Source organism: Promicromonospora sp. CA-289599 (assembly GCF_050936155.1).
In the GTDB taxonomy this organism is placed as follows: domain Bacteria; phylum Actinomycetota; class Actinomycetes; order Actinomycetales; family Cellulomonadaceae; genus Promicromonospora.
On sequence record NZ_JBNJNI010000001.1, the window covers coordinates 2,114,192 to 2,226,786 of the forward strand.

Annotated in this window: 107 protein-coding genes and 1 tRNA gene (2 of these 108 running past the window's edge); 35 read left to right on the forward strand and 73 right to left on the reverse strand. The window is 71.7% G+C overall.

The features are described 5' to 3' along the window. From mshA to ACQEVI_RS09290, 8 genes are all read right to left on the reverse strand, one after another. Window positions 1-531 carry the 5' end (the start) of a D-inositol-3-phosphate glycosyltransferase gene (mshA, locus tag ACQEVI_RS09255; protein WP_432897261.1) on the reverse strand. It extends 807 nt beyond the left edge of the window, so only the first 531 of its 1,338 coding nucleotides appear in the window; its start codon is at window positions 529-531; the stop codon falls past the left edge of the window. Further along, window positions 531-1,637 (reverse strand): lactonase family protein, encoded by a 1,107-nt coding sequence (locus tag ACQEVI_RS09260; RefSeq protein WP_432897264.1) that lies wholly within the window; start codon window positions 1,635-1,637, stop codon window positions 531-533. The genes mshA and ACQEVI_RS09260 overlap by 1 nt, the downstream gene beginning before the upstream one ends. 110 nt (window positions 1,638-1,747) lie before the next feature. After that, complete coding sequence (locus tag ACQEVI_RS09265) at window positions 1,748-2,077, reverse strand: histone-like nucleoid-structuring protein Lsr2 (RefSeq protein ID WP_432897267.1); 330 nt, start codon at window positions 2,075-2,077, stop codon at window positions 1,748-1,750. A gap of 175 nt (window positions 2,078-2,252) precedes the next feature. Next, window positions 2,253-2,435, reverse strand: a complete 183-nt coding sequence (locus tag ACQEVI_RS09270; RefSeq protein ID WP_116677027.1) for a hypothetical protein — start codon at window positions 2,433-2,435, stop codon at window positions 2,253-2,255. Window positions 2,436-2,474: 39 nt separating this feature from the next. Beyond that, on the reverse strand, window positions 2,475-4,052 hold the full coding sequence (gene lysS, locus ACQEVI_RS09275) for a lysine--tRNA ligase (protein ID WP_432897270.1): 1,578 nt from the start codon (window positions 4,050-4,052) through the stop codon (window positions 2,475-2,477). A 12-nt stretch (window positions 4,053-4,064) separates the two neighbouring features. Next, window positions 4,065-5,012, reverse strand: coding sequence for a carboxylating nicotinate-nucleotide diphosphorylase (gene nadC, locus ACQEVI_RS09280; RefSeq protein ID WP_432897273.1), 948 nt, complete (start codon window positions 5,010-5,012; stop codon window positions 4,065-4,067). Then, window positions 5,009-5,677, reverse strand: coding sequence for a GntR family transcriptional regulator (locus ACQEVI_RS09285; protein WP_432897276.1), 669 nt, complete (start codon window positions 5,675-5,677; stop codon window positions 5,009-5,011). Before ACQEVI_RS09285 ends, nadC begins: the two co-directional genes overlap by 4 nt. A gap of 128 nt (window positions 5,678-5,805) precedes the next feature. After that, complete coding sequence (locus ACQEVI_RS09290; protein WP_432897279.1) at window positions 5,806-7,344, reverse strand: hypothetical protein; 1,539 nt, start codon at window positions 7,342-7,344, stop codon at window positions 5,806-5,808. Window positions 7,345-7,564: 220 nt separating this feature from the next. Between ACQEVI_RS09290 and ACQEVI_RS09295 the strand changes: the two genes are divergently transcribed. The 4 genes from ACQEVI_RS09295 (at window position 7,565) to ACQEVI_RS09310 (ending at window position 13,167) form a co-directional block, all read left to right on the forward strand. Beyond that, the gene (locus tag ACQEVI_RS09295; RefSeq protein WP_432897282.1) at window positions 7,565-8,842 is read left to right on the forward strand and encodes an NRAMP family divalent metal transporter; all 1,278 of its coding nucleotides are present in this window, start codon (window positions 7,565-7,567) and stop codon (window positions 8,840-8,842) included. 61 nt (window positions 8,843-8,903) lie between these two features. After that, a complete protein-coding gene (locus ACQEVI_RS09300; RefSeq protein WP_432897285.1) occupies window positions 8,904-9,686 on the forward strand; it encodes a LamB/YcsF family protein in 783 nt (260 codons plus the stop codon). After that, a complete protein-coding gene (locus tag ACQEVI_RS09305; RefSeq protein WP_432897288.1) occupies window positions 9,686-11,380 on the forward strand; it encodes a carboxyltransferase domain-containing protein in 1,695 nt (564 codons plus the stop codon). The genes ACQEVI_RS09300 and ACQEVI_RS09305 overlap by 1 nt, the downstream gene beginning before the upstream one ends. Next, window positions 11,377-13,167 carry a biotin carboxylase N-terminal domain-containing protein gene (locus ACQEVI_RS09310; RefSeq protein WP_432897291.1) on the forward strand — a complete coding sequence of 597 codons (1,791 nt, stop codon included), beginning with the start codon at window positions 11,377-11,379 and terminating at the stop codon, window positions 13,165-13,167. Before ACQEVI_RS09305 ends, ACQEVI_RS09310 begins: the two co-directional genes overlap by 4 nt. 7 nt (window positions 13,168-13,174) lie before the next feature. On the opposite strand, the gene ACQEVI_RS09315 is transcribed toward ACQEVI_RS09310, so the two are convergent. The 15 genes from ACQEVI_RS09315 to dacB form a co-directional block, all read right to left on the reverse strand. Beyond that, window positions 13,175-14,848 carry an L-aspartate oxidase gene (locus ACQEVI_RS09315; protein WP_432897294.1) on the reverse strand — a complete coding sequence of 558 codons (1,674 nt, stop codon included), beginning with the start codon at window positions 14,846-14,848 and terminating at the stop codon, window positions 13,175-13,177. Next, window positions 14,845-15,351, reverse strand: a complete 507-nt coding sequence (gene panD, locus ACQEVI_RS09320; protein ID WP_432897297.1) for an aspartate 1-decarboxylase — start codon at window positions 15,349-15,351, stop codon at window positions 14,845-14,847. The genes ACQEVI_RS09315 and panD overlap by 4 nt, the downstream gene beginning before the upstream one ends. A gap of 4 nt (window positions 15,352-15,355) precedes the next feature. Then, complete coding sequence (gene panC, locus ACQEVI_RS09325) at window positions 15,356-16,330, reverse strand: pantoate--beta-alanine ligase (RefSeq protein WP_432897300.1); 975 nt, start codon at window positions 16,328-16,330, stop codon at window positions 15,356-15,358. Continuing rightward, window positions 16,327-17,301 carry a Rossmann-like and DUF2520 domain-containing protein gene (locus ACQEVI_RS09330; protein ID WP_432897305.1) on the reverse strand — a complete coding sequence of 325 codons (975 nt, stop codon included), beginning with the start codon at window positions 17,299-17,301 and terminating at the stop codon, window positions 16,327-16,329. Before ACQEVI_RS09330 ends, panC begins: the two co-directional genes overlap by 4 nt. Window positions 17,302-17,314: 13 nt before the next feature. Then, window positions 17,315-18,967, reverse strand: a complete 1,653-nt coding sequence (locus ACQEVI_RS09335; protein ID WP_432897309.1) for a PH domain-containing protein — start codon at window positions 18,965-18,967, stop codon at window positions 17,315-17,317. Next, window positions 18,964-19,455, reverse strand: a complete 492-nt coding sequence (locus ACQEVI_RS09340) for a PH domain-containing protein (protein ID WP_432897312.1) — start codon at window positions 19,453-19,455, stop codon at window positions 18,964-18,966. The genes ACQEVI_RS09335 and ACQEVI_RS09340 overlap by 4 nt, the downstream gene beginning before the upstream one ends. A 35-nt stretch (window positions 19,456-19,490) precedes the next feature. Next, window positions 19,491-19,976, reverse strand: a complete 486-nt coding sequence (locus tag ACQEVI_RS09345) for a DUF3180 domain-containing protein (protein WP_432897315.1) — start codon at window positions 19,974-19,976, stop codon at window positions 19,491-19,493. A gap of 1 nt (window position 19,977) precedes the next feature. Further along, the gene (folK, locus tag ACQEVI_RS09350; protein WP_432897318.1) at window positions 19,978-22,728 is read right to left on the reverse strand and encodes a 2-amino-4-hydroxy-6-hydroxymethyldihydropteridine diphosphokinase; all 2,751 of its coding nucleotides are present in this window, start codon (window positions 22,726-22,728) and stop codon (window positions 19,978-19,980) included. Further along, complete coding sequence (gene folP / locus ACQEVI_RS09355; protein ID WP_432905881.1) at window positions 22,725-23,684, reverse strand: dihydropteroate synthase; 960 nt, start codon at window positions 23,682-23,684, stop codon at window positions 22,725-22,727. The genes folK and folP overlap by 4 nt, the downstream gene beginning before the upstream one ends. Window positions 23,685-23,767: 83 nt before the next feature. Continuing rightward, window positions 23,768-24,376 (reverse strand): GTP cyclohydrolase I FolE, encoded by a 609-nt coding sequence (gene folE, locus ACQEVI_RS09360; protein ID WP_432905883.1) that lies wholly within the window; start codon window positions 24,374-24,376, stop codon window positions 23,768-23,770. Between the two features lie 41 nt (window positions 24,377-24,417). Next, window positions 24,418-26,448, reverse strand: a complete 2,031-nt coding sequence (gene ftsH, locus ACQEVI_RS09365) for an ATP-dependent zinc metalloprotease FtsH (protein ID WP_432897321.1) — start codon at window positions 26,446-26,448, stop codon at window positions 24,418-24,420. Between the two features lie 182 nt (window positions 26,449-26,630). Continuing rightward, window positions 26,631-27,185: a hypoxanthine phosphoribosyltransferase gene (gene hpt, locus ACQEVI_RS09370; protein WP_116677043.1), complete on the reverse strand. Its 555-nt coding sequence runs from the start codon at window positions 27,183-27,185 to the stop codon at window positions 26,631-26,633. A gap of 3 nt (window positions 27,186-27,188) precedes the next feature. Further along, window positions 27,189-28,382: a tRNA lysidine(34) synthetase TilS gene (gene tilS, locus ACQEVI_RS09375; RefSeq protein ID WP_432897324.1), complete on the reverse strand. Its 1,194-nt coding sequence runs from the start codon at window positions 28,380-28,382 to the stop codon at window positions 27,189-27,191. Window positions 28,383-28,434: 52 nt separating this feature from the next. Continuing rightward, entirely contained in the window at window positions 28,435-29,511 is a 1,077-nt protein-coding gene (locus ACQEVI_RS09380) for a zinc-dependent metalloprotease (protein WP_432897327.1), read from the reverse strand. 33 nt (window positions 29,512-29,544) lie between these two features. Next, a complete protein-coding gene (gene dacB / locus ACQEVI_RS09385) occupies window positions 29,545-30,996 on the reverse strand; it encodes a D-alanyl-D-alanine carboxypeptidase/D-alanyl-D-alanine endopeptidase (protein WP_432897331.1) in 1,452 nt (483 codons plus the stop codon). A 257-nt stretch (window positions 30,997-31,253) separates the two neighbouring features. Here dacB and ACQEVI_RS09390 point away from each other — a divergent pair, with 257 nt between their 5' ends. Further along, the gene (locus tag ACQEVI_RS09390) at window positions 31,254-31,754 is read left to right on the forward strand and encodes an inorganic diphosphatase (protein ID WP_108493354.1); all 501 of its coding nucleotides are present in this window, start codon (window positions 31,254-31,256) and stop codon (window positions 31,752-31,754) included. A 27-nt stretch (window positions 31,755-31,781) separates the two neighbouring features. Here ACQEVI_RS09390 and ACQEVI_RS09395 read toward each other — a convergent pair whose 3' ends face one another. After that, window positions 31,782-33,155 carry an NlpC/P60 family protein gene (locus tag ACQEVI_RS09395; protein WP_432897334.1) on the reverse strand — a complete coding sequence of 458 codons (1,374 nt, stop codon included), beginning with the start codon at window positions 33,153-33,155 and terminating at the stop codon, window positions 31,782-31,784. 387 nt (window positions 33,156-33,542) lie between these two features. Here ACQEVI_RS09395 and ACQEVI_RS09400 point away from each other — a divergent pair, with 387 nt between their 5' ends. The 7 genes from ACQEVI_RS09400 (at window position 33,543) to ACQEVI_RS09430 (ending at window position 42,010) form a co-directional block, all read left to right on the forward strand. Beyond that, entirely contained in the window at window positions 33,543-34,880 is a 1,338-nt protein-coding gene (locus ACQEVI_RS09400) for a bifunctional o-acetylhomoserine/o-acetylserine sulfhydrylase (RefSeq protein WP_432897337.1), read from the forward strand. A gap of 90 nt (window positions 34,881-34,970) precedes the next feature. Further along, on the forward strand, window positions 34,971-36,218 hold the full coding sequence (gene metX / locus ACQEVI_RS09405; RefSeq protein WP_432897339.1) for a homoserine O-acetyltransferase MetX: 1,248 nt from the start codon (window positions 34,971-34,973) through the stop codon (window positions 36,216-36,218). Between the two features lie 40 nt (window positions 36,219-36,258). Beyond that, window positions 36,259-36,684 carry a VOC family protein gene (locus tag ACQEVI_RS09410; RefSeq protein ID WP_432897341.1) on the forward strand — a complete coding sequence of 142 codons (426 nt, stop codon included), beginning with the start codon at window positions 36,259-36,261 and terminating at the stop codon, window positions 36,682-36,684. Window positions 36,685-36,773: 89 nt separating this feature from the next. After that, window positions 36,774-37,997: a YncE family protein gene (locus ACQEVI_RS09415; RefSeq protein ID WP_432897344.1), complete on the forward strand. Its 1,224-nt coding sequence runs from the start codon at window positions 36,774-36,776 to the stop codon at window positions 37,995-37,997. A gap of 9 nt (window positions 37,998-38,006) precedes the next feature. Beyond that, window positions 38,007-38,966: a zinc-binding dehydrogenase gene (locus tag ACQEVI_RS09420; RefSeq protein ID WP_432897347.1), complete on the forward strand. Its 960-nt coding sequence runs from the start codon at window positions 38,007-38,009 to the stop codon at window positions 38,964-38,966. A 225-nt stretch (window positions 38,967-39,191) separates the two neighbouring features. Next, the gene (locus tag ACQEVI_RS09425; protein WP_432897350.1) at window positions 39,192-40,877 is read left to right on the forward strand and encodes a discoidin domain-containing protein; all 1,686 of its coding nucleotides are present in this window, start codon (window positions 39,192-39,194) and stop codon (window positions 40,875-40,877) included. A gap of 116 nt (window positions 40,878-40,993) precedes the next feature. After that, window positions 40,994-42,010, forward strand: a complete 1,017-nt coding sequence (locus ACQEVI_RS09430) for a LacI family DNA-binding transcriptional regulator (protein WP_432897353.1) — start codon at window positions 40,994-40,996, stop codon at window positions 42,008-42,010. A gap of 31 nt (window positions 42,011-42,041) precedes the next feature. On the opposite strand, the gene ACQEVI_RS09435 is transcribed toward ACQEVI_RS09430, so the two are convergent. The 3 genes from ACQEVI_RS09435 to ACQEVI_RS09445 all read right to left on the reverse strand — a co-directional run bounded on the left by ACQEVI_RS09435 (window position 42,042) and on the right by ACQEVI_RS09445 (window position 46,496). Further along, window positions 42,042-44,099, reverse strand: a complete 2,058-nt coding sequence (locus ACQEVI_RS09435; RefSeq protein ID WP_432897356.1) for a hypothetical protein — start codon at window positions 44,097-44,099, stop codon at window positions 42,042-42,044. A gap of 174 nt (window positions 44,100-44,273) precedes the next feature. After that, entirely contained in the window at window positions 44,274-46,088 is a 1,815-nt protein-coding gene (locus ACQEVI_RS09440; protein ID WP_432897359.1) for a phosphatase PAP2 family protein, read from the reverse strand. A gap of 84 nt (window positions 46,089-46,172) precedes the next feature. After that, window positions 46,173-46,496, reverse strand: coding sequence for a thiamine-binding protein (locus tag ACQEVI_RS09445; protein WP_432897364.1), 324 nt, complete (start codon window positions 46,494-46,496; stop codon window positions 46,173-46,175). 34 nt (window positions 46,497-46,530) lie between these two features. On the opposite strand from ACQEVI_RS09445, the gene cofD reads away from it, so the two are divergent. Continuing rightward, complete coding sequence (gene cofD, locus ACQEVI_RS09450; protein WP_432897367.1) at window positions 46,531-47,490, forward strand: 2-phospho-L-lactate transferase; 960 nt, start codon at window positions 46,531-46,533, stop codon at window positions 47,488-47,490. Between the two features lie 38 nt (window positions 47,491-47,528). Then, window positions 47,529-48,143, forward strand: coding sequence for a 2-phospho-L-lactate guanylyltransferase (gene cofC / locus ACQEVI_RS09455; RefSeq protein WP_432897370.1), 615 nt, complete (start codon window positions 47,529-47,531; stop codon window positions 48,141-48,143). Between the two features lie 34 nt (window positions 48,144-48,177). On the opposite strand, the gene ACQEVI_RS09460 is transcribed toward cofC, so the two are convergent. Continuing rightward, window positions 48,178-49,683: a PLP-dependent aminotransferase family protein gene (locus tag ACQEVI_RS09460; RefSeq protein ID WP_432897373.1), complete on the reverse strand. Its 1,506-nt coding sequence runs from the start codon at window positions 49,681-49,683 to the stop codon at window positions 48,178-48,180. 92 nt (window positions 49,684-49,775) lie between these two features. Here ACQEVI_RS09460 and ACQEVI_RS09465 point away from each other — a divergent pair, with 92 nt between their 5' ends. After that, window positions 49,776-50,759: an aldo/keto reductase gene (locus tag ACQEVI_RS09465; RefSeq protein WP_432897376.1), complete on the forward strand. Its 984-nt coding sequence runs from the start codon at window positions 49,776-49,778 to the stop codon at window positions 50,757-50,759. Between the two features lie 69 nt (window positions 50,760-50,828). On the opposite strand, the gene ACQEVI_RS09470 is transcribed toward ACQEVI_RS09465, so the two are convergent. Next, window positions 50,829-51,443, reverse strand: coding sequence for a nitroreductase family protein (locus ACQEVI_RS09470; RefSeq protein ID WP_432897379.1), 615 nt, complete (start codon window positions 51,441-51,443; stop codon window positions 50,829-50,831). Window positions 51,444-51,570: 127 nt separating this feature from the next. On the opposite strand from ACQEVI_RS09470, the gene ACQEVI_RS09475 reads away from it, so the two are divergent. Continuing rightward, window positions 51,571-51,900 (forward strand): cupin domain-containing protein, encoded by a 330-nt coding sequence (locus ACQEVI_RS09475; RefSeq protein WP_432897382.1) that lies wholly within the window; start codon window positions 51,571-51,573, stop codon window positions 51,898-51,900. Window positions 51,901-51,904: 4 nt separating this feature from the next. Here the strand turns inward: ACQEVI_RS09475 and ACQEVI_RS09480 are convergent, their stop codons facing one another. The 8 genes from ACQEVI_RS09480 to ACQEVI_RS09515 form a co-directional block, all read right to left on the reverse strand. Continuing rightward, entirely contained in the window at window positions 51,905-53,194 is a 1,290-nt protein-coding gene (locus tag ACQEVI_RS09480; RefSeq protein ID WP_432897385.1) for a serine hydrolase domain-containing protein, read from the reverse strand. Between the two features lie 248 nt (window positions 53,195-53,442). After that, window positions 53,443-53,961: a hypothetical protein gene (locus ACQEVI_RS09485; RefSeq protein ID WP_432897388.1), complete on the reverse strand. Its 519-nt coding sequence runs from the start codon at window positions 53,959-53,961 to the stop codon at window positions 53,443-53,445. 8 nt (window positions 53,962-53,969) lie between these two features. Beyond that, complete coding sequence (locus ACQEVI_RS09490) at window positions 53,970-55,034, reverse strand: hypothetical protein (protein WP_432897390.1); 1,065 nt, start codon at window positions 55,032-55,034, stop codon at window positions 53,970-53,972. A 318-nt stretch (window positions 55,035-55,352) separates the two neighbouring features. Next, on the reverse strand, window positions 55,353-58,253 hold the full coding sequence (locus tag ACQEVI_RS09495) for an FAD-binding and (Fe-S)-binding domain-containing protein (RefSeq protein WP_432905886.1): 2,901 nt from the start codon (window positions 58,251-58,253) through the stop codon (window positions 55,353-55,355). Between the two features lie 358 nt (window positions 58,254-58,611). Further along, window positions 58,612-59,055, reverse strand: coding sequence for an OsmC family peroxiredoxin (locus tag ACQEVI_RS09500; RefSeq protein WP_432897393.1), 444 nt, complete (start codon window positions 59,053-59,055; stop codon window positions 58,612-58,614). An 80-nt stretch (window positions 59,056-59,135) separates the two neighbouring features. Beyond that, window positions 59,136-60,029 carry a hypothetical protein gene (locus ACQEVI_RS09505; RefSeq protein ID WP_432897396.1) on the reverse strand — a complete coding sequence of 298 codons (894 nt, stop codon included), beginning with the start codon at window positions 60,027-60,029 and terminating at the stop codon, window positions 59,136-59,138. Window positions 60,030-60,084: 55 nt separating this feature from the next. Further along, a complete protein-coding gene (locus ACQEVI_RS09510; RefSeq protein ID WP_432897399.1) occupies window positions 60,085-60,639 on the reverse strand; it encodes an RNA polymerase sigma factor in 555 nt (184 codons plus the stop codon). A 169-nt stretch (window positions 60,640-60,808) separates the two neighbouring features. Next, entirely contained in the window at window positions 60,809-62,482 is a 1,674-nt protein-coding gene (locus tag ACQEVI_RS09515) for a glycosyl hydrolase family 18 protein (RefSeq protein WP_432897402.1), read from the reverse strand. A gap of 454 nt (window positions 62,483-62,936) precedes the next feature. Here ACQEVI_RS09515 and ACQEVI_RS09520 point away from each other — a divergent pair, with 454 nt between their 5' ends. Beyond that, window positions 62,937-64,901 carry a LuxR C-terminal-related transcriptional regulator gene (locus ACQEVI_RS09520; RefSeq protein ID WP_432897405.1) on the forward strand — a complete coding sequence of 655 codons (1,965 nt, stop codon included), beginning with the start codon at window positions 62,937-62,939 and terminating at the stop codon, window positions 64,899-64,901. A gap of 15 nt (window positions 64,902-64,916) precedes the next feature. Here ACQEVI_RS09520 and dtd read toward each other — a convergent pair whose 3' ends face one another. The 8 genes from dtd to ACQEVI_RS09560 all read right to left on the reverse strand — a co-directional run bounded on the left by dtd (window position 64,917) and on the right by ACQEVI_RS09560 (window position 71,338). Further along, window positions 64,917-65,342 (reverse strand): D-aminoacyl-tRNA deacylase, encoded by a 426-nt coding sequence (dtd, locus tag ACQEVI_RS09525; RefSeq protein ID WP_377224004.1) that lies wholly within the window; start codon window positions 65,340-65,342, stop codon window positions 64,917-64,919. Next, complete coding sequence (locus ACQEVI_RS09530) at window positions 65,339-66,415, reverse strand: asparaginase (RefSeq protein WP_432897409.1); 1,077 nt, start codon at window positions 66,413-66,415, stop codon at window positions 65,339-65,341. Before ACQEVI_RS09530 ends, dtd begins: the two co-directional genes overlap by 4 nt. Before the next feature lie 8 nt (window positions 66,416-66,423). Then, a complete protein-coding gene (locus tag ACQEVI_RS09535; RefSeq protein ID WP_432897412.1) occupies window positions 66,424-66,759 on the reverse strand; it encodes a DUF2516 family protein in 336 nt (111 codons plus the stop codon). Window positions 66,760-66,768: 9 nt separating this feature from the next. Next, entirely contained in the window at window positions 66,769-67,746 is a 978-nt protein-coding gene (locus ACQEVI_RS09540) for a permease prefix domain 1-containing protein (protein ID WP_432897415.1), read from the reverse strand. Beyond that, window positions 67,746-68,123 carry a PadR family transcriptional regulator gene (locus ACQEVI_RS09545; RefSeq protein ID WP_432905888.1) on the reverse strand — a complete coding sequence of 126 codons (378 nt, stop codon included), beginning with the start codon at window positions 68,121-68,123 and terminating at the stop codon, window positions 67,746-67,748. The genes ACQEVI_RS09540 and ACQEVI_RS09545 overlap by 1 nt, the downstream gene beginning before the upstream one ends. Before the next feature lie 176 nt (window positions 68,124-68,299). After that, window positions 68,300-69,415 (reverse strand): FUSC family protein, encoded by a 1,116-nt coding sequence (locus ACQEVI_RS09550; RefSeq protein ID WP_432897418.1) that lies wholly within the window; start codon window positions 69,413-69,415, stop codon window positions 68,300-68,302. Window positions 69,416-69,537: 122 nt separating this feature from the next. Further along, window positions 69,538-70,689 carry a YgfZ/GcvT domain-containing protein gene (locus tag ACQEVI_RS09555; protein WP_432897421.1) on the reverse strand — a complete coding sequence of 384 codons (1,152 nt, stop codon included), beginning with the start codon at window positions 70,687-70,689 and terminating at the stop codon, window positions 69,538-69,540. Between the two features lie 79 nt (window positions 70,690-70,768). Beyond that, entirely contained in the window at window positions 70,769-71,338 is a 570-nt protein-coding gene (locus ACQEVI_RS09560; protein WP_432897424.1) for an FABP family protein, read from the reverse strand. Between the two features lie 152 nt (window positions 71,339-71,490). Between ACQEVI_RS09560 and ACQEVI_RS09565 the strand changes: the two genes are divergently transcribed. Further along, window positions 71,491-71,850: a DsrE family protein gene (locus tag ACQEVI_RS09565; protein WP_432897426.1), complete on the forward strand. Its 360-nt coding sequence runs from the start codon at window positions 71,491-71,493 to the stop codon at window positions 71,848-71,850. Between the two features lie 40 nt (window positions 71,851-71,890). On the opposite strand, the gene ACQEVI_RS09570 is transcribed toward ACQEVI_RS09565, so the two are convergent. Both ACQEVI_RS09570 and ACQEVI_RS09575 read right to left on the reverse strand, forming a co-directional pair. Further along, the gene (locus ACQEVI_RS09570; RefSeq protein ID WP_432897429.1) at window positions 71,891-72,331 is read right to left on the reverse strand and encodes a DUF4395 domain-containing protein; all 441 of its coding nucleotides are present in this window, start codon (window positions 72,329-72,331) and stop codon (window positions 71,891-71,893) included. Beyond that, complete coding sequence (locus ACQEVI_RS09575; RefSeq protein WP_432897432.1) at window positions 72,328-72,693, reverse strand: TlpA family protein disulfide reductase; 366 nt, start codon at window positions 72,691-72,693, stop codon at window positions 72,328-72,330. Before ACQEVI_RS09575 ends, ACQEVI_RS09570 begins: the two co-directional genes overlap by 4 nt. Window positions 72,694-72,999: 306 nt before the next feature. On the opposite strand from ACQEVI_RS09575, the gene ACQEVI_RS09580 reads away from it, so the two are divergent. Further along, a complete protein-coding gene (locus tag ACQEVI_RS09580) occupies window positions 73,000-73,659 on the forward strand; it encodes a YceI family protein (RefSeq protein ID WP_432897435.1) in 660 nt (219 codons plus the stop codon). Here the strand turns inward: ACQEVI_RS09580 and ACQEVI_RS09585 are convergent. Then, window positions 73,656-74,396, reverse strand: a complete 741-nt coding sequence (locus ACQEVI_RS09585; protein WP_432897438.1) for a hypothetical protein — start codon at window positions 74,394-74,396, stop codon at window positions 73,656-73,658. The two genes, ACQEVI_RS09580 and ACQEVI_RS09585, sit on opposite strands and share 4 nt — an antisense overlap. A gap of 298 nt (window positions 74,397-74,694) precedes the next feature. Here ACQEVI_RS09585 and ACQEVI_RS09590 point away from each other — a divergent pair, with 298 nt between their 5' ends. Further along, window positions 74,695-75,504, forward strand: a complete 810-nt coding sequence (locus ACQEVI_RS09590; RefSeq protein WP_432897441.1) for a winged helix-turn-helix transcriptional regulator — start codon at window positions 74,695-74,697, stop codon at window positions 75,502-75,504. Between the two features lie 53 nt (window positions 75,505-75,557). Beyond that, entirely contained in the window at window positions 75,558-76,541 is a 984-nt protein-coding gene (locus tag ACQEVI_RS09595) for an alpha/beta fold hydrolase (protein WP_432897444.1), read from the forward strand. Here the strand turns inward: ACQEVI_RS09595 and nth are convergent. Continuing rightward, on the reverse strand, window positions 76,534-77,304 hold the full coding sequence (nth, locus tag ACQEVI_RS09600; protein ID WP_432897447.1) for an endonuclease III: 771 nt from the start codon (window positions 77,302-77,304) through the stop codon (window positions 76,534-76,536). The two genes, ACQEVI_RS09595 and nth, sit on opposite strands and share 8 nt — an antisense overlap. A gap of 150 nt (window positions 77,305-77,454) precedes the next feature. On the opposite strand from nth, the gene ACQEVI_RS09605 reads away from it, so the two are divergent. The 4 genes from ACQEVI_RS09605 to ACQEVI_RS09620 all read left to right on the forward strand — a co-directional run bounded on the left by ACQEVI_RS09605 (window position 77,455) and on the right by ACQEVI_RS09620 (window position 81,970). After that, window positions 77,455-78,987: an MmgE/PrpD family protein gene (locus ACQEVI_RS09605; RefSeq protein ID WP_432897450.1), complete on the forward strand. Its 1,533-nt coding sequence runs from the start codon at window positions 77,455-77,457 to the stop codon at window positions 78,985-78,987. Next, window positions 78,987-79,892, forward strand: a complete 906-nt coding sequence (prpB, locus tag ACQEVI_RS09610; protein WP_432897452.1) for a methylisocitrate lyase — start codon at window positions 78,987-78,989, stop codon at window positions 79,890-79,892. Before ACQEVI_RS09605 ends, prpB begins: the two co-directional genes overlap by 1 nt. A gap of 44 nt (window positions 79,893-79,936) precedes the next feature. Continuing rightward, window positions 79,937-81,052, forward strand: coding sequence for a bifunctional 2-methylcitrate synthase/citrate synthase (locus ACQEVI_RS09615; RefSeq protein WP_432897454.1), 1,116 nt, complete (start codon window positions 79,937-79,939; stop codon window positions 81,050-81,052). Window positions 81,053-81,292: 240 nt separating this feature from the next. Continuing rightward, complete coding sequence (locus ACQEVI_RS09620; protein WP_116677089.1) at window positions 81,293-81,970, forward strand: Crp/Fnr family transcriptional regulator; 678 nt, start codon at window positions 81,293-81,295, stop codon at window positions 81,968-81,970. Window positions 81,971-82,063: 93 nt separating this feature from the next. Here the strand turns inward: ACQEVI_RS09620 and ACQEVI_RS09625 are convergent, their stop codons facing one another. Further along, a complete protein-coding gene (locus ACQEVI_RS09625; RefSeq protein ID WP_432897456.1) occupies window positions 82,064-83,002 on the reverse strand; it encodes a metallophosphoesterase in 939 nt (312 codons plus the stop codon). Window positions 83,003-83,007: 5 nt separating this feature from the next. Further along, window positions 83,008-85,353, reverse strand: coding sequence for a transglycosylase domain-containing protein (locus ACQEVI_RS09630; RefSeq protein WP_432897459.1), 2,346 nt, complete (start codon window positions 85,351-85,353; stop codon window positions 83,008-83,010). Window positions 85,354-85,461: 108 nt separating this feature from the next. On the opposite strand from ACQEVI_RS09630, the gene ACQEVI_RS09635 reads away from it, so the two are divergent. The 7 genes from ACQEVI_RS09635 (at window position 85,462) to ACQEVI_RS09665 (ending at window position 91,123) form a co-directional block, all read left to right on the forward strand. Further along, window positions 85,462-85,626 carry a DUF4177 domain-containing protein gene (locus tag ACQEVI_RS09635; protein ID WP_116677091.1) on the forward strand — a complete coding sequence of 55 codons (165 nt, stop codon included), beginning with the start codon at window positions 85,462-85,464 and terminating at the stop codon, window positions 85,624-85,626. Further along, window positions 85,623-86,090, forward strand: a complete 468-nt coding sequence (locus ACQEVI_RS09640) for a RidA family protein (protein ID WP_432897462.1) — start codon at window positions 85,623-85,625, stop codon at window positions 86,088-86,090. Before ACQEVI_RS09635 ends, ACQEVI_RS09640 begins: the two co-directional genes overlap by 4 nt. A 132-nt stretch (window positions 86,091-86,222) precedes the next feature. Continuing rightward, window positions 86,223-86,299, forward strand: a tRNA-Pro gene (locus ACQEVI_RS09645). 281 nt (window positions 86,300-86,580) lie between these two features. After that, window positions 86,581-88,005 carry an HNH endonuclease gene (locus tag ACQEVI_RS09650; protein ID WP_432905890.1) on the forward strand — a complete coding sequence of 475 codons (1,425 nt, stop codon included), beginning with the start codon at window positions 86,581-86,583 and terminating at the stop codon, window positions 88,003-88,005. Between the two features lie 79 nt (window positions 88,006-88,084). Beyond that, a complete protein-coding gene (locus ACQEVI_RS09655) occupies window positions 88,085-89,320 on the forward strand; it encodes an NAD(P)/FAD-dependent oxidoreductase (RefSeq protein ID WP_432897465.1) in 1,236 nt (411 codons plus the stop codon). A gap of 22 nt (window positions 89,321-89,342) precedes the next feature. Then, on the forward strand, window positions 89,343-90,818 hold the full coding sequence (locus ACQEVI_RS09660) for a DUF4232 domain-containing protein (protein ID WP_432897468.1): 1,476 nt from the start codon (window positions 89,343-89,345) through the stop codon (window positions 90,816-90,818). 65 nt (window positions 90,819-90,883) lie between these two features. Further along, window positions 90,884-91,123, forward strand: coding sequence for a hypothetical protein (locus ACQEVI_RS09665; protein WP_432897471.1), 240 nt, complete (start codon window positions 90,884-90,886; stop codon window positions 91,121-91,123). A gap of 9 nt (window positions 91,124-91,132) precedes the next feature. On the opposite strand, the gene ACQEVI_RS09670 is transcribed toward ACQEVI_RS09665, so the two are convergent. From ACQEVI_RS09670 to ACQEVI_RS09740, 15 genes are all read right to left on the reverse strand, one after another. Continuing rightward, window positions 91,133-91,765 (reverse strand): hypothetical protein, encoded by a 633-nt coding sequence (locus ACQEVI_RS09670; RefSeq protein ID WP_432897473.1) that lies wholly within the window; start codon window positions 91,763-91,765, stop codon window positions 91,133-91,135. A 112-nt stretch (window positions 91,766-91,877) separates the two neighbouring features. Then, window positions 91,878-92,987 (reverse strand): 3-deoxy-7-phosphoheptulonate synthase, encoded by a 1,110-nt coding sequence (locus ACQEVI_RS09675; RefSeq protein ID WP_432897476.1) that lies wholly within the window; start codon window positions 92,985-92,987, stop codon window positions 91,878-91,880. Window positions 92,988-93,276: 289 nt separating this feature from the next. After that, window positions 93,277-94,041 (reverse strand): MBL fold metallo-hydrolase, encoded by a 765-nt coding sequence (locus ACQEVI_RS09680; protein WP_432897479.1) that lies wholly within the window; start codon window positions 94,039-94,041, stop codon window positions 93,277-93,279. 9 nt (window positions 94,042-94,050) lie between these two features. Beyond that, entirely contained in the window at window positions 94,051-94,794 is a 744-nt protein-coding gene (locus ACQEVI_RS09685; RefSeq protein ID WP_432897482.1) for a glutamine amidotransferase, read from the reverse strand. Window positions 94,795-94,813: 19 nt separating this feature from the next. Next, window positions 94,814-95,746, reverse strand: a complete 933-nt coding sequence (locus ACQEVI_RS09690; RefSeq protein WP_432897485.1) for a bile acid:sodium symporter family protein — start codon at window positions 95,744-95,746, stop codon at window positions 94,814-94,816. Window positions 95,747-95,836: 90 nt separating this feature from the next. Next, window positions 95,837-96,649: an ABC transporter permease gene (locus ACQEVI_RS09695; protein ID WP_432897487.1), complete on the reverse strand. Its 813-nt coding sequence runs from the start codon at window positions 96,647-96,649 to the stop codon at window positions 95,837-95,839. After that, window positions 96,646-97,629, reverse strand: a complete 984-nt coding sequence (locus tag ACQEVI_RS09700) for an ABC transporter ATP-binding protein (RefSeq protein WP_432897490.1) — start codon at window positions 97,627-97,629, stop codon at window positions 96,646-96,648. Before ACQEVI_RS09700 ends, ACQEVI_RS09695 begins: the two co-directional genes overlap by 4 nt. Window positions 97,630-97,663: 34 nt before the next feature. Beyond that, window positions 97,664-98,434 carry a hypothetical protein gene (locus ACQEVI_RS09705; RefSeq protein WP_432897493.1) on the reverse strand — a complete coding sequence of 257 codons (771 nt, stop codon included), beginning with the start codon at window positions 98,432-98,434 and terminating at the stop codon, window positions 97,664-97,666. Then, window positions 98,431-99,222 carry a hypothetical protein gene (locus ACQEVI_RS09710; protein WP_432897496.1) on the reverse strand — a complete coding sequence of 264 codons (792 nt, stop codon included), beginning with the start codon at window positions 99,220-99,222 and terminating at the stop codon, window positions 98,431-98,433. Before ACQEVI_RS09710 ends, ACQEVI_RS09705 begins: the two co-directional genes overlap by 4 nt. After that, window positions 99,219-100,166: an ATP-binding cassette domain-containing protein gene (locus ACQEVI_RS09715; protein WP_432897499.1), complete on the reverse strand. Its 948-nt coding sequence runs from the start codon at window positions 100,164-100,166 to the stop codon at window positions 99,219-99,221. The genes ACQEVI_RS09710 and ACQEVI_RS09715 overlap by 4 nt, the downstream gene beginning before the upstream one ends. Next, on the reverse strand, window positions 100,163-100,555 hold the full coding sequence (locus ACQEVI_RS09720) for a GntR family transcriptional regulator (RefSeq protein WP_432897502.1): 393 nt from the start codon (window positions 100,553-100,555) through the stop codon (window positions 100,163-100,165). Before ACQEVI_RS09720 ends, ACQEVI_RS09715 begins: the two co-directional genes overlap by 4 nt. Before the next feature lie 137 nt (window positions 100,556-100,692). Beyond that, complete coding sequence (locus ACQEVI_RS09725) at window positions 100,693-101,799, reverse strand: aspartate-semialdehyde dehydrogenase (protein ID WP_432897505.1); 1,107 nt, start codon at window positions 101,797-101,799, stop codon at window positions 100,693-100,695. 1 nt (window position 101,800) lies between these two features. After that, on the reverse strand, window positions 101,801-103,078 hold the full coding sequence (locus ACQEVI_RS09730; RefSeq protein WP_432897508.1) for an aspartate kinase: 1,278 nt from the start codon (window positions 103,076-103,078) through the stop codon (window positions 101,801-101,803). Between the two features lie 127 nt (window positions 103,079-103,205). Then, window positions 103,206-103,979 (reverse strand): TSUP family transporter, encoded by a 774-nt coding sequence (locus ACQEVI_RS09735; RefSeq protein WP_432897511.1) that lies wholly within the window; start codon window positions 103,977-103,979, stop codon window positions 103,206-103,208. Between the two features lie 30 nt (window positions 103,980-104,009). Further along, window positions 104,010-104,753 (reverse strand): YqjF family protein, encoded by a 744-nt coding sequence (locus ACQEVI_RS09740; protein WP_432897514.1) that lies wholly within the window; start codon window positions 104,751-104,753, stop codon window positions 104,010-104,012. 60 nt (window positions 104,754-104,813) lie between these two features. On the opposite strand from ACQEVI_RS09740, the gene recR reads away from it, so the two are divergent. Continuing rightward, on the forward strand, window positions 104,814-105,416 hold the full coding sequence (gene recR / locus ACQEVI_RS09745; protein WP_432897517.1) for a recombination mediator RecR: 603 nt from the start codon (window positions 104,814-104,816) through the stop codon (window positions 105,414-105,416). A gap of 32 nt (window positions 105,417-105,448) precedes the next feature. Further along, window positions 105,449-106,018, forward strand: coding sequence for a DUF5063 domain-containing protein (locus ACQEVI_RS09750; protein ID WP_116677111.1), 570 nt, complete (start codon window positions 105,449-105,451; stop codon window positions 106,016-106,018). Between the two features lie 3 nt (window positions 106,019-106,021). Here ACQEVI_RS09750 and ACQEVI_RS09755 read toward each other — a convergent pair whose 3' ends face one another. From ACQEVI_RS09755 to ACQEVI_RS09770, 4 genes are read right to left on the reverse strand one after another with little or no spacing between them, the layout of a single operon-like run. Continuing rightward, the gene (locus tag ACQEVI_RS09755) at window positions 106,022-107,182 is read right to left on the reverse strand and encodes an ABC transporter permease (protein WP_432897521.1); all 1,161 of its coding nucleotides are present in this window, start codon (window positions 107,180-107,182) and stop codon (window positions 106,022-106,024) included. Further along, complete coding sequence (locus tag ACQEVI_RS09760; RefSeq protein WP_432897524.1) at window positions 107,179-108,099, reverse strand: ABC transporter ATP-binding protein; 921 nt, start codon at window positions 108,097-108,099, stop codon at window positions 107,179-107,181. The genes ACQEVI_RS09755 and ACQEVI_RS09760 overlap by 4 nt, the downstream gene beginning before the upstream one ends. Before the next feature lie 59 nt (window positions 108,100-108,158). Continuing rightward, the gene (locus ACQEVI_RS09765) at window positions 108,159-109,604 is read right to left on the reverse strand and encodes a serine hydrolase domain-containing protein (protein WP_432897527.1); all 1,446 of its coding nucleotides are present in this window, start codon (window positions 109,602-109,604) and stop codon (window positions 108,159-108,161) included. 26 nt (window positions 109,605-109,630) lie between these two features. Continuing rightward, entirely contained in the window at window positions 109,631-109,774 is a 144-nt protein-coding gene (locus ACQEVI_RS09770) for a hypothetical protein (RefSeq protein ID WP_432897530.1), read from the reverse strand. Between the two features lie 26 nt (window positions 109,775-109,800). Here ACQEVI_RS09770 and add point away from each other — a divergent pair, with 26 nt between their 5' ends. Next, window positions 109,801-110,766, forward strand: a complete 966-nt coding sequence (add, locus tag ACQEVI_RS09775; RefSeq protein ID WP_432897533.1) for an adenosine deaminase — start codon at window positions 109,801-109,803, stop codon at window positions 110,764-110,766. Here add and ACQEVI_RS09780 read toward each other — a convergent pair. The 3 genes from ACQEVI_RS09780 to ACQEVI_RS09790 all read right to left on the reverse strand — a co-directional run. Beyond that, window positions 110,662-111,525 (reverse strand): ferritin-like domain-containing protein, encoded by an 864-nt coding sequence (locus tag ACQEVI_RS09780; RefSeq protein ID WP_432897536.1) that lies wholly within the window; start codon window positions 111,523-111,525, stop codon window positions 110,662-110,664. The two genes, add and ACQEVI_RS09780, sit on opposite strands and share 105 nt — an antisense overlap. A 111-nt stretch (window positions 111,526-111,636) precedes the next feature. Further along, on the reverse strand, window positions 111,637-112,086 hold the full coding sequence (locus tag ACQEVI_RS09785; RefSeq protein WP_432897539.1) for a GNAT family N-acetyltransferase: 450 nt from the start codon (window positions 112,084-112,086) through the stop codon (window positions 111,637-111,639). Between the two features lie 67 nt (window positions 112,087-112,153). Beyond that, window positions 112,154-112,595 carry the 3' portion of an NADAR family protein gene (locus tag ACQEVI_RS09790; protein ID WP_432897542.1) on the reverse strand. It continues 137 nt past the right edge of the window, so 442 of the gene's 579 nt are visible here — the last part of the coding sequence; its start codon lies beyond the right edge, outside the window; the stop codon is at window positions 112,154-112,156.

Consider the following 112,595-nt stretch of genomic DNA (forward strand, 5'->3'; position numbering starts at 1 on the left):
CTCCTCCCCGATGATCCGGCCGTGCGGTTCGGGGGCGTCCCCCGGCGCGAGGGAGGCGTTCTTCACGCGCGCCATGGTGTGCATGGTGTGCACCAGCGGAACGTCCCAGCGCTCCGCCGCGAGCCAGCCGACCTGGCCCGAGAGCCAGTAGTGCGTGTGCAGCACGTCGTACCAGCCCTCGGGCCGGTGCGCCTCGGCGCGCAGCACGCCCGCCGCGAACGCGCACAGCTGGCCGGGCAGGTCGTTCTTGTCCAGCCCCTCGTACGGCCCGGCCGAGACGTGGATGACGCGGATCCCCGGCTCGGCGTCGGTCACCTTGGGCTGGGCCGACGTCGTCGCGCGCGTGTAGATCTCCACCTGCGCCCCGCGCCGGGCGAGCGCCCGGGACAGCTCCAGCACGTACACGTTCATGCCGCCTGCGTCGCCCGTCCCGGGCTGCTCCAGCGGTGACGTGTGCACGGAGACCATCGCGACCCGCAGCGGGCGGTTCGCGCCGGGCTCGCCGAGGCCGGGAGGCAGGCTGTCGCGCATCATGCCTCCAGGACGCACGCGGGCACGGGCAGCTCCAGTCGGTCCGTGATCTCGCCCTTGCCCGACGCGCGGTCGAGCCGGACGGCGATCAGCTCGTCGGTGAGCTGCGCGGCCACCACCACGATGCCGCCGTCGGCCAGGACCACGTGGTGGCGCGGCCAGGCGCCCGCACCGAGGTCGACGTCGGCGACGTTCTCGACCACCAGGTGCCCGACGGCGCCCGGCACGGCGTCGTCGAAGCCCTCCGTCGTCGCGGCAGCGTCGTGGATCCGGAGCACCGACAGGACGTCCGGGCCGCGCACGCCCACGTGCACCAGGTCGCCTGCGACGGTGATGTGCGAGGGGTAGCCCGCTGCGCCATCGGAGGTGGTGCGCGCGGTGATGGCCACCGAGCCGACGTGCTCCAGGCGACCGGGACCGGCCGGGACCAGGACGTGCAGCCTGCAGTCCAGCTCGCCCGCGACGAGGATCGTGCCGTCGGCGAGCTCCACGAGGTGGCGCGGGCCCGTACCCGGCGGCAGGACGGCGGCGACGGTGCCGCTCGAGGGCTCGGCGTCGGAACCATCGCCGGAACCATCGAGGGGGTAGGTGCGCAGCTCGTCGGTGCCGAGGTCGGACACGAGGACCCGGTCCCCCCACACGTGCACGAAGTGGGCGTGCGAGCCCTCCTGCCGGTCCGCGACCGGGCCGGTTCCCTCGTGCGGGAACGTGTGCGGCTCGCCGAGCACGCCGTCGTCGGCAAGCGGCACCACGGCGGCGACGCCGTCGCCGTAGTTGGCGACCCAGGCGGCGGAGTCGGTGGCCACCACGTGGCACGGGCCCGAACCGCCCGAGGTGGTGGTGGCCGCGTGGGTGAGCGTGCCGGCGTCGGACACGTGGAAGGAGGTGAGCCTGCCGGGCCCTGCCTCGCCCACCGCCAGGAGGGTGCGCCCCGACGGGTGGAGCGCGAGGAACGACGGCGAGGGGACCTGCGCGACGAGCTCGCCACCGGCGAACTTTCCGTCCGCGCCGATACCGACGCGCCAGATGCCCTCACCTGTCCCCGGCTCGGTCTCAGCCTTCGGGTAGGTGCCGATCCACAGGGCAGCAGCGGTAGGGGTGCTCATGCAGCCAGCCTAATGACGTTTCGCCCGTGCTCCGGCCGGAGACGCACGACGCCCCGGCCGCCCCGTGAGAGGGGCGCCGGGGCGCGATGTGCCGTCGTGCAGGCGACGCGTCAGCCGTTGGCCTTCGCGTATGCCTCCTGGACCTCTGCCGAGATACGACCACGGTCGCTCACGGTGTAGCCATTGCCCTTGGCCCATTCGCGGACCGCTGCCGTGTCGCTGCCCGAACGCGACCGGCGCGTGGTGGCAGTGCGCGCGACAGGCGACTTCACCTTGCGTGCGTGGCCGACCCACGAAGCGAGTGCGTCACGCAGCTGGGTCGCGTGCTCGGCATTGAGGTCGATCTCGTAGGAGACGCCGTCGAGGCCGAAGTTCACGGTCTCGTCGGCGGCACCGCCATCGATGTCATCTTCGAGAACAAGCTGAACCTTCTGAACCATGCGGGTACTTCCCTTCGAGCCACAATTTCCGGGGTTAGTTCGTGAGCATGCCGCACTCAATATTGACATGTCAATAATGGTCGTGTGACACCGATCACCAAAACTTCACCCGGCGCAGTTGAACTGCGTGGATTTTGATCCGGAAGGCCACCAGGGATAACCTCGGCCGCGCGGATCAGCGCGAAGGGGAATTCTCCGTGTTTTCCGCTGCCGCCACCATGCCCTCGCGATCCATTCGCTCGAGGGCCTCTCGTTCGTGACGGTCCGCGCGAAGGATCTTGCGCATGGCAAACCAGAACAACAGGCCGACGCCCACCGAGGGCGTGAGCCCGGCGAGCACCGCAAGCGTCGTATCCATCACAAGATCCTCACAAACTCATCGAGTGGTTCGAATTCCTCAGGCCTGCGGCTTCACGAGCGGGAAAAGGATGGTCTCGCGGATGCCCTGACCGGTCAGTGCCATGAGCAGACGGTCGATGCCCATGCCCATTCCGCCCGAAGGGGGCATCGCGAATTCCATCGCGGTCAGGAAGTCCTCGTCGAGCAGCATGGCGTCGTCGTCGCCCGCCGCGGCCATCCTGGCCTGCGCCTCGAAGCGCTGCCGCTGGACCACCGGGTCGACCAGCTCGGAATAACCCGTGCCCAGCTCGAAGCCGCGGATGTACAGGTCCCACTTCTCGACCTGACCCTTTTCGGTGCGGTGGTCCCGGGTGAGCGGCGACGTCTCCACGGGAAAGTCCCGCACGAAGGTCGGCGCCCACAGGTGGTCACCCACACGATGCTCCCAGAGCGTCTCGACGAGCTTTCCGTGATTCAGGATCTTCTTGTTGCCGACCTCGACATCAAGACGGCCCGCGATCTTCTCGAGCTCCTCCACCGACGTGTCGGCCGTGATCTCCTCGCCCAGGCTTTCGGAGAGCGAGTCGTACATACGCAGGTTTGCCCATTCTCCGCCGAGCTCGTACTCGGAGCCGTCAGGAAGGGTCACGAGCGTGGTGCCGAGAACGTCCTGTGCGGCCGTCTGCACCAGATCCTTGGTGAGTGCGCCGATGGTGTTGTAATCGCCGTAGGCCTCGTACGCCTCGAGCATCGCGAACTCCGGCGAGTGCGACGAGTCGGCGCCCTCGTTCCGGAAGTTCCGGTTGATCTCGAAGACCTTCTCGACGCCGCCGACGACTGCCTTCTTGAGGAAGATCTCCGGCGCGATACGCAGGAAGAGGTCCAGGTCGTACGCATTCATGTGCGTCGAGAAAGGCCGCGCGGACGCGCCGGACGCAATGGTCTGCAGCATCGGCGTCTCGACCTCGAGAAAGCTGCGGCGGTGGAAGTTCTCGCGCAGGGACCGCACCACGCCGGCGCGCAGGCGCACCATGTCGCGCGCCGCGGGACGCGCGATGAGGTCCACGTAGCGCTGCCGGACGCGCGCCTCCTCGGACAGGTCCTTGTGCAGCACCGGGAGCGGACGCAGCGACTTGGCCGCCATCTGCCACTCGTCGGCGAAGACGCTCAGCTCGCCCCGGCGCGACGCGCCGACACGGCCGTGCAGGAAGAGGTGGTCGCCCAGGTCGACGTCGGTCTTGAAGGCAGCGAGCGCCTCCTCGCCGAGCACGGCGAGGCTCAGCATGCCCTGGAGGCGGTTTCCCTCGCCGTCCTGCAGCGTGACGAAGCAGAGCTTGCCGCCGATGCGGACGAAGACCACCCGGCCGGCGATGCCCACGACGTCGTCGGTCTCCTGGCCGGCCTCGAGGTGGCCGTACTTCGTCCGGACCTCGGCGATGGTGTGCGTGACCGGGACGCTGACGGGGTACGCCTCCGTGCCCTGTGCCAGGAGGCGCTCCCGCTTCTCGCGCCGGATCCGCAGCTGCTCGGGCAGGTCGTCGGTCGGCGGGGTCGCGGCGTTCTCGGCAGCGGAGTTCTCGGTCACGGACTCGATTCTATCGGGGCCACCAGCTGATTTTTCCCGCGCCCCGGCCATCGGTCGCGGGTCTCAGGCGTGGCGGAGGTCCAGGGCCAGGTCCAGGATGGGGGCGCTGTGCGTGAGGGCTCCCACCGAGAGGAAGTCCACACCCGTGGCCGCGACCTTCCGCGCCTTCTCGAGCGTCAGGTTGCCGGTCGCCTCGAGCTCGACGTGCGCGGGGACGCCGTCGTGCCCCTCCCGCGCGCGGACGGCGGCCACGGTCTCGGCGAGCAGCGCCGGCTCCATGTTGTCCAGCAGCAGGAAGTCCGCGCCCGAGGTCAGGGCCTCCAGGGCCTGGTCGGTCGTGTCGGCCTCGACCTGGATCTGCACGTCCGGGAACCTCTCACGGACGGCCTTGATCGCGGCGGCTACCGACCCGGCGGCGACCACGTGGTTGTCCTTGACCATGGCGACGTCGTACAGGCCCATGCGCTTGTTCGTGCCGCCGCCGGCGCGTACCGCGTACTTCTCCAGGGCGCGCAGGCCCGGCGTCGTCTTGCGGGTGTCGAGCACCTGCGCGCCGGTGCCCGCCAGCTCGCGGGCGAATGCGTGGGTCGCCGTCGCGACGCCGGACGCTCGGCTCGCCAGGTTGAGCACGGTCCGCTCGGCGACCAGCAGCGCCTGGGTGGGGCCTTCCAGCATCGCCAGGACCTGGCCGGCGGTGACGGCGTCGCCGTCCTGCGCGTGGAACGTGACGCTCGGGCTCGCCAGGCCCAGGCGGGACGCCACCTGGTCGAGGACCTCCCGAACCACCACGAGACCCGCGACCACGCCGTCCTCGCGCGCCACCAGCTCGGCAACCCCCGTGGCCGACGGCGGGACGGTCGCCTGCGAGGTCACGTCACGGCCCGGAGCGGGCCCGAGATCCTCGTCGAGGGCGATGCGCACGGTCCGGGCGACCCAGGCGGCGTCGAGCCCCGGGGTGACCGTGCTGGGGGTGTCGGAGCTGTGGCTGTCGAAGAGGGGAGGCGTGCTCACGGACTCACCGTATCCGCAGCGCCGGGCACCCCCGCGCCGTCGACGATGTCCTGGAGCATGCGCTCCGAGTCCGTGAGGTACCGGTTGAGGTCGGCGGCCGCGCCGTCGGCGTCGCCCGACAGGAACCGGCGCAGGAGGCTGGCGTTTCGGTCGACGAAACCGTCGAAGAACGCGCCGTTCTCGCCGAGCAGGCCGAACGACAGGCGGAGCTCGGCGGACAGGTTCGCGTGGACGCGGTCGAGGCGCGGGCTGCTCGCGAGCGCGACGATCCCCGAGTGGAACCGCATGTTCGCGGCGGCGATGTCCCGCCAGTCACCGCCGAGCCGGGCCGCGAGGGCCGCGTCGACGGCGTCCCGCATGGTGCGGGCGCCGGGATGTGCGGGATCGCCCGCCGCGAGCGCCGGGACCTCGATGAGCCGCCGCACCCGGTAGATGTCGACGACGTCGGCGAGGGTGGGGCGAGCCACGGCGACGCCCGCGTTGGGGCGGCGGACCAGGAGGCCTTCGTGGACCAGTATCCGGAAGGCCTCGCGCAGGGTGTTGCGGGAGACGTCGAGCGTCTCGCTGACCGCCTGCTCCGAGAGCCGCTGCCCGGGCATCAGCCGCCCCGTGACGATCAACTCACGGATGGCGTCCGCACTCCGCTCTGCCCGATCGGTTGTCACTTCCTCATCCTACGGAAGCAATGCGCCCCGAGTTGTCAGACGCTGGCGAGGTTGTCAGACGTACAGGTCACACGGGTGACCTGTACGTCTGACACGTCCGCGGCGGTCTGACACGTCGACGGCTTGGGTCAGTCGGTCGTGTCCAGGATCGCGTGGATCAGGTTGCGGGACTGGGCCGCGATCGAGGTGCGCCAGGCGTCGAACGTGCCGTCGCTCACGCCGAAGCTGGTCTCGAAGTGCTGCATGTCCGGGGTGTGGATGTGACCGGCGGGGATGTCGAGCCCGGCACGGTCACGCAGCAGCGTGTTGCGGTAGGCGCTCTCGTTCGAGAGGTAGTTGCCGCCGCCCCCGCTGTACGAGCAGGAGCCGTCGGCCGGCGGCACCGGCGGCGTCGCGGGCGGGTAGGTGACGGACGGCGGGCTGTTGAACGTCTGCCGCACCGGTGACGCGCAGTCGGGGAACTGGGTGTAGCTGGTGTTCCAGACCACGCCGAAGGCCACCGACGGGTCGGGCCAGGTGTCGCCCGGCGGGCGCGGGACGTCGGCCCCGGTGTCGGCGGCGATCATCTCCGCGATCGGCAGGCTCGCCGACGTCCACTGCGGCGGGTCGGTGAGCCCGTCGCCGCCGCCCCAGCGGTCGACGACCTGGATGTTGCAGCCCGGGTTGTCGATCGCGAGCTGCGGCACGCCGCCCACGGCGGGGCACGGCAGGCCCCGGTCGTTGCCCGCGAAGGTGCCGTGGTACCGGGCGTTCCACTGCTCCAGGTTGAACTGCGACCCGCCGGCCTGGCTCACCGTGATCGACGCGTCGACCTGGCGCGGCCCGGGCTCCATGAACGGGCCGACCGTGTCCTCGAGGTAGCCGCGCTCGAACTCCGGGTAGCTCACGGGCAGGGTGTACGCCTCGACGTGGGCGAGCGTGCCGTCGTCGGTGCGGTAGGTGGTGCCGTCCAGGGAGAGCGCCGTCGCACCGGACGGGTTGCCGTGCCGGATGTTGTTGCCCACGGTGCCCGGCGCCGAGGAGGTGGTGCCGCCGTCGAGCGTGTAGACGTCGAACCCGCTGACGATCACGCGCAGGACGTCGTCGCCGGGCGGCAGGTCGATGTCGAACATGCCGCGCGCCGCCTTGTCGAACGTCTCCATCAGGTCGGCCCGCTCGGCGTCGGTGAGGCCGCCGCGCGGCGCCCACTGGCGCAGCACCGACATCGCCTCGACTCGCGTCCAGTACAGCGGCCGGTCGTCGCTCGCGGGTAGGTCGCCGCGTACGTGGCCGTCGCTCTGGGCCCGGCGGACGGCGGCGTCCCACAGGGCCTCACCCTTCCGCTCGACCAGGGCCGTCGCGGCGTCCGGCGTGCGGGTGCGGCACAGGGCCGCCGTGAGGGCTGCCGTGTACCCGCCGAACCCGCCGCCCTCGATGACGGTGCGGGCGTAGGTCTTCTCGGCGGGGACCGTCGGGTCGGCGGCGTCGGGCAGGCGGGCCGCGAGGCGGCTCTCCTCGACCGAGAGCTGCAGGCTCGGGTCGAGGCAGCCCGCTCCGGACCCGGCCCCTGGCACGGGTGCGGCCTGGGCAGCGACCGGAGCGGCCAGTGCGGTGGAAGCGCAGAGTGCGAGTGCGACGGCGCCTGCTCGCACCCTGACGGCGGTACGTGGTCTGAACGTTCTCGACATGATGATGTCACTTCTCCCCTCGGAGGTGGTCGTCACGACCGTAGAGGTTCGTTGAACAATCCGACAGGGCCCGCCGCGTAAATATCTGATGTCCCGGGCTGTTCCCGAGCGCCGGAGCCGTGTCATGATCGACAATGTTCCGCAATGCGGCGGAAACATCCGACGAGGAACATCCTGAATGTTGAACAATCCGGCTCAACACATCGACCAGGAGGACGCCATGTCCGACACGAGCCACGAGCCCGCGACCCCGCCGGCAGAGACGCCGACGAGCCCCCCGGCCGCCAGGGTCAGACGATTCGCCTCAGCACGCAGCCGCTCCCTGCTGGGCGCCCTCTTCCTGATGGCGACCTCCGCCATCGGCCCCGGCTTCATCACGCAGACCGCCACCTTCACCCAGCAACTGGGCGCCGCCTTCGCGTTCGGCATCCTGGTCTCGATCCTGCTGGACCTCGCCGTCCAGATGAACGTCTGGCGCATGATCACGCTGACCGGCAAGCGTGCGAGCGTGCTGGCCAACGACGCCCTGCCGGGCAGCGGCTACCTGCTGGCCGTGCTCATCGTGCTCGGCGGGCTCGTCTTCAACATCGGCAACACCGCGGGCGCGGGCCTGGGCCTGAACGCCCTGTTCGGCCTCGACCCCCGGGTGGGCGGGGCGGTCAGCGCGGTCATCGCCATCGCGATCTTCCTCGCCAAGCGCGCCGGGGCCGTCGTGGACCGCGTGGTCATCGTGGCCGGTCTGGTGATGATCGTGCTCACCGTGGTCGTCGCGATCCTGTCGGACCCGCCCGTCGGCGAGGCGCTCAAGCAGACGGTGCTGCCCGACACCATCAACTTCGCCACCATCACCACCATCGTGGGCGGCACCGTCGGCGGGTACATCACGTACGCCGGCGCGCACAAGCTGCTCGACTCCGGCACCGCGGGTCCCGAGCACATCCGCGAGGTAAACAAGGCCGCCGTCAGCGGCATCATCGTCACCGGCATCATGCGGTACGTGCTGTTCCTGGCGGTCCTCGGCGTCGTCGCCTCCGGCGTCGTGCTCGACGTCGCCGGCAACCCCGGTGCCGACGCGTTCTCCGCCGCCGCCGGCGAGGCCGGTCTGCGCATCTTCGGCGCGGTGTTCTGGATCGCCGCGATCACCAGCGTCATCGGCGCCGCCTACACGTCCGTCTCGTTCCTGCCCGTGTTCTCCGCGAAGATCGTCGGCCGCACCGCAGACCTGTGGACGGTCGGCTTCATCATCGTCTCGCTGGCGGTCTTCCTGGCCCTCGGCACCGCGCCCGCCACGCTGCTCGTGTTCGTCGGCGGCGTGAACGGCCTCATCCTGCCCATCGGACTGACCCTGTTCATGTACATCGGCTGGTTCCGCGGATCGCTGCTGGGCAGCGTCCGCTATCCGCGGTGGCTCCTGGTGGTCGGCACCCTGGCCGCCGTGGTCACCTGGTACATGGCGGTCAACGCGGTGGGTCCGATCTTCGACCTGCTGTCCGCCTGAGCACTGTCTGCCCGAGCCCCCGGGCTCGGGCACCTCGCACCACCGAAAGGACACCCGCACCATGAGCGCCGTCGACCTGAACAGCGACCTCGGGGAGGGCTTCGGCCGCTGGACCCTCGGCGACGACGAGCAGATGCTCGCCATCGTCTCCAGCGCCAACGTCGCCTGCGGCTTCCACGCCGGGGACCCGGCGTCCATCCGCCGCACCGTGCGGTCCGCCGTGGCGCGGGGCGTCACGATCGGGGCGCACGTCGGCTACCGCGACCTGGCCGGGTTCGGCCGCCGCAACATGGACGTGCCGGACGACGAGCTCGAGGCCGACGTCGCGTACCAGATCGGTGCGCTCCGCGGCCTGGCCGACGCCGAGGGCGGCGGCGTCACCTACGTGAAGCCGCACGGCGCGCTGTACAACACGGCGCAGGTGGACGAGCGGGTGGCCCGGGCGGTCGCGGCGGCGGTCGCCGCGGTCGACCCGGGCCTCGTCCTGCTCGGCCTGCCCGGCAGCGCGGCCCTCGCGGCGGCGTCCGCGGCGGGGCTCACGACCGCCACCGAGGCGTTCGCGGACCGTGCGTACACGCCGGAGGGCCGCCTGGTCTCCCGCCGCGAGCCCGGTGCGGTGCTGCACGACGCCGACGACGTCGCCCGCCGCATGCTGCGCCTGGTCACCGAGGGCGTCGTGACGGCGGTGGACGGGTCCGACGTCGCCGTGCGGGCCGACTCGGTGTGCGTGCACGGCGACTCCCCCGGCGCCGTCGCCATGGCCCGGCGGATCCGCGAGGTGTTCGACGCCGAGGGCATAGAGCTCACGGCCTTCGCCCCGGCGGGCGGCGGCTCCGCAGCGTGATGCGGGTACTGACCGGCCGCGACGACGCTCTCCTGGTCGAGCTCGACGACCTGGACCAGGCGGTCGCGCTGTACGAGTCCCTCCTGAGCGATCCCGTGCGGGGCGTCGGCGTGCCTGTGCCCGGCGCACGGACGCTGCTGGTGCCGTTCCGCCCCTCGGCCGTGACGGCGTCGGCCTTGGCCGCGGAGCTCCGTGCGCGACCGCTGGAACGCCGCGCCGCCTCCGCCGCGCACACCGTCGAGATCGACGTCCTGTACGACGGCGCCGACCTCACCGAGGCGGCCGAGCTGCTCGGCTGGAGCCCGGAGGAGCTGGTCCGGCGGCACACGAGCGCCGCGTGGACCGTCGGGTTCGTCGGGTTCGCGCCCGGCTTCGCCTACCTGACCAGCGACGACCCCGAGCTCGTGGTCCCGCGGCGGGCGAGCCCGCGCACCCGCGTCCCGGCCGGGTCGGTCGCGCTCGCCGGGCCGTACAGCGGCGTCTACCCGCGAGAGAGCCCTGGCGGCTGGCAGCTCCTCGGGCGCACCGACGCCCCCGTCTGGGACGTGACCCGCGAGCGCCCGGCCCTCCTGCTCCCGGGCGACGAGGTCCGCTTCACGGCGGTCCGCGAGCTGGCGATGGCTGTGTCAGGCCTGGGCGTTTCTGGCCCGGAATTCGACCACAGCAGTTCCTGCCAGGATCACGGGCTGCCTGGCAGCAACTGCTGTGGTCAACCTCGGCCCGACGGCGGGGACGCCGGCGCGCTCGAGGTGGTCGGGGCCGGGGTGCAGGCGCTGGTCCAGGACCTCGGGCGGCCCGGGTCCGAGGGGGCGGGCGTCTCGGCGTCCGGTGCGTTGGACCGGCCGAGCCTGCGGACGGCCAACCGCGCCGTGGGCAACCCGTCGGGCGCGGCGGTCATCGAGTCCGTCGGCGGGCTGCGGCTGCGCGCCCACGGTCCGCAGGTGCTCGCGGTGACAGGGGCGGTCGGCGAGGTCGTGGTGCGGCCGGGGGACGACGGACCGGCACGCCCCGACCGCCGTCCGCTGCCGGGTGAACCCTTCGCGCTGGACGACAGCGACGAGCTCCGCCTCGCACCGCCCGCCCGGGGCGTGCGCGCCTACGTGGCGGTACGCGGCGGGATCGACGTGCCGCCCGTGCTGGGCAGCCGGGCCACCGACGTGCTGGCCGGGCTGGGGCCCGAACCGCTCGGGTCCGGCGACCTGCTGCCCGTCGGAGCTCCGGAACGCGGCCTGCCCGCGGGAAACCCGGTGCACCCGGCCGAGGCGCCGACGTCCGACAGGCACGACACGCTGCCCGCACCCGGCGACGTGGCGGTGCTGCGGATAGTCCTGGGGCCGCGCGACGACTGGTTCGACGCCGCGACCATCGCGCGGCTGACCGGCCAGGACTGGCTGGTCACCCCGCGCTCCAACCGGATCGGGCTGCGGCTGGACGGCGATCCGCTCGTCCGCATCCCCGAACGCGAGGGCGCCGAGCTGCCGAGCGAGGGCTGCGTCACCGGCGCGATCCAGGTTCCGCCGGACGGTCAGCCGGTCCTCTTCCTCGCCGACCACCCGCTGACCGGCGGGTACCCGGTGGTCGGGGCGGTCGTCGCCGACCACGTGCCGCTCGCCGGACAGCTTCCCGCGGGCGCACGCGTCCGCTTCACCACCCAGTACCACCCAGGCCAGAACCACCCAGGAGGCACCCCATGATCCGCACCGTCCTCGTCGCGAACCGGGGCGAGATAGCGGTCCGTGTCGTCCGTGCGTGCGCCGACCTGGGTATCCGTTCCGTCGCCGTGTACGCGGACGGCGACGCCGACGCGCCGCACGTCCGCCTCGCGGACGAGGCCTGGGCCCTGGACGGCCGCACCGCCGCCGAGACGTACCTGTCGGTGGAGAAGCTGATCGACGTCGCCCGCCGGTCGGGCGCGTATGCCGTCCACCCCGGCTACGGCTTCCTGTCGGAGCGCGCCGCCGCCGCGCGGGCCGTCGAGGAGGCGGGGCTCGTGTGGGTGGGGCCGACGTCGGCCACCATCGAGCTGCTCGGCGACAAGATCGCCGCCCGCGACCTGGCCCGGAACGTCGGTGCGCCCCTGGTGCCCGGTTCGGACGGTCCGGTGCCCGACGCCGCCGCCGCGCTCGCCTTCGCCGAGGAGCACGGCCTGCCGCTCGCCATCAAGGCGGCGCACGGCGGCGGCGGGCGGGGCATGCGCGTGGCCAGGACCCTGGAGGAGGTGCCCGAGCTCTTCGAGGCCGCGCGCCGCGAGGCGGAGGCCGCCTTCGGGCGTGGCGAGTGCTTCGTCGAGCGATTCCTGGAGCGGCCCCGGCACGTGGAGGCGCAGGTCATCGCCGACGGCTACGGGCACGTGGTCGTGGCGGGCACCCGGGACTGCTCCCTGCAGCGGCGCAACCAGAAGCTGGTCGAGGAGGCGCCCGCGCCGTTCCTCGACCCGGCGGTGCGCAAGCGGATCCACGAGTCGGCACGCGACCTCTGCGCCGCCGCCGGGTACCGCGGCGCGGGAACCGTGGAGTTCCTGCTCGGCGCGGACGGCACCCTGTCCTTCCTGGAGGTCAACACGCGCCTCCAGGTCGAGCACCCCGTCACGGAGGAGACCACGGGGCTGGACCTCGTGGTCGAGCAGCTCCGCGTCGCGAGCGGCCTGCCGCTGTCCGTGACCGAGGACCCGGCCCCGCACGGCCACGCCGTCGAGCTGCGGCTCAACGCCGAGGACCCGGCGCGCGGGTTCCTGCCCGGCCCCGGGCGCATCGAGCGGTTCGTGCCCCCGTCCGGCCCGGGCGTGCGGGTGGACTCCGGGGTGGAGTCCGGGTCGGTGATCCCCGGCGAGTTCGACTCGCTGTTCGCCAAGATCGTCGTGTGGGGCCCCACCCGGGAGGCCGCCCTGGCCCGGGCCCGGCGGGCCGCGGCCGAGGCGGTGGTCGAGGGCGTGCCGACCGTGCTGCCGTTCCACCGCGCGGTCCTGGCCGACCCGGCGTTCACGGGGTCGGGCGGCGGTTCGGCGGACGGGTCCGGCTTCGCCGTCCACACCCAGTGGATAGAGACCGAGCTGCTGGCGTCGATCGATCCACAGGTCCTCGCCGCTCCGGTCGCCGAGCCCGGGGTCGTGGAGACGTGGGTCGAGATCGACGGGCAGCGGCACCGGGTGCGCACGCCGGGTGGACTTGGACTTGGACTTGGCCTCGCCGGCCCGGGGGCTGGGCCGGGCGACGGTGGCCCGACGGCGGGTGGCACACCTCCGCCGTCGGCCGCCGGAGCGGACGCCGGGCGTGTCCCGCTGCTCCCAGCGATGCCCGGCACCCTGGTGCACTGGCTCGTGGCCGACGGCGAGACGGTGGCCGACGGCCAGCCCGTCGCCGTCGTCGAGGCGATGAAGATGGAGACGCAGCTCGTGGCGGACGCCGCTGGAACGCTGGAGCGCGCGGCAGCAGAGGGCGCGCCTGTCACGGCGGGCGACCCGATCGGCTACGTGCTCCGGTAGGCCGGGGTCACTCCGCCTGGAGGACCCCGGCGTCGTCCAGCCAGATCTGGACCCGGCGCCTCCACGCGTCGTCCGGCTCCGGGAAGTCCGTGCGGTAGTGGCCGCCACGGGTCTCCTCCCGCAGCGCGGCCGCCCGGGTCAGTGCGCGGGCCACCTGGTAGACGTTGGTGGTCTCCCACTCGGCGGCCTGGGGTTCGGCCACCACGTCGGCCGCCAGGTGCGCGTCGGATCGGACGGCGGCGAGCCGCTCGTCGACCTCGGCGAGCGAGCGAGCGGACCGGATCACGCCGGACCCGGCGGACGTCACCTTCTGGACGCGTGACCGGGCGGCGGCCGCGACCAGCCCGGACCCACCGGAACGCTCGGCGGGCTCTCCCGGCTTGAGCTCACCGGCGGCGAACCGGGCGGCGACGTCGCGCGCCGCGCGGGAGGCGAACACCAGGCCCTCCAGCAGCGAGTTCGACGCGAGCCGGTTCGCCCCGTGCACGCCCGTGCACGCCACCTCGCCGACGGCGTACAACCCGTCCACCGAGGACCGCCCGTCGAGGTCGGTCACCACGCCGCCCGAGTGGTAGTGCTGGGCGGGCGCCACGGGCACCGGCTCCTCGGACCAGTCGATGCCGGCCTCCAGCAGCCGCGCGTTGATCGTCGGGAACCGCGTCCGCAGGAACTCAGCTCCCAGGTGGCGGGCGTCGAGCAGCACGTTGTCGGCCCCGGTCGCGGCCATCTGCCGCACTATCGCGTGCGCGACGACGTCCCGCGGCGCCAGCTCCGCCATCTCGTGCACCGCGGGCATGAACCGGTGCCCGTCGACGTCGAGCAGGAGGGCGCCCTCGCCGCGCACGGCCTCCGAGATGAGCGGCACCTGCCCCTTCGCGCCGGTGCCCAGCCACAGGACCGTCGGGTGGAACTGGACGAACTCCAGGTCGCCGAGCACCGCGCCGGCCCGGAGCGCCGCGGCGATACCGTCGCCCGTCGCGCCCGCCGGGTTGGTGGAGGACCGGAACACCTGCCCGATCCCGCCGGTCGCCAGCACGACGGCGGGAGCCAGCACCGCACCGACGCCGTCCCGCGAGCCCGTGCCCCGCACGTGCAGGGTCACCCCGCAGGCGCGCCCGCCCGCCGTGGTCAGCACGTCCAGCACCAGGGCGTTCTCCACGACCTCGATGCCCGGGTCGTGCCGGACCGCCTCGATCTGCGCCACGAGCGCCCGGGAGATCTCGGCGCCGGTGGCGTCCCCGCCGGCGTGCGCGATCCGGTCGGCGTGGTGGCCGCCCTCGCGGGTGAGCGCGATGTCGCCGTCGGCCGCCTTGTCGAAGACAGCGCCGCGGGCCACGAGCTCGCGCACGCGCTCCGGGCCCTCGGTGACCAGCACCTGCACGGCGTCCGGGTCCGACAGGCCGCCGCCTGCCGCGAGCGTGTCCGCGAGGTGCGCCTCGGGCGAGTCCGACGGGTCGAGCGCGGCGGCGATCCCGCCCTGCGCCCACACCGTCGACCCCGACAGGAGCCTGCCCTTCGTCACGAGCAGCACCCGCGGTACGTGCGTGCGCAGCTCGAGCGCCGCCGTCAGCCCGGCGATGCCGGAGCCGACGACTATCGCGTCGGCCTCCGCGGTCCAGCCGGGCGCCGGGGCGGCGAGGGAGCGGAAGAGGCGCGGTCCAGGTCCGGCAGCGCCGCTCACGCGCGGCCAGAGGCGGTGCGCACCAGGCCGGCCTGCTGGAACGGCTCGATCGCGAGGCCGCTCTCCTCCAGGCCGTACCCGTCGGGTACCTGTCCGGGCTCGTCGCTGATCTCGACCATGCGGTTCTGCCCGTCGACGAACACGACGTTCGGCAGGAAGGTCCGCGCGTCGTGGTCCGACAGCATGCCGTACGCGATCAGGATGACGACGTCGCCCGGGCTGACCAGGTGGGCGGCGGCGCCGTTGATGCAGATCTGGCCCGAGCCCGGCTCGCCGGGGATCACGTAGGTGGTCAGCCGCGCGCCGTTGGTCACGTCAACGACGTCGACCTGCTGGCCGGGGATCAGGTCGGCCGCGTCGAGCAGGTCGGCGTCGACGGTGATGGACCCGACGTAGTGCAGGTCCGCCTGCGTCACGGTGGCGCGGTGGATCTTCGCGATCATCATCGGCCGCTGCAACGATGCGGGGCGACCGACGGGCGGGCGGTGCTCGGTGGAGCTCATGGCGTTACCTCTGGTCTGGCGAGACCTCGACGGCCTGGTTGTCGATCAGGCGGGTGGTACCCACCCGTGCGGCCACGAGCAGCAGCGCATGGCCGGAGAAGTCGTCGGTCACCGCGCGGACGGTCACCGGATCGACGAGCGCCAGGTAGTCGATCACGACGCCGTCGGCCTCGTCCAGCACCTGCCGGGCGGCGTTGATCACACCCGCCGCTCCGCTGCCGGCGGCCGCCGCGCCCGCACGCAGCGCGCGCGACAGACCCAGGGCCCGCTCGCGCTCGTCGGCGGACAGGTAGGCGTTCCGCGAGGACATCGCGAGGCCGTCGCCCTCGCGCACCGTCGGCACGCCCACCACCTCGACCGACACCTCCAGGTCACGCACCATGCGGCGCACCGCCAGGAGCTGCTGGGCGTCCTTCTCGCCGAACAGCGCGACGTCGGGCCGCACCAGGTGCATCAGCTTGAGCACCACGGTCAGCACCCCGTCCAGGTGCCCGGGACGGTGCTCGCCCTCCAGCACGTCGCCGATGCGCCCGGCGGAGACCCGCACCACCGGGTCGCCGTCCGGGTAGACGACGTCCGGCGTCGGCGCGAAGACGACGTCGGCCCCGGCGCTGGCGAGCTTGGCGACGTCGCCGTCCAGGTCACGCGGGTACGTCGCCAGGTCCTCGCCTGCGCCGAACTGCAGCGGGTTCACGAAGATGGTGACTATCACCTGGCCGTTCGGGCCGGCCTCCGCGCGTGCCCGGCGCACGAGCTCCAGGTGCCCGTCGTGCAGCGCGCCCATGGTCATGACCACCGCTCGCCTGCCGGGTTCCGCGTCGAGCCCGGAGGGCTCCGGCGGACCTGCGATCGCCCAGCGCATCTGCGCGTCCCGCAGCTCGGAGCGGGTGCGGACCACGAGCGGCGTGCGCTGCGCGGACCCCGTCCCGGTCCGGGTGCCGAGCGGGGTATCGGTCGGGGTGATGGCCTCGGTGCTCACTGCGTGTTCCTTTCTGCGCGCGACTCTCCCGTCGCACTGTCCAGCGCGTCCAGCAGGTTCTGTGCGGTGGAGTCGTTGATGCGGTGGCTCGCGAGCGCACGGCGGGTGGCCCCGCGGGCGAGCTCTGTGTAGCTGTCCGGCACGTCGGTGGCGCCGCTCGCGGCGGCGAGCGCGCTGAGCTCGGCCAGGTGGCGGCGCACGGTACCGACGTCGCCCCGCGAGACCGGCCCGGTGAGTGCGGCGATAGCCCCCGGACCCATGCCGTCACGCGCGTCGGCCGACCGTGTGGCCGACTCGAGCGCCGCCGTGAGCAGCGGTGCCAGCACCCTGCCGGGCGCCTCGATCCCTGCGGCCTCCAGCGCCTGTGCGGCCTGCGCGACGAGCACCACCAGGTGGTTCGCGCCGTGCGAGAGGCCCGCGTGGTACAGCCCGCGGAGCTGCTCGTCGACGATCACGGGCTCGCCGCCGATCTCGACCACCAGCGCCTGCCCGATCGGCAGCACGGGTGCCGGACCGGTCACCGCGAACGTGCAGCCCTCCAGGCGGGCCAGGTCGAGCGAGGTGCCCGAGAACGTCATGGCGGGATGCACGGCGAGCGGGATCGCCCCGCCCAGGCGAGCCGGCTCCAGGACGGCGGTCCCGTAGCGGCCCGACGTGTGGATCGCGAGCTGGCCGGGCTGCCAGGCCCCGGTCTCGGCGAGGCCGGCGACCAGGGGTCCCAGGGCGTCGTCGGGCACCGCGAGGAGCACGAGCTCGGCGCGCTCGACGACGTCGGGCACCTCGAGGTTGGGGACGCCGGGCAGGAGCATCTCGATGCGCTCCCGGGAGTCCTCGGAGATCCCGCTCGCGCCGACGACGGCGTGGCCCGCGGCGCGCAGGGCGCTGCCGAGCACCGCACCGACGCGTCCTGCGCCGACCACGCCGACGCCGAGCCGGCCCGGCCGCCGGCCCGGATCTGCGGATTCAGTCACGGGACATCACCGGTCACCCACCCTGTCTCTCCATCCATCGTTCCGGACCGGCGGCAGCGCGTGCCGTGCGGGCCCGCATGGCCTGCTCCGCCATGAGCTGCGCGGCGTCGGCGGCGTCGAGGTGCGGCACCTCCGGCTGCACCGGACCCTGCGTGGAGTGCACCTGGAACGACGCGACGCCCAGCCTGCGCTGCCACGGGCCCTGGCTCAGGCCCAGCGACTGCGTCCGCTCGTGCGGCACCACGTCAAGGATCTTCACCATGCGGCCCCGGCGCATCAGGAGGGCGCGACCGGTCACGGCGAACCCGTTGCGACGCCATGCCACCGGATCCAGTATGCGGGTCCGCCGGGAGGCCGTGACGTACGAGCTCTCGGTCCGGGAGTCGCCGTCCAGCCCCGCGTCGAGGATCCGGCGCGGCTCGTCGACGCCCAGGTCGGGCAGCACAAGGGACAGCACCGTCAGCGCCTCCTCACGGGTGCCGACCGGCAGGAGCACGCTGTTCTTCTCCTCGCTCTCGCCGCCGTAGCCCGCGACGTTCACCTGCACGCGCCACCAGTCGCGCCCGCGCCACAGCACGCTCTGCACGAGGCGTACCGCCTGCACGCGGCCGGGCGGGATGGTCTGGGAGCGCGTCTCCAGCATCCCGTGCCGCAGCCGGACGCCGTCGGGCGAGATGGCAACGCGGAAGTCGAACTCGCCCGTGAGACGGCCGAACAGGTATCCGCCGGCGCCCAGGACCGCGGGCAGCGACGCGGACATGACGGCGAACTCGCCGGTGACGATCACGACGACCAGCACGGCCAGGGCCCACACCACCAGCGTGATCATGGCCCCGGACCGAACGACCGAGGCGATCAGCCGGCCCAGGGGCACGCTGAGCACGGGCACCTGGGGCGCCTCGAGGCTCACCGGTGCGACCAGGCCGTCCAGCGGCGCCTGCGGCCCGTCTGCGGGCTCTGCGGCGTCCTGGATCGCGTCCCGCGGCACGGTGTCGTGGACCTGGTCCTGCGGCGTGGTCCCGGCCGGAGCGGTCACCGGGCCCGGCACCGCGCCCGGCACCGGCTGGGTGCGAGCGGCGACGGCCGGGTCGGTCCTGGCCACCTTGAGGCCCGCCGCGCGGGCGAGGAGCTCGGCGCGGAGCTCGTCGGCGTCGGACCCCTTCAGGAAGCCGATGGCGATGCCGGAGTCGGTGCCGCCGGCGGTCTCCAGGGTCAGCTCGCACAGGCCGAAGAAGCGCGCCACGAGCGGCTGCCGGATGTCCACCGACTGGAGCCGGTCCAGGCGGGCGTGCCGCTGCTGGCGGAACAGGATGCCACGCCGCAGGTGCACGGTGTCCTCGCCGATGGCGTACGTGGTCATGCGCCAGGCCAGCACCGAGTAGCCCCACCCGACCAGCGCGATGGCGGCGAGCGCGACGAAGAGGGTCCACCAGTACTCGCTGGAGATGAGCGCGATGAGGCCGCCACGCGGGCCGCCGTCGAGGCTCTGCTGGCCGAGGATCACGATGGCCGCACCCACCACCGCCCAGCCCCGGACCAGTGGCGTGACCGGGTGCACGCGCCGCCAGTCCAGGTTCTCGGCCTCGGGCTGGCCGGGGTCGTCCTGCCTGCCGGCGTCCGCGCCGTGCTGGTCGATCTTGTCGAGGCCGCCCTCGGGCGTGCTCACAGCCCCGCCAGACGGGCCTCACCACGGGACGCAAGACGGTCGCGCAGGCGCGCCGCCTCGTCCGGCGGCAGACCAGGGATCTGGGCGTCCGTGCCGACGGACGCCGTGTGGAGCTGGACCTTGGCCAGACCCAGCTTGCGGTCCAGGGGCCCCGCCTCGACGTCCACGTACTGCATCCGGCCGTACGGCACCACGACCATCGACCGGAACATGACCCCCTTGCGGATCAGGAGATCGTTGTCGCGCTCGGCGTAACCGATGGCCCTGACCTGGCGCGGGACCAGGAGGACCGACCACACCAGGAACAGGGCCGGGAAGCCTGCGAGGAGCCAGAACCATGGACTGACGGTCACGGCGAGCACTACGCCGACGATCGCGGGTATGCCGAGGGTGATGGTGGCCGGTACCAACATGGCCGTCACGAGACGCGGGGACACGCGGCTCCAGGTCACGTCGTGCGGTTCGAAGGGGCTGGTCATGATGGCCATTGTTCCGCAGAGGGCAAGCCCTCGACACCGAAACCTCACGCCGGGGCCGGAGACTCGCCCTCGTCGGAGCTCGCGCGGTCCTTGTCGGACGGCGGCAGCTCGCAGAACTTCTCCACGACCAGACCCACGACGGCGAGCCCCACCGAGCACAGCACGGCGATACCGGCGGCCACGGCACGGTCCCGCCGAGGCTCGATGGCAAGGTCCCCCAGCACCACCAGGACCTGGGCGAGGTACCAGCCGCCGAGCAGCGCACCGGTCAGTGCGGCGGCCTTGGCGAGGACGAGCGTCCGGGCGGCCCGGAGCCCGTCGAGCGACGGTCGCTTGCCCTTCTGGTACGACCGCACGGTCCAGCCCGACGAGAAGACGGCCCCGGCCAGCGCGAGGATCGCGACGTCGACCAGCCACGGCACGACCGGCAGGTACACGCTGCGCGCCTCGAGGGCGCGCAGCACGAGCCAGCCGACGATCCCGACGGCGACGAGAACTGCGATCAGGGACCCGATCGGGGTTCTGCGCATCTCAGGCGTCGCGCCCCCGCTCGTCCCTTACCGGAACCCACGAGGGGACCGAGTCGATCGGGCCGTCCGACGCAGCGGCCCGCTGTTCCGCCACGAACCCCGGCACCCGGATCACCGTGTGGTCGTTGTCGTAGGCGTCCTGCTGCCCGTTCGGCTGGCCGTTGGCGTGCCCGTTCGGCACCTGGTCGTGCCCGCCGTTCGGCGGCGCGCCGACCGGGGCGAAGAGCGGGTTGGCCGGCTCCTGCGGCGCGCCGTTCGAGGGCGGGAACACGCCGCTCTGCTGGCGCGACGGGTTCACCGGCGCGAACACCGGCTTGGTCTGCGACGACGCCGGCGGCAGCGGCTCGTGCGCCGGGGTCTCGTGGGCGGTGTCCCGCACCGCGCGAGGTGCGATGGGTCCCTGCGGCGCGGGGACGAGCGCCTCCTCCGGCGGTGGGACCACCGAACCGTTGACCGGCATGCCGGCGGGGGGCGGGCCGAACGGGCCGGCGGACGCCGCCTGCGGGATCGGCACCGAGCCGCCCCCGCCGGGCACCGGTCCGCTGGAGTAGCTCTGCGGATGCGGCGCGGCCGGGTACGCCTCCTGCTGGGGAGCGGCAGGCTGCGGCTGGCGATCGAGCTCGACCTGACCGCTGTGGTGCCCCTGCGGGTGCCCACCACCCGGGACCTCGACCACGGGGCCGGCCGGCAGGACCGGCGGCCGGCCGCTCGGCGGGACCGAGGGCGGCAGGGCCGGCGGCATCTCGGCGGGGTGGGAGTCCTGGCCGGTGCCGCCACCGTCGTCGGACACCGCCGGATGGTTCGGTCCGGTGGTTCCGCCGGCCTGCTCCGGCTCGGGGTCGGTCAGCCAGTCGAGCGCGAGCCAGCGGATGCCCGCCCGGTCGGGCGCCGTGGCCGCGAGCTGGGCCACCGGGCCACCGCCCAGGCCGGGCAGCACCGCGTCGGGCGCGATCTGCGACCACGGCTCGAGGACGAACGCCCGCTCGTGCGCGCGAGGGTGAGGCACCTCGAGGTCCTCGGCGGCGTCCGTCAGGTTGCCGTACGTGATCACGTCGACGTCCAGCGTGCGCGGGGCCCAGCGCTCCTCACGGGTACGGCCGTGCACGTTCTCGACCTCCTGGCAGAGGTGCAGCAGCCCACGCGCCGAGAGCGTCGTGCGGGCCAGCAGCACGGCGTTGAGGTAGTCGGGCTGTTCCTCGGGTCCGCCGACGGCGGCCGTGCGGGCAAGCGGCGACACGTCGGTGATCTGCAGGCCGGACATGCGGTCCAGCTCGGCGACCGCGGACCGCATGGTCGCCTGCGGGTCACCCAGGTTGGCGCCGATAGCGATGACCACGTCCACGTACCCGGCGGGGACCTCGTCGAACCGGTCGCGCGGCTCCGCCTGGTACTGCTCGGACGGGTACTGCTCGGACGCGTACTGCTCCGGCTGCCCGACGGCGGAGTCGGGGACCGCCGCCGACACGCGGGTGGTCTCCGTCCCGCCCTGGTCGTACTGCTGCTGCTCGAAGAGCTGGTCGTACTGGTTCTGCTGCGGTTCGAGCCGCTGCGGCTGCTCGAACTGCGGCGCCGGCTGCTCGTAGCCCTGCGGCTCGTAGCCGACCTGCTCGAACGGCTGGGGCTGCGGCTCGGGCTGGGCAGGCTCCGGCGTGAGCTGGTCGTACTGCTGCGACTCGAAGCCGATCGGCTGGTCGCGCCTCTGGTCGAGGCCCTGGACCGACTCGTACTGCTGGACCGGCTCGAAGGCCTGCTCCGGCACGAACTGCTCGTCCGGCCGGAACGTCGGCTCCTGGCCGAGCTGGTCCCGCTGCTCGGCCTGCGCCGGGGCATCGGGCTGCAGCTCCCACGCGGCGGGGATCACCTGGAGCAGCTCAGGGGCGATGAGCTCCGGGACGGGAAGCGGCTCGGGGGCCTCGCCGACCGGTGCGGCGGGCGCTATCGAGGACGGAACCCGTGACACGAGCGGCTCCGGCTCGAACGCCTCGGCCCGCAGCGGCGCCGCCTCGGCGGGCTCGGGCTGGTAGGGCTCGTACGGCTCGCGCTCGAACGGCGTGGGCTCGTCGCGTGACGCACGGCTGACGGGCTCGAGGTCCTGCGGCTCGGGCTCACCGACGTACGGCGCGCTGTCCAAGTCGCCGTGTGCAGAGTCGCTGTGTGCGGTGTCGCTGCGTGCCTGCTCGGCTGCGTCGTTCCACGAGTCGACGGGCGAGCTCACAGGGAGCGTGTCCCGCGGCTCGACCTCGTAGCCGAGGAGGTCGGCGGACACGGCGACCGATCCCGGACCGGTCATGAGCGACGTGTCGGCGGAGTCGGCCGACGTCGCGGGCGCGGCCACGACGGGCAGACGAACCCGGTCACGCCGGATCGCCACCTCGACGTCGGCGAACGGCACGGGGATGGGTGCCTGGGGCTTGTGGACGCGAACGTCCACCGCCTCGACCTGCGGCCGGGCCAGCACCACGGCGGCGATGCGCTCGGCGACCGTCTCGACGAGGTCTACGGGCTCACCCGCCAGGACGTCGTGGACGTCCTGCGCCACGTCCGCATAGCTCACCGTCTGCGCGAGGTCGTCGCCGGCGGCAGCCGGGCGAGTGTCGAGGTAGAGCACGACGTCGGCCCGGAACTCCTGGCCGGTCTGTCGTTCCGACGGCAGCACACCGTGGTACCCCCGCGCGCTCACGCCTGTCAGCTGGACCTGGTCCAGCGACCGGCCGTCCGGGCCTGTGACGCCCGTTCCGAACGCTGTGGTCACCGTGGTCTCCTCCCGTCGTCTTCGTGTGCACCGGAATCCTGCCAGGCCGGTATGCCCTGTTCCCCGACCGTGCACGATTCTGTGGTCAAGGCCACGGTGGAAGTCAATGCTTCCGGTGCGGATCGGGGAGAGGTACCCGGTGACCCTACCCGGGGCACGTCGCTCGCTGCCGTCCAAGCAGCCGCGACCTTGACGGCATCGGCACTCGCCCGGACGGTGTGCACCCGGACGCACCAGGCGCCCGCGGCGGCCGACAGGGCGGAGATCGCGGCGGTCGCGTCGTCCCGTGCACGCGGCGGCGCCATGTGCCCGGCCGAGTCGGCGAGCAGGTGGCCCAGGAACCGTTTGCGGGACGCGCCCACGAGCACCGGGCGGCCCAGCTCGTACAGGGCGTCGAGGTGAGCCAGCAGCGGCCAGTTCAGCACCCCTGCCTTGGCGAAGCCGAGCCCTGGGTCGAGGATCAGCTGCTCGGGCCGCACGCCGTCGTCGCGCAGGGCGGCCATGCGGGCGGCGAGCTCGTCCCGGACGTCGGCGACGACGTCGTCGTACTCCTGCCGGTCGTCCATGACGTCGGCGTGCCCTCGCCAGTGCATCGCCACGTACGCGGCGCCGGTCTCGGCGACCGCGCGGCCCATCTCCGGATCGGCAAGGCCGCCGGAGACGTCGTTCACCACGCGGGCTCCCGCCGCCACCGCTCGTTCGGCGACGGCCGCCCGCGTGGTGTCCACGCTGACGACCGCGCCGCGCGCGGCCAGCTGTTCGATCACGGGGAGCACGCGGGCCAGCTCCTGCTCCTGCGGGACCCGCATCGCGCCCGGCCGCGTGGACTCCCCGCCCACGTCCAGGATGTCCGCACCCTCGCCCAGCAGCTCCAGCCCGTGGGCGACGGCGGCCGACGGCTCGAACCACTCCCCACCGTCCGAGAACGAGTCCGGGGTGACATTCACAACACCCATCACCAGGGTCCGGCCCACGCCGGAGAGCTCCGGCAGGCCGAGCACCTGGGCATCCCGGGTCGGATGACGCACGGTGGGAACCGTCACTTCCCGAGGATGAGGCTCATCGCCTCGGCCCGGGTCGCGCCGTCCCGCATGACTCCGCGCACCGCGGAGGTGATGGTTCGCGAGCCGGGCTTGCGCACGCCACGCATCGACATGCACAGGTGCTCGCACTGGACCACGACGAGCACGCCCCGCGGCTCGAGGATCTCGACCAGTGAGTCCGCGATCTGCGTGGTCATCCGCTCCTGCACCTGCGGGCGGCGCGCGAAGACCTCGACCAGGCGGGCAAGCTTGCTCAGGCCCGTGATGCGGCCGTCCACGTTGGGGATGTACCCGACGTGCGCCACCCCATGGAACGGCACCAGGTGGTGCTCGCAGGTCGAGTACACCTCGATGTCCTTGACCAGCACCATCTCCTCGTGCCCGAGGTCGAAGGTGGTGGTCAGGACGTCCTCGGGCTCCTGCCGCAGGCCGGCGAAGATCTCCTTGTACGCCCGCGCGACGCGGGCCGGCGTCTCCCGCAGGCCCTCGCGCTCGGGGTCCTCGCCCACGGCGAGGAGCAGCTCCCGCACGGCCGCCTCGGCCCGTGCGGCGTCGTACGGCGGAATGTCCGCCGCACGCCGCACGGGCGTAACCACAGGGGTCATCGACCTGTCGGTCATGGTGGTGCTCCGGTCTCGGTCACTTGCTAGTTCGGCGGATCCATGGGCGCCGGCGGCGCCGGGTCCAGTACCGCCTCGTCCTGCGGCACGACGGGGTGCCCGTTCTGGGCCGCCAGCTCCTTCGGCGTCAGCACCGGACCGCGCGTGTGCACCGAACGCTGCTCGCTGGACAGCCAGACGTCGCGTGCGGGGCGCTTCTCGACGGCGCGGAAGACCTCCGCGAGCTCCTTCTGGTTCAGCGTCTCCTTCTCGAGCAGACCCAGCACCAGCTCGTCGAGCACGTCGCGGTACTGGCTCAGTACCTCCCACGCCTCGTCGTGCGCGGCGTCGACGAGCTTGCGGACCTCGTCGTCGATGGTGCCCGCCACGGACTCGGAGTAGTCACGCTGGTGGCCGTAGTCCCGGCCCATGAAAGGCTCTCCGGCGCTCGTGCCGAGCTTGATGGCGCCGACCCGCTCGCTCATGCCGTACTCCGTGACCATCTTGCGCGCGATCGCCGAGGCCTTCTCGATGTCGTTCGAGGCACCGGTGGTGGGGTCGTGGAAGACGATCTCCTCGGCCACTCGGCCACCCATGGCGTACGCGAGCTGGTCGAGCAGCTCGTTGCGGGTGGTCGAGTACTTGTCCTCGAGCGGCATGACCATGGTGTAGCCCAGCGCACGACCGCGCGGCAGGATCGTCACCTTGGTCACGGGGTCCGTGTAGCGCATCGCCGCGGCGACCAGGGCGTGTCCGCCCTCGTGGTACGCCGTGATCTTCTGCTCCTTGACGTTCATGACGCGCGTGCGCTTCTGCGGGCCGGCCACCACGCGGTCGATGGCCTCGTCCAGGGCACGGTCGTCGATGAGCTGTGCACCGCTGCGGGCGGTGAGCAGCGCGGCCTCGTTGAGCACGTTCGCCAGGTCCGCACCCGTGAAACCGGGCGTACGGCGCGCGACGGCCTCGAGGTCGACCTCGGGGACCATCGGCTTGCCCTGTGCGTGCACCCTGAGGATCGCCGCGCGGCCCTTGAGGTCCGGTGCCTCGACGGCGATCTGGCGGTCGAAGCGGCCCGGGCGCAGCAGCGCCGGGTCGAGGATGTCGGGACGGTTGGTCGCCGCGATGAGGATGACGTTCGTCTTGACGTCGAAGCCGTCCATCTCGACGAGCATCTGGTTCAGCGTCTGCTCGCGCTCGTCGTGCCCGCCGCCCATGCCCGCACCGCGGTGCCGGCCTACCGCGTCGATCTCGTCGACGAAGATGATGGCCGGCGAGTTCTGCTTGGCCTGCTCGAACAGGTCGCGGACACGGCTGGCGCCCACGCCGACGAACATCTCGACGAAGTCCGAGCCGGAGATCGAGTAGAACGGCACGCCGGCCTCACCGGCGACGGCTCGCGCGAGGAGGGTCTTGCCCGTACCGGGCGGACCGTACAGCAGCACGCCCTTGGGGATCTTGGCGCCCACTGCCTGGAACTTGGCCGGCTCGGCGAGGAACTCCTTGATCTCGTGGAGCTCTTCCACCGCTTCCTCGGCACCGGCGACGTCCGCGAAGGTCACCTGCGGGGTGTCCTTGCTGGCCAGCTTGGCCTTGGACTTGCCGAAGCCCATCACCCGGTTGCCGCCGCCCTGGGCCCGCGAGAGCAGGAACCAGAACACGACACCGATGAGGAGGAACGGGATCAGCACCGACAGCATGGAGGACCAGAAGCTGGGCTGCGGCACCTCCGAGTCGAACCCGTCGGCGGGGTCGGACTTCACGATGGCGTCCTCTACCCGGTCGCCCTGGGGCAGCGTGTAGAAGAACTCGACGGTCTTGCCGTGGTCGACCTCCTCGGCGGCGTCGCCCTCACCCTCGGTCGACTTGTACGCCTTGGAGAGCTTGAGCTCGACCCGCTGCTCGCCGTCGACCATGAGGGCGTGCTCGACCGTGCTGCCGCTCAGCAGATCGATGCCCTGTGATGTCTCGATTCGCGAGACATTGGGCTGGTTCAGTGCCGAGATGGCCAGTGTCACCACGACCAGTGCGACCAGGATCCAGATGACAGGCCCGCTCAGAAGCTTCTTGATGTTCTTCATCGGCGACGGGGACCGAGCCCCGTTTCCCTCCGCTCGCGCAGTATGTTTCCGTCGAAACTACATGGTCTCCCTGACAGGAGCCCGGAGTGTTCGCCCAGAGCATGTGATGCCTGGGCCACACCTCGCCCAGACGTGACGAACCGCCCGGGATGGGCATCCGCGGAGTCGAGCGGCGCTGAGTATCAGCCTCCGTAGACGTGCGGTGCCAGGGTGGCAACGAACGGCAGGTTGCGATAGTTCTCCGCGTAGTCGAGGCCGTAGCCGACGACGAACTCGTTCGGGATGTCGTAGCCCAGGTACTTCACGTCGACGTCGGCCTGTGCGGCGTCCGGCTTGCGCAGCATGGCGGCGATCTCGACGGACTCCGGGCCCCGTGACCGCAGGTTCGACACGAGCCAGGACAGGGTCAGGCCCGAGTCGATGATGTCCTCGACGATGATCACGTTGCGGCCCGTCAGGTCCGCGTCGAGGTCCTTGAGGATGCGGACGACGCCGGAGGACTTGGTGCCCGAGCCGTACGACGACACCGCCATCCAGTCCATCTGGACCTTGTGGTGCAGGCGGCGCGACAGGTCCGCCATCACCATCACCGCGCCCTTGAGCACGCCGACGAGGAGCAGGTCCTTGCCCGCGTAGTCCGCGTCGATCTGGGCTGCCAGCTCGTCGAGCTTCTTGGTGAGCTGCTCCTCGGAGAGCAGGATCTCTGCGAGGTCGGGTCCGACGTCGGACTGGTCCACGAGTTACTCCTGAGTTGTGCTGGGGGGCCGGGCGCCGGTCCCACCGTCCGAGATACCGGTCGGCGCGGCGCGCAGGAAAAGACTGCCACACGCACGACGGGCCCGTGCGCCGCCCGGGAGGTGGACGGAGCCTTGACCGCTCCATGACACGACGAGTGCGTCCAGCGCGTCGACGTGCCGCGCGGTGGTGTCGGTCGGCTTGCAGCCGATCGCGAGGGCGGCGAGCCGGAGGACCCTGCGCCGGAGCGCCGGATGGGCCCGCTCCAGGACGCCGACGTCGAGGACGAGCCCGGCGTCGACCTCCCCCGCCGTCGGCCCGCCGGGGATGCCCACACCCTGTGCCACCTGGGCTGCCGGGTCCGTGCGGGCCTCGGCGAGAAGTTCCGCGGCGAGGGTGTCCAGCAGGTCCGCGTCGTCGCGCAGCTGGTCCGCGCTGCGCCCGAGGGCCTCGACGACGCCGGGGCCCAGGGTGTCCTCGAGGACCGGCAGCACGCGCCCGCGCACCTGCGAGCGCAGCGGCGTGAACGGCCCGGGAGACCGGTCCGTTGCCCCGTGCTGAACCCGGGTTGGCGAGGTGCGGTCGTCGGGTGGCAGCAGGTTGGTCGGGTCGGTCCAGAACTCCAGGCCCGACGCCGCGCACACCGCCTCGGTCTGTGCGCGCCGGAGCCCGAGGAACGGCCGGTGAAAGATCCCCCGCTCGCGCGGCATCCCGGCGAGCGACCGGGCACCGGCGCCTCGGGCGAGCCCGAGCAGAACCTGTTCCGCCTGGTCGTCGAGGGTGTGCCCCAGCAGCACCCGGGCCGCGCCGGTCTCGGCGGCGTACGCCGCCAGCGCGGTGTACCGGGCGTCCCGGGCGGCGGCCTCGGGCCCGCCCGCACCGCTCGACCAGTCGGCGTCCCGGACCACCACGGGGTCGAGACCCAGGGCGCGGCACTGCTCGGCCGCTCGCGCCGCCACCTGGGCGGACCCGGCCTGGAGCCCGTGGTCGACCACCACGGCCCCGGCGCGCACGGCGTACCCGCGGGAGCGCACGGAGCGCCCGACCCGGCGGGCCTCGGCTGCCAGGGACGCGGCGAGCGCGAGGCTGTCGGCGCCACCCGAGCAGGCGACGAGCACGAGGTCGTCCGATCCGAGCGGCGCCAGCACCGCGCGGACCGCGTTGCGCGCCGCGGCGACGGCGGGATCGACGCGAGCCACGCTCAGCGGCCCCCGGCGTCCGCGGGCGCGAGCCGCGCGCCGTCCGCCGTCCTCATCCGTGCACCCGGCGCACCCACGCGCGCGCGTCGGCGATCTCCCGGGCGCTGGGCAGGTTCTCCGGGGCGGCCCACACCGCGTTGAGCCCGTCGCGTCCCACCGACCGCTCGACGGCGCGCACGAACGCCGCACCGTCGCGGTACTGGGCGAGCTTGGCGTCCATGCCCAGCAGCTTCTGCACCACCACGTCAAAGGTGCCCAGCCCCTCGCCGTCGCGCCGCCGCTCGAACCGCGCGCGGATGCGGCGCACCGACGGCACGACCCGCGGCCCGACGGCGTCCATCATCACGTCCGCGTGCCCCTCCAGGAGCGCCATGACCGCGGTGATGTCGGCCAGCTCGTCCTTCTGCTCGTGCGTGAGCATGCCGTCGATGATGGTGCTGTTCTCGCCGCGCAGCGTCGCGAGCACGTTCCGGCCGACGGCGACGACCTTCTTGTCGAACCGGGCCCTGGCCAGCTCGGCCGAGGTCCGCGCCATGCCGGTGATCAGATGCTGCGTGCGCCCGCTGAGGTGCCCGGCGAGCCACGGCGCCGCGGCGAACTGCAGGGCGTGGGTCTGCTCGTGCAGGCAGACCCACAGGCGGAAGTCGCGCACCGGGACGCGCAGCGCCGCCTCGGCCTGCAGCACGTTGGGTGCCACCAGGAGGAGCCGGCCCGGAGCGGAGTACGGGTCGAACTGGCCCAGCACCCGACCGCTGAGGAGGGCGAGGATCGCACCGATCTCGGCGGCGCCGGCGAGCTGCGCGCCGGGTGACGTGGCGCCCTTGGAGATCTCGGCGACGACCGCCCCGATCCCCTCGGTCATGGCGGCCATGGACTGCGTGTTGGCGCGCGCCCAGGTCGCGCGGTCCACGACCAGCACGGGGCTCAGCGTCGACCCGCCACCGTGCGGCACCATGCGCGTGGTCTCCAGCACGTGCCCGACGGCGTCTCCTGCCGCGGCGCGCAGACCGCTCACCAGGGAGTCGAGCTCGTCCCGGGGCGCCTGTGGCCCGGGCGCGGCGAGCCGCCCGGCGATCTGTGCTGCGGCCGACCAGTCGACGACCTGCGGGGCGGTGGATGCCTGGGTCACCGGACCACGGTAACGGTCCTGGCGGACGGGGCGTCAGCCCTGGACCGAGTACGCGGCGAGGTCACCGACGAAGCTGTCGTAGATCCACGTGGCGCCGACCGTCTCGTTCGCGGGGATCGAGTCGGCGAGGACCGTGAAGACGAGCAGCCGGTCGTCGGCGGTGACCACCATGCCGGAGAGCGCCCGCACCTTGGGCAGGCTGCCGGTCTTGGCACGTGCCACGCCACGGGCCGAGTTGGTCCCGGTGAACCGGCCGTGGCTGCTGTCGAGCGTGCCCGTCAGGCCCGCGATCGGCATGCCTACCGCCTCGCTGCGCAGCTTCGGGTGCGCGGGATCGACCATCACACCGAGCAGGTCCACGAGCTGCTGCGAGCTCAGGTACGAACCGTCGCCGAGCCCGGAGCAGTCGCGCAGGCGAGCGCCGGTCATGTCGACGCCGAGCTCCTTCGCGCTCGCGATCACCGCCTGCGTGGCGCCGTCGTTCGAGCCGGGCAGGCCCGCGTCGACCGCGACGAGACGTCCGAGCACCTCGGTGATCGTGTTGTCGGAGTACTGCATGGCGAACCCGACGACCTCCGCCAGCGGCGCGGAGCTGACCTGGCCGAGCACGCGGGCGTCGTCGGGGGCTCTCGCGTCGATCACGGCGCCGGAGGTCTTGAGGCCCTCTTTCTCCAGCGCCGCGGCGAAGGCCTCCGCCGCGTACTTGCCGGGGTCGGACGCGCGGGGCCCGTTGTCGCCGTACCCGTCGGACAGCAGGCCGACGTTGATACCGACCGACGAGACGGGCGCCACGTAGCCGGCAGCGATGTCCGGGCTGGCCACGGTCGGGGCGATGTCGTCGCCGGCGAAGAGCGTGTCGTCGAGCGCGACCCGGACCTCGGTGGTGCCGTCGACCTTCACCTTGGCGGCGACCTGCTGCGCGAGATCGGCGATGCCTGCACGCCCGTTCACCACGTCCGGATCGCCCTTGCCCGCCGAGAGCATCATGTCGCCGGCACCGACCAGGACGACCGTGTTGTCGTCGACGAGGACCGCCTTGGTGTCGAGCGTGGAGCTCGCGATGCCCGACGAGAGCGCGGCGACGCCCGTGAAGAGCTTCTGGGTGGAAGCGGGAGTCATGAGCTTGTCCGGGCTCGACGAGCCGAGCACGACGCCCGACAGTCCGTCCGCGACCACCACGCCGACCCGGGACCCGAGCCGCTTGTCCTTGGCCAGGCCGGTCACGAGCCGCTGCATCTCGACGCTGTCCGGGACGGGTGCGTCCGCGGGGAGGCCCTCGAGGAGCGCGGCGGGAGCAGGCCCCTCGACGGCGCCGGGCGCGGACGGGAAGGGGTTCGGCTCGGGCCAGGGCTCGGCCATGGTGAGCATGCCGGGAACGACGTCGTACGCGTCGGCGACCAGGTACCCACCGAACAGTGCGACGACCGCGGCGACGGCAGCGCCGGAGCGCAACCCCCACTCCATGGGCATCCTCTCGATCGTCATGTAAAAGCCATAGCCAACTCTAGTGGCGGCAAACCATGCGGCGAGTACGGCAACGGCGATCCATGGGAAATTTCACCCGCTCGCGTGGCCGGTTCGCGCGCGCTGTGCGCACGCTGCGAATTATGCCGAACACGGAGAGTGGTGCTGACCACAGGTAACGGTCGCGACACGGGACACATGGCACACTGGGCAGGCGCAAGGCCGCCGCCGCGGTAAGACACTTCGGCGACCATCTTCGAGAACTGGAGCACATCGGCGTGGAGTTCGACGTCACGATCGAGATCCCCAAGGGTCAGCGGAACAAGTACGAGGTGGATCACGAGACCGGACGCATCCGCCTCGACCGCATGCTCTTCACCTCGACGCGCTACCCGGACGACTACGGCTTCATCGAGGGCACCCTCGGCGAAGACGGTGACCCCCTGGACGCACTGGTGCTCCTGGAGGAGCCCACGTTCCCCGGCTGCCTGATCAAGTGCCGTGCACTCGGCATGTTCCGCATGCGCGACGAGGCCGGCGGCGACGACAAGGTGCTCTGCGTGCCGACGGGTGACCAGCGCGCCGCGTGGCGCCAGGACATCGACGACGTCTCGGACTTCCACCGCCTGGAGATCCAGCACTTCTTCGAGGTCTACAAGGACCTGGAGCCCGGCAAGTCCGTCGAGGGCGCCCACTGGGTGGGTCGCTCCGACGCCGAGGCCGAGATCGTTCGCTCGATCCAGCGCGCCAAGGACACGGGCTACTACGACAAGCACTGAACGAACGGCCTGACCTGTGCGGGCCGCCTACGGGCGGCCCGCGTAGGGCATCGCGTTCGCCAGCCGGAGCGGGTTCTCCGACAGCGGGTGCCCGGGCAGCGTCGCCTCGATCATCATGCCGCCACCCGTGTACATCGCCACGTGGTAGATCGACGCCGGGTCGCTCGGGTCCGAACCGTAGAAGACGAGGTCGCCCGGCCGGAGCGAGCCGTAGTCCACCTTGCCGACGGCGAGGTACTGCGACCGCGACGTACGGGTGATGTGCACGCCCTGGCTCGCCCACGACATCATCGTCAGCCCCGAGCAGTCGTAGGCGGACGGGCCGGCGGCGCCGAGCAGGTACGGCGCGCCGAGCCTGGTCCGCGCCCAGGCCACCGCGCCGGTCCCCAGACCCCCCGAACCCTCCGCCACGCCCGACGGGGGCGGGCCGGCGGGCTCCGGCCGCGGGGCGGGCGCGGGAGCCGGCGCCGGCTCGACCTCCGGACCCGCGCCGCCAGCGTTCACCGACCCACCACCGGGCCGCTCCGTGCGCACCGTGGCCACGGCGTCCGCCTCGGCCCTGGCCTCCTGCCGCCGTTCGAGCTCCGCCTTCGCCGCGGCCTCGCGGGCGGCCTCCGCCGCCGCGGCCCGCGCCGACTCCCGCTCGTTCTCGATCTCGACGCTGGTCTGCCGCAGCTGCGCGAGGCGCTCGACCAGCGCCTGGCGCCGGACCTCGGCCGCCTGGGTGCGCGCCGCGAGGTCGGCCGCGGCGGCCTGGGCGGCGTCGAACGCCGTCCGCGCCTGCTCGGCAGCCGCGTCGCGCTGCTTCTTCGCCGCGCTCCACCGGGCGTCGGCGGACTCCGACGTGGCGCGCGCCTCCTGGTACGCGGCCATGGCCCCGCCGAGCTTGCGCTGGACCGCACGCTCCACGGCGCTGCGACCCACCATGTCCGGAACCGAGTCAGCCTCGAAGGCGATGTCCAGCGAGCCCAGATCGGCGTCCCGTGCCGACGCCCGGTACACCTCCGCGAGGCCTGACCGTGCCGCCAGCTCACCCTGGTGCGCCTTCTTGGCGGCGGTGCGGGCGGTGGCCACCTCCTGCTCGGCCCGCTCGACGGCCTGCTGCGCCTCCGCGTAGTCGGCAGCCGCAACCTGGACGCGGACCTGGGCCGCCTCGAGCTCCGTACGGAGCGTGCCGAGCGCTGCCTCCGCCTGACTGACGTCCAGTGCGCCTGCCGCTACCGCGTCACGGGCCGCCCGAGCCGCACCGGCGGACGGCGGATCGGCAGGCGGGTCCGCCTCCGCGACGGGCCCCCACGGGATGACCAGACCGAGCGCGAGCACAGCGGCCCCCAGCGCACGGAGCACGAGCACTCCGCCATGTCCGTGCCTCGCCTCGTCCAGACCTCGGATCCGCCCCATGATCACCTTCCCGATCAGCGCTGTTCCGGCGTGTCGCCTTGCGCAGACCTCGTGAATCACTTCCGTGCCACGCTCCAATGTGGCTCATGGCACAGATTCGCGCTACCGGAGGGCATTCGACCCCCGTCTCATTTTTGAATCTCACTATCTAAGACATGACTATCGGGGCGGTCCGGCGCCGTCTACGGTCACAACATGACTCGTCGAATGTGTTGTTGCTGAACCAGCGCACGTTCGCCTGCCCTCGGCCGCTTCCGGCCGACTCCCGCGTGCGCGCCTCCCCGCCGCGGACCACCCCTTGATGCGCAGGCCCCTCGGGGCATGCCGCGGCACCTCTCGGTCAGATCCGCCAGATGTTCGCCACCAGCACCAGGAAGCAGGAGAGCCATGACTCAGCCCCAGTGGTCGTTCGAGACCCGCCAGATCCACGCCGGCCAGGAGCCGGACCCCACCACGGGCGCCCGCGCCCTGCCGATCTACCAGACGACGTCGTTCGTGTTCCCCGACGCCGGGGTGGCCGCCGACCGGTTCGCGCTCAAGGACCTCGGCCCCATCTACACGCGCATCGGCAACCCGACGCAGCAGGTGGTGGAGGACCGGCTCGCGAGCCTCGAGGGCGGCGTCGGCGCCCTCCTCGTCGCCTCCGGCCAGGCCGCGGAGTCGCTCGCGATCCTCAACCTCGCCGAGGCGGGCGACCACATCGTCGCCTCCGCCAGCCTCTACGGCGGCACGTACAACCTGCTCCACCACACGCTGCCGAAGTTCGGCATCGAGACCACGTTCGTGGACGACCCGCACGACCTCGACGCGTGGCGCGCCGCCGTCCGCCCGAACACCAAGGCGTTCTTCGGCGAGACCATCCCGAACCCGCGTGCCGACGTGCTCGACATCGAGGGTGTCGCGGCGGCCGCGCACGAGGCGGGCGTCCCGCTGATCGTCGACAACACCGTCGCGACGCCGTACCTGATCCGCCCGTTCGAGCACGGCGCCGACATAGTGGTGCACTCCGCGACCAAGTACCTGGGCGGCCACGGCAGCGCCATCGGCGGCGTGATCATCGACGGCGGCCGGTTCGACTTCGCCGCCGAGCCGGAGCGCTTCCCCGGTTTCAACACGCCGGACCCGAGCTACAACGGTCTGGTCTTCGCGCGCGACCTCGGCGTCGGCTCCGCGCTCGGGGCGAACCTCGCGTTCGTCCTCAAGGCCCGGGTCCAGCTCCTGCGCGACCTCGGTGCGGCGGTCTCGCCGTTCAACGCGTTCCTCCTCGCCCAGGGCATCGAGACGCTGTCGCTCCGGGTCGAGCGACACGTCGCCAACGCGCAGCACGTCGCCGAGTGGCTGGAGGCCCGGGACGACGTCCGCGCGGTCCACTACGCGGGCCTGCCGAGCTCGCCGTGGCACGCGAACGCCCAGAAGTACGCGCCCAAGGGTGCCGGGGCGGTGCTCGCCTTCGAGCTCGACGGCGGCGCCGAGGCCGGCCAGGCGTTCGTGTCCGCCCTGGAGCTGCACTCCAACGTGGCGAACATCGGCGACGTCCGCTCGCTCGTGATCCACCCGGCCTCCACCACGCACTCGCAGCTCACGCCGGAGGAGCAGGCGCTGTCGGGGGTCACCCCCGGCCTCGTCAGGCTGGCCGTCGGCCTGGAGAACGTGGAGGACGTCCTGGCCGACCTCGAGCTGGGCTTCACCGCGGCCAAGAGCCAGCTCGGCCAGGAGACGAAGTAGCAGCGAAGACGAAGTAGCAGCGATGTGACGACGCCGTCCGCGCCGGGGCCCACCACCCCGAGCTCAGCACCCAGAGCCGCAGGAGAGAACATGGCCATCACCACCCCGAAGGCCGCGCACGACGCCCCGGACCAACAGGTCCGCTCGACGCTCGTGCCCTTCCCGGCGCCGGACGGCGCACTCGGCAGGGACTCGCGTTCCCGCAGCAAGCCCCCCGTGCCCGCGAGCGGTGCATGGCACGAGGGCGACGACCCCGGGCACCGGCTGTTCGCCGACGTCGGCGCGTTCGACCTGGAGGCCGGCGGCCGGCTGCCCACCGTCCGCGTGGCGTACGAGACCTGGGGCACCCTGAACGCCGACGGCTCCAACGCCGTGCTGGTGCTGCACGCCCTCACCGGTGACTCGCACGTCGCGGGTGAGGCCGGGCCTGGACACGTGACCGACGGCTGGTGGGGCGACATGGTGGGCCCCGGCAAGCCCATCGACACCGACCGGTACTTTGTGGTGGCGCCCAACGCGCTCGGCGGCTGTCAGGGCACCACCGGCCCGTCGTCCATCGCGCACGACGGGCGCCCGTGGGGCGGACGGTTCCCGTACATCACCACGCGCGACCAGGTCGCCGTCGAGATCGCCCTGACCCGCGACCTCGGGATCCGGTGCTGGGACCTCGTGGTCGGTGCGTCGATGGGCGGCCTGCGTGTGCTGGAGTGGGCACTGCTGGGGCCGGAGGCGGGTATCGAGGTGCGGAACGTCGCCGCTATCGCCACGACCGCCCAGACCGGCGGTGACCAGATCGCGTGGTCCCACCCGCAGCTCGCCGCGATCCGGATGGACCCCCGCTTCCGCGACGGCGACTACTACTCCGCCGCTGACGACGACGGCCCGCACACCGGCCTCGGCATCGCTCGCCAGATCGCGCACACGACGTACCGGACGGGCTACGAGCTGGACCGGCGGTTCGGCCGGCTGCCGCAGGGCGGGGAGGACCCGTTCGCGGGCGGCCGGTTCGCCGTGCAGTCGTACCTGGCGCACCAGGGCGACAAGCTCGCGCGCCGGTTCGACGCCAACTCCTATGTGGTGCTCACCGAGTCGATGCTGTCGCACGACCTGGGCCGCGACCGGGGCGGTGTCGAGGCCGCGCTCAGCCAGGTCACCGCCCGGACCCTGGTGGTGGCCGTGGACAGCGATCGCCTGTTCCCGCCCGCGCAGTCCGCACGGCTCGCCCGGTGGATCCCGAACGCGGAGCCGCTGCGGATCGTCACGAGCGACGTGGGCCACGACGGGTTCCTGGTCGAGGCCGACCAGATCGGCCCGATGGTCAGCGAGTTCCTCGGGTAACCATCGGGCAGGCCACCGGTCCCAGGTCTAGCGTGGCCGTATGGCAAAGCTCAACCCGTACCTCAGCTTCCGGTCCGAGGCGAAGGCTGCCCTGGACTTCTACCAGTCAGTGCTCGGCGGCGAGCTCGACGTCAGCACCTTCGGTGGGACCCCGATGGAGGGGATGCCCACTCCCGACGAGGACAAGGACCTCGTCATGCACGGGCAGCTCGACACCCCGGGCGGCCTCACGATCATGGCGTCGGACACGCCGTCGTTCATGGAGTACGTGGCGCCCTCCGCGGGTGTCACCGTCGCCCTGACCGGCGGGCCCGAGGACCACGACTACATCAGGGGCGCCTACGAGAAGCTGTCCGACGGCGCCACGCCGGGCGAGCCGTTCGAGCTGGCACCGTGGGGCGACTACTACGGCCAGCTCACCGACAGGTTCGGCATCTCCTGGATGTTCGACGTCGCCGCCAGCTGATCGCCGGGTGATCTTTCCTTACTGAACCCGCCTCCAGTAACCTTCGTCGAGCTGATCACCGTAGATCAGCTCGACGAAGAGGAGCAGCAGTGACACGACGTGGTGTTCTCTCGATCCTGGCTTCGCTCGGTCTCCTGGCGTCCGGAGCGGCTACCGCCGCCCCCGCGCAGGCCGACTCCGCCCCGCAAGAGGTCCTGTTCGTCGCCAACAACTGGGACGGCACCGCGTCCGTGCTGTCCTCGGACGCCGGCCTCGCGCCGGTCGGTGAGATCGACGTGATCCCCGACCGCGAGCAGCGGATGCGCGAGATCTACCGCGACCCGATCCGGCTCGCGGCCTTCCTGGTCATCCGCCAGACCGTCGGCGAGGGCCACGACCAGTTCGCCGACGACATGTACACCACGCCCGACGGTTCGTCGCTGGTGGTGTCCCGGCCGAGCTTCGCCGACGTCGTCTCGCTCAGCCTCGCCACCGGCGAGGTCGAGTGGCGGTTCCAGGTCGCGGGCGTGCGGGCCGACCACATGGCGGTGTCGCCCGACGGCACGCAGGTCGCCGTGTCGGCGTCGACCGGCAACCGCGTGCACGTGCTGGACATCGAGACCGGCGTGGAGGCCGGGTCGTTCCCGACCGGCGACAAGCCGCACGAGAACGTCTACACGTCCGACGGCCTGCTCTGGAACATGTCGATCGGCGAGGTCAACAACGGCCTCGACGACCCGGTGCTCGACTTCCTCAAGGGCGACCGGGTGATCACGGTCGCCGACGCCGAGACGTTCGAGGTGGTGCGCGAGATCGACATGCGCGACCGGCTCGACAACGCCGGCCTGAGCCACCTCTCCGACGCCGTACGTCCCGCGACGTTCAGCCCGGACGAGTCGAAGCTCTACTTCCAGGTGTCCTACTTCGGCGGGTTCCTGGAGTACGACGTGGCGACCGACCGGATCACGCGGACCAAGACGCTGCCCGGCGTGTTCGACGGGCCACGCACCGAGATGGTCAACGACTCGCGGCACCACGGCCTGACCATGCAGCCGTCGGGCGAGCACCTGTGCGTGGCCGGAACCATGGACGACTACGCGGTGGTCGTGGACCGGGCGACGCTCGAGGCAGGGCCGCTGGTCGACGTCGACAAGCCGTACTGGTCGACGGTGACCGGTGACGGCGCGGCCTGCGTCGTGTCCGAGTCCGGAGCCGACCAGGTGACGTCCATCGACTTCGAGACCGGGCAGAAGGTCGCGTCGGTGCCGGTGGGCGACCACCCGCAGCGCGTGCGGCTGGGCACCGTCCCGGCCGGCTGGTCGGGCGTCGGCTAGGGTCGCCGCATGCTTGCCGCCTACGTGACCAGCTTCTCGCCCGACAGCCCGCTCGACGGCCTGGAGGTGGGTGACCGTCCCGAACCGGAGACCGCTGAGCACTGGACCACCGTGGAGGTCCGGGCCGCGAGCCTGAACCACCACGACCTGTGGTCGCTGCGCGGTGTGGGCCTGCGGGAACAGCAGCTGCCGATGATCCTCGGCACCGACGCCGCGGGTGTGACGCCGGACGGCGCGGAGGTGCTCGTGCACGGCGTCATCGGCGCCGACGGGCACGGCGTCGGGCCGAAGGAGCCGCGGTCGCTCCTCTCCGAGCGCTACCCCGGGACCCTCGCCGAGCGCGTCTCGGTGCCGACGGCGAACCTCGTGCCCAAGCCAGCCGAGCTGTCGTTCGAGGAGGCCGCGTGCCTGCCGACGGCGTGGCTCACCGCGTACAACATGCTCTTCACGGCGGGCGGGCTCAGGCCCGGTGCCAGCGTGCTCGTACAGGGCGCAGGCGGCGGCCTCGCGACCGCGGCGATCACCCTCGGGGCGGCGGCCGGCCTGGAGGTCTGGGTGACCTCACGCTCCGCGGAGAAGCGCGAGCGGGCCGTCGCTCTGGGCGCCGCGGGTGCGGTGGAGACGGGCGCCCGCCTGCCCGCCCGCGTCGACGCCGTGCTCGAGTCCGTGGGTCAGGCGACGTGGGCCCACTCGATCCGCTCGGTGCGTCCCGGCGGCTCGGTGCTGGTCTGCGGGGCGACGTCCGGTGACGCTCCCCCGGCCGAGCTGACCCGCGTCTTCTTCCAGGAGATCCGGGTGCAGGGCGTCACCATGGGCTCACGCGAGGACCTGGGCGCGCTCGCCCGGTTCTGCGCCCGCACCGGCGTGCGCCCGGTGATCGACGCCGAGGTGCCGCTCGCCCGGGCCGCCGACGGCCTGGCCCGGCTGCACGAGGGCAGCCAGTTCGGCAAGGTCGTCGTCCGCCCGTAACCCGCCCGCCTGTCAGATGTAGCCGAACGTGTCAGACGTACAGGTCATTCCTGTGACCTGTACGTCTGACACGTTCGGCTACGTCTGACAGGTCGCCGCTTACAGAGCTGTCAGCGAGTTGTCGCGAAACCCTTGACCGCAGGTCGCCGTGTCCGCGACAGTGTCCGAGAGAGCGCTCTCTTGCGCTCGACCCATGCACGTCCGACGTTCGAAGGAGCACGTCAAATGCGCAGACAACTACGCCTGCTCGCGGCCGCGGCATCCGCCACGGCGCTGCTGGCCCTGGGTGCGCTCACCCAGGTACCCGTCGCGGCAGCCGCCGACGAGCCGCTCTCCCAGGGCCGGCCCGTGACCACGTCCAGCACCGAGTTCGCCTGGAGCACCGGGGCGAACGCCGTCGACGGCGATCCGGGCACCCGCTGGTCCAGCGCCGCCGCCGACAACCAGTGGATCCGCGTCGACCTGGGCTCGGTCCAGGCGATCGACCGGGTGGTCCTCGACTGGGAGGGCGCGTACGCGTCCGGCTTCCGCGTCGAGGTCTCGAACGACGCCAGCACCTGGTCCACCATCTACTCGACCACCACCGGCACCGGCGGGGACCAGGACCTCGACGTCGACGGCAGCGGCCGCTACCTGCGTCTGTGGGTCACCCAGCGCGCCACGCAGTGGGGCGTCTCCCTGTGGGAGCTGCAGGTGCTCGGCGCCGGCGGTGTCGTGCAGCCCGGTGACACGACGCTCCTCTCCTACGACAAGGCCGGCAGCGCCTCCAGCTCGCAGAACGACGGCACGTGCTGGCTCTGCGGCCCCGACAAGGCGTTCGACCTCGACCCGGCCAGCCGCTGGGCCGTCAACCCCGACACGGGCTGGGTCGACGACGGCTGGATCGCCGTGGACCTCGGCGCCACCGCGCACATCAGCAGCGTGGTGCTGCAGTGGGACCCCGCGTTCGCCACCGTCTTCGACATCGAGGTGTCCGACAACGGGAGCACCTGGCGCACCGTGCACACCACCACCGGCGGCACGGGCTTCAAGCAGGCGATCCCCCTGGACGCCGACGGCCGGCACGTGCGCGTGCACATGCGCGACCGCAGCGGCCCGTACGGCTACTCGCTGTGGGAGTTCCAGGTCTACGGCACCGGCGGCGCGCCCGCCGCTCCCCCGGCCGAGCCCGCCGACCCGAACTTCGACGACCTCGACCTGGTGTGGAGCGACGAGTTCGACGGCGCCGCCGGCACCCCCGCGAACGCGTCCCGCTGGACCATCGACCCCGGGCTGCCCGCGAACAACGAGCTCGAGGTCTACACCCCGAGCGGCAACGGGTTCCACGACGGCCAGGGCAACTTCGTGCTCGAGGCGCGCCGCGAGGACCGCGACGGGCGGCAGTACACGTCGCACCGCATGAACACGTCAGGCACGTTCAACACCCAGTACGGCCGGTTCGAGGCCCGCGTGAAGGTGCCGGAGGGCCGGGGCCTGTGGCCGGCGTTCTGGATGATGGGCTCCGACTTCCTGGAGGGCCGTCCGTGGCCGTACAACGGCGAGATCGACATCATGGAGTTCATCGGCCAGGACCCGACCCGCGCCCACTCGACGCTGCACGCCCCCGCGTACAACGGTGGCGGTGGCTACGGCGGCGGGTACACCCTGCCGGACGGCTCGAAGATCTCGGCGGGCTTCCACACCTGGGCCGCCGAGTGGGACAGCGAGGGCATCCAGTTCTCCCTGGACGGCCGCGACGTCTTCTACGCCGACCGGGACACCGTGGAGTCCACGCGCGGGCCGTGGGTCTACGACCACGACTTCTACATGATCCTCAACCTCGCCGTCGGCGGTGACTGGCCCGGCCCGCCGGACGCGAGCACCCCGTTCCCGTCCAGGATGCTGGTCGACTACGTCCGCGTCTACCAGTAATCCGTCGTTGAGTGCTGGATCTTCGCCCTTCTGGCACACGAAGGAGGGCGAGAATCCAGCACTCAACGCCGGCGGGGTATAAAGGGCGCGTGGCGTCTCGTCCTACGTTGGAGGTTGTGGCCTCCGTTGCCGGGGTCTCCCGCGCGACCGTGTCGCGGGTGATCAACGAGGTGCCCACCGTCGACCCGGAGATCGTCGAGACCGTGCGCCGGGCGATCGAGGAGACCGGCTACGTGCCCAACCTCGCCGCCCGGTCGCTCGTGACGCGGCGCACCGGATCGGTGGCGCTCGTGGTGTCGGAACCACCGGAGCAGCGCTCCCCGCTCCCGTTCCTGGAACGCCTCTTCACCGACCCCTACGTGGGACGGGTGACCGCGGGCGCGCAGACGGTGCTGCGCCCGCGCGACATCCACCTCGCGATCATCCCCGCCGACCCACCCGCGCACGACCAGGTGGTGCGGTACGTACGGCAGGGGCACGTGGACGGCGTGCTGCTCATCACGTCCAGCTCCGCCGACCCGCTGCCCGCCCGGCTGGCGGCGCTCGCCGTGCCCCTGGTGCTGTCGACCCGCACCACCCTGCCGGGCGTCGCCTGGGTCGACCTGGACCAGGCCGCGGGGGGCCGGCTCGCGGCCGAGCACCTCGTCCGATCCGGGCGCACCCGGCTCGCCGTGGTCGCGGGGCCGTCCGACGCGCCGTTCGGGCACGCGCGGCTCCAGGGGTTCCTGGGCGGGGTGCGGGCCGCCGGGCTGCCCGAGCCCGAGGTGGTCACCGCCGACTTCACCCGCCCGGGTGGTGAGGCGGCGGTCCGTGCGCTGCTGGCCGCCAGGCCGGAGGTCGACGGCGTCTTCGCGGCGAACGACCTCATGGCGGACGGCGTGTCGACGGCGCTCCGCACCGCCGGCCGGGACGTACCGCGTGACGTCGCGGTCGTCGGGTTCGACGACTCGAGCGTCGCCGCGCAGGCGCATCCGCCGCTGACGACGGTGCGTCAGCCCGTCGAGGACATGGCGGAGGCCATGGCGCGCCTGCTGCTGGCTGCTCTCCGGCAGGCCCAGGAGCCGGACGACGGCGCGGCGGCGGGCGGCTCCGAGACGTTCGTGCCCGAGCTCGTCGTGCGCGCGTCGGCCTGAGGTCTCGGCAAGCTCGCCCAGCGGGAACGGCTCAGGCGAACCGGCGGGAGAACTCCTCCACGAGCGTGGGGCCGGTGTCGCCGAGACGCCACACGCTCCACCCGTCGGCGGTGTACGAGCCCGACGCCGCCGTGGCGGCCGAGTCCGGGTGGCGGTAACGAGCGCCGTTGGCCAGCTCGATGGCGCCGTCCGGCAGGAGCAGCGCCTCGAAGTGCTGGTTGCGGCGCGGGCGCGACCACACGATGCGCGTGGGCGTGCCGATGCTGCGGGCGAGCGCCTCGAGGTCGGGGTCGTCCTCCTCCTCGAACAGCATCGGGGTGCTGGCCCGGATGCTCTCACCCGGCGGCACCGGCCGGGCCGGTGCCTCGGGGGCGCTCGACGGGTAGGGGTCCGCCGCGAACGCCGTCTGCCCGTAGCCGTCGTCGGGGCCGGCCATGTAGCCGCCGGACTCCCACGGGTTCTGCTCGGTGACGACCGGGGCCGTGCTGTCGACGTAGGGCGCCTCGTACCCGGGCTGCTCACCGTACGCGTAGCCGCCCTGGTCGCCGTAGCCGACGGCCGGCTCGGGCGTGTAGTCGTACGCGGGCGCGAAGCTCGACTCCGCGCCGTAGCCGGGCTCCTGGGGGTAGCGGGGCTGGGTGATGTCGAAGTCGGCAGGCTCGTTCGAGCCCGTGGCGGGGTAGGCGGGAGCGTTGTCGTACGACGCCGGCTGCCACAGGTTCTCGTCGGCCGCCGGCGGCTGCGGCACGGGCGGCGGCGGGTAGGTCGGTCCGGCGGCCGGCGTGGGGTCCGACGGCGGATAGACCGTCGTCGACTCGTCGGGCTGGGCGGACGCCGTGAACCGGTCGGTGCGCGAGCGGCGGCGCACGGACGGCGTCGGCTCGGCGACCGGCTCGGCCTGTGGTGGGGCGGCGACCTCGCCGAGCGAGGAACGGCTGGCCGCCAGCCGCGGCGGGGCGCTCGGCGTCGGGCGCGACTCGGTGCCTGGCCGTACGGAGGAGACCGGCGCGCTCGGCGCGCTGCCTGCGCCGGTGGCCGGCGGCGTGGTCTCGGGCGAGGTGGCGGCGGCCTGGGCGCGGCGCCCGGCACGGGTGCCCGCCACGCGCTCGGACTTGCCGCCGGCCGCGGCGCGTTCGGACGTGCTGCCCCGCGTGGCACCTCCGCGGAGGCTCGACCGGAGCCCGGTCGCCGCGTTGGTCGGGCCGGAGGCCGGGTTGTCGGCGAGCGGCGTCGGGTTGTTCGCGCGGACGGGTGTCTGCCGCGTGGCACGCTCGGCACGGGACTGCGGTGCCTGCTGCGAGCGAGCCTGTGGCGCCTGGGCGACGACCGGCATCTTGCCCGTGAGGGCGTAGCCGACCTTGACACCCTCCTCGAACGCGTCCTTGGGCGCGGCCGAGCCGCCGGCGACCCCGCCGGTGACACCCGTGTCCATGGAGCTGCTGACCGAGCTGTCCATGGAGCTCGTGATGGCCCCGCCGATCGGCGCGGACTTGGGCGCGGGCAGGCCCGGCGGAAGGTGCACCACGAGCGGCGAGACGTCGAGGAACTTGCGGCCGTCGTTCGAGTTCACGACGCCCATCTTCAGCACCTCGACGGGCATCGTGGGCTGGCGCAGGAAGTCGACGGCGTTCAGGATCTCGTCGGGCGCGTTCTGGCAGATGATGATGAGCCGCGCGCCGTTGCCGCTGTTCTTGCCCGCCTGCGTGCGGGTGATCGGCACGCTGTCGTAGAACGCTGCGACGTCGTGCTGGAAGGAGCTCGCGCCGCCGCTGTAGCGCGCCGCGAGGTCCGACCGCGTCAGCCGGCCTGCCGCTCCGGCGTGGTCGAGGGCCTTGGCGAGGTTCTCGCGGTCGAGGTCTGCGACCAGCTCCACGACGACCGGCGAGCCCGACGCGTCGAGCGCGAGCAGGTGCGGCTCGTCCGGGCCGGAGCCCTGCGCGATCGGGAACACCTCTTCACCGAGGAGCCCGTCGATGTGCGAGTCGACCACCTGGTTGGCTGTGGTCTTGAGTCCTGGTTCCGCACCGTTCACGCCGTTCGCGGACGTCACGAGGAGGGGCCGCTGGGTATCGACCTCGAACAGTGGCATCTCGTGATCTCCCGGGGTCCTGCGGCATTGGTCCGCCTTAGCCTAAAGGCCGGGGGCAAGAGACCGGAAACACGCCGGTGAAGGTGTCGTGACAGTTGTCACGAGCGCGGTGCGGTCCCCGGCGCCGGCCGCGCCGTCCTGGAGCGGGTCCGGGACGGCGCCGCCGGGTCGGCGTCAGAGCCGGACGACGATGCTGCCGCCCAGGTAGGACGCGCGTGCCGGACGGCCGTCGACCAGCACCCGGTCGAACCTGCCGGCCACCCGGAACGCGCGCAGGACGGTGTGGCGGCCGCCCTGCCGGCTTCCGTCGCCGGTCAGCTCGAGAGTCGTGCCGGGGGCGATCTCGACGGTGCCCCGCACCTCGACGGTCGTCGCGAGGCTCGAGCGCAGCGTCGTGCCCTGCTCGAGGGCCACCGCTCCACGGCCCAGGCTGTCGGCCGAGCCCGCCACGAGGGTGCCGCCCCGGACCACCGTGCCGCCGCGGTAGGTGTTGCGGCCGGCGAGAGCGAGGACGCCCGTGCCGGTCTTGACCAGGCCGCCCCGGCCGTCGATGTCGTTGCGCCAGGTGTCCTGCGCGCCCAGGCCGCCCTGGGCCGTGTCGAGCCCGACGGTGACCGTCCGGTCGAACCTGGCGAACCCGTCGGCGGCGGCGAACAGGTCGAGGCGCCCCCACTGCTCGGGCCCGTCCAGGATCGGGTAGCCGGAGGGCAGCGCGGTGGTGCGCAGCACATCGCGCACCTGGGCCGGGGACAGGTACGGGAAGCGCGTCTCGAGCAGGACCTCCGCGCCCTTCGGCACCTCGAGGTCGGTGGAGTACCCGCCCTGCCGGCGCAGCACGTAGGTCAGCGACGAACGGATCTGCTTCTGGTTCGCCGCCCGGTCGCCGTACTCGTCCGGGCCGGTGTGGGCGGCGGTGTACAGGTCGCTGGTACCGGTGACGGCCGTGAAGTAGTCGACGGCCCGCGCGCGGGCGGCGGCCTTCAGCTCGGCGTTGACGGGATCGGCGAGGATCGCGGCGGCCAGCGCGGTGGCCATGACCCGGCCGCCGATGACGTCCACCGGCGAGTGCATGCCCGCGGTGATCCGGCTGTCGCCGAGCACCGAGGCCATGACCATCAGCTCGGAGAACCGCTCGGGGACCGCGTACGCGAAGGCGAGCGCGGCCAGCCAGGCGGCGTTGGTGTGGCCGCTGGGGAAGCCGCCGTCCGTCGTCGGATCGGTGCTGCGCTGCCGGAGGAGCTGCGGTGCGACCACCACGCGGGACTCGTAGACCGGGTAGCCGAGGTCGTCGACCCGCCCCGTGTCCACGACGGTGCTCCGGTCCGTCATCCGCCACGGGCGCGGGTACTGGAAGGCCGCCTTGGCGGGGTTGCCGGACGAGTAGTTGCCACGCACCGTGTTCACGAGCCGGACGATCTCGCCGAGCTCGGAGGCGTCCGAACCCGCACCGAGCGCAGACCCCGCCGGCGCGCCGGCGGGCACCGCGTCGCTGATGGTGGTGGGCGGGGTCCCGTCCGGGGCGCTGGTGATCGAGGTGACGGCGAGCGCGCCCGCCCGGTACGCCTCGGCGAGCGGGCCGAGACCGGCGATGACCGAGTAGCTCTGGTGCCTGCGGTCGTAGACGAAGGACTGCTTGGCCTCCTCGTCGGTGCGGCGCCGGGTCACGTCGGCGACGTACCGGACGTTGTCCCGCAGCACCCTCGGGGACAGTGCGAACCCGGTGTTCCACTCCCCACCGGTCCGCCACAGGTCAGACATCCCGGACAGTGCCTGGACGACGGCGTTGGTGTCGGCGGTGCCGTTGGCCGGGACGTTCGAGGTGTACCAGTCGATGAACGGCGTCCAGGCAGCGCTGCCTGTCGTCGGGGCGGTAGCCGCCTGCGCCGAGGGCAGGCCGACGGCGGCCGGCCCGACGACGAGCGCGCCGGCACCGAAGGCCGCGCCGCGCAGAAAGCTCCGTCTGTTGACGTTAACGTCTGTCAGAGTCATAGGCACAAGGGTCCCGGAAAGTCGGGGCTTGTCAATAACTCCTGACAAATGTTCACGCGGGGTTGGCGAACCGGACCCCAGGGATCAGGAGTGCCCGGTCTCCGACTGGTCGGCTGCGAGCCGCTCCTCGACCCGGGCGATCTTGCTGTTGATCTGCCCGTCGGCCGCGCCGGGGCGGATGTCGGCCTTGATCACGAGCGACACCCGGTGCCCGCCGCGGGCCACCGCGTCGGTGGCGCGCTGGATCACCGGCATCACCTCGTCCCAGGAGCCTTCTATCTCGGTGAACATCGAGGTGGTCCGGTTCGGGAGGCCGGACTCCCTGACGATGCGCACGGCTTCGGCGACCTGGTCGGCGACGGACTCGCCTGCGGTCATGGGGGCGACGGAGAACGCGAAGACAGCCATGTACCCAGTCTGCCCCCACACGTAGGCTCGACGTGTGAACGTCACCCTTCTCGCGGGCGGGGTCGGCGGTGCGCGGCTCGCGCACGGCCTCGATCTCGCGCTCGGCGCGGCCCCCGTCAGCACCTCAGCCCGGACCGGCGCCTCGCCGCACGCCCTCACCGTCGTCGTGAACGTCGGCGACGACACCGAGCTCCACGGACTCGCCATCTCCCCCGACATCGACACGGTCGTCTACACCCTCGCCGGGCTGAACGACGAGGACCGCGGCTGGGGGCTGCGCGGCGAGTCGTACGCGACCCTGTCAGCGCTCAAGGACCTCGGTGAGGACACCTGGTTCACTCTCGGCGACCGCGACCTGGCCACCCACATCGTCCGCACCCAGCGCCTGCGCCGCGGCGAGCCGCTGTCGGCGGTCACCACGCACCTCGCCGCCTCGATGGGTGTCGGGCCGCGGATCGTGCCCGTCACCGACGACCACCTCGCCACCCTCGTCGACACCCCGTCGGGCCGGCTCGGGTTCCAGGAGTACTTCGTGGGCAGGCAGCACGCCGACGCGGTCCTCGGCCTGCACTTCGAGGGGGCCGACGCCGCCCGCCCGGCCCCCGGCGTGCTCGACGCGCTGGCGGCGGAGCTGGTGGTGCTGGCGCCGTCGAACCCGTTCCTGTCGATCGAGCCGCTGCTCGCGGTGCAGGGGGTCCGCGAGGCGCTGGCCACCGCGTCCGGCCGCCGCGTGGCGGTGAGCCCCATCGTGGGCGGACAGGCGATCAAGGGCCCGGCCGCCCAGATCCTGGAGACGCTCGGCCACGAGGTGTCGGCGCTCGGCGTGGCCCGGATCTACGCGGACCTCGTCGACGTCATGGTCATCGACGAGCGGGACGCGGGCCTCGCCGGCCCCGTCGCCGACCTCGGCCTGGCCGTGCACGTCACCGACACCGTCATGGGTGGCCCGCCCGGCCGCGAGCGCCTGGCCCGCGAGCTGCTGGCCCTGGTGTGACCGGCGTCCGGCGGTCCGGTCGGGGTACGACGGCGGTGGTGCCGCTCCGCGACGGCGTCTCCGGCAAGTCGCGGCTGGCCGCGGTGCTCGACGACGACTCGCGGCGGCGGCTCGTCCGGGTGCTCGCCCGGCACGTGGTGACGACGCTGCTCGCGTCCGACGGGATCGAGCGGGTGGTGGTGGTGACCGCCGACCCGGTCTTCACACGCGAGACGCTGGCGGGACTCGAGGTGGAGGTGCTGGAGCAGCCCGCCGACCGGCCGGGGCTGAACGGGGCGCTCGAGCACGCGCGCGAGGTGCTCACGGCGCGTGGTTCCGGGCCGCTCCTCGTGGCGCACGCCGACCTGCCCGCCCTCACCCCGGAGGATGTCGCGGCCCTCCTGGCCGAGGACGCGCCGGTGGTGATCGCGACGGACCGCTACCGGTCCGGTACCAACCTCCTGTTCCTCGCGTCCGAGGCGGGCGGCTTCCGGTTCCGGTTCGGGGTCGGTTCGCTCGCCGCGCACGTCGCGGAGGCGGCGGCGCACAGGCTGGAGATGATGGTGGTGCACCGGTCCGGCACCGCCGTCGACCTGGACACCGCCGACGACTGGTCGCAGCTCCCGGACGAGGTGCGCGCCGCCGTCGGTCAAGAGGTTCCCGGCCTGCTGTGACCTGGCCTGCGGTGGTCCGGCGCGGGCCGTCCGGTCAGCGCGCGGCGGCCTCGACCGCCGCGCGCAGGCTCCGGACCGCCTCCTCCAGGCGCGCGTCGGCCAGGTTGCCGTAGCCGAGCACGAGCACGGTCGACCTGGGCGACGGCGCTGCCTGGTACCGGCGGAGGTCGACCAGCGCGACGTCCCGGGCGGCGCCCTCGCGGGCGACGGCGGCGGCGTCGATGCCTCGCGGGTCCACCCCCGGCAGGTCGAGGCCCGCGAGGTCCACGGTGACGTGCATCCCGGCGGCGATCCCGCCGACCCGCGCCCCGGGCAGCTGGTCGTCGAGGGCGGTCAGCAGCGCGGACCGGCGTCGGGCATAGCGGGCGCGGGCCGCGCGCAGGTGCCGCGCGTACGCGCCGTCCGCGACGAACCGCGCGAGCGTGAGCTGGTCCAGCGTTGCGGGCCCGGGCGTGGGCCCACGGCGCACGGACACACCCAGCACCGCGGCGCGCCAGCGTTCCGGAACCACCATCCAGCCGATCCCGAACGCCGGTGCGAGCGTCTTGCTCGTCGCGCCGAGCAGCACCACGCGCTCCGCGTCCAGCCCTTGCAGCGCGGGCACCGGCCGGCGGTCGTAGCGGAACTCGGCGTCGTAGTCGTCCTCGATCACGAGCCCGTCCACGTCGCGCACCCAGGCGAGGACCGCGGCGCGGCGGTCGTCCGACAGCGCCGCACCCAGCGGGAACTGGTGCGCGGGGGTGAGCAGCACCGCCCGGGCACCCGTGCGGGCGGCCTCCGTGCGCAGCCGGTTGATGGAGACGCCGTCGTCGTCGACCGGGACGGGGACCGGCACGAGACCGGCTGCCGCGGCGACGTCGCGCAGCGGGGCCCAGCTCGGGTCCTCGACGAGCAGGTGGGTGTGGCCGGCGTCGGCCAGCGCGGCGGCGATCCGCGACATCCCGTCGGTGGCGCTCCGGGTGAGCAGGACGGCGCGGTCCGGCCCCGCGGTCATCCGCGCTCGCCGCAGGTGGGCCGCCACCGCCTCGCGCGCTGCCGGGTGCCCGTCGGCCGGCTGCCCGCCCAGGTCCTCGTTGGTCGCCGCGGCCAGCGCGTCGCGCGCGGCCCGCAGCCAGGCTTCGCGGGGGACGTGCCGCAGGTCGGGCACCCCGGGTGCGAGGTCGTGCGTCGCGCGGCGCGGGGCACGTTCCAGCCCGAGGCGGCCGGCCGTCGGTCGAGCTTGTCGAAACCGGGTCTCGACAAGCTCGACCAACGGTGCCTCGACACCCCCCGCCGACGCCGCGACCCGCGTGGCCGAACCCGTCCGCGCGTCGAGGACCCCCTTGTTCACCAGGTGCCCGTACGTCTCGGTGACCACCCAGCGAGAGATGCCGAGGGTGTCGGCGAGCACCCGGCTGGGCGGCAGCGCGGTGCCCGGCGTGAGCCGGCCGGACGCGATGCTCTCGAGGATCGCCTGCTCCAGCCGGTGCCGCAGCGCGCCGGGGCCGGGCGGGAGCGCGATCAGTACGTCGGAGACGGAATTGGTCTGGCCTGCTGCCATGGCATTGGACCGTAGCACCAGACCGATTGCTGCCTAGCGTGGTGAGCACCGGGCGGGAGCGCCCGGGACGAAGCAGCCTGAGGGAGCACACCATGCAGTACCGCACGCTGGACAACGGGCACACCTCGTTCGAGGTGTCGACGCTGTGCCTGGGCACGATGTTCATGGGGACGCGGACCGACGAAGAGACGTCGTTCGCGATCCTGGACCGGTTCGTCGAGGCCGGGGGCACGTTCCTCGACACGGCGAACAACTACAACGCGTGGGTCGGCGGGCACGGCCGCGACTCCGAGGACGTCCTCGGCCGCTGGCTCGCCTCGCGGGGCAACCGCGACGACCTGCGGATCGCGACCAAGCTGGGGGCGGCGAAGAAGGACCCGGACCTGCCGCTGTCGACCACGCCGCCCACCAACTACCAGGGGCTCAGCGCCTCGATCGTCGACCGGGAGGCGCGCGAGAGCCTGCGTCACCTCGGCGTCGACCACATCGACGTGCTGTACGGGCACGTCGACGACCTCGAGACGCCGCTCGAGGAGACCGTCGGCGCGTTCGGCAAGCTCGTCGATGAGGGGATCGTCGGTATCCCGGGCATCTCGAACGTTGCGCTGTGGCGCGTCGTCGAGGCGCGCGAGACCGCCGCACGGCTCGGCGTCGCGCCCTACGGCGCCGTCCAGCAGTGCTACAGCTACGTGTACCCGCGGCCGCAGCCGATCCGGACCAACTGGGCGTCGCCCGAGCTGCTGGACTACGCGCGGTCCACGGCCGCGACCGACCGTCCTGGGCTCACCGTCATGGCGTACTCCCCGCTGCACCAGGGCGTGTTCACGCGGGACGACAAGTCGCTCTTCAACGGAGCGGACCACGCGGGGTCGCAGGCCCGGATCACCGTGCTGCGCGCCGTAGCCGCCGAGATCGGCGCGACGCCGAACCAGGTGGCGCTCGCCTGGCTGCTGGGCGGCGAGGTGCCGGTGATCCCGGTGTTCGGCGCGAGCAGCGTGGCGCAGCTCGACGAGGCCCTCGGCGCGGCGGACCTGGTCCTCGACGAGGAGACGCGCGCCCGCCTCGACAACGCCTGAAACACGCTGACCTGTCATACCCACAGGTCACTCCGGTGACCTGTGGGTCTGACAGGTCGCGGGTGGTGGTCACCAGCCGCCGCGGTGGATCACCTCCGACTCGGGCCTACGCCGACGGCGGGTGGGCGAGCCCTTCGCCCCGCCGTCCGCCGGATGCCCGATCGCGACGACGCCGGTGATCTCGAACTCGTCAGGGATGCCGAGCTCGCCCCGGACCGCCGCCACGTGCTCCGGCGGGACGCCGAAGAAGCAGGCGCCCAGCCCCTCGTCGACGGCGGTCTGCAGCATGAGCAGCGAGGCCATACCGACGTCGACGTGCCAGAACGGGACGGGCCAGCGGGCCTCGTCGAGGTCCTCCCAGCCCTTGTCCTTCTCCGCGTACCGCCGCAGGTAGGCGGCCTTGGACGCGAGCGCGAGGATGACCACCGGCGCGGTCCGCATCCCGGCGAGCCAGGCCGACATGTCACGCTCCGACCGCTCGGAGCTGTCCGGCGTCGACGCCGCCCAGAACCGGTCGCGGTCCTCCGGCGTCTCCAGCACCACGAACGCCCACCCCTGGCTGAACCCCGCGCTGGGGGCGCGGACGGCGTTGCGGGTGATCCGGTCGACGGCCGCCGCCGGCACGGGTTCGGCGGTGAACTTGCGATGCATCCGGCGCTTCCGCACAACATCCTGAAACTCCATGCGGGCATTCTCCTCCGCTCGAACGTAGGAATGGTCGCTCCATCAGCGTTCATGAAGCGACCAGCCCTACGTTCGGCGACCAGCGAATCCTGTTGCCGCGTGATGGCGCGCCCGCCAGCCTGGACGCATGACTCTCCAGGCGATCGAGCAGGCAACGCTGCCGCACGACAACTTCGAGGGATACCTCCATGGTTCGGAGGTGTCCGTGATCTTCGAGCGCGTGACCCAGGACGGCTTCGGGCCACGCCTGCACCGGCACCCCTACTCCGAGACGTTCGTGATCCGGTCCGGCCGGGTGCTCTTCACCGTGGCGGGCGAGGAGATCCAGGCCGTCGGCGGCCAGATCCTCGTCGTCGAGGCGATGGTGCCGCACAAGTTCAAGACCCTGGGCGCGGACCTCTACGAGGCGGTGCACATCCACGCGAACGACCGGTTCGAGACCGAGTGGCTGGAGTGAGCCGTCAGCAGGTGGCCTGCATCATCCCCACCAGGAGCTCGCTCGGGTCGTACAGCGGCTCGTCCGTCAGCACGGGGTAGACGAGGTCCCGCCCGGTGATGCCGACGGACACCTGCCGCTCGCCGTCGGGCGACGTGAGATTGATCGAGATGGTGCCGAACGAGGCGCCGTCGTGCCCGTAGAGCCAGCCGCCCGGGACGCACGGGTCCGGGACCCTGTAGACGCCGAGGCCATACTCGGGGGCGTCCGCCTGGCCGACGGTGCGCGGCTCCAGCATGTCGGCGGTGGTCTCCGCGTCGACCAACCGGCCCGTGACCAGGGCCTCGGTGAAGTCGGCGAGATCCTCGGTGGTGCTGGTGACGGCACCCGCGGCGTCGAACAGGCTCGGGTCGAAGTGGTCGAGGTCGTACCAGCCGGCCTCCGCCGGGCCCGTGTACGCCGACTCGTGCAGGAACGGCCCGCGAGCCCCCGGTTCGTCCGGGTAGGCGCTCTGCCACATCCGTGCCGGGGCGAATACCCGGCGCTCCAGCAGGTGCTCGACGCTGCGCCCGGTGACCTCCTCCAGCATCATGCCGAGCACCACGTAGCCGGCGTTCGAGTAGGAGTACCCGGCCCCCGGTTCGTTCACCCACGCCGCGGACTGCAGCGCCTCGATGTGGTCGGCGTCCGTGACCTCCTGGCCCATCACCGCGAAGACCGAGTCGAACGACGACGGGTCGGCCGCGCGCGAGGCGAGGATCCAGTCGGTGGCGGTGGGGGCGCCCGAGCGGTGGCTCAGCAGTTGCTCGATGGTCACGCCGGCGGGCATGACGCCAGGCAGCACCTCCTCGACGGGCGTGTCGAGGGTCCAGGTGCCCTTCTCGACCTCCTGCATGACGAGCGTCGCGATCATCGGCTTGGTGTTGCTCGCCACCCGGAACCGGTCGTACGACCTGGCCTTCGCCCGGCCCTCGCGCTCCCGGGTGCCCGCGGCGCCGCTCCAGGCCTGCCGCCCCTTCTCGACGCGCGCCGTTACAGCGATCGCCCCGTCCGCCACGAGGTCGTCGAGGGCGGCGTCGAGCTGCGTACCGGTCGGCGCCTTCGGACCGTGCGCCAGGGTCCGGTTCGTGGCGACGTCGGACCGGGCCTCGCGGGCGGCGTCGGCCACCATCGCGGACACGGTGTCAGGGACGTCGACGGCAGGGGTCGGCCGGTCGGTGCTCACCGCGTGCGCGGAGCCTGCGACGGCCAGGGGTGCCGCGAGCGCGAGCGCCGCGCTCAGGGCCAACGCCGCCCGGCGAGTTGTGCGATCCATGGGAGTCTCCTTCGTCTGGGCTGTGCTCCCATCCTGTCGGCGGACCCCTTCCCGCGGATCACCCGCCGGGTGGATATGGCTCCCACCTGCGGTGGAGCACCGAAGCTGGGCTGTGCCGAACGTTGACATAATCGCTCCACCGCAGTCGGACGTAGGGGTAGTCGCTCCAAGAAGGCTCAGAGAGCGACTACCCCTACGCCCGAAACACGCCCGTCAGTGGCGCAGGGGCTCACGACACCCCGGTCACATCACGTGCAATGTTCGGTCTGCTCGTCTCCAGGAGCGCAGAGCGCGATGGCGTAGGGAATCCGCAGAGTTCGCTCCGATCCGCCATCTGTAGCCGAGTAGTGGACGATCAGTTCATCAGCCGATGCGGTCTCGTTCGTCGAGCGCGAGGCCTCCACGATGAGTCGACCAGACTCCTTGTCGCTGCAAGGCCGGGTCAGAGTCCGTTCGTCCGGGTCGAATCCAGCATCGATCAGCGTGATGCGATCATTGCCCAATCCGACCCCCTGATCGGCGACCGAGAACGCCGTTATCTCCAGCGTCGACCCCTCTGGCACTTCCACGGAGTCGATTTGAGCCGCCTCCGACCCGGATCCATCGATACACAACGTGATGTCACCGAACGTCATCGACTCGTGCAGCCCCATATCAGGGATCACCGAACCCACGACGGTGCCCGGGTACTCCACCCGCACCGAGGAGAACGACTGGCAGCCAACCAGAAGAAACGCAGCAGTGACTGCAGCGGCAGCAGCGGTCACCCGTCGGTTCATCTGGGCCTCGCCACGACCTGCGGTGCGTCCACCCACGGCTCCCCGTTACTCCCGCAGATGCGCGCCGGTCCAGTGAACTTGAAGTCCAAGGTTGCCTTCGTGCTCCAGCCCGCCTGTGCAGTGAGCTCGGTCCCGTGCAGGTCGATCGCACCCGAGATCGTGGCGTTGCGCTCGGTTTCCTTCGTGTACGTTCCGCTGGACTTTGACTCGCACGTGGACCAGTTCTTTCGCGTCGCGGTCCGCTTGGTGCTGAATATGTCCGTCAACGCCTCCGGCCTGGAACTGTTCGTGTTACCGGTGCAGGAATTCTTGTAGTCCCGGTAGCGAACCTTGTTCGTGAGGTAGTAGGCACCCTTGTACGGCCCGTCGACGCCACCCGCCGTGGTCTTCTTCGAGAGCGTTCCGCTCATCTTCCATCCTGACGAACCCTTCACGGCGACGCCCATGGTGTGTGTCAAGGTAGTCGACTGCTTGCCTGTCACTTCAACATTTGTCGTACCTTGAGACAATGCCCATGACTCGAGCTTGACGTGCGTCGTTCCGCTGCGCACCGTGTCGCAGATCGGATCAAGCACAGTTGCAGGACGCAGCCCGTGGGCCGCGGCCTCCCGATCGAACGATGCGGTGCGGTCCTCGACGGACGCCGTCGTCTGAGCCACCGCGGCATCAGCGGAGACGGGTTCGAATTCCGCGTCGACCATCGTGTCTGCGTCCAGTGAGCTGTCCTTGACGTGACCCGAATCGAGGTCGACCGAGATGCTCGGTACCGCCCCGGGGTCGTCCGCGGCCGCCGCCCAGCTACCGACCGCGCTCTCCTTGAGGAGCGAAATGGACCACTGGATCTCGGACGTGGCGTCGGCCACCCGCAGGTCGACGTCAACCTGACCGGAGTCGTCGATGTAGTCAGCTGGGACACTGTCGAAGTCGAGCGGGATCGAGTAGTCACCATTGGGCGCCGTCTGCCCCACCGCAAGCGTGGTCATGGGGACGACCTCACCAGCGGCGAGCTTGTCGAGCACGGCAGCCTTTGGCCATGCGACGAGCAGGATCTCCGCGTCCACAGGGTCCCCTGAACGCGTGATGGTGCCAGCGACAGCCACCTGGGCTGAGCCGCCATCAGGGCTGAAGGCGGCCGCAGGCCGCTCGTCGGACGCTGCCGAGGCCGGCAGTGCACTTACTGTCGCCGTCAGCAGGACGGCCGTTCCGCCTGCCAAGAGACGACTCGTTCGTGTACCTAGCACTACAACTCCTTCGTGGGAGGGCGCTGAACCACCGCAGGGCTGAAAGTTTCTTCCTTACCCCGGATGAAATTTAGCGATTCACCACCGCGGTGTCCCCGAAAGTTGCGTCCTCAAAAGGAGACCCGCATCACATCACTCCTACAGCCGGTCAGCGATGACCTCCAGCAAGGACTTGCCCTCCACACCCATCAGGTCCAGGGCCTGGGTGCGGCAGGAGAAGCCGTCGGCCAGGTAGGTGGTGCCGGGGGCGGCGTCGCGCAGCGCGGGCAGCAGCGCGTTCTCCGCGACCGCCACCGACGTCTCGTAGTGCCCCTTCTGCATGCCGAAGTTGCCGGCCAGGCCGCAGCAGCCCGCGAGGACCTCGACCTTTGCCCCGCCCTTCTCCAGCAGGTTCCGGTCCGCCTCGAACCCCATCACCGAGTGCTGGTGGCAGTGCGGCTGCACGACGGCGGACACATCCGCCAGAGAGGGCATCTCCCACTGGTCCGGCACGTCGTCAGAGGTCAGCAGCTCCGCCGCCGTCCGCGTCATGCGGGCGACGGCCTGCGCGCGCGGGTCGTCCGGGAACAGGTCGAGCAGGTCGGAGCGCAGCACCGCCGTGCAGGACGGCTCCAGCCCCATGATCGGGATGCCGTTGACCGCGTAGGGCCCGAGCACCTCCAGCAGCTTGAGCAGCCGGCGCCGCGCGCCGTCGAGCTGGCCTGTCGAGATCCAGGTGAGGCCACAGCAGACCTGCTCGTCCGGGACGATCACCGAGTACCCGGCCTTGGTCAGCACCTTCACCGCGGCCTGCGGGACCGACGGGGAGAGCGTGTCGCTGAACGAGTCCGTCCAGAGCACCACCTTGGGCTTGGTCGCGAGCCGGGCCGCCGTCTCGCCCTCGCGCCCGGGCACCCCCAGCCCCTCGTCCGCCACCACGGGCAGCCCCGGGACGCCGTGCGTCGCACCCCCGCGTGCCCACCACTGCCGGAACGGGACCTCGGCGAACTTCGGCATCGACCGCCGCGTGTCCATGCCGCCGGCCCGCAGCACGGCCTTGCCGATCCACCTCACGCCCAGCAGGCCGTTGACCAGCTCGGGGACGGCCCCGGCCAGGCGGGCCCAGCGCGGCAGCCAGCCCAGTGCGTAGTGGTCCACGGGCCGCAGCTTGCCGCGGTAGGTCCGGTACAGGACCTCGGACTTGTACTGCGCCATGTCGACGCCGGCCGGGCAGTCGCTCGAGCACGCCTTGCACGACAGGCACAGGTCCAGCGACTCCCGGACCTCGGGCGCCGCGAGGCCCCCGACGAGGGTCCCGTTCACCGCCTCCTGCAGCACGCGGGCACGCCCGCGCGTCACGTCCTTCTCGTCCTTCGTGGCCTGGTAGCTCGGGCACATGAAGCCGCCCGACGCCGAGGTGTCCGCCCGGCACTTGCCCACGCCCACGCAGCGGTGGACGGCGGTGGACAGGTCGTTGTGGTCGTGCGCGAACGAGAACCCCTCGTACCCGGACTTGCGCCGGACGCCGTGCCCTGAACCCTTGCCCGCCAGCGGCAGCTTGGTCCGCACCGGCGCGGCCTGGGGGCGGCGCAGATCGTCGTCCACGGCCCGCGGCCGCACGACGACGCCCGGGTTCAGCAGGTCCTTCGGGTCGAACAGGGCCTTGAACCGCTCCATGAGCGCGATCGCCTCGGGCGAGTAGATGAGCGGCAGCAGCTCGGAGCGGGCGCGGCCGTCGCCGTGCTCGCCGGACAGGGACCCGCCGTAACCGGCGACGAGCTCCGCCGCCTCGATCATGAAGGTCCGCAGCACCGATCCCGACGTCTCCAGCGGGATGTCGATCCGCAGGTGCACGCAGCCGTCGCCGAAGTGCCCGTACGGCAGGCCGTCGACGCCGTACCGGTCCATCAGCTCCTGCAGGTCGCGCAGGTACGGGCCCAGCTTCTCGGGCGGCACCGCGGAGTCCTCCCAGCCGGGCCACGCCTGCTCCCCCGCGGGCGTGCGGCCGGCGAGCCCGGCGCCGTCGGCCCGGATCTGCCACATCTTGGTGGCGTCCGAGCCCGCGGGCAGCACCACGGAGTCCAGCGCCGTCGACGCCGCGACGATCGCGTCCGCGCGGCCCATGGCCTCGGCCTGTGACGATCCGCCGACCTCGATCATGAGCCAGCCCGCGCCGTCGGGCAGCGCCGGGACGGACTCCGCGCCCTTGGCGCGCCGGACGACGTCGACCAGACGCGCGTCCAGTCCTTCGATCGCGAGCGGCTTGTGCCTGAGGAGCCGCGGGACGTCGTCCGCGGCGGTGGGCATGTCGGGATAACCGAGGACGACGAGGGTGGGCGCGCCCGGCGTCTCCACCAGGTTGAGCTCCGCCTCCAGGACGGTGACGAGCGTGCCCTCCGTACCCACCAGGGCGCGGGCGAGGTTCGAGCCGTTCTCGGGTAGGAGGTGCTCCAGCGAATAGCCCGACACCTGCCGGCCGAACCGGCCGAACTCCGTGCGGATCAGCGCGAGGTTGTCCCTGACGAGCTCCTTGAGGCCGGGGACGTCGGCGAACTCCGGGTCGCCGGAGCCCGCGGTGAACCGGCGCCCGGCGCCGTCGATCACGTCGAGCGCGACCACGTTGTCGGCGGTGCGCCCGTAGGCGACGGCGTGCGGGCCGCACGCGTTGTTGCCGATCATGCCGCCGAGCGTCGCGCGGTTCTGGGTGCTCGGGTCCGGGCCGAAGCGCAGGCCGTGGGGCTTGGCCTCCGCCTGGAGGGTCGACATGATCGTGCCCGGCTGGACCCGGGCCGTGCGCTGCTCCGGGTCGATGCTCAGCACCTGGTTGAGGTTGCGACCCAGGTCGAGCACGACGCCGGGCCCCACCGAGTTGCCCGCGACGGACGTGCCCGCGCCGCGTGCCGTGATCGGGACCTTGAGCTCGCGCAGCACCTCGAGCGCCGCGACGACGTCGTCGACCGTCTCCGGGAAGACCACACCCTCGGGAACCACCCGGTAGTTCGACGCGTCGGTGGAGTACTCGGCGCGCCGGCGTGTGCTGATGTCGACGGCGCCGTCCATGGCCGTGCGCAGCGCGTCGGCGACCGCCTCACGCGCGGCCTCGGCGGCGTGGTCCGCCTCGCGACGAGCGGCCTTGCGTCGCTCCTCGCTCTCGGCCTGACGGCGTTCCGCCTCCTCGGCGGCACGGGCCTCGGCCTTCTCGCGGGCCGCGCGGGCGGCCTCGGCGTCGTCAGCGGTGTGGCCGGTGTCGTTCATGCCGTTGCGGAAGGAGGCGTCGTGGGTCTGCGAGGGCACCCCGCGATTCTCGCACCCGAGTACGGCGGCCCGCACACCCGTCCAACTCACTCGTTGAGTGCTGGATATTCGCCCTCCCGCAGCCGCCGACAGGGCGAATATCCAGCACTCAACGGAGAGAGGGTCAGCCCTCGAAAGTTACGTCCAGGGTGATCTGGCCTACGCCCGTGAGCGCCTTCGAGATCGGGCAGCCAACCTTGGCGGCCTCGGCAGCAGCCTTGAAGCCTGCCTCGTCGATGCCGGTGGCGAACCCACGCACGGTCAGTTCGCTCTTGCTGATGTAGAGGCCACCGGCCGGGTCCGGGCCGAGGGTCACCACGGCAGTGACCTCGATCTGCTCCGGCGTGGCACCGGCCCCGCCCAGCTCGTTCGTGAACGCCATCGTGAAGCACGACGAGTGGGAGGCGGCGAGGAGCTCCTCGGGGCTGGTCACCCCGTTCGCCTCCTCGGCGGCACGCGCCGGGAAGGACACGTCGTACGTGCCTACGCCCGACGACGAGAGCTCGACCTGACCCGAGCCCTCCTGGAAGGTGCCGTTCCAGGCGGTGCGAGCGGTACGTGCTGGCATGGTGCACTCCTTGAATATCGCGATGTGATCTCGGACGAGTTCCTGCTTGCCCGACCCTACGACGCCGGAGGGCGGTCGCGTCACGGTGCGAGGTCGAGCAACTCCTCGTCCACCGCCATGACGGTCCAGCCGTTGCCCTCGGCGTCGGTGAGGTCGTAGGCGGGCACGAGCAGCACCGTGCCGTCGGGCAGCGTGTAACGCACCTCGATGAGGGCCGCGGAGCTGATGGTCACGTCCTCGACCGGCCAGGCGAGCGGCCCGCCGGGCACCGGTGCGGTCGACGGGCCGGCCTCCTCCTGCGCCGGCGGATCCTCTTGGGTCATCCCCAGCACCGCGCCGGCGAACCTCGGGTCGCCCAGCCGCCCGACGGCCTCCACCTCGCTGATCACGGGGTAGGAACCGAGGCTCTCGCCGGACGTCCCGGCCACGCGCACCTCGGCCGTCGTCGGCGCGTCCGACAGCCCGGCGCCGGCGTGGAACACGAGCCCGGTCGCCGTCGGCAGGTCACCGCCGGCGACCAGTGGCTCCGACCCCCTGGACTCCAGGTGGGACTCGGCCTCACCTGTGCCCTTGTCGCCCCTGTCCGGCTCGACCACGACCGACGGCCCGTCGGCGGCCTCGCCCGCGCCCTGGTCCGCCGCCATCTCCGACGCCGCCGTGGGACCGGCCCCCGACTCCCCTGCCAGGTAGCCGCCACCGCCCGCCGCGACGATGCCGGCCACCGCGGCCGCGACCAGCCACGGTGTCCGACGCCGGTAGCGCCGCAGCGCGAGCTCGTCCCCCTGCTCGTGCCCTGCGGGCGTTGTGGTCCTTGTGGGCACGCCCCCGGGCGGGGTACCACCCGGATCCTCGGCGATCAGCGCGTCCACCTTGGCCCGGAGCACGCCCTGGACCGGAACTGGCGCATGCCTCGCGGGGTCCGCCGCCATCAGGCGGTCGAACGCCGGGTCCGCCTGCCGTTCGTGCTCGTTCATCGCCGTCCCTCCGTGCAGTGCTCGGCTGCGCACCGCGCACACCCTCTACATGTGCTCATGCGTCCGCCGCTTGCTCGTGGGCGTCCCACGCGTCGCGGAGCCGCGCCCTCGCGCGGGACAACGCCGCATCGGCGCCGCCGCGGGAGACCCCGAGCACCCCGGCGAGATCGTCCCCGGACAGCCCGTCCCAGGCGACGAGGAGGAGGATGCGCCGGTCGCGCGGGGAGAGCCTGGACAGGACCTGCCGGACGGCGTCGTCGGTGGCGGCGAAGGTCGCGGGGTCCACGTCGTCCGGCTCGTCAGGGACGATCGCGACGGGCAGCGCCCGCATCTTGCGCCGGTGGTTCGCCAGCACGTAGCCGGCCGTCCGGTACATCCACGGCAGCTCGGCCCCGTCCGGCACGTCGTCGCGACGGCGCCACGCGGTGGCGAGCACCTCGGCGGCGAGGTCCTCGGCGTCGGAGGCGCGTCCGCCGTCGGGCAGCCGACGGACGAAGTAGGAGTAGAGGGCGCGCGAGTGCGCGTCGAAGAGTGCGCTGAACCAGGCCTCGTCGTGCGGAGGCCGTTCGTGCGGCACATCGTCCTGCGGGGCGCCGGGGCTGTCGTCCACCCCCACACTCTGTCGTGGCCGCCGGGGTCCTTGCACCCGCGCCGCACAACAAAACGGTCTCGACAGGCTCGACCCGCGCACGTGTCAGACGCGTGCACACGTGTCAGACCCCCAGGTCACCCGAGTGACCTGGGGGTCTGACAACTGCGGGAGCGTCTGACAGCTCAGCTCAGCAGGCGCCCAGGTCCTGCCACACACCCCACTCGGACGGTGCGGGTGCCTCGCCCTGTGTCCACCACTTGGCGCGCCACTCGTGGCCGTTGTGCGAGACGGTGTTCCCGCCCACGTAGACGGCCGACGCGCTCCAGGCCGCCGCCGTGCACTCCTCGACCGGCGGGTCGGTCGGGTCCGGCGGGTCCGTCGGGTCCGGGGGATCGGTCGGGTCCGTCGGACCGCCGCCCTCCACCGGTCCCGGCGTACCGGTGCCGAGCACACCCTGCAGCGCGCCGGTCAGGGTGCCTGACCGGTCACCCGACAGGTCCCACCACATGGCCCCGCCCAGGCCCTCGGCCCGGATGTAGTCGGCCTTGGCCCTGACGGACTGCTCGTTGTCGTACGACCACCAGTTGTTGCCGTCGTGCCGCCAGGCGGCTCCGAGGTCGGCGTCGTAGTACCCGGTACCGACGTTCTTGATCACGTCGTAGTCGTTGATGCCGGCCTCCCACTGCCCGGAGGCCGCACCGGTCGCGGTACCCCACGCGTCGGACGACGGGGCACCGGTCCAGCCGCGCCCGTACATCGCGAGGCCGAGGCCGAGCTGTGCGGGGTCGATCCCCGCGTCCGTGTACGACCGCACCGCGAGGTCGACGCTGAACTGCCGTGCGGACTCCCGCGGGTCCTCCGGGTCGTGGTACAGGTTGCCCTGGTGTCCGGTCAGGCCCGCGTCCCACGCACCGTGCAGGTCGTAGCCCTGGACGTTGCCGAAGTCGAGGTAGTTGAAGATCTCGGGGTCGTTCCAGCCGCCGGCCGTGATGTCCGCGGGGTTGGCGGGCAGGAACGCGGAGAGCTCGTAGTCCTTGCCCGTCTGAGCGCTGAGCGCGTCGAGCTGCTCGCGGAACTCGGCGAGCAGAAGCTTGAAGTTGCGCTTGTCGTTCACCGGATCGACGTGGTTGCCCTCGGCGCCGTTCGGCGAGCCCGGCCACTCCCAGTCGATGTCGAACCCGTCGAAGACTCCGGCGGCGGCACCAGCACCGCCGCGGCCGTCGATGACCGGCAGGTTGCCCTTGATGAACATGTCGATGCAGCTCGACACGAGCTTCTCGCGCGAGGCGTCCGTCTTGGCCGCGAGCGAGAAGTTCTTGGACCAGGTCCACCCGCCCATCGACATCATGACCTTGAGGTCGGGGTGCTTGGCCTTGAGCTGCTTGAGCTGGTTGAACGAACCCGCGAGCGGCTGGTCCCAGGAGTCCGCGGCACCCGACACCGAGTTGGCCGCCGTGTAGCTCATGCCGTAGTCGGCATAGGCGTCGCCCGCGCCGTCGGAACCGTTGGGCCCGGGGGCCTGTGCCTTGTTCGCCTCGAAGCACTCGAGGTTCTGGTGGTGGATGTTCGCGAAGGCGTAGTTGATGTGGGTCAGCTCGTCGGCCACGCCTGACGTGTCGATCTGCTTGACCTGGTAGCCACGCCCGTACACACCCCACTGGGCGAAGTAGCCGACGCTGCGGAAGCCGTTGATGGCGGAGGTTCCGGCGGCGGAGGCGGCCTCGTTCTCCGCCGCGTTGGCGTCGCGGAGGCCGATGCCGGCCACGGCGGCGGAGGCTGCCACGGCGAGCGCGGCCACCCCCGCAAGAATTCGTCGGCCCGTCTTGCTGATGCCTGACGGCGGTTCGTACGTCGAGTCCATCGTCTTCCCTCTCTGGTCCGGTCGTCTTCGATCCGGTGACGGCGGGTCACGCTAAGTCGCGCTTCGTTAAAAGTAAGGAAACCTGCGTTAATGGGAAATAAGGGAATTCCACACGATGGGACTACGTAGTGGAACCGCACGATCCGCGCGAGGTTGTTACGGGGTGAAACCTTCGCCTCCGAAACAACCTCGTGCGGTATCAGGTACCTCGCCCTCGGAGCCGGACAGGATCGCACGTCAGGCGGCGGTTCGCAGCAAAAGTCGTGACCTCAGGTTGATGCGGGTGAAACGTTCGGAGGCCATACTTGCGAGCACCTTGAACGAATCCGGGAGGGTGTCGACGATGACCGCGCTGCCGCAGCAAGTCGTATTTCCGCTCCCCCTTGGCGACCGCACAGTGGCACCTCACGTCGCGTGCGAGCTCAGCCGAGTGGTGGGTGACGAACCTGGATGTGTGGACCAGACAGCCCGGATGCTCGACGACGAGCATCTCCTCGGGACGGCGCTCATGCCGGACCCGCTACCTGCCGCGCGCGCTGTCCGCGAGGCGGTCGGCCCGCTCGGCCTCGACGAGGACGCACGCCGCGTGCTGCTCGTCGCCGCCGTCGCCGTGGTGGACCGCACCGAGGTGCTGCTCGCCGCGTCGGGCACCGACATCGACACGCTCATGGCCGGACCGGCCGGCCGGCACCTGCACCTCGTGGGTGGCCGGTTCCGGTTCCACCACCCTCGTATCCGCTCGATAGTGCACGAGGACGCCGACCTCGCCACCCGCACGGCCGCCCACGGGGCCCTCGCGGAGGTGCACCGCAGGGCCGACGAACCGCTGATCGCCATGTGGCACACGGCGCTCAGCACCCTCGCCGGCGATCCCCTGCTCGCGGACGGGCTGGTCGAGCTCGCCGAGCAGCACCTCGCGCGTGGTGACGTCCACCGCGCGCACGAGGTGGCTCGCGAGGCCGCCAGCCACGGCACCGACGAGGTGCGTGCACGCGCCTTCGCGGTCGCCGGCCGCGCAGCGCTGTGGGCGGGGCACGTGCACGACGCCGTCATGCACCTTCGCCGCGCCGCCCATGCCGCCGGCACCGGCTCCACCACCGAAGGTGCGCCCGACGCCGCACGCCCGCTCGGCATCGCGCTGGCCCTCCTGGACGGCCGGCCCGACGCGGTGGTCCCTGGCGACGCCTGCGGCGCCGACCGTGCGGCGATCGCCGCCGCGCGCAAGACGATGCGCATGCTCGACGGCGCCCCCGGTGAGGCCGCGACCATCCTCGGCGAGGTCGCGGAACTGGCTCCCGCACGCCCGCCCAGCTGGTGGTTCGACGGCCCCTCCGACGCCATGACGCCGCTCGCGGAGGCGCACCTGCGCGTCGCGCAGTCGTACCTCGCGCTGCGCCTCGGCGACATCACCGGCGCGGCGTCGGTGCTCGACGACGCCGTCGAGCGCCTGCCCGTCGCCCTCGCCTTCGGCGGGCTCGGCATAGCGCTCGCCCGGCGCCTCGACCTGGTCCGGGAGGGACACCTGAGCCGGCCGACCGCCGCGCTGGAGGCCTCTGTGTCCGGGCAGGTGGCGCCCGTCGTGCGAGCCGCGACGCTGGGCGACCGCGCCCAGACCGCGGTGTTCGACGGCCGCTGGGTCGAGGCGGCCACGCTGCTCGGGCTCGCTGCCGAACGCGGCGGGGACGAGCTGCGCCGGCTCTGGCTGCCCACTCCCGACCCGGTGGAGCTGCTCGTGCTCGCGGGCCAGGACCGGGCCGCCCGGCACTCGCACGAACGCCTGCGGCTCCACGTCCTGCCGACAGCGGGTCCGGAGTCGGCGGGCAGCTTCTCCGGCGGGCCGACGCGACGGCGTCGGCTCGACCTGGCGCGGGCCGAGCTCGCCCTCGCGGACGCCTCCGGCGTCAACCGGGCCCGCGAACGGGCCGTCGAGGCGTCGCTGCGCGTGGGCTCGACGTTCGAGCGCGGCCTCACCGAGCTGGTCGCGGCCCGCGCGTACGCGCGTCTCGGACTGCCCGGGGATGCCGCGGCGCACCTGCTGGGGGCCCACGAGCTGTTCGAGGAGTCCGGGGCGAAGGCCTGGGAGCACATCGCCGAACAGGCGCTCAAGACGCCGGGCTTCGTGCCCGCCGGTGCGGGCGAGACGGCGCGCCGGGCACCGGACGAGCCCGGGGACGAGCCCGCCGCCGGCGTCGGGCAGGCCGGCCTCGGGCAAGAGGATCTCTGCGGGCAGTGGGACGGCCTGCTCACCGAACGCGAGCTCGACGTCGCGCGGCTGGTGGTCCAGGGCCGGACGAACCGGCAGGTCGCCGCGAACCTCTACGTGTCGGTCCGCACCGTCGAGGTGCACCTGGGGCGGGTCTTCCGCAAGCTCGGGGTGCGCTCCCGGACGGAGCTGGCGGTGCTGGCGCTCCGCGGCTAGCCGGTACGCGCCCGGTCAGGCCTCGACGAGGATCGTGACCGGGCCGTCGCCCACCAGCTCCACCTGCATGTCGGCGCCGAAGCGTCCGGTCTCGACGGTCAGGCCGCGCTCGCGCAGCGCGGCGACGACGGCGTCCACCAGGGGCTCCGCGACCGGCCCGGGCGCGGCCTGGACCCAGGTCGGGCGGCGCCCCTTGCGGGCGTCGCCGTAGAGCGTGAACTGGCTGACGACGAGCACGGGCGCGCCGACGTCGGCCACGGACTTCTCGTCGTGCAGGATCCGGAGCTCGGCGATCTTGCGGGCGATCGTCTCGACCTGGGCGGGACCGTCGTCGTGCGTGACGCCGACCAGCGCCAGGATGCCCGGCTTGTCGATCGCGCCGACCACCTCGCCGTCGACAGTCACCGAGGCGCGCGTGACGCGCTGCAGGACCGCCCTCATCGACGGCCCTCGTACGCGTCGGCGAAGACCGCTCGGACCTCGCCGACCGACCGTCCACCGCCGAGCACCGGCACGCGGCCCAGCCCGTCGAGACCGCCCGGGTACACACCCGGCAGACCTGCCACACCCGCGGCGCGCAGGGCGGCGGCGAGGATCGCCGGACGTGCCCGTGCGGAGCCGTCGAGCACCTTGAACGCGATGGCGGAGCCGTCGGGCAGCCCGGCGGCGTAGACGCCCTCGGCGCCGTCCTTCGCGACGAGGCCCGGCACCGCCTCCATCGCGAGCGTGGCGTCGCGACCGGTGCCGCCCACCATGTCGGGGTGCGCGGACAGCGCACGGCCGACGCGCGCCTCGTGGGAGATGACGTCGACGGTGGGCGCGGCGCCCAGGGTCGAGAACGCGCGCGCCAGGCCGAGCAGCGTCGTCGAGAACAGGGGTGCGCCGCAGCCGTCGACGGTGGTGTGCATGACCACCTCGGCGTCGCCGGTCAGCTCGAGGATGGTCGCGCGGATGGCGCGCTGCAGCGGATGCTCGGGCGACAGGTAGGTCTCGATGTCCCAGCCCTGCGCGAGGCAGGTGACGAGCATCGCGGCGTGCTTGCCCGAACAGTTCTGCGCGAGCGACGCCGGACCAGGGCCGCCGCCCAGCGGCGCCAGGTGCCACTCGAGCGCGGCCGGCGGGTAGAGCGGCAGGTCAGGCGTGTTCTGCAGCGCGCCGGTGCCGAGCCCCCTGGAGGCGAGGATCTGCAGCACGCCCTCCAGATGGAACTGCTCGCCGTTGTGGCTGGCCGCGGCCAGCGCCAGCAGTCGGTCAGGCAGCTCCAGCCCGGCGCGCAGCATCGCCACGAGCTGCAACGGCTTGAGCGACGACCGCGCCCAGATCGGCTTGGTCGGGTTGCCCACCTGGACCACCGGCCGGCCCGCCGGGTCGAGCACCACGAGGTGCCCCAGGTGCACGGACTCCACCAGATCGCCGCGGATCACCTCGGCCAGCGGCGCCGCGTCGTCGAGCACGCTGCCCGACGTCGTCCGGCCGGTCCTGGCCATCGGTGACGCCACCCGCCCGGTCTCCATGGGGGCCGTCACCATCCGCCCTGCGGGCCACGGGGCCGGTTGCGCGTGCTGTACGGCAGCAGACGGGGACGCAGGCTCACCCAGTAGATGATCGCCGGCGCCACCGCGATGATGTTGAGGAAGGAGCCGAACATGAACCCGCCCTGGAGCCAGCCCTGCGGCAGCCCGAGGAAACCGAGTGCGGCGGCGACGCCGAGGATCGCCAGCCAGCCGACCTTGGGCAACCGCCCTTCGGCCCGGAAGCCCTTGTCCGGTCGGCGTGCGGCGTCGATCAGTGCGACGACCTGCACGACAAAGACCACCAGCGCGAGTGCGGCCATGACGAACCACTGCAAGAATCCCACGCCGAGAGCCTACGGCACGGACCGGTCGTTCCCCTGAGCGGAACCGAACAGCATCCGAGCGAGCATCAGCATGAACCCGGCGACGCCGAGCAGAGCCGGCAGCAGCGCCCACTGCCAGCCCACCGTGAACCCGACAGCGAGGAACGCCGCAGCGATCAGCGCCCACAGGATGATCGTGTAGATGCCGAACCGCGCGGCCGCGGCGGGGTCCTCCTCGAAGCGGTTGCCGACCTGTGCGTGCTGCCGCTCCAGCTCCAGGACCCACGGCTTGTGCCGGTTGGTCTGGGTGGCCACCAAGTAGGCGAGCCACGCCCCACCTGCGACGAGCAGGGGCACCCCCGTCTGCAGCGCGACGTAGACGCGACCGAACATCAGGACGCTCTCGACCCCTGCAACCAGACCAATCACGAGAAGCGCCGACGCCACCCCGTACGCGGTCGCGCGCCGCCGGGGCATCCCGAACTTCGAGGCCGTCTCCCGCACGAGGGACGCCGCGACGATCCAGCCGACGGCAGGGCCGGCCAGGACCAGCCCTGCGATCATGGGGAGCAGGTACGCGTAGCCGTCGGGCGTGATCCTATCTGCGCTGCCCACCACCAACGCGATGATCGCGACGAGCGGCGCGAGGGCGAGCAGTGCGACCGCCGATGCCACGACGACTCCGGCGACGTACCGGCGTGCCACGGGCATGGCGCCCAGCGCGGCCGCTGCGGCGGCGGCACTCGAGATGGTCGGGCTCGGCGCCGGGGGCGTGAGCGTCCCACCTTCTGCTGCCGGGCCAGAGGTCTCCTCGACGAGTGCTCGCACGTCGCCGAGCTCGTCGACAGCTCGCCGGGCGGCCTCGTCGGGAGCGACACCACCCGCCGTCAGCTCAGCGACGCGGTCCAGGAGGTTCGCGCGGATCTCTTCCTTGAGGTCCTGCACGTCGGGGGTTCCGGGGATGCCTGCGAAGGCTTCGTCCAGCAGGCGATGCACCGACGTGTTCATCATCGGGAACCTTTCAGGTCGAGGAGGGAGTCGATCGTGCGTCGCGTGACCACCCACGCGTCCACGTTGCGCCGGTACACGGCCCGGCCCGCGTCGGTGATGCGGTAGTACTTGCGCCGCCCGCCCTGGGACTCGTCGCCCCAGTAGGCCTCGACCAGGCCGTCCTTCACGAGCCGCCGGTAGGCCGCGTAGAGCGTGGCCTCCTTGATCTCGTAGTCGCCGCCGGTCGCGTCGCGGATCGCCTTGTAGATCTCGAAGCCGTAGCGCTCCCGGCCACGCAGCACGCCGAGCACGATCGTGTCCGTGTGGCCGCGCAGGAGGTCGGCGGCGAAGGCATCAGCCCCGCCGTCCGGCGTCGCACCGCTCGATTTCTGCATCACAGCAATTACTATATCTGATCAACTACCTGACTACAACGATATCCCCGGCAGCAGACTTGGTAGCGGCCCCGTCGGCTGACTGCAGAGGATGTAGCGGATAGGGAGCCTGTATCCGCAATCAACTCTGCAGTCAGCGTCTCGGGGGCGCTACCTAGTCTGCAGTCGGCCCGGGTCTACAGCTCCGGCAGCGCGTCCCGAGCCTCGCCCGGGGAGGCTCCCGCGGCCTCCAGGGTGTCGACGACGGGCGAGCGCAGCAGCATCACCAGCGACTGCACCTGCCAGTCGCCCTCGCCGACGGTCCGCGGGTCCACCCCCGCCGCAACAGCGGTCAGGGCGTCGCGGCCGCGCTTGCCGTCACCACCGGAGCCGACGTCGGACGCGAGCTGGCGCACGCCGGTCGCGAAGCCCTCGACGAGCTCGGCCACGGGCTCGACGTCGTGGTCGGCCTGGATGACGGGGAGCACGCGGCGGGCCAGCACCCGCACCGAGCGCATGGTCCGGTCCACGAGCACCGCCTGCTCCTCCAGCCGGGCGAGCTCCGCGCGATACATCCGCCCCACGGAGATCCGCGCCAGCTCCCGCGCCCCGCGCGCGGCCTCCTGCCACTCGGCGAGCACGGGCTCGGAGGCCCGGCCGCGGACGAGGGCGGCCTGGACGTCGTCGACGTCACGCGAGCGCAGGCCACGAGCGAGGGTCTCCAGGGTCTCGGCGAGCTCGGTCACCGCCTGCTCGGCGAGGGCCCGCGGGCGGCGCCGGGTGTCACCAGGCGTGAGCAGCGCGACGAGGAGGGCGATGGCGCCTCCGACCAGGGCGTCGGTCCAGCGCCCGAGCGGCCCGCCGGAGACCGAGGGCAGGCCCACCACGATGATCGCCTGCACCCCGGCCTGCGTGACGAGGAGGGCGCCGCGGTCGATGAACCGGGCGGCGATCGCGGAGATGAAGAGCACCAGGGAGAGCTGCCACCAGCCGGATCCGATGAGGTGCACGATCAGGTCGCCCATGGCGACGCCGACCGCCACGCCCACGGCCATCTCCGACACCCGGCGGACGTCTCGCTGCGCGGAGAAGCCGAGGAGGACCCACGCCGCGACGGGCGCGAAGAACGGCTGCTCGTGCCCCAGCAGGTACCGCGCGACCAGGTAGGCGGCGCCGGCGGCGAGCGAGGCCTGGGCGATCGGGATCAGGCCCGCCCGCGCGCGCGTCCAGCCCTGACGCAGCCGGGTGCGCAGCATGAGCGTGCGCATGGCCTTGCGCCACATCTCGTCGGCCGAGCCGGGCAGTGAGCTCACGGGTGCATCCTCGCATCCGCCCGCCCGGCGACCTGTCAGACCCGCATGGACGTGTCAGACGTACAGGTCAGCGGAGTGACCTGTACGTCTGACACGTGCGCTCGCGTCTGACAGGTTCGCGGTCAGATCAGGCTGGCTGGGCCGCGCAGGCCGCGGGTCAGCGGGCCGTGCGAGTCCGGGCGGTCGACCGAGACGCCGTCGCCCGGGACCACTATCTCCTGGGCCGCGGACACCTCGAGGACCTGGCCGGAGACCTCTCCCGACACCATGAGCTCGGCCTCCTCGGGCACGTTGCGCTTGAGCACCGCGAGGCCGATGGGTCCCAGCTCGTGGTGCCGGGCCATCGAGGTGAGCGTGCCCACCACCTTGCCGGCCCCGCCGTCCGACGCAGGGAGGCGCACCTCCGCGCCAGGCTCGGGGAGCAGGTGCTGCGAGCCGTCGAGGTGCAGCATGACCAGCCGGCGCGGCGGCCGGCCGAGGTTGTGCACGCGGGCGACGGTCTCCTGGCCGCGGTAGCAGCCCTTGTTGATGTGGACGGCGGTCCGCAGCCAGTCCAGCTCGTGCGGGATGGCGCGGGCGTCGACGTCGCGCGCGTACCGCGGGCGCCACGCCTCGACCCGGAGGGCCTCGGTGGCCCAGGTGCCGGCGAGCGGCCAGCCGGCCGCCTCACGTGCCGAGACCTCGGCGTCCAGGTCAGCACGCGGCACCAGCACGAGCCGCCACGGGCGGGTCGCACCGGGATGCTCGGACTCGGGCGGGCCGTAGCGCGTGCCGCCGGGCAGGACGTTCGGCCAGGCGTCGTGCCAGGTCACCGGCTCGCCCTCGGCACCCTCCGCGGCGACGGGCTCACCGATCGCCGCCCACTCGCCGGTGACGTCGGCGACCTCGACACGGAGCGTGAACCGCATCCGGTCGAGCCAGCCGGCCAGGCCGGGCGCCGACTCGCGCTCGGTGATCAGCCACGTGGCCTCGCCGTCGTCCACGACGCCCGCCGCGTGCTCGATGTGGCCCTGCGGCGAGAGGACCAGCAGCTCCGTGCTGGTCCGGGGCGCCAGGCCCTCCAGCTGCTGCGAGGTGATCGAGTGCAGCCACTTCAGCCGGTCGGGGCCGGCGACCCGGACGATCCCGAGGTGCGACTGGTCGACCACCGCTCCGCCGCGCGACAGCGCGCGCTGCTCGGCCGTCGGGTCGCCGTAGTGCCAGGCGATCCCGGCGTCGGGACCGGATGCGGCGACCGCGCCGTGGCGGCTCAACAGGGGGCTCTCGTAATCCATGCTCACCTCAGGTGCAGCGTTGTGGGCGGGCGAGGCATTCCCCGCCTGCGTTGTCACTGCCGGTTGTTACTGCCGGTTGTCACTGCCGGTCCAGCTCCGCCGACGCGTACGAGCGCATGGGCTCGCCGAACGCGGCGAGCTCCTCCACCCACAGCAGGCGACCCTGCACCAGTCCGTACAGCCGCTTCGACGCCCGGACCTCGGACGCCGTCGACGTCCGCGCGATGGCGTCCGAAGCCAGGTCGATCCGCCCGTTGCCCGCGGCGCCGACGTAGACCGTGATGCGTCCGGAGGCGTCGGCGACGAGCACCTCGAGCGCGTGCTTGTCCTCCTCGAGGCCGTCGGGGCGGTCGGTGGACACGCGCCAGTAGCCGGTCTCGGTGGACCAGACGGTGCCGACCGGGTCCGGCGCGGGGGCCGGCCACTCGCCGTCGTCGGGCAGCTTGTCCGGGACCGTCTCGTCCAGGACCCGCAACGTGGACTCGAAGCGCACGTACGGGCCGCCGTCGTGGTCGAAGACCAGGTCCTGCACGAACGTCTTCTTGCCGATGCCCGGGTACTCGATCACGCCCTCGCCGCGCCACCGGCCGACCAGCCAGGCCAGCGGGTACACGTCGGGCGAGAGGCCGTCAGGGAAGGTGAACGTCATCAGCGCTGACCGGTGTACAGCTTGTAGACGACGTAGCCGGCGAACCAGGTGACCGCGACGGCGACGGCGACGATGAGGCCGGTGAAGATGAGCTCAAGGGCATGGATCGACATGCTGTCGATCCTAACGGTCGACCGCTTACAGTCAGCGGCATGCGACAGCTCGTGATCAAGACCACTGCGGGCCTGGACCGGCCCGAGGCCACGAACCAGGCGTTCACCGTCGCCGCCGCGGCGGTGGCGTCCGGGGCCGAGGTCAGCCTCTGGCTCACCGGCGAGTCCGCGTGGTTCGCGCTGCCCGGCCGCGCGGCCGAGCTCGCACTCGAGCACGCGACGCCGCTGCCCGACCTGCTGGAGGTCGTCCTGGCCGCGGGAACGGTCACGCTCTGCACCCAGTGCGCCGCACGCCGGGACATCACGGAGGCGGACGTGCTGCCCGGCGTCCGGATCGCGGGCGCGGCCCTCTTCACGGAGGAGATCCTGCGCGACGGAGCCCAGGCGCTCGTCTACTGAGCGGCCTGGGCTTCGTCAAGGGTTCGAACTGGCGCTTCGGTCAGGCGCGAACCAGACCCGTCCGGCGCAGCAGCAGGTACATCTCGCACCCGAGGCACAGGCCTACGACGGCGTTGAGTGCCGCCGCGACGAACGCCACCGCTGCCGCGATCGGCACGGCCGGAAGCACGCCGAAGAACCCGAGGATCACACCGACGGCGGTGACGAAGAGGCCGACTCCCTGCGCGAAGCGCGGCGGACGCCGGTCCTCCATCTCCGCCGGCGGACCCAGCCGGGGCCGGACGAACCTCTTGAACAGCATGCCCTGCCACGAGCCCTCGGCTCCGCGCAGCGTGCCGAGCACAAAGCTCAGCATGATGAACGTCAGCAGCCACAGCCCGGCGGTGCTCGCGCCGAGCAGCACGACGGCTGCCAGCAGCACCGCAGTGATGCTTGCCCCTACGCGCGGTCCGCGCGGGTCGATCCCCTTGTTCACGCTCATGACTGCCCTTCCCCGTCCGCTTCGGCCGCCGCAGTGGGGACCCGGTTGAGTGCCTGACGTGCCTGCGTGTCGGAGACGACGCCGCTCATGCGGGCCACCTCGCGGCCGCCGCCGTCGACCACGAGCACGGTGGGCGTGCGGAGCACACCCAGGCTGCGCACGAGGTCGAGGTGGTCGTCCACGAGCAGCTCGCGGTGCCCGACGCCGGAGCTCGAGCCGGTGAGCCCTCCGAGCACCCGCGAGGTGGACCGGCACGCGGCACACACCTCGGCGGAGAACTGCACGAACGTCACCCGGTCCGCGAGCGCGATCCCGGCCGATGCCCAGTCGATGCCCGCCGGCGCCTGCCGGGGCGCGCGCACGGCACCTTGACGTGCTGACCACCACACTCCGAGAGCTGCGGTACCCAGCACGAGCACGACCAGCGCGACCACTTGACCCAACAACATTTAACCCACGATGCCGTGTGTTGCTCGTCCAGACAAGTCCTCACCTGCAATGACGCCTGTCACATTGCGGGCCGCTTCGCTTCTCGCAGGTTCGCTCGCGTGATTTCCTTGGCACCGCCCCCGCCCGAAGCAGTATTTCTCGTGCCGAAATGCGTACCAAGTCCCTGTCGTCCCGGTGGTAACGTGCATGCATCCGCATATATGGGAGAATTTGCTAAGATGGAAGTTTTGCCAACACGCACCTGGAACGGAATCACGATTCCGGCGGCCGGGGCGTATGAGCTCGACCAGAATCACAAGCGGCTCGGCTTCCTCGCCATGCACATGATGGTCAGCCCCGTCCGCGGCGAGTTCGCCGAGGGCAAGGCGACGGTGGTCGTCGCCGACGACCCCCTGGTGTCCCAGGTCAGCTGCACGATCCAGACGGCGTCCATCGACACCCACGTGCCCGACCGCGACGCGCACCTGTCGAGCCCCGACTTCCTGGACGTCGAGAACCATCCCACCATCGAGTTCCGCAGCACCGGCTTCCGGATGCGGACACAGGTGGACCCGATCTTCTCGTGGGCGCGACTCAAGGCAGGTACGGCGGGACGCCGTCCGCACGACCCGGACCAGCCCGACGGCTCCTTCACGAAGTTCGTCATGGACGGGCTGCTCACGGTCCGTGGTGTCACGCGCCCGGTCTCGCTCGAGTGCGAGTTCGGCGGTGTGGGGCACGACCCCTACGGCCAGGACATCTTCGGGTTCCACGGCAGCTGCGACATCGACCGCGAGGAGTGGGGTCTGCTCTGGAACGTCGCGCTCGAGGCCGGCGGCGTCCTGGTCGCCAAGAAGGTCCGCATCGAGATCGCCGGCGAGATGATCCGTCAGTCCTAGAGGATCACCATCCGGCCCACGACGAACACGAAGATGCCGCAGACCGCCACGGGCAGCGCGCTCGCCGTGAGCCCGGCCAGCCGCGCACCGCGGGCGGGCAGTCGTTCCAGCAGCAGGTGCAGCGCGCCGACCACGACACCGGCGACGAGCCCGCACCACAGGCCGCTCACGGTGTCGATGCCCGGCAGCAGCGTCGCCGCGGCCCCGCCCACCAGCACGGCGGCGACCGTGGAGACCCCCAGCGCCACCCAGCCGCGGACCGGCAGTGCCGCCACGGCAGCCGCGACCGCCAGGGCGACCGCACTCGTCACCACCAGCGTGGCGCCGGCGTCGGACCGCGCGGCGGCGATCCAGCCGGAGGTCGCGATGGCGGCGACGACACCCGCGACCGTGCCCGAGACTGACTCCGTCAGCTGCGGACGGCCGTCGCGGCGCAGCATCTGTGCGATGAACGAGAGCACCACCGCGCCGGCCAGGACCGTCGGCAGATGTCGCAGCACCGGCTCGCCCTGGGTGAAGTACGTGGCGGCAGCCCCGCCGATACCGCAGAGCGCCACGACCAACCGGGTGCTTCCCGCCGCGGGCAGGCGCAGCAGGGACGGCCAGCCCAGCGCGACGAGAACCACCAGGACCACCACCGCCGCCACGAGGGGCAGCGGTTGGGGCTGGACGTAGGACGCAGCGGCGACGAGGGCTGCGAGCACAGCGGTCGTCACGGCGCGGGTGGAGACGGACACGAGACCGAGTTTTCCAGAGTCTGTCCGAGTTCCTTCAATCTGGCCCTGAAAGAGTCTCCGGACGGGCCTCCGAACCGCCTGATCAGAGGCCTGTGCGAGTCGAGCAACGCTCGTGTCATGTGAGTGTCACGGGTCCTGAGCAGCATGGTGGTGTCCAGGAAAAGGGCGTGTAACATGCACGCAACAAGCAACAGGGCAGACTTCCGCAGAGCCAGTTGGACGCGACGGGACGTCTCGCTACAGCGAGACCCGAGCCAGGGACGGTTGCAAGACGCCGGTTCCGAGAGGAGGTGCGTCAATGGCAGAGCTGTTGATCCTCACACCCGCCACCGGTGGGTCTGCCGAGGTACTGCCCGCACTAGGACTGCTTTCGCATCGGGTCCGAGTGCTTCCGATGGAGCCTTCGGCACTCGTCGATGCCCCGGATGCGGACGTCGTCCTGCTGGATGCCCGCCGTGACCTGGTCGCCGCCCGCACCACCTGCCGGCTGCTGCACGCGACCGGCCTGACCGTGCCGCTCGTGCTGATCCTCACCGAGGGCGGCCTGACGGTGGTGACCCACGAGTGGGGCGCCAACGACCTGCTGCTGGAGACCGCCTCGCCCGCCGAGGTCGAGGCCCGTCTGCGCCTGGTGATCGAGCGTTCGGCGCGCGGCCCCGCGGAGGAGTCGCAGCAGGAGATCTCCGCGGGCGAGCTGGCCATCGATGCCGGCGGGTACACCGCAAGACTGCGCGGTCGCCCGATCGACCTGACCTACAAGGAGTTCGAGCTCCTCAAGTACCTCGTGCAGCATCCGGGCCGCGTGTTCACGCGCGCCCAGCTGCTGCAGGAGGTCTGGGGCTACGACTACTACGGGGGCACGCGCACGGTCGACGTCCACGTGCGGCGGCTCCGGGCAAAGCTCGGGCCGGAGCACGAGCAGCTCATCGGCACCGTGCGCAACGTCGGCTACCGGTTCGACCCGCCGAAGGAACGACCGACCGAGGAGCTTCCTGCTCCGCCGCCCGCCGCGGCGCTCCCGCCGGCGCCGACGGACGCCGCGGCGGCCGGCACGGACGACCCCAACGCCGGGCCGAGCGGGCGACAGGTCGCGCAGACCGGCCACTGAACCGGTGGCCGATAGCCGGGCGCGTAAGGCACCGACCGCGTAGGTTCGTACCTGTGACCGCACTCTCGGCCCGACCGGCCGTCCGCACGGCAGCCACCAGCGACTACACGTGCGCCCTGGTCGAGGGTCCCTGGCAGCACGAGTTCGTCTCGTCGGGCGGCTCGCGCTTCCACGTGGCGGTCGCCGGGCCCGAGAGCCGTTCGGCGCCGCTGGTCGTCCTCCTGCACGGTTACCCCGAGTTCTGGTGGGCGTGGCGCGCACAGATCCCCGCCCTGGCCGACGCCGGCTACCGGGTGGCCGCGATGGACGTGCGCGGTGTGGGCGGGTCGGACAAGCCGCCGTCGGGCTACGGGGTGCCCGCGCGGGCGGCGGACGTCGCAGGCGTCGTCCGCTCCCTCGGGCGCGAGCGCGCTGTGGTGGTGGGGCACGGAACGGGCGGCACGCTCGCCTGGGCGATGGCGTCCCTGCACCCCGGCACGACGACGGCGGTCGCCGTGCTGGCCAGCCCGCATCCGGCACGGATGCGCCTGCGCAGCCGGGCCGCTCTCACGTCCGCGGCCCTGCGTGAGATCGCGTATCTGCAGGTCCCGACCCTGCCTGAGCGGGCGCTGGCGCAGGGCGACCTCGTGGAGCGCACCCTCGCGCTGGGCGCGGCCACCCCGCTGCCCGACGACGTGGTCGACCTGTACAAGGCGGTCATGCGGATCCCGTTCGCCGCGCACTCGGCCGCGGAGGCGCTGCGCTGGGCCGTGCGGTCCACGCCCCGGATGGACGGCCGCCGGTTCGGTACCGCGCTGCGCCGTCCGCTCGGTGTCCCCACCCTGCAGCTGCAGGGCGGCCGGGACGGCATCGTGCGGCCCGAGCGCGCCGACCTCGATGCCATGGCCCTCGCGCCGGACCTCCACTACGAGCTGATCCCGGGCGCCGGCCACTTCCTGCCCGAGGAAGCCCCGGACGAGGTCAATCAGATCCTGCTGGGCTGGCTGGCCCGGGTCGGTCCCGCGCCGAGCAGCACTTCTCGAGATAGAACTACTTGAGGGGCAGGCCCGCCGACTCCGAGCGGTCCGGCGCCGGGCGCACCAGCTTCGCCGCCTTGTCTGGGTCCGTCTCGCCCGCTCCGTAGGAGGGGCACAGGTCGGCGATGCTGCACGCCCCGCACGCCGGGTTGCGCGCGATGCATACCCGTCGCCCGTGCCAGACGAGGTGGTGGCTGAGCTTGGTCCAGTCCTTCCTGGGGAACAGCTCCCCCACCTCGGTCTCGACCTTCACCGGATCCTCCTCGGTAGTGAGGCCGAGCCGCCTCGCTACCCGCCCGAAGTGCGTGTCGACGGTGATCCCCGGGACGCCGAAGGCGTTGCCGAGCACCACGTTCGCCGTCTTGCGCCCGACGCCCGGGAGCGTGACCAGGTCCTTCAACCGGCCCGGGACCTCGCCGTCGTACCGCTCGACCAGCGCCTGGCCCAGGCCGATCACCGCCCGCGCCTTGGCCCGGAAGAAGCCGAGGGGCCGCAGGATGTCCTCGAGCTCGTCGGGATCCGCCTCGGCGTAGGCCTGGGCGTCCGGATACATCACGAAGAGCTCCGGCGTGGTCTGGTTGACCCGGACGTCGGTGGTCTGGGCGCTGAGCACGGTCGCGATCAGCAGCTCCAGCGGCGTCGTGAAGTCCAGCTCCGCCCTGGCATCGGGATAGGTCTCCGCGAGCAGGCGATTGACACGCCGCGCTCTGCGCACGAGCGCCAGCCGGCTCTCCGCCGTGCCCGTCGCCGCGTTATCGGGTTCGCGTTCCCTGACTGTGGTCACATCAGCCAGACTAACGATCCCCACTGACATCGGACCCCTGAGCTCGGCCGCCCGGTTTGGCGCCATGTACCTAGGACGCCGAGTATGAGAAGGTCGAGCACGCATATCTGAGACCCCACGAGGGTCCACGTGAATCGAGGAAGAGTCACCATGCCGTACACGCACCACCTGCGCGTCTACCCGTCCGCCGAGCCGCTCAAGCGCACCGACCAGCTCGCGTGGAAGCTCGCGGAGCTCGCCACGGACACCGTCGAGCCCACCGCCGAGGTCACCGACATGGTGATCAACCGGGTGATCGACAACGCCGCCGTGGCGGCGGCCAGCCTCACCCGCGGCCCGGCGGTCGCCGCCCGCTCGCAGGCCCAGGCGCACCCCTACCGCCCCGGGTCCACCGTGTTCGGCCTCGCACCCGAGGCGACCAGCAGCCCCGAGTGGGCCGCGTGGGCCAACGGTGTCGCGGTGCGCGAGCTCGACTTCCACGACACGTTCCTCGCCGCCGAGTACTCCCACCCGGGTGACAACATCCCGCCGATCCTCGCCGTCGCCCAGCACGCGGGCTGCACCGGCAAGGACCTGGTCCGGGGCATCGTGACCGGCTACGAGATCCAGGTGGACCTGGTCCGCACGATCAGTCTGCACAAGCACAAGATCGACCACGTGGCGCACCTCGGCCCGTCGGCTGCGGCCGGCATCGGCACCCTGCTCGGCCTGGACACCGAGACCGTGTTCCAGGCGATCGGCCAGGCCCTGCACACCACCACGGCCACGCGGCAGAGCCGCAAGGGCCAGATCTCCACGTGGAAGGCGCACGCACCGGCCTTCGCCGGCAAGCTCGCCGTCGAGGCAGTGGACCGCGCACTGCGCGGCCAGACCTCCCCCGAGCCCATCTACGAGGGTGAGGACGGCGTCGTCGCCTGGCTCCTCGACGGGCCCGACGCCGCCTACGACGTCGTGCTGCCCGAGGCAGGTGAGCCGCGTACCGGCATCCTCGACACGTACACCAAGGAGCACTCCGCGGAGTACCAGGCGCAGGCCATCATCGACATGGCCCGCGCGCTCGGCAACGAGCGGCCGGAGCTGCGGGACCCCAGCAACGTCCAGGGCATCGTGCTGCACACCAGCCACCACACGCACTACGTGATCGGCTCGGGCGCCAACGACCCGCAGAAGTACGACCCGACGGCGTCCCGCGAGACGCTCGACCACTCGGTCCCGTACATCTTCGCCGTCGCGCTGCAGGACGGCGGCTGGCACCACGTCGACTCCTACGCCCCCGAGCGGGCGCAGCGGCCCGACACCGTGGAGCTGTGGCGCAAGGTGACCACCGCCGAGGACGCCGAGTGGACGCGCCGCTACCACTCGACCGACCCCGCCGAGAAGGCATTCGGCGGCCGGGTCGAGATCACGCTCACCTCGGGCGAGGTGGTCACGCGCGAGATCGCCGTCGCCGATGCTCACCCGCTGGGCGCTCGCCCGTTCGCCCGCGCGAACTACGTCGGCAAGTTCCGCACGCTCGCCGCCGGGATCCTGACGGACAGGGAGATCGAGCGCTTCCTCGGCCTCGCCGAGCGGCTGCCCGAGCTGACGCCGGCCGAGGTCCGCGAGCTCACGATCGTCGCGGCACCGGGCGTGCTGGACGCGGTCAAGTCCCCGACGGGCCTCTTCGAGCTGGGGCGCGCCTGATGCTCTACTCGCACCTCACGCCCGCGGCCAAGCGACGCGCCTTCCGCGAGGCCCTCGCCGGGCCGGACATCCTGCGCCTGCCCGGCGCGTTCAACCCGCTGAGCGCCAAGCTGATCCAGGACAAGGGGTTCGACGGCGTCTACGTCTCCGGCGCCGTCCTCTCCGCCGACCTCGGCCTGCCCGACATCGGCCTCACCACCCTGACGGAGGTGGCCGGCCGGTCCGCGCAGATCGCCCGGGTCACCGACCTGCCGGTGCTGGCCGACGCCGACACCGGGTTCGGCGAGCCCATGAACGTGGCCCGCACGGTCCAGACCATGGAGGACGCCGGCGTGGCCGGCATCCACATCGAGGATCAGGTCAACCCCAAGCGCTGCGGACACCTGGACGGCAAGGAGGTCGTCGGGCTCGACGACGCCGTCCGGCGCATCCGGGCCGCCGTCGACGGCCGCCGCGACCCCGACTTCCTCATCATGGCGCGCACCGACGTGCGCGGCACCGAGCCGGGCGAACGTGGGCTCAGGCTCGCGATCGACCGCGCCAAGGCCCTGGTCGACGCCGGTGCCGACGCGATCTTCCCCGAGGCGATGAAGGACCTCGCGGAGTTCGAGGCCGTCGCCTCGGCCCTCGATGTTCCGGTGCTCGCCAACATGACCGAGTTCGGCAAGTCCGAGCTCTTCACCGCCAAGCAGCTGCACGACGCCGGGGCGCAGCTCGTGATCTACCCCGTCACCCTGCTGCGCATCGCGATGGGCGCCGCCGAGCGCGCGCTCGAGGAGATCTCGGCGTCGGGCACCCAGGACGGCCTGGTGCCCCAGATGCAGACCCGCGCGCGGCTGTACGAGCTCACGGACTACGCGGCCTACAACCACTTCGACAGCAACGTCTTCACCTACAAGCCCTGATTTCGAAACAAGCCCTGACTTAGTCTCGACACGAAGGAGTGCTCATGACCGAGACCACGGAGATCCGTAAGGGTCTGGCCGGCGTCGTCGCCGACACGTCGGCCATCTCGAAGGTCAACCCGGAGACCAACTCGCTCCTGTACCGGGGCTATCCGGTGCAGGAGCTGGCCGCGAAGAAGAGCTTCGAGGAGGTCGCCTACCTGCTGTGGCACGGCGAGCTCCCGACGTCGGCCCAGCTGGCCGAGCAGACCGCTACCGAACGCGTGCACCGCGAGCTGCCGGACAACGTCCGCGACGCCATCCTCGAGCTGCCCACCGACTGCCACCCCATGGACGTGTGCCGCACGGCGGTCTCGATCCTGGGCGCCCACGACCCGGCGGCCGAGGACTCGTCCGTCGGGGCCGAGCTCGCCAAGTCCGTCCGCCTGTGGGCGGTCCTGCCCGCCGTCGTCGCGCTGGACCAGCGCCGTCGGCACGGCCAGGAGCTCGTGCACCCGCGCGAGGACCTCGGCTACTCCGCGAACTTCCTGTGGATGACGTTCGGCAAGGAGGCGGAGCCCGCCGTCGTGCAGGCTTTCGAGGCCTCGATGGTGCTGTACGCGGAGCACTCGTTCAACGCCTCGACGTTCACCGCGCGCGTCATCACCTCGACGCTCGCCGACCTGCACTCCGCCGTCACCGGCGCCATCGGGGCCCTCAAGGGCCCGCTGCACGGCGGGGCCAACGAGGCGGTGCAGGCGACGTTCGAGGAGATCGGCACCGCTGACCGGGCCGAGGCCTGGCTCGAGGACGCGCTGGCGAACAAGAAGAAGATCATGGGGTTCGGCCACCGGGTCTACAAGAACGGCGACTCGCGCGTGCCGACCATGCGCGCCGTGCTCGGCGACCTGGCCGAGCACTACGGCGACACCGCGGTGCTCGACCTGTACGACACCCTCGAGAACGCCATGGGCAGCCGGAAGAGCATCAAGCCCAACCTGGACTACCCGGCGGGCCCGGCCTACCACCTGATGGGCTTCGACACGAACATCTTCACGCCGCTGTTCGTGGCCTCGCGCATCACCGGCTGGACCGCGCACATCATGGAGCAGCGCGCCGCGAACGCGCTGATCCGACCGGTGTGCGAGTACGTGGGCCCGGAACAGCGCGACGTTCCCTGAGAGGTACCTGGGACGCCCGTTCCAAACTCCCAGGTGACACCCCCTAGGATTTATGGACGGGCGTCCTACTTCGCGCCGAGCAAAGCCGACATCCCGCACCTGGCGGACGATCACGTCGGGCTGCACGCCACGCGGACGCCGCGAGAAACCCGATGACCCGGCAATCTCGTGACATTGAGGCAGACTGAGAGGTGGAAAAGACTGATGGACGAAAGTCCCCGACACGTGAGGACACCACTGGTGGACGACGAAGTCGTACTCTCTGCCCCCCTCTTCGCGGACATGGAAGGCGAGGAGACCCGCGCGCTCTTCGAGTCCATGGTGCCCGTGGAGCTGGTCCGGGGTGACGTGCTCTTCCGCGAGGGCGAACCGGGCGACCGGCTCTATGTCATCGCGCAGGGCAAGATCAAGCTGGGTCGCCGGTCGAGTGACGGCCGCGAGAACCTGCTGTCGATCCTCGGCCCTGGCGAGATGTTCGGGGAGCTCTCCCTGTTCGACCCGGGCCCCCGCACCGCCTCCGCCTCCTCCGTGTCGGACTCTGTGGTCTACGAGCTGCGCCACGAGTCGCTCGTGCGCTGGATCGCCGACCATCCAGGCGTCGCCACCCAGCTGCTCGGCGCGCTCGCGCGCCGGCTGCGCCGCACCAACGAGACCCTCGCGGACCTCGTCTTCTCCGATGTGCCCGGCCGCGTGGCCAAGGCGCTGCTGGACCTCTCGACCCGCTTCGGCGAGCCGAACGACGACGGTATCCGCGTCGCGCACGACCTCACCCAGGAGGAGCTGGCGCAGCTCGTCGGCGCCTCCCGCGAGACCGTGAACAAGGCCCTTGCCGACTTCGCGACCCGCGGCTGGGTTCGCCGCGAGGGCCGGGCAGTGGTCCTGCTGGACCTCGACAGGCTGGAGCGCAGGGCGCGCTGAGGCGCCCGGGCCGCAGTCGGTAAAAGGTCAGGTGTTCGGCAGCTACGACTGCCGAACACCTGACCTTTTACCGATCGGGGAGCGCAACTCCCGCTACGCGGCTCGCGCCGTCAGCGTCATCAGCGTCGCCTCCGGGCGGCACGCGAACCGGACCTGCGCGTAGGGCGAGGTGCCGGCGCCCGCCGAGACGTGCAGCCAGGTCGAGCCCTCGCCACCCTCGCGGTCGGGCCGGGCACCGGGCCAGCCGTGCAGACCGGACGCCCGCGTACGGTCCAGGTCGCAGTTCGTCACGAGCGCGCCGTAGAACGGCAGGCAGAGCTGCCCGCCGTGCGTGTGCCCGGCGATGATCGCGTCGACGCCGTCGGCCTTCAGCTGGTTCAGCACGCGCTTGTACGGCGCGTGCACGACGCCGAGGCGCAGCACCGCGTCTTCCTCACCGGGCACGCGGCCCGGCTCCGGCATGACGTCGCGGTCGAGGTGCGGGTCGTCCATGCCGACCAGCCCGACGGTGCGACCGTCGCGCAGCTCCACCAGACCTCGACTGTTGTTCAGGTCCACCCAGCCGGCTTCGGTGAACGCCTTGGTGAGCGACTCCGTGGGCAGCGCCACCTTGTCGCCGCCCTGGACTCGAGCATCGGGCAGCAGGTACCGCGCCGGGTTCTTGAACGACGGCGCGTGATAGTCGTTCGAACCCATCACGAACGCACCGGGCACATCCATGAGCTGGTCGAAGACGTCGAGCAGCGGGGTCAGCGCCTCGGTGTGCCCGAAGTTGTCGCCGGTGTTGATCACCAGGTCGGGCTCGAGGGCGGCCAGCGAGCGGACCCAGGCCTGCTTGGTCCGCTGGCTCGGCGTCAGGTGCAGGTCGGAGACGTGGAGCACCCGGATCGGCCGCTGCCCCGGGGGCAGCAGTGGCACGGTCACCCGTCGCACACGGAAGAGCTTCGTCTCCAAGTGCGCGTACGCGATTCCGGCGACTGCTACGCCCCCGACGATCCCGAGCGTCTTGCCGACGTTACGCAGCGTTCCCATAGAGATCAGTCGTCCCCGTTGTCGCCGCCGCCGTTGCCGTTCCCGTTGCCGGGACCGCCTCCGTTACCGGCACCACCACCGCCGCCGGTGTCTCCGGAGCCGCCGCCCTCTTCGCCGGAGCCACCGCCGTTCGAGCCGCCCTCTTCGTTGTCGTTGTTCTTCGGCTTGGGCGGCGGGGCCGGCTGCCCGACGAGCCTCGGGTCGGGTGCCGGGAAGTTCTTGACAGGAAGGCCGACGACCGCCTTGTCCATGTACGTCTTCCAGGTCGGCGCAGCGATCTCACCACCGTAGAGGGCCTTGTAGAACTGGCCCTTCACGTAGAAGTCTTTGTGCTCGAAGTTGCCGTTGGACTCCCCGACCCAGACAGATGTCGAGAGGTTGGGCGTGTACCCCGTGAACCAGCTCTGGAACGCGTCCTGCGTCGTGCCGGTCTTACCAGCCACCGGGCGGCCGTCGCTCAGGCCGCCGTGAAGCTTCCAGGCCGTTCCCGTGGAGCCGAAGACCTTGGTCATTGCGAAGGCGACGGTGTTCGCCACTGCGGGCTCGAGCGTCTGCTTGCAGGCTCTGCCGGGCACCTTCATCTTTGCGCCGTCTCGCTCCCGCACCTCCAGGATCGCGATCGGCGCGCAGTAGGTACCGCCGCTGGCGAAGGTCGCGTACGACGCCGCCTGGTAGACCGGCGTCGTCGACTGGGTGCCCAGCACCATCGGGGCGAAGACGTCGATGTCCGACTCCTTGGGAACGTCGATGGTCCGAGACGTTGGGTCGGACGACGTGGTCGGCCGGAAGCCGGCGTCCCAGGCCGTGCCGGCAATGTCGCACAGGTTGAGCTCGTGGGACATGCGGGCGTAGACGGTGTTGAGCGACTGGAACGTGCCGGTGAGCACGTTCGTCATACCGCTGGTCGAGCCCTCGACGTTCCCGACGTTCCAGGCATCTCCGCCGAGGCTCTGCTTGCAGGGCTGAACCTGAAAGGACGAGACCTGCGTCGAGTACGCGCTCGCGCTGATGGGGTCATACAGCTGTCGGCCGGAGCGCAGCCACTCCGCAAGGATGTACGGCTTGAAGTTCGAGCCTGCCTGGAAACCGCGCGACCCACCGTGCGCATAGTCCGCCGAGTAGTTCAGCGAGGTGTGCCGGGGTGCGGGCTCTGCGCCCGCGTCGTAGGGAATGTTCTGGGCCATGGCCAGGATCTTCCCGGTGCCGGGCTCGACCGAGGTGATCGCAGCCTCGAGCTGGCTCGGGTCGTTGGCCGGGACGGCGTCGTTGATCGTCACCTCGGCCGCACGCTGCTTCTTGATGTCCAGCGTGGTGATGATCTTGAGGCCACCGCGGTACAGAAGGTCAAAGCGGTCGTCCCTGGTCTCCCCGAACTCCGGGCTGGACATGACTTCCTTGATGACGTAGTCGCAGAAGAACGCCGCACCCTTGGCGGACTCGCAACCGACGTCGAGCGGCTGGACATCGAGGCTCTCCTCAAGCGTCGTCCCCAGCGCCTTGTCCCGCTCCTCGGTGGTGATGTAGCCGAGCTGCCACATCTTGCCGACGACGAGATCGCGCCGCTCCTCAGCCTTCTTGGGATTCTGCAGCGGGTCGAACTGGCTCGGCGCCTTGGTGATGCCGGCGATCGTCGCCGCCTCGACCACGGACAGCTTGCTCGACGACTTGCTGAAGTAGTGCCGCGAGGCCGTCTCGACGCCGTAGACGCTTGTGCCGAACTGCGCGATGTTCAGATAGCCCTGCAGGATCTCGTCCTTGGACATCTCCTTCTCGAGCGCGATAGCCAGCTTCGCCTCGCGAAGCTTTCGCGTCAGCGAGTCCTCGCGAGCCTCCAGGATGCCGAAGGTGTCGCCCGACCGGTCGGCCTCCTCGATCAGGACGTTCTTCACGTACTGCTGGGTGAGCGTCGAGGCGCCCTGCATGTCGCCGCCGCCGAAGTTCTTGAGCGCAGCGCGCGAGATGCCCTCGGGATCCACGCCGCCGTGGTTGTAGAAACGCTCGTCCTCGATGGAGATCACGGCGTTCTTCATGTGATCCGACACCTTGTCGAGCGGCACGACGATGCGGTTCTGCACGTAGAACGTCGCCAGCTTTGTCTTGCCGTCGCTCGCGTAGATCTGGGACTGCTCCGACAGCGGCCCCGGAACCAGCTCGTCAGGCACCTCCTCGAACACTTCGACGCCGGTGTCGACGGCGGTGTTCACGCCGGACGCCAGCGGGATCACGAGCCCGGCCGCGATCACGCCACCAGCGCCTGCGGTGAGCACGAATGCGAGAAGGAGTCCGATGAGCTGCGCGGCGGGGATGGTTCGGGTGATCCGGCGCGGCTCGCGAGGGTTCGCCATGGCCATGGGCCCAGGTTACGGGGTGTCCCTGACAGAGCGCGCCCAAACCGGACTCGCCCGTGTGCAGGTCTCGTAGGGAATCGCCGCTGCCATTCGCGGGCTAGCATCATCGGCATGGCAACGAAGTGGGAGTACGCGACGATCCCCCTCCTCATTCACAACACCAAGGCGATCCTCGACCAGTGGGGCTCGGACGGCTGGGAGCTCGTGCAGGTGGTCCCCGGACCCGACGGCACCGGTCTCGTCGCCTACCTGAAGCGGCCCGGTGGTGACGCATGAGCTTTGAGAAGCGCCTCGCCGAGCTGGGCATCACCCTCCCCGAGGTAGCCGCTCCGGTGGCGGCGTACGTCCCAGCGGTGCAGACCGGCAACTACATCTACACGTCCGGCCAGCTGCCCTTCGTCGAGGGCAAGCTGCCCGCGACGGGCAAGGTCGGCGAGGGCGAGGGCCTGGTCTCCGCCGACGACGCCGCGGCCTACGCGCGCACCTGTGCGCTCAACGCGCTCGCCGCGGTCCGGTCGGTCACGGGCTCGCTCGACTCGATCTCACGGATCGTGAAGGTCGTCGGATTCGTCGCGAGCGACCCGTCGTTCACGGGTCAGCCCGCGGTCATCAACGGCGCCAGCTCGGTGCTCGGAGAGATCTTCGGCGACGCCGGTGTGCACGCCCGCTCCGCCGTGGGCGTGGCAGTGCTTCCGCTGGACTCGCCGGTCGAGGTAGAACTCGTCGTCGAGCTGGTTTAGCGCCTCCGCAGCGGCCTGGAACGGGCGTGATCGGACCCACTCCGGATTCGGTTTCCGTTCCGGGCCCTGCGTCGGCTATTCTGAGCAGGCTCCCGCGGAAAGGCTTCGTGCCTGTCGTGCGGTGGACTCAATCGGGGTGTGGCGCAGCTTGGTAGCGCGCTTCGTTCGGGACGAAGAGGTCGCAGGTTCAAATCCTGTCACCCCGACCATGTGAAAGACCCTCTGACCAGCAGAAATGCTCGGTCAGAGGGTCTTTTTCGTTGTCCGGCAAGAGGGGATGCCGGAACCCGGTCCCCGGTTCTGCCGTCAGCAGATGACACGTGTTCGACGCGCGCATCGAACACGTGTCCGATAATTTGATGCCATGAAGCGCACCGATGGTCCAACATCCCGAACCTCCGACGGCCGACCTCCGTCGGCGTCGTTCGGCGTGGACGGCGCCGCGCTCCGGCCGCCGGACGTGCGGGCGATGCGTGAGCGACTGGCGGGCATGATCCTTCCAGGCGCATCCGACACGGCGGGTTGGGTCGACCTGCTCGGCGAGCTCGAAGCCCTCAAGAACACCGCGACCGCCGCTCAGGCGCAGCTCGCCGTGGCGCTGGAGGTCTCGACGAAGGCAGCCGAGGCCGAGCAAGGTCTTCGTGCCGACCGGCGAGGCCGTGCCGTGCCGAACCAGGTAGGGGCGGCGATACAGCAGAGCCCACACGCCGGATCGGCGTTCCTGAGCACCGCCCGGGTGTGGCTGACCGGCATGCCGCACACGTTCCGCGCCCTCCGCACCGGCATCCTGTCGCAGTGGCGGGCGACGCTCCTGGTCCGGGAGACCTCGCACCTGACGGCGGAGCACCGCGCCCAGATCGACGAGCAGATCTGCGGACCGGCAAACCTGCCGACGCTGGCGCGAACGGGCACCCGGCGGCTGATGGCGCGGGTGAAGGAGCTCGCCGCAGAGCTGGACGTGCATGCGTGCGTGAAGCGCAGGGCGAAGGCCGTCGCTCAGCGGTGCGTCTCGGTGCGGCCGGCGCCGGACCTGATGGTGTACCTGACCGCGCTGGTGCCGATGCAGCAGGGGGTGCAGGCCTACGCCCAGCTCAAGAAGCACGCGGAGGCAGCCAAGGCCGCGGGTGACGAGCGCGGCACCGGACAGCTCATGGCTGACACGTTCATCGAGCGCGTCACCGGCCGCGAGCCGGGCCATGCCGACGATGTCCCGGTCACGATCAACCTCCTCGTCTCCGACCAGACCCTGCTCGCCGACGGCGACCGCCCAGGTGTTGTCGTCGAGGGCGTGTCTGCGGGTGTAGGTGTCGTCCCAGGGCCGGTGGCGCGGAACCTGGTCGCGCACGGCATCGACGCCGATGCAGCGTGGCTGCGCACGATCTACGTCGCTCCGGGCGGGCGGCTCCTGGCCTCGACGTCGAAGGCGAGGTTCCACCCGCAGGGTATGGCCGATCTGCTGCGCTCTCGGGAGCAGGGCGTCTGCGCCACACCGTGGTGCGACGCCCAGGCTCGGCACATCGACCACGTGACCCCGCATGCCGAAGGTGGACCGACCAGCCTCGACAACGGGCAGGGGCTGTGCGTGCGTTGCAACCACGCCAAGCAGTCGCCGGGCTGGACGCAGTCCGCTACCGAGAGGGACGGTCGCCAGGCCGTCGAGACCGTCACGCCCACTGGGCACAGCTACGACTTCGTCGCGCCCGAACCACCCGAACCCATCCGGGAGACGCCCCCGGCCTGGACTCCAGCAGCAGGCATGACGGGCCCGAGCGACAGGCACGTTCCACGCAGCCGATACGGCATCGGACGCTCTGCGCCACGGCGCAGCGGGACCATCGCCTACCGGCCACGGAGACGGCGGAGAGCCTCGAGTCGAAGATCTCGGGCCGACCTCGCCTGGACGCATGTCCGCTGAACCGGCCGCCGTCGGGCGCTCGTGCCTGCCCAGCGCACCGGTGCAAGACTTGGGATCAACCCAGCACGGGAGGCATTCGATGGATCCGTACGTCCTCGTCGGTGGCGGGCTGACCACAGCCCGCGCCGCGGAAGCGCTCCGCACCGGTGGTTACGACGGCGACCTGGTGGTCGTCACGGCCGAACCCCACCATCCGTACGAGCGCCCACCGCTGAGCAAGGACTACCTGCGCGGCGAGTCGGAGCGAGACGCCGTCTTCCCGCTGAACGAGGCCTGGTACACCGAGCACGACGTCACCGTCCAGGTCAACGAGACGGTGGTCGGGCTGGACGCGGTCGGACACACCCTGACCCTCTCCGACGGCGGCACGCTCGCCTTCGCGAAGGCGCTCCTCGCCCCCGGGTCCACGCCGCGGGCACTCGGCCTGCCCGGCGCGGATCTCGCCGGAGTGCACTACCTCCGCACCATCGACGACTCGGATCGCATCTCCAGCACGCTGCTCGAAGCTTCCCTGGAGGGTGTGGGCCGCCTCGTCGTGATCGGCGACGGGTGGATCGGGCTCGAGGTGGCCGCATCGGCACGGTCCCTGGGCCTGGACGTCACCGTGATCGGCCGGGGGTCCCGCCCCCTCGGACGGGTGCTCGGACCTGAGATGAGCGATCTCTACGTGGGCGTGCACGCCGAGCACGAGGTCCACTTTCTCCGCACCGCCTCCGTCACTCGGATCCAGGGCGCCGACGGCCGTGTCACCGGCGTCGACCTGTCCGACGGAAGGCAGGTGGGAGCCGACGTCGTCGTGATCGGCGTGGGCGCCACGCCGAACGTCGGGCTCGCGGAGGTTGCGGGCCTCGACCTCCGGTCCGCTGCGCAGGGCGGAGGTGTCGTCGTGGACGGCACACTGGCGACGTCGCATCCCGACGTGTTCGCCGGAGGTGACGTCGCAAGCATTCCGTCGCCCCTCTACGGGCGTCCGCTCCGGGTCGAGCACTGGGCCACCGCCCAGAGGACCGGCGCGCATGCGGGCCGGGCCATGCTCGGGGCCACCGACCAGTACGACAGGCTCCCCTACTTCTACAGCGACCAGTACGACGTCGGCATGGAGTACACCGGCTGGGTGGACGTCGAGGCCGGCTACGACGACGTAGTGGTCTCCGGAGACATCGGCTCACGAGAGTTCGTGGCGTTCTGGCGCGTCGATGGGCAGGTGGCGGCCGGCATGGCGGTGAACGTGTGGGAACAGATGGGGCGTGTGGAGGAACTGATCAGGTCCCGGAAGAAGGTGTCGACGGCGGAGCTGGAGGGCTTCGTGAGCTGATCACGGGTGGGACCATTCCCGGGTGTCGCCACTCCACCGGGCCCTCGCGCTCGCCGCCGTCTCCGCTCTCGTGCTCGCCGGCTGCACCCGGGGCGCGGGGCAGCCCCCGGCCGAGATCCGGACGGCCGCCGACTCGGTGCGCGGCCTGGACGGCGTGATCGCCGTCGAGGTCACCAGGAGCAGCCCGATCGAGCTCGCCAGGGGCAACTTCGGGCAGCGGGAGCAGGCCGCGCCGAGCACGGTGAGCGTGCGGGTCATGCTGGACGAGACGCTCGGGGCGGGCGACGCCGGGGCGGTCACCGCGGAGGCGCAGTCGCTCCTGGTGGCTGACGCCGACCTGCTGGAGAGCCGTGACCAGGTCTCGCTGTCCGTCGAGTACTACACGGAGACCGAGGAGTCAGGCCCCACGCAGAGCGGGTACGGGCAGAGCGGGTACGGCGAAGCCCCGTCGCTGCACGTCACCACGGGTGCCGGCCCCACGACGGAGGTGGTGGGCGACGCCGCAACGGACGCGTACCACCTGCGAGAAGCGGGTGCCGTCTTGGTGACGATCAGCCTCGGCGACGGCCCCGGCACCTGGGAGGACGACCCGATCGCAGCGACGGCCCAGGTACGGGCCCCGTCCATCGACGCCCTGCCGGGCCTGGCCCGGACCGCCGTCGAGCTCGACCGCTCCGCCGATCTCTCCGCGTCCGGCGCCGACTTCCGGTCGGCGGCCCGGGTGCCCGACGTCGGCGCCGTGGCGCTGCTGGTCGCCGCGGTCGAGCGTCCGGACGTCAGTAGCGCGACGTACCTCGCCCAGGAACGGCGGCTGACCGTACGGGCCGACACGACGTCACCCGCGCAGGACCTCACCGCGCTCCGCCGGTGGCTCGACCGGCAGGAGTACGCACGAGCGAGCGGGTACCACGTGGCCTACACGATCGTCGACGCCGAACAGACCGAGGCGACCGGCTGGGTCTCTGGTTTCGAACCGCCCGCCCAGGACACCGACACCCTCCCACTGCCCGAAGGCACCACGCCGTGGCCGGTCGACCCCGCTGCCCCCGACTGCACCGGCGACGACCTGGAGGTCACCTTCGGCGTCGTCGACTCCTCGCTCGGCACGCGTGCGGCGAACGTGCGCGCCCGCAACCTGTCGGGCGCGCCGTGCGCCATCGAGAACGTCCCGGAGTTGATCTTCCGCAACGAGGCCGGTCAGGCGCAGGAGAACGTCACCATCACCCCGGGCGACGTCGGGCCCGCCCGCGTGGTGGTGCCCGACGGCGAGTACGTCCTGTCCGCCTTCCTGTGGCGCGCGATGTCCACGGTCAACGACCCGGACACGACCACGACGGTCGAGGTCACCGCCGTCGCCGGCGCCGATCCGGTCCGGCTCGACGCCACCATGGACGGCACGCGGGCGTCGGGCCTCGACATCCTCGACGGTGCCGAGGTGCGCCAGAGCCCGTGGACCCAGGCCGGCCCGCCGCCCGAGGACCCGCTGACGTCCGGCTGACCTCTGCCGCCTCAGACCGCGAACAACAGCCCGGCGCTCACGAGCACGACGACGGCTGTGGCGAAGTGGATCCCGAACGCGACGGCCTTGCTCCCGCCGTGGCGGCGGCCTACGCCGACTTCGCCCAGCAGCGGCCCGCGCTGTACGACGCGATGTTCACGCACGCCGTCGATCTGACGTTCGAGACCTTCTGGGCCGGCCTGCACGGCCTGGCCATGCTCGAACGCAGCGGCCGCCTGCCCCTCGAGGCGCGCGACCACCGGCTGGAGCTGCTGGTCGGCCGCTTCGCGCCGGTCACCGGCTGATCCGGAGGATCAGCCCGAGCACGCCTCCGCCAGAGCAGCGCTGAGCTCTTCGCTGCTCCGGGAACCTCCGCCCACGTAGAGTGTTCCCTGGTACGGCACGTAGACCTCGCGCTCGACACCGAGCGAGCGGACCTTCAGGCGAACGCCGTCGAAGCTGTAGCGGACGCTGGAACCACTGACGATGTTGCCCTGTGGGTTGTGGATCCACATCACTACCGAACGATCCGGAGGAACGACGACGGAACTCTGAGTTCCTTCAGGAGGGCTACCTGCGTCGCCGGCCGCGAAGGTGTCGTCCCCCGAAGGATCCTCGCTGAGCGGCTCGAACCGGTACACCTCGGGGTCCGTGCTGATGACCGTCACGGACCACGGGGACGGGTTGCGCAGCGTGTGCGCGACGACGACCTCCTCGTCCGTGCCGAACGACGTCCAGTAGTCGTCCTGCGGAATGCAGTCAGGGAGATCGAGGCCACCGGAGATCGCCGCCGGGCCGGTGTCGATCCGCCCGATCCGGGCGGCACCCTGCCAGGCGGCGACACCGACGAGCAAGGCCACAACCAGCGTGAGGGGAATCCAGCGCCCACGGCGCCGACCCGGCACCTGCGTGGCTTCGGCCGGATCCACCACGTCGTCGCTGTTCACAGGCTGAGGCTAGGTGCTGCGTGAGAACGAGTCCACAGAACCGCCGAGACCCCGCTGGCCGAGCTTTCCGAGACGGGTCTCGGCAAGCTCGGCCAGCGGAAAGAAACCGGGTTCAGCCGCGACGCTCGCGGACGGCCTTCGCCAGCTCACGGAGGAGGTCCTCCGTGGTGTCCCAGTCCATGCACTTGTCCGTGACCGACTGGCCGTAGACGAGCTCCGACAGCGGGGCGGGCTTCTGCGCGCCGGCCTCGATGAAGCTCTCCATCATGAGGCCGGTGATGCCCCGCTCGCCGTCCGCGATGCGGTTGGCGATCTCGTGCACGACGCCAGCCTGGCGGACGTGGTCCTTGCCCGAGTTGCCGTGGCTCGCGTCCACGATCACGCCGTTCTCGACGGGGCCGCCCAGCCCGGAGGTGCGTGCCACGCGCAGCGCGGCGGCGACGTCCTCGGCTCCGTAGTTGGGGCCGGAGCGCCCGCCACGCAGGATCACGTGGCAGTCCGGGTTTCCCGTGGTCTCGACGGCGGCGGCGCGGCCCTGGCCGTCGGCCCCGAAGAAGGTGTGCTCGCTCGCGGCGGTGATGCAGCCGTCCACGGCGATCTGCACGTCGCCGTCAGTCGCGTTCTTGAACCCGACGGGCATCGAGAGGCCAGAGGCGAGCTGCCGGTGCACCTGCGACTCGACGTTGCGGGCACCGATGGCGCCCCAGGTCACGGCGTCGGCGATGTACTGGGGGCTGGTCGGCTCGAGGAACTCGGCCCCGGCCGGGACGCCGGCGTCGAGCACGCCGAGCAGTACCTCGCGGGCGAGGCTCAGGCCGTGCCGCACGTCGTGCGAACCGTCCAGGTGCGGGTCGTTGATGAGGCCCTTCCACCCGACCGTGGTGCGCGGCTTCTCGAAGTACACCCGCATGACGACGACCAGGTCGTCGGACAGCTCGCGCCGGAGCGTGGCGAGCCGGGCCGCGTAGTCGAGCGCGGCGACCGGGTCGTGCACGGAGCACGGGCCGACGATCGTCAGCAGCCGGTCGTCGTCGCCGGTCAGGACGTCACGCACCTCGCGGCGGGACGTCGTGACGAGGTCGCTGCGGGCGGTGCCGAGCGGCATCGACTCCAGCAGGCTGTTCGGCGCGGGAAGCGGGTCGAGAGCGCGAATGCGCAGGTCGGAGGTGCGGGTACCGAGTTCGGATAGCTCGGTGCTGGGTTCCGCAGGCGTGATGCTCATCGGGATCGGGGCTCCTGGTAGGCGGGTCTGGTTCGAAGGAACCGGACGGCCCGCCACCGACTCCTGGTCCGGAGCGGTCCGTCTGGCAAAGACGAAGGGCCTGGACGCGATCGGCGTCCCAGGCCCTGGCTCCGGGTGGAAAGTTGGTCAGGCGTGCGCCCGCCGAGCCCCACCAGGAGCCGACGTAAAGCGCCAATACCAACGGATGTCCACAGCGAAAACGGTAGCCGCACCGTTGGTGGCTGTCCACCGGGTCCCAGGATGCGGTCGGTCACAGTCGCGCACCGCTCTACGACCCGTCCCCGGATCGCAACCGGAGGTGCGCGTCGACCAGCTCGCGCAAGCGGTCGCCGTCGAACGGGTCGCCATGCCCGGGATAGACGATCTTGACCGGCATCGAGCGCAGCCTGAGCATGCTGTCGAGGTAGGCAGCGGTGTCGGACTCCGGAAGCTCGTCGAGCAGGACACCGTCATAGATCACGTCACCGCTGAACAGAGCACCGCTCTGTTCCTCGAACAAGCAGATACAACCGGGAGTGTGGCCCGGCAGGTGCACGACGCGGAGCTGGCGATCACCGAGATCGATGACGTCACCGTCAGCGAGCACATCAGTGGCCGGAGCCGGAAGGATCGCATAGCTGTCGACCTCGAAGAGCTCCGAAGGCGCTCGGTCGATCAGGAGAGGCGGCGCGTCGAGCCAGGCCAGGCCCAGCAACGACGCGAGCTCCGGCCCGCGCAGGCTTGCCGGGGTCCGCCCGTCCACCTCGGTCGCCGCGTGCATCCGACGGTCGCTGAACTCGTGCGCGGATCCGACGTGGTCGAGGTGCCGATGGGTGAGCACCAGGACCGGGCTGTTCTCGAAGAGGCCCGGCAGGTGCTCCCGCAGGGAGGCCACGCCGAGGCCCGCGTCGACCACGAGGTCGTGATCACGTCCGCGCAGGTGCCAGATGTTCGCGCGGAGCAGCTCGTGCACGTTCGGTTCGTCGATCCGGGCAAGGGTCTCGGTGACTCGCTGCACCTGGAACCAGGGCGAGCCGGCCGTCGCATCCAACAAGGGAACTCCTCAGGACAGGCGCTGACGCGCGTAACGCTCCACGAAGGCTCGCAGGATGCGCATCGGCTCGGTGACGGTCACGGCGACCGCCCGCGCGCGAACGAGCTCAGCCTCGTCCCGCGGGAAGTAGCCGTAGTCGCGGTAGACGGCGATCCGCTGGGCCATGCCCGTGCCGTCCAGCTCCGGGTGGAACTGCGTCGCGTAGAGGTTCTGCTTGATCCGGAACATCTGCACCGGACAGCCCGCCGAGGAGGCGAGCAGCACCGCATGGTCCGGCAGCTTGCGCACCGCCTCCTTGTGGCCGACGTAGGCGGAGAAGCTCTGCGGCATGCCCGCCAGCAGCGGGTCCGACGCCGCGTCCGGCGTCAGCTCCACGACCACCGGACCCACGGGCTCCGAGTACGTCCCGTCGATCACGGCGCCCTGGTGCGCGCCGAGCGTGCCGACGCCGTAGCAGGCGCCGAGAAAGGGGAAGTCGCGGGCGACCAGCTCGTCGAGCAGCGCCGCGAGCTGCGCCTCGACGCGGCGCTGCACCGGCCCTTTCTTCTCTGCCGGGTCCGAGGAGTTGAACGGCCCGCCGCCGACGAGCACGCCCGAGTAGTCGTCGAGGTCCACGGGCGGCAGCGGGTCGCGCTCCAGGCGCACCCTGTGCAGCTGCTCCGGCGCGAGGCCGCCGTAGCGGCAGAACGCCTCGTACTCACCGTCGGCGGCCACGTCTTCTCCGCGGGTCGCCAGCAGCAGAAACGGCTTCATGACAAGAGGGTAGGTGAGATCAGCGCGTCTCGGGACGGCGCGCCCACCACGTCGCCAGAGCTGCTCCCGAGAGGTTGTGCCACACCGAGAAGAGCGCGGCGGGCAGCGCCGCGGCGGGCGAGAAGTGGGTGGCCGCGAGGCTCGCGGCGAGGCCCGAGTTCTGCATGCCGACCTCGATGCTGACCGCGCGGCGCGCCGGCCGGTCCAGGCGCGCCAGCCTCGCCGCCCCGTACCCGAGCAGCAGCCCGAGGACGTTGTGCGTGACGACCGCGAGCGCCAGGAGCAGCCCGGTGGCGAGCACCGTCTGGGCGTTGGCTGCGACCACGCCGAGCACGACGAGGACTATGCCGCCCACGGAGACGAGGGGCAGGTAGGGCAGGAGCTTCTCGACGAGCCTCCCGGCGATCGCGCGCACGACGATGCCCGCGAGCACCGGGATGAGCACGACCTGGAGGATCGAGCCGAACAGGTCCATGAACCTGATGTCCAGGGTCTCGTCGGCGAGCCACAGGATGAGCAGGGGCGTGAGGAACGGTGCGAGCAGCGTGGAGATGGCGGTCATCGTCACGGACAGGGCGGTGTCGCCCTTGCCGAGGTACACGATCACGTTGGACGCGGTGCCGCCCGGGGCTGCGCCGACCAGGATCATGCCGAGCATCGCCATGCCGGTGAGGCCGTAGACCCCGCCCACCGCCCACGCGAGGAGCGGCATGACGACGAACTGGGCGACGACGCCGATCAGCACTGCCCACGGCCGCTTGGCCACGAGGGCGAAGTCCCCGCCCCGCAGGGTCAGCCCCATGCCGAACATGATGATTCCGAGGAACAGCGGGATGTGCCCCGCGAGGGGTGCCAGCTGGGTCGGGGCGAGCAGCCCAGCGACTCCGCCCAGCAGCACCAGGACGGCGAACCAGCGCCCGACCAGCTCTGCGATCTTCCGCAACGTTCCCACGTGTTCCTCCCGGCTGTCTTTCGGCCGAGTCACCCTAACGCGGGTCCCGACAGGCTCGACCACCGGTGGTCGAGCCTGTCGAGACGTCTCTCACGCCCAGCGAAACAGCTTCACGCCGAGCGGGAAGAGCACGAGCGTCCACGCGGTCAGCACCATGACCTGCGCCAACGGGAAGCCTTCGTTGCCGAACCAGCCGACCGTGAGCCCTTGGGCCGCGGCGCCGAGCGGCAGGTAGAGGCCGATGTTCTGCATCCACTCGGGCATGACCGACAGCGGCACCCACACCCCGGAGAACATCAGGGACGGGAAGTAGATGAGCATCCCCAGGCCGGACGCCGTCGTGCCCTTCTCGGCGCGCGCGGCCACCAGGAGTCCGAGCGAGAACATGGCGGTCGTCGAGAGCACGAGGACGAGGAGCACGACCAGCGGGTCGGCCGCGAACGGGACGCCCAGCACCACCAGGGCGCTCACCACCGCGACGCCGGCCGACACGATCAGCGCGAGCACGTTGATCACCATGTGGGCGCCGACCAGGTTCTGCGGCGGCATCGGTGTGGTCGACAGCCGCTTCAGGATGCCCTTCTCCCGGAGGGTGGCGAACTGCACCGGCATGGTGGTCAGCGCGATGGTCCCGATGGCCAGCGCCACGACGGTGGGCAGGTAGCTGGTGATGCCGGGCGCCTCGTTCCAGGGCGGTGGGGCGTCGGTCATCGGCTCCTGGAAGGAGGGGATGGCGAGCCCGAGGCCGAGCAGCAGCATGGTCGGGAAGACCAGCGCGAAGAACACGGTGGCCGGGTCCCGCAGCCACACCTTGAGCTCGGTGACGAGCAGCTTCCCGAAGCCGCGCGTGCCCCCGCCGTGTCGGCGCGCGGGTGCGGGCACAGCCTGTCCGACGGCGGTCATGCCGCCACCTCCTCGTTCTCGTTCGCCCGGTACTCCCGGCCGGTGACCTGGACGAACACGTCCTCGAGGGTGCGTTCGAGCGTGCGCACGTCGTCGGGGACGACGTCGGCGGCGGCGAGCGTCTGCACGACGGCGAACAGCACCTTGTGGGTGCCGGTCACCTCGATCTCGTCCCCGACGGGTACGGCGGCGGTGACGTCGTCGTCCCGCTCGGCGAGGGTGGTGAGGAGCTGGGTGGCGCGAGCACGGGCGCCGTCGTCGGCGAAGCGGAGCCGGACTCCCCTGTCGCCCTCGAGTCCTTCGATCAGGGCCGACGGCGTTCCCTCGGCGACCACGCGGCCGTCGTCGATCACGACGAGCCTGTCACAGAGCCGTTCGGCCTCCTCCATGAAGTGGGTGACCAGCAGGACGGTGACCCCGGAGTCCCGGACCCGCTCCACGAGCTGCCAGGTAGCGCGGCGCGCGGCTGGGTCGAGACCCGTGGTGAGCTCGTCGAGTATGGCCACCTGCGGCTTGCCGACCAGCGCGAGAGCGATGGACAGCCGCTGCTTCTGGCCGCCGGACAGCTTGCCGAACTGCTGGTTGCGGTGCGCGGTCAGGTCGAGCAGGTCGAGGAGCTCTGCCGAGTCCGCGTGCTGGGCGTAGAACGAGCCGAAGACCTCGAGCGCCTCGGCGACGGTGATCTTGTCGTGCAGCGCGGCCTCCTGGAGCTGCACGCCGACGTGCTCGCGGATCAGCCCTGGATCGGCCTGGGGGTCGTTGCCCAGGACGCGGACCGTGCCGCCGTCGGCGTGCCGGATCCCGGCGACGCATTCGACGGTGGTGGTCTTGCCGGCCCCGTTGGGGCCGAGGATCCCGAAGATCTCACCTCGGGCGACCTGGAAGGACACGTCGACGACGGCGGTCTTGGGGGTGCCGCCGCGCTTGGCCGCGGGATAGGTCTTGCGGAGTTGACTGACTTCGACGACTGGGGACGTCATGGCTGCTCCTTGGTGAGATCAGGTTTCGTCAGATCTAGCGGGGACGCACGGGTGCCGTGCGCAGCAGGGTATAGAGCAGGACTGCGGCCAGGACGACGGCGAGCGCCGCCCCGCCGAGGCCGAGCAGCATGGTGAGCAGGCCCTCGGAGGCGGGCACCTCGGCGTGGTCGAGGTCGGGCCGGAGCTCGACGTTGGCGATCGTGCCGACCACACCCGTCCGGGTCGCGAGGTCGACGAGGACGGCGGGTACGGCGAGCGGGAGCATCAGGAGCGTGCCCCAGACCTTGGAGTGCGTGAAGCCGATCCCGATGCACGAACCGACGAGGACGTAGGTGATGAGCACGAGGGACTCGGCGACGGCGGTGCCGAGCACCGCGGCGGGTGAGTCGAAGGGCAGGGCACCGAGCCTGCGCCAGGTCATCCCGAGCGAGGTGCTCAGGAGGCGTTCACCCAGCAGGGCGAGCGTGGTGACGACGCCGAGGAGCACGCCGACCACGACCGCGCCGCGGAGCACGCCCTCGAAGAGGGACCGGCGGCTGCCGCCCGCGGCCACGTGCAGCGTCAGGATCGCGGACGACGCGAGGACGCCGAGCGTGATCATGGGCCAGCGTGCCGCGCCGAGCGTGGCGTCGAGCGCGCTGATCTCCAGGTCGTTGCCGGCCACGGCGTTGCCGACGGTGATCCCGACGGCGTACAGCGCGTAGATGGCCCAGAACCAGATCCCGATGGTGAGGCCGGAGCGACGGAGCCGCCGGCTAGCGGCCGTGACGCCGCGCAGGTGCGCGGCCCGGTCGAGGCCCGTCATGGCGTCGGCCGTAGCGGGACGGAGCGCAGCGGGACGCTGAACAGCCAGGCGGCGAGCGCGATCGCGACCGCGCCGCCCACCAGCCCCAGCAGCACACCGGGTCCGCCGTCCGGCAGGGTGTCGAGGCCTACGATCAGGGCCGTGACGCCGGTGTGCGAGGCCAGGTCGACGAGCGCCGCCGGGACGAGTGCGGCGAGGACGTAGACCGTGCCCCGCACCATGCCGAGGCGGTAGTAGCCGGCGGAGATCGCGGCACCCACCAGGTAGTACGTGGCGGCGACCAGCGCCTCGGTGAGGAGCGTCAGCGCGATGCCCGCCCAGCCGTCCACCGGCAGCCCGTACTCACGCGACCAGGTCAGGTCCAGCGCCCCGAACAGCGCGCGCTCGCCGACCATGTACACCGCGGTGACCAGGCCGATCAGCGCACCGCCGACGATGCCGCCCCGGACGGTGCCGGTCACGAGCGACCGGCGGGTGCCGCCCGCCGCGACGTGCAGCCGGAGGTACGCGGCGGGGACGATGGTGCCGAGCACCATCATGAACCACCGTGACGAGCCGCCTATCTGGGCATCGACGACGCCCTGGTCCAGGCCCGAGCCGAACTGCACGCTGCCCACGATGACCGACACTGCGACGACCGTGAAGATCGCCCAGTACCACCCGCCGATGACGCTGACGACCCGCACGCTGACCGCGGCGGCCTGACGAGCGCCGCGCCGGTCGGCCGCGCGGACCAGCGCCTCCCTGCTCGGGTCGGCGATGACGGGGTGGGTCGTCCCGGCGCTCATGACGGCACGCTCCCCTGACCGGTCAGCCGGACGAAGAGGTCCTGGACGGGCACGGCGCCCACCTCGACGCCCGCACCGCGGGCCGCCGTCAGTTCGTCGGCCTCGAGGGCTCCCTCCAGCGTGACCTGGACGGTCGTGCCGAGCTGCTGGCGGTGCAGCACCCGGCGTCCGCCCGCGATCCGCTCGACGGCGTCCTTGGTACCGGTGAGGCTGAACCCGCGCGCCCGCATCTCGTCGGCGGACTCGGCCAGGAGCACGCGCCCACGGTCGATGACCACGACGTCCTCGAACAGCCGCTCGACCTCCTCGACCAGGTGGCTGGAGAGGAGGATCGTGCGCGGGTGCTCCGCGTAGTCGGCGAGGAGCTCGTCGTAGAACGCGTACCGCGTGGGCGCGTCCATGCCGAGGTACACCTCGTCGAAGATCGTCAGCGGTGCGCGCGCGGCCAGGCCGAGGGTGGCGCCGACCGCCGAGCGTTTGCCGCGCGACAGCGCGGACGGGTTCTTGCGGACGTCGACCTCGAACAGGTCCAGCAGGCGCTCGGCCGTCTCGGAGCTCCACTCGGGTCGCATGTCGGCGTAGTACTTGAGCGACGTGGCGACCTTCTCCTCGGTCATCAGGTCACCGCTCTCGCGGACGAGCTGCGTGCCCGAGGTGATCCACGGGTTCTCCCACGGGTCCTCCTGAGCGCCCTCCGGCCCGACGACGACGGTGCCGCTCGTCGGGCGGGTGAACGCCGCCAGCAGCGAGAGCATCGTCGTCTTGCCCGCGCCGTTGCGGCCGAGCACCCCGGTGATGACCCCGGGCCGGATGGTCAGCGTGGCGCCGTCGAGCGCGGTGCTCGCGTCATCCCTGATCGGGATGCCGTTCTGCTGCATCCTGTAGCTCGTGCCGAAGTGGACGACGACGTCGTCCAGGCGGGCACCGAATGGTGCGGTGGTCATGACTCCTCCGTGGTTGGCTTGCCGCTGGTTCGCTTGCCGCTGGTACCGACGACGTAGGCGACTACCTCGTCGGTCGGGATCCCGAGAATGTCCGCCTGCTGCAGGGCGGGGGCCAGGACGTCCTCGAAGTAGCGCTTGCGGTACTCGTCGAGCAGACGCTCCCTGGCGCCCGCCGCGACGAACATGCCGAGGCCGCGGCGCTTGTAGAGGACGCCCTCCTCGACCAGCCCGGAGAAGGCCTTGGCGGCCGTCGCGGGGTTGATCCGGAAGGTGGTCGCGAACTGCGTGGTGGACATGACCTGCTCCTCCTCGCCGAGCTCGCCGGAGAGCACCTGGGCGCGGATCCACGTCGCGATCTGCACATAGATGGGCTCGGGTCCGTCGAACATGTCTCGTCCTGACGTTCAGTGGTTCGTTACTTGACTAATGAACCATGGATGCGGGTCGGGCGCAAGCCCCTGGACATGACAAAGGCGGGTCGGGCAGGCGCGCACGCCTACCCGACCCGCCCCTTGCAAGGGTCCTGCTACGTGTCGGACGCCTCCGCGGCGTCCAGGGTCTGGAGCTCGGCCAGGTCGGCCGCGATGAGCTCGGCGATCTGGATCGTGTTCAGGGCTGCGCCCTTGCGGAGGTTGTCGTTGCTGACGAACAGGACCAGGCCGCGGCCGTCCGGGACGGACTGGTCCTGCCGGATGCGGCCCACCAGGGACGGGTCGACGCCGGCCGCCGCGAGCGGCGTCGGGACGTCGGCCAGCTGGACGCCGGGGGCGCCGGCCAGCAGCTCACGGGCCGCGTCCGGGGTGATCGGACGCGCGAACTCCGCGTGGATCGACAGCGAGTGACCGGTGAACACCGGGACGCGCACGCAGGTACCCGCGACGGCCAGGTCGGGCAGGCCCAGGATCTTGCGGGACTCGTTGCGGAGCTTCTGCTCCTCGTCGGTCTCGCCCGAGCCGTCGTCGACCAGGTTGCCCGCCAGCGGGAGCACGTTGAACGCGATCGGCGCCACGTACTGCTTGGGGGCGGGCAGGTCCACGGACCCGCCGTCGTGCACCAGGCCCTTGAGATCCTGCCCGACGGCGGACCGCACCTGCCCCGCCAGCTCCTCCACCCCGGCGAGCCCGGAACCGGACACCGCCTGGTAGGTCGCCACGCGGAGCCGCTCCAGCCCGGCCGCCTGCGCCAGGGGCGAGAGCACCGGCATCGCGGCCATGGTGGTGCAGTTCGGGTTGGCCACTATGCCCTTGGCCGCCTCGCCGATCGCCTCCGGGTTCACCTCGGAGACGACGAGCGGCACCTCGGGGTCGAGCCGCCAGGCCGACGAGTTGTCGACGACGAGAGCGCCGGCCTCCGCGAACCGCGGCGCGTGCTCGCGCGACGTGCCACCACCCGCGGAGAAGAGGGCGATGTCGATGTCGGCGAGGTCGTCCGTCGCGGTCGCGGCGAGGTCCTCCACCGGGACGTCGAACCCGGCGAACGGGAGGGTGCTGCCCGCGGAACGCGCGGACGCGAAGAACCGGATCGAGGCAACGGGGAACTCCCGCTCCTCCAGCAGCCGGCGCATCACGGCGCCCACCTGGCCGGTGGCCCCGACGACTGCGACGTGCACGCCGTGCTCGTTGATCTCGGCCATGTCAGCGCCCCGTTCCCGCGTAGACGACCGCTTCGCCGTCGACGCCGTCGAGCTCGAACGCGGTGTGGACGGCGCGCACGGCGTCGTCCAGCGAGTCCTCGCGGGTGACCACCGAGATGCGGATCTCCGAGGTGGAGATCATCTCGATGTTGATGCCGGCGTCACGCAGCGCGCCGAACAGCCGCGCCGAGACACCGGGGTGCGACTTCATGCCGGCGCCCACGAGCGAGAGCTTGCCGATCTGGTCGTCGAACTGCAGGGAGTCGAAGCCCACCTCGGCCTGCACCGCGGTGAGGGCCGCCATGGTGGCCGGGCCGTCGCCGTCGGGCAGCGTGAACGAGATGTCGGTGAGGCCCGTCGAGGCGGCGGACACGTTCTGCACGATCATGTCGATGTTCGCGCCCGCTCCGGCCACCACCTCGAAGATCCGGGCGGCCATGCCCGGGACGTCCGGCACGCCGATGACGGTGATCTTGGACTCGGAGCGGTCGTGCGCCACGCCGGAGATGATCGGGGCTTCCATGGGGTTCTCCTTCGACTTCTTCTCTGCCGCGACCACGAGCGTTCCGTCGTGGGCGCTGAACGAGCTGCGGACGTGCACCGGCACGCCGTACCGGCGCGCGTACTCGACGCTGCGCAGCGCGAGCACCTTCGCGCCGCAGGCCGCGAGCTCCAGCATCTCCTCGTAGCTGACCTGGTCGATCTTGCGGGCGGCGGGCACGATGCGCGGGTCGGCGGTGAATATGCCGTCGACGTCGGTGTAGATCTCGCAGACGTCGGCGTTCAGCCCGGCCGCGAGCGCCACGGCGGTCGTGTCGGAGCCGCCCCGGCCGAGGGTGGTGACGTCGTTCGTGGACTCGGTGACGCCCTGGAAGCCGGCCACGATGGCGACCTGCCCCTTGTCCAGCGTCTCGCGGATGCGGTGGGGCACGACGTCGACGATCCGCGCCCGGCCGTGCACGGCGTCGGTGATGACGCCGGCCTGCTGGCCCGTGTAGGACTTGGCCTTCACACCCAGGTTGGTGATCGCCATCGCCAGGAGCGACATCGAGATGCGCTCGCCGGCGGTGAGGAGGATGTCGAGCTCCCGTTTGGGCGGGAGCGGGGTGATCTGCTGGGCGAGGTCGAGGAGCTCGTCGGTGGTGTCGCCCATGGCGCTCACCACGACCACTACGTCGTTGCCCGCTCGTTTTGCCTCGGCGATCCGCTTCGCGACGCGCTTCACGCTGCGCGCGTCCCCGACCGAGGATCCACCGTACTTCTGCACGACAAGAGCCATGCGCCTGCCTTCCGTTGCCGGCCTCCGTCTCTTTCAACGGCCCGCCGGGTGGTTGGGTTTGCGAATCGATGGTACGACGGCGGGCATCCCGGGCGGCTGTGATGTTCACCGTGCGGGACAGACGGGACTATCCGGCGAAGACGTCCCAGGCCAGGCGCGCGATCAGGGCGCCCACCACGATGACGAACACCACGCGGACGAACTTCGAGCCCTTGGCCACGGCCATCCGCGCGCCGATGTAGGCGCCGATGAGGTTGGCCACGCCCAGCCCGAGGCCGAGGCTCCAGATGACGGCTCCGCTCGGCACGAAGAAGATCAGGGCGCCCGCGTTGGTCGCGAAGTTGACGATCTTCGCGATGGCCGACGCCGGGAGGAACGAGTAGCCGAGGGCGCTCACAAGGCTGATGACCAGGAAGGTGCCCGTCCCGGGGCCGAGCAGCCCGTCGTACGCACCGATCAGCAGGCCGATCACGGCGGCGATCCGCTTGTGCCCGTTGCCGACCCACCGCAGGTTGTCGTGCTGGCCGACGTTCGGCTTGAGCAGGGTCCACGTCAGCACCCCGACGAGCACGATCAGGATCATCGGCTTGAAGAGCTGCTCCGGGATGTACGAGGCGCCGATCGCGCCGCCGAACGCTCCGGCCAGTGCCGCGAGCGCCATCGGGCCGGCGGTCCGCAGGTCCGGCTGGACCCGCCGGTAGTAGGTGATGGCGCTCGTGGACGTGCCCATGATGCTGCCGAGCTTGTTCGTCGCCAGGGCCTGCACCGGGCTGATACCCGGGACGAGCAGCAGCGCGGGCAGCTGGATCAGCCCGCCTCCGCCCACTACGGCGTCGACCCACCCGGCGGCGAGGCCGGCGAGCAGGAGGAGGACGATGGTGAGGAGATCAAGTTCGGGCACGGATGCATTGTGCGCGAACGGCGGCTCGTCCTACATCGTCGTACCACGGCGGACGACGACGGGAGAGCCGTCGGCGATGAAGGCCGAGACCGGTTCGGCGGTGAGGCTCTCGACGAACGCGCGGCCGTAGACCTGCTCGACGTCGCAGTCGAGGCCCGGGTCGGCGGCCTGCCAGACGTGCCAGCTCGGGTGCTCGACGCGGTACTCGACGGTGCCGCCGCCCCGCTGCGCGGCGTAGCCCCAGTAGTGCTCGGTGATGAACTGCTCCTGGGAGCCCTCGACGAGCGGCTCCGCGCTGCCCCGGGTGGTGGCCCGGACGTGGTGCCAGGCTCCGGCGTCGCGCCACGAGTACTCCACGACGCCGTCCGGCGTGTCGCGGTCGGCGGCGAGGTCGATCCGGTGCCGCATGGGCCGCGCCACGTATCTCTCGCCGTAGACGGCGCGGGCCACGGCGGCCAGCGCCGGGCGCGGGACGATCTCCTTGACGAAGACGACGCCGCGCCGCCAGCCGTCGTCGGCCCGGCGGCGCACGTAGAACCGCAGGTTGATCTCGTCGAAGTCCCGGTGGAACGGCACCGGGACGCCGAGCAGGCGGGTGTCGAGGAACTGGAACCCGACCACGCTGACGAAGTGCGTGCCGCCCCACGTGTCGAGCTCGACGCCACGCGGCAGGAGCGGCCGCAGGACGGCGGGGTCGGCCTCGTAGTTGAGCATCACCAGCCGGCGCCACTGCGCCGCGAGGAACTTCCCGGTCCGCGCCTCGGGGTCTGTCACGCGGGGAACGTACCAGCCTCGCGGCCCGCATGTCGGTGCCGACCCGTAGGGTGACCTCTTGTGTACGAAGGCGCGGTCCAAGACCTGATCGACGAGCTCGGCCGGCTTCCCGGCGTCGGGCCCAAGAGCGCGCAACGCATCGCGTTCCACCTGCTCGCGGCCGACAACGACGAGGTCAAACGTCTCGTCGACGCGCTCACCGAGGTGAAGCTGCGCGTCCGGTTCTGCGAGCTCTGCGGCAACGTCGCGGAGTCGGAACGCTGCCGCATCTGCCTCGACCCGCGACGCAGCGACGAAGTGATCTGCGTCGTGGAGGAGCCCAAGGACGTGGTCGCCATCGAGCGCACCCGTGAGTTCCGCGGCCGCTACCACGTGCTCGGCGGGGCCATCAATCCCATCGAGAACGTCGGCCCGGACGACCTGCGCATCAGCGAGCTCCTGACCCGGCTCGCGGACGGGAGGGTGCAGGAGGTCATCCTCGCGACCGACCCCAACGTCGAAGGAGAGGCCACGGCGACCTATCTTTCCCGACTGATGGGTCACATGGAAATTACTGTATCGCGGCTGGCCTCGGGTCTCCCCGTTGGTGGAGACTTGGAGTACGCGGACGAGGTGACGCTCGGTCGCGCGTTCGAAGGCCGCCGCGTCATCGCCAAAAACTAGAGCATCGGCAACGACAAGTAGGTGGGATCACGATGAGTGAGATAACCCCTGGATCAGACCTCAGCGAGGTCGCGGACCAGGTGTCCGCACAGGCACGGACGTTCCTCTCGACGGTGACCCAGGTGGCGTCCGGAGGGATGCCGGGGGCGGAGCTCTCGCTGCTCGTGCTCGCGTCGTCCGACCTGCTGGCCGCGGGGGCGCGGCTCGCCGCGATCGTGGACGTGGTGCCCAAGGAACGCTACGAGCCCGACGCCGGACCGGACACCGACCTCGACCCGCTGCGTGAGGCCCTGTCCAAGATGTTCGACGGGTTCGACGACTACACCGAGGTCGTGGACCCGGTACTCAGCGAGGACACCGGTTCGGCATCGCTGTCCGGCGACCTGGCGTGCGTCGCCGAGGCGCTGGCCAAGGGCCTGCAGCACTTCGACAGCGGCCACGAGCTCGAGGCCCTCTGGTGGTGGCAGTTCTCCTACTTCTCGCTGTGGGGCGAGCGCGCGGCGTCCGCCCTGCGCGTGCTGCAGGGGCTGCTGGCGCACGTGCGCCTCGATGTGGAGGACGACGTCGCCGCCGAGGCGGAGTACGACGCCCTCCACTCCTGACGCTCAGGCGACGCGGGTGCCCTGCGGCAGCTCGGCCGTAGGGATCCGCAGGCGGTTGACCGCCACGACGACGCCCGCCGCGCCGAGCAGCAGGTCGAACCCGAGGCCCCAGGGCCACACGAGCTGGTCGGTGACCTGGACCGGCTCCACCGGGGAGTCCGGCCGGACCTCTCGGCCGTTCTCGTAGACGAAGTCGCTGCACCAGTCCTGCGGGCCCGTGTTACCGGTCCGCGCGTACCGGACGCCGTACTGGAGAGCCGCGAGCATGTTCCCCTCGTTCGACAGCGTCTCGACGTCACCCTGGAGGGGCTGCGCATCGGCGACCACGACGAACGGGTTCGGCGCCAGCAGCCACCAGGTGCGCTCGCTGTGCCACACGGACATCTCGTGCGTCTGCCACTCGCACTCGGGCGCGGTGGTCTCCTCCCAGTCGTAGCCGGCCTCGATGTCCCAGACCTCGACCTCCTCGGTGGTGCTGGTGACGGGTACCAGCAGGCCGAACAGGATCGGCAGCGCCACGGTGATCGCGCCGATGGTCAGGTACGTCAGCACTGCCGACCCCGACGTCTTGCTCACCAGGGCCGAGAAGCCCAGCCCGATGGCGCAGACGACACCCAGCACCAGCGCCAGCATGAGCACCGTGGTCAGCAGCGCGAACCAGTGCACGCCGCCCCCGAGCAGCGCCCAGACGAGGAACGGGATGCTCGCGACGAGGAAGGCGAGCGCCGCGATCCAGGCGGCGGCGAGCTTGCCGAGCACTATCTCGGCGGGCGACAGCAGGGTGACCTGCAGCGTCGCGAGGGTGCCCGCGTTCCGGTCGCCGTTGATCGCGCCCGACGACAGGGTCGGCGCCACCAGCAGGCCCAGGAACAGCACGAACCCGACGACGATGCTGTAGACCGTCCCGCCGTACGAGACGCCCCCGGTCGTAGCCGTGTCGCCCGAGAGCATCCGGAACGCGCCGGTGGTCAGGAGCGTGATCAGGCCGACCACCAGGAACCAGACGATCAGCGCGGTCTTCCACCGTGTCGAGCGCACGCGCTGGCGCAGCTCCAGCACCGTCACGGTGCGCAGGCCGTGCCAGGACAGCGACCAGGTGCCGCGTCCGCGGGGTGCTCCGCCGTCCGCCGGTGCGGATCCGACGACCTCTACGTCAACGCTCATCGTCGCTCCTCCTCGAGGGCCAGGTAGGCCTGTTCCAGCACGCCGCCGGCCGGGGCGAGGCTCGACACCGCGACGCCGTCCTCGACCGCGGACCGCAGGAGCGCAGCGGCAGCGGCGTCCCCGGCCAGGTCGACGAGCACGCCGGGCCCGTCGGCCTCCTTGCGATAGGCGGGACCGTTCTCGTCCAGCCAGGCCGTGAGGGCCACGGGGTCCAGGCCGGTCAGACGCCACGCCCGCGGCCGGTCGCCGTCGGCGACGGACCGGGTGTCGACGGTGCGGCCGCGCGAGATGAACACCGCGTCGTCGGCCATCTCGTCGAGCTCGGTGAGCACGTGCGAGGAGACCAGGATCGTCTTGCCCTCGGCGGCGAGCTGCCGGAGGAGCACGCGCAGGTCCACCCGGGAGCGCGGGTCCAGGCCCGAGGCGGGTTCGTCGAGGAGCAGGACGTCGGGGTCGTGCACCAGCGCGCGGGCGAGGCCGAGCCGCTGCTTCTGGCCGCGGGACAGGACGTGCGCGGGCTGGTCGGCCAGCTCGGAGAGGTGCACCAGCGCGAGCAGCTCGCTCGCGCGGTCCCGGCCGGCGGCGGCGTCGAGCCGGTACGCCGCCGCGACGGTCGTCAGCACCTCACGCGCCGTGAGGGAGTCCCACGTGCCGAACACGTCGGGCATCCAGCCGGTCCGCGAGCGGGCCGCGTAGTTCTCGGCGACCGGGTCGGCACCAGCGATGCGGATGCTGCCCGCATCGGGCGCCAGAAGGCCGGCGAGCATGAGCAGAAGGGTCGTCTTGCCCGACCCGTTGGGTCCGATGAGCGCGGTGACCCGACCCGGTGCGGCGACCAGGTCGACGTCGGCCACCGCGTGCACCGGACCGAACGAACGCCGCACGCCGTGCGCGCGGATACCACCGTCTGGGGTCATGCCGGGACACTACAGCGGCCGAGGTCCCACCGCCGTCAACCCTCGGTATGACTCCGGTGTCAGGTCCGACGCGCCTCGCCGGACACGTCCAGCAGGCCTCGTTGACCGAAGGCGACGTTCTGGTCGACCAGCACGGCCACGTCCTCGCCCGAGAACCGCAGCTCCAGGCGTAGCTCGAACGGTGTACCGAGGAAGATCATCCGGCCGCGCAACGTCAGCTCGTCGGTCCAGGCCGCCGCGGTCGCCACGTCGGCCGGCGCACCCAGGAGCGCGCTGGTTCCCGGGCTCCACTCCTCATGGCCGAACGACACCACGTGGTCCACGCCTTCGACCGTGAAGACCACCTCGGTCCGGCCGTCCGCGTCACGACCGAGAGTGAGAGCGCTGAAGCCTCGCGGGTTCGGCTCGAGGTCGTAGGTCACGCCCAGGAGCGAGTCCTCGACCGGAGTCGACTCCGCCCCCGCCGGCGTGGGCAGCGCGAGCTCCAGCGGGGCGGCTTCGTCCGGCTGTGGCGTCGCGGCCCCGATGTCCGCCGGCGTGGCCCAGGCGTCGTCGCGCAGGAACGCGTCCCATACCGCCTCCGGTACCGACGCCAGGTCCGACAGGCCCGACGTCGTCGTGATCACCATGTCCTTCTCCGGCCAGACCAGGATGTACTGGCCGAATGCGCCGTCCGCCCGGTAGGCACCGTGCCGGCACTGCCAGAACTGGTAGCCGTAGCCCTGGCTCCAGTCGGGCGAGTCGCCCGGGCCGTTCTCGACCTGCTTCACCGTCGCTGCCGCCACCCACTCGGCCGGGACGAGCTGCTTGCCCTCCCAGACACCGCCCTGCAGGTAGAGCTGGCCGAACGCGGCCATCTCCTCGATGGTGATCGTGAGGCCGAACCCACCCGTGTCGATGCCGTCCGGGTCCTGCTCCCACGTGGCGTGCGTGATGCCCAGCGGCGCCAGCAGGCGCGGCGTCAGGTAGTCGAGCAGGCGCTCACCCGTGAGCCGGTGCAGGATCGCCGACAGCAGGTAGGTCGCCCCGGTGTTGTAGACGAAGCGCGTGCCCGGCTGGTGCTCCACCGGCTGCGCCAGGATCGCCCGGGCCCAGCCGTCGCCGGGCAGGGAGATCGTGCGGTCGATGCCCTCCATGGTCGAGGCGCTGTGGCCCGTCGTCATGGTCAGCAGGTCGCGGACGCGCATGGCGCGGAGGTGCTCGCCCGGGTCGGCGGGAGCGTCGTCCGGCAGGAGGTCGAGCACGCTGTCGTCCACCGTCAGGAGCCCCTCGTGGACCGCGATCCCGACTGCCGTCGACGTGAAGCTCTTGCTCACCGAGAACATGACGTGCGGCCGGTCGGCGGTGTGCGGATGCCACCCGCCCTCCGCGATGACGCGGCCGTGCCGCAGCACCAGCACGCTGTGCACGTCCTCGATACGGTCGAGGCTGTCGATCAGGCGCCGCACCGCTGCGGGCTCGACGCCCTCGGCCAGCGGGGTGGACCGGGGCAGGATCCGAGACATGCTGGGCACGATACCTGGGCCAGGTCTCAGTCCAGAAGCCAGGTCGGGTCGCGGAGGTAGGACTCGGCCACGGAGAGCGTGCCGGGCACCTGCGCGGACCAGAGGTCCGGCGGCAGTGCGTCGGCACGGTGGGTGGTGGTCCAGCCGAGCATCTGCAGGCGGCGCACCATGGACAGCGCATGCCAGACTCCCTGGCATGCCCCGCGACCTGCGCGCGCTGCCCAAGGCGAACCTGCACCTGCACCTGACGGGGTCGATGCGGCCGTCGACCGCCGCTGAGCTGGCTGCCGGCTACGGCCTCCCGGCGCTCCCCGCGGCGCCGATCGAACCAGGCGTCGTGCATGGCTGGGACGCGTTCCAGGCCCGGTACGACACGGCCCGCGCAGCGGTCCGCTCCGCCGAGGACATCGCGCGCGTGGTCCGCGAGGCCGTGGAGCAGGATGCCGCCGACGGCGTCGGCTGGACCGAGGTGCAGGTCGACCCGACGTCGTACGCGGGACGGCTCGGGTCGCTGGAGGCGGTGGTCGAGGCACTGCTCGACGCCGCTCGCGGCCTGCCGGTCGGCGTGATCCTCGCAGCGAGCTGGGGCGCGGACCCCACGCACGCGGAACGGGTCGCCGGGCTTGCGGTGAAGTACGCGCCGCACGGCGTGCTGGGCTTCGGGCTCTCGAACGACGAGCGGCGCGGACGCGTCAGCGACTTCGTCGAGGCGTACCGGCTGGTGGCCGACGCCGGGCTGGCTCGCGTACCGCACGCCGGGTTCTACGAGGGCGCGTGGCACGTGCGTGACTGCGTCGAGCTGCTGGGCGCCACCCGCATCGGGCACGGGCTGACGACGCTCGAGGACCCCTCGGTGGTCGCGCTCCTCGCCGAGCGCCAGGTGACGCTCGAGGTCTGCCCGACGTCGTACCCGCCGTTCGGCGTCACGCCCGCCCTGACCGCGGTGCCGGCGCTGCTGGCCGGCGGCGTCCCCGTCGCCCTAGCGAGCGACGACCCGCTGCTGTTCGGGGTCGGGGTACACGGCCAGTACGAGATCGTGCGGGAGGTCTGCTCCGACTCAGAGCTCGCGACCATCGCTGCCGCCTCGATCCGGGCGTCGCGCGCGCCGGCCGGTCTGCGGCGGCAGCTGCTCGACGGGGTCCAGGACTGGCTGGCTGGGTAGCTTCGCAGGACCGAGGAAGGCGCCCTGCCTTCTCAGCACCTGGAGTGCCGACACCGCGAAGGTGCGCGTCGCCGTCAGCCAGAACGCTGCCGGACGCAGCCCGCAGGCGCGGAGCGCTCCCGCGTGGTCGACCACCAGAACCGTTGCGGCGCCGGCCGCAACGACGCCCCACGCAAGGCCCACGGCCACCCGGACCACCGCGGGAGTGGATGCGAAGCCCTGCCGGAGGCGGTCGATCTGGAAGCGCAGGTGGTTCAGCTCGTCAGACTCGACGCGACGGCCGATGCCGCGGATCACCGGGTCGGGCCCGGACGACCGCAGCGCCGTGAAGTAGCCCATCGCCACCGACTCGGCGACGAGGAAGAGCGCGAGCTCGGTGCGCAGTCCAAGCAGTCGACGCAAGCGGGTGAAGGCGGCATCGGACCAGTGCGCAGACAAGGTAGATGCGCCGAGATGACCCAGCCCGCGACGGAAGAGCTCGGAGTGCCGCTGCTCCTCGACCACGAGCCTGCGGAGCGCGTCGAGGTACACCGTGTCGCCTGCTTGCTCGGCCTTGGCGAGCAGCCGGGCTCCGTCACCGTTCTCACCCAGCTCGAACCGCTGGAACGACTTCACCAAGGCCACCTTGACGGACTCCGGCAGCTCGCACGGAGTGTCCCAGTCGATCTCCCGCTCCATCGCGACCTGCACGACCCGGTTGTTCTCGAAGTGCTCCACCCAGGCGGCGAAGTTGGTTCCCGTGGCGTCTGCGCTCGTCATGAGCCCGAACGTAGTGACGCGGCCGGCAGGCGTCTGTCTTCCAGCCGGTTCATGACCGGACCTCCACGTGATGCGCGCAGACGGCACGAGACGGACACTCACCCCGCGGCCTTAGAGCAGCAGCTCTCCCACCACCTCGTCGAACAGCATGTTCCCCGTCTTGCGGAAGCCGCAGCGCAGGTAGAACTCCTCGGGCCCGTCGGAACCGGGGACCCACAGGACGGTGATGCGGTCGAGCCCCCGACGCCTGGCCTCCTCGGCCACCTGCTCCACGGCGAACCGACCCACCCCGCGCCTGCGCGCCTCGCGTGCCACGTTGAGTCGCCAGATCCCGGCCCGGAACTCCGGGATCTCCTCCTCCGGGTTCCAGTTCGCCATCACGAAGCCGACCACCTCGTCGCCGTCGAGAACCACCCTCGGCCATGCCGTGGGATTGACGTACGCCTCGGCGACCGACCAGGCGACCGGTGCCACGGGCTCCTTGTCGGGTGGCTGAGGTGGCAGCTGGACAGCCGCGAAGAGATTGTCCGTCGTGAGCTCGGCGATCTGGAGGTTGGCCATGAACTGACTGTGCCACGAGCCACCGACAACGACCCGTCCGATGCCGGCCGTCCATCCGTCCAGCGACTCAACGTCGAAGCCGGTCCCTGGCCTCCATCAGAGCGAAGCCGAGCAGGTTGAGACCACGCCAGGCGGCCGGGTTCTCTGCGTTCTCGTTCTTGGCGCCCATCCCGATACCCCAGATACGGTCTCGCGGGCTCGCCTCGACGAGGACACGCGAGCCGGTACGCAGCAGGTACTCACGCATCTCGGGGTGCGCTGCGAACTTGTGCACGTTGCCGCGCACGACGATCTCGAATCGCTCGCGCTCCCACACGGCGTCGTCGAAGTCGCGGACCGTGCGCCCCGCTGCCTTGGCCAGCGCGGGGTTGGCGGCGTCGATCGCCGCGGCCTCCGCGTCCGCGTCGCCGAACAAGCGCGCCTTCTCCGCCATCATCCAGTGCTCGGCGGTGCGATAGCGGTGGCCGTCCACGACGAACGGTGCCTCGAACCACTGGCTCAGGCTGCCC

Excerpts from the sequence above, each read along its gene's own strand:
- ACQEVI_RS09260 (WP_432897264.1), bottom strand. The coding sequence starts at position 1,637 with ATGAGCACCCCTACCGCTGCTGCCCTGTGGATCGGCACCTACCCGAAG.
- ACQEVI_RS09265 (WP_432897267.1), bottom strand. The coding sequence starts at position 2,077 with ATGGTTCAGAAGGTTCAGCTTGTTCTCGAAGATGACATCGATGGCGGT.
- ACQEVI_RS09270 (WP_116677027.1), bottom strand. The coding sequence starts at position 2,435 with ATGGATACGACGCTTGCGGTGCTCGCCGGGCTCACGCCCTCGGTGGGC.
- lysS (WP_432897270.1), bottom strand. The coding sequence starts at position 4,052 with ATGGCCGGGGCGCGGGAAAAATCAGCTGGTGGCCCCGATAGAATCGAG.
- ACQEVI_RS09290 (WP_432897279.1), bottom strand. The coding sequence starts at position 7,344 with ATGTCGAGAACGTTCAGACCACGTACCGCCGTCAGGGTGCGAGCAGGC.
- ACQEVI_RS09295 (WP_432897282.1), top strand. The coding sequence starts at position 7,565 with ATGTCCGACACGAGCCACGAGCCCGCGACCCCGCCGGCAGAGACGCCG.
- ACQEVI_RS09300 (WP_432897285.1), top strand. The coding sequence starts at position 8,904 with ATGAGCGCCGTCGACCTGAACAGCGACCTCGGGGAGGGCTTCGGCCGC.
- ACQEVI_RS09305 (WP_432897288.1), top strand. The coding sequence starts at position 9,686 with ATGCGGGTACTGACCGGCCGCGACGACGCTCTCCTGGTCGAGCTCGAC.
- ACQEVI_RS09310 (WP_432897291.1), top strand. The coding sequence starts at position 11,377 with ATGATCCGCACCGTCCTCGTCGCGAACCGGGGCGAGATAGCGGTCCGT.
- panD (WP_432897297.1), bottom strand. The coding sequence starts at position 15,351 with ATGAGCTCCACCGAGCACCGCCCGCCCGTCGGTCGCCCCGCATCGTTG.
- ACQEVI_RS09340 (WP_432897312.1), bottom strand. The coding sequence starts at position 19,455 with ATGGCCATCATGACCAGCCCCTTCGAACCGCACGACGTGACCTGGAGC.
- ACQEVI_RS09345 (WP_432897315.1), bottom strand. The coding sequence starts at position 19,976 with ATGCGCAGAACCCCGATCGGGTCCCTGATCGCAGTTCTCGTCGCCGTC.
- folP (WP_432905881.1), bottom strand. The coding sequence starts at position 23,684 with ATGGGTGTTGTGAATGTCACCCCGGACTCGTTCTCGGACGGTGGGGAG.
- folE (WP_432905883.1), bottom strand. The coding sequence starts at position 24,376 with ATGACCCCTGTGGTTACGCCCGTGCGGCGTGCGGCGGACATTCCGCCG.
- ftsH (WP_432897321.1), bottom strand. The coding sequence starts at position 26,448 with ATGAAGAACATCAAGAAGCTTCTGAGCGGGCCTGTCATCTGGATCCTG.
- dacB (WP_432897331.1), bottom strand. The coding sequence starts at position 30,996 with ATGACGATCGAGAGGATGCCCATGGAGTGGGGGTTGCGCTCCGGCGCT.
- ACQEVI_RS09395 (WP_432897334.1), bottom strand. The coding sequence starts at position 33,155 with ATGGGGCGGATCCGAGGTCTGGACGAGGCGAGGCACGGACATGGCGGA.
- ACQEVI_RS09400 (WP_432897337.1), top strand. The coding sequence starts at position 33,543 with ATGACTCAGCCCCAGTGGTCGTTCGAGACCCGCCAGATCCACGCCGGC.
- metX (WP_432897339.1), top strand. The coding sequence starts at position 34,971 with ATGGCCATCACCACCCCGAAGGCCGCGCACGACGCCCCGGACCAACAG.
- ACQEVI_RS09410 (WP_432897341.1), top strand. The coding sequence starts at position 36,259 with ATGGCAAAGCTCAACCCGTACCTCAGCTTCCGGTCCGAGGCGAAGGCT.
- ACQEVI_RS09420 (WP_432897347.1), top strand. The coding sequence starts at position 38,007 with ATGCTTGCCGCCTACGTGACCAGCTTCTCGCCCGACAGCCCGCTCGAC.
- ACQEVI_RS09425 (WP_432897350.1), top strand. The coding sequence starts at position 39,192 with ATGCGCAGACAACTACGCCTGCTCGCGGCCGCGGCATCCGCCACGGCG.
- ACQEVI_RS09435 (WP_432897356.1), bottom strand. The coding sequence starts at position 44,099 with ATGCCACTGTTCGAGGTCGATACCCAGCGGCCCCTCCTCGTGACGTCC.
- ACQEVI_RS09440 (WP_432897359.1), bottom strand. The coding sequence starts at position 46,088 with ATGACTCTGACAGACGTTAACGTCAACAGACGGAGCTTTCTGCGCGGC.
- ACQEVI_RS09445 (WP_432897364.1), bottom strand. The coding sequence starts at position 46,496 with ATGGCTGTCTTCGCGTTCTCCGTCGCCCCCATGACCGCAGGCGAGTCC.
- ACQEVI_RS09460 (WP_432897373.1), bottom strand. The coding sequence starts at position 49,683 with ATGGCAGCAGGCCAGACCAATTCCGTCTCCGACGTACTGATCGCGCTC.
- ACQEVI_RS09465 (WP_432897376.1), top strand. The coding sequence starts at position 49,776 with ATGCAGTACCGCACGCTGGACAACGGGCACACCTCGTTCGAGGTGTCG.
- ACQEVI_RS09470 (WP_432897379.1), bottom strand. The coding sequence starts at position 51,443 with ATGGAGTTTCAGGATGTTGTGCGGAAGCGCCGGATGCATCGCAAGTTC.
- ACQEVI_RS09475 (WP_432897382.1), top strand. The coding sequence starts at position 51,571 with ATGACTCTCCAGGCGATCGAGCAGGCAACGCTGCCGCACGACAACTTC.
- ACQEVI_RS09480 (WP_432897385.1), bottom strand. The coding sequence starts at position 53,194 with ATGGATCGCACAACTCGCCGGGCGGCGTTGGCCCTGAGCGCGGCGCTC.
- ACQEVI_RS09495 (WP_432905886.1), bottom strand. The coding sequence starts at position 58,253 with ATGGACGGCGCCGTCGACATCAGCACACGCCGGCGCGCCGAGTACTCC.
- ACQEVI_RS09500 (WP_432897393.1), bottom strand. The coding sequence starts at position 59,055 with ATGCCAGCACGTACCGCTCGCACCGCCTGGAACGGCACCTTCCAGGAG.
- ACQEVI_RS09505 (WP_432897396.1), bottom strand. The coding sequence starts at position 60,029 with ATGAACGAGCACGAACGGCAGGCGGACCCGGCGTTCGACCGCCTGATG.
- ACQEVI_RS09515 (WP_432897402.1), bottom strand. The coding sequence starts at position 62,482 with ATGGACTCGACGTACGAACCGCCGTCAGGCATCAGCAAGACGGGCCGA.
- dtd (WP_377224004.1), bottom strand. The coding sequence starts at position 65,342 with ATGAGGGCGGTCCTGCAGCGCGTCACGCGCGCCTCGGTGACTGTCGAC.
- ACQEVI_RS09530 (WP_432897409.1), bottom strand. The coding sequence starts at position 66,415 with ATGGAGACCGGGCGGGTGGCGTCACCGATGGCCAGGACCGGCCGGACG.
- ACQEVI_RS09540 (WP_432897415.1), bottom strand. The coding sequence starts at position 67,746 with ATGAACACGTCGGTGCATCGCCTGCTGGACGAAGCCTTCGCAGGCATC.
- ACQEVI_RS09545 (WP_432905888.1), bottom strand. The coding sequence starts at position 68,123 with ATGCAGAAATCGAGCGGTGCGACGCCGGACGGCGGGGCTGATGCCTTC.
- ACQEVI_RS09555 (WP_432897421.1), bottom strand. The coding sequence starts at position 70,689 with ATGGATTACGAGAGCCCCCTGTTGAGCCGCCACGGCGCGGTCGCCGCA.
- ACQEVI_RS09560 (WP_432897424.1), bottom strand. The coding sequence starts at position 71,338 with ATGACGTTCACCTTCCCTGACGGCCTCTCGCCCGACGTGTACCCGCTG.
- ACQEVI_RS09565 (WP_432897426.1), top strand. The coding sequence starts at position 71,491 with ATGCGACAGCTCGTGATCAAGACCACTGCGGGCCTGGACCGGCCCGAG.
- ACQEVI_RS09570 (WP_432897429.1), bottom strand. The coding sequence starts at position 72,331 with ATGAGCGTGAACAAGGGGATCGACCCGCGCGGACCGCGCGTAGGGGCA.
- ACQEVI_RS09580 (WP_432897435.1), top strand. The coding sequence starts at position 73,000 with ATGGAAGTTTTGCCAACACGCACCTGGAACGGAATCACGATTCCGGCG.
- ACQEVI_RS09590 (WP_432897441.1), top strand. The coding sequence starts at position 74,695 with ATGGCAGAGCTGTTGATCCTCACACCCGCCACCGGTGGGTCTGCCGAG.
- ACQEVI_RS09605 (WP_432897450.1), top strand. The coding sequence starts at position 77,455 with ATGCCGTACACGCACCACCTGCGCGTCTACCCGTCCGCCGAGCCGCTC.
- prpB (WP_432897452.1), top strand. The coding sequence starts at position 78,987 with ATGCTCTACTCGCACCTCACGCCCGCGGCCAAGCGACGCGCCTTCCGC.
- ACQEVI_RS09615 (WP_432897454.1), top strand. The coding sequence starts at position 79,937 with ATGACCGAGACCACGGAGATCCGTAAGGGTCTGGCCGGCGTCGTCGCC.
- ACQEVI_RS09625 (WP_432897456.1), bottom strand. The coding sequence starts at position 83,002 with ATGGGAACGCTGCGTAACGTCGGCAAGACGCTCGGGATCGTCGGGGGC.
- ACQEVI_RS09630 (WP_432897459.1), bottom strand. The coding sequence starts at position 85,353 with ATGGCCATGGCGAACCCTCGCGAGCCGCGCCGGATCACCCGAACCATC.
- ACQEVI_RS09635 (WP_116677091.1), top strand. The coding sequence starts at position 85,462 with ATGGCAACGAAGTGGGAGTACGCGACGATCCCCCTCCTCATTCACAAC.
- ACQEVI_RS09640 (WP_432897462.1), top strand. The coding sequence starts at position 85,623 with ATGAGCTTTGAGAAGCGCCTCGCCGAGCTGGGCATCACCCTCCCCGAG.
- ACQEVI_RS09650 (WP_432905890.1), top strand. The coding sequence starts at position 86,581 with ATGATCCTTCCAGGCGCATCCGACACGGCGGGTTGGGTCGACCTGCTC.
- ACQEVI_RS09655 (WP_432897465.1), top strand. The coding sequence starts at position 88,085 with ATGGATCCGTACGTCCTCGTCGGTGGCGGGCTGACCACAGCCCGCGCC.
- ACQEVI_RS09675 (WP_432897476.1), bottom strand. The coding sequence starts at position 92,987 with ATGAGCATCACGCCTGCGGAACCCAGCACCGAGCTATCCGAACTCGGT.
- ACQEVI_RS09685 (WP_432897482.1), bottom strand. The coding sequence starts at position 94,794 with ATGAAGCCGTTTCTGCTGCTGGCGACCCGCGGAGAAGACGTGGCCGCC.
- ACQEVI_RS09695 (WP_432897487.1), bottom strand. The coding sequence starts at position 96,649 with ATGACCGCCGTCGGACAGGCTGTGCCCGCACCCGCGCGCCGACACGGC.
- ACQEVI_RS09700 (WP_432897490.1), bottom strand. The coding sequence starts at position 97,629 with ATGACGTCCCCAGTCGTCGAAGTCAGTCAACTCCGCAAGACCTATCCC.
- ACQEVI_RS09705 (WP_432897493.1), bottom strand. The coding sequence starts at position 98,434 with ATGACGGGCCTCGACCGGGCCGCGCACCTGCGCGGCGTCACGGCCGCT.
- ACQEVI_RS09710 (WP_432897496.1), bottom strand. The coding sequence starts at position 99,222 with ATGAGCGCCGGGACGACCCACCCCGTCATCGCCGACCCGAGCAGGGAG.
- ACQEVI_RS09715 (WP_432897499.1), bottom strand. The coding sequence starts at position 100,166 with ATGACCACCGCACCATTCGGTGCCCGCCTGGACGACGTCGTCGTCCAC.
- ACQEVI_RS09720 (WP_432897502.1), bottom strand. The coding sequence starts at position 100,555 with ATGTTCGACGGACCCGAGCCCATCTATGTGCAGATCGCGACGTGGATC.
- ACQEVI_RS09725 (WP_432897505.1), bottom strand. The coding sequence starts at position 101,799 with ATGGCCGAGATCAACGAGCACGGCGTGCACGTCGCAGTCGTCGGGGCC.
- ACQEVI_RS09730 (WP_432897508.1), bottom strand. The coding sequence starts at position 103,078 with ATGGCTCTTGTCGTGCAGAAGTACGGTGGATCCTCGGTCGGGGACGCG.
- ACQEVI_RS09750 (WP_116677111.1), top strand. The coding sequence starts at position 105,449 with ATGAGTGAGATAACCCCTGGATCAGACCTCAGCGAGGTCGCGGACCAG.
- ACQEVI_RS09755 (WP_432897521.1), bottom strand. The coding sequence starts at position 107,182 with ATGAGCGTTGACGTAGAGGTCGTCGGATCCGCACCGGCGGACGGCGGA.
- ACQEVI_RS09760 (WP_432897524.1), bottom strand. The coding sequence starts at position 108,099 with ATGACCCCAGACGGTGGTATCCGCGCGCACGGCGTGCGGCGTTCGTTC.
- ACQEVI_RS09765 (WP_432897527.1), bottom strand. The coding sequence starts at position 109,604 with ATGTCTCGGATCCTGCCCCGGTCCACCCCGCTGGCCGAGGGCGTCGAG.
- ACQEVI_RS09770 (WP_432897530.1), bottom strand. The coding sequence starts at position 109,774 with ATGGTGCGCCGCCTGCAGATGCTCGGCTGGACCACCACCCACCGTGCC.
- add (WP_432897533.1), top strand. The coding sequence starts at position 109,801 with ATGCCCCGCGACCTGCGCGCGCTGCCCAAGGCGAACCTGCACCTGCAC.
- ACQEVI_RS09780 (WP_432897536.1), bottom strand. The coding sequence starts at position 111,525 with ATGACGAGCGCAGACGCCACGGGAACCAACTTCGCCGCCTGGGTGGAG.
- ACQEVI_RS09785 (WP_432897539.1), bottom strand. The coding sequence starts at position 112,086 with ATGGCCAACCTCCAGATCGCCGAGCTCACGACGGACAATCTCTTCGCG.